General features: G+C 71.2%; 107 protein-coding genes, 1 tRNA gene and 1 pseudogene (2 of these 109 running past the window's edge). 46 read left to right on the forward strand and 63 right to left on the reverse strand.

Annotated features, from left to right (window positions below; all coding sequences use genetic code 11):
* A protein-coding gene (locus EXE52_RS03025) for a DNA-directed DNA polymerase (RefSeq protein ID WP_137703435.1) crosses the window boundary here: on the reverse strand, positions 1–1,186 show its 5' end (the start). The gene continues 1,613 nt to the left of window position 1, outside the view; only the first 1,186 of its 2,799 coding nucleotides appear in the window; its start codon is at positions 1,184–1,186; its stop codon lies beyond the left edge, outside the window.
* A 102-nt stretch (positions 1,187–1,288) separates the two neighbouring features.
* Here EXE52_RS03025 and EXE52_RS18410 point away from each other — a divergent pair, with 102 nt between their 5' ends.
* From EXE52_RS18410 to EXE52_RS03035, 3 genes are all read left to right on the forward strand, one after another.
* Positions 1,289–1,462, forward strand: coding sequence for a hypothetical protein (locus tag EXE52_RS18410; RefSeq protein ID WP_167373101.1), 174 nt, complete (start codon positions 1,289–1,291; stop codon positions 1,460–1,462).
* A 97-nt stretch (positions 1,463–1,559) separates the two neighbouring features.
* A complete protein-coding gene (locus tag EXE52_RS03030) occupies positions 1,560–1,982 on the forward strand; it encodes a hypothetical protein (RefSeq protein WP_089308814.1) in 423 nt (140 codons plus the stop codon).
* A 25-nt stretch (positions 1,983–2,007) separates the two neighbouring features.
* Entirely contained in the window at positions 2,008–2,475 is a 468-nt protein-coding gene (locus tag EXE52_RS03035; RefSeq protein ID WP_089308815.1) for a hypothetical protein, read from the forward strand.
* A 383-nt stretch (positions 2,476–2,858) separates the two neighbouring features.
* Here the strand turns inward: EXE52_RS03035 and rad50 are convergent, their stop codons facing one another.
* From rad50 to EXE52_RS03055, 4 genes are all read right to left on the reverse strand, one after another.
* Positions 2,859–5,546, reverse strand: a complete 2,688-nt coding sequence (gene rad50, locus EXE52_RS03040; protein WP_094580724.1) for a DNA double-strand break repair ATPase Rad50 — start codon at positions 5,544–5,546, stop codon at positions 2,859–2,861.
* A complete protein-coding gene (gene mre11 / locus EXE52_RS03045; protein WP_089308817.1) occupies positions 5,543–6,862 on the reverse strand; it encodes a DNA double-strand break repair protein Mre11 in 1,320 nt (439 codons plus the stop codon). The genes rad50 and mre11 overlap by 4 nt, the downstream gene beginning before the upstream one ends.
* Complete coding sequence (locus EXE52_RS03050; protein WP_089308818.1) at positions 6,859–7,275, reverse strand: hypothetical protein; 417 nt, start codon at positions 7,273–7,275, stop codon at positions 6,859–6,861. The genes mre11 and EXE52_RS03050 overlap by 4 nt, the downstream gene beginning before the upstream one ends.
* A gap of 86 nt (positions 7,276–7,361) precedes the next feature.
* A complete protein-coding gene (locus tag EXE52_RS03055) occupies positions 7,362–7,625 on the reverse strand; it encodes a helix-turn-helix domain-containing protein (RefSeq protein WP_049931722.1) in 264 nt (87 codons plus the stop codon).
* A 193-nt stretch (positions 7,626–7,818) separates the two neighbouring features.
* Between EXE52_RS03055 and EXE52_RS03060 the strand changes: the two genes are divergently transcribed.
* Positions 7,819–9,033, forward strand: a complete 1,215-nt coding sequence (locus tag EXE52_RS03060) for a proteasome-activating nucleotidase (RefSeq protein ID WP_049931723.1) — start codon at positions 7,819–7,821, stop codon at positions 9,031–9,033.
* A gap of 72 nt (positions 9,034–9,105) precedes the next feature.
* On the opposite strand, the gene EXE52_RS18960 is transcribed toward EXE52_RS03060, so the two are convergent.
* The 12 genes from EXE52_RS18960 to EXE52_RS03115 all read right to left on the reverse strand — a co-directional run bounded on the left by EXE52_RS18960 (position 9,106) and on the right by EXE52_RS03115 (position 21,940).
* Positions 9,106–9,237 carry a hypothetical protein gene (locus EXE52_RS18960; protein WP_254921855.1) on the reverse strand — a complete coding sequence of 44 codons (132 nt, stop codon included), beginning with the start codon at positions 9,235–9,237 and terminating at the stop codon, positions 9,106–9,108.
* An 89-nt stretch (positions 9,238–9,326) separates the two neighbouring features.
* Positions 9,327–10,499, reverse strand: coding sequence for a bifunctional oligoribonuclease/PAP phosphatase NrnA (locus EXE52_RS03065; RefSeq protein ID WP_049931724.1), 1,173 nt, complete (start codon positions 10,497–10,499; stop codon positions 9,327–9,329).
* Positions 10,500–10,622: 123 nt separating this feature from the next.
* Positions 10,623–11,525 (reverse strand): NAD-dependent epimerase/dehydratase family protein, encoded by a 903-nt coding sequence (locus EXE52_RS03070; protein ID WP_049931726.1) that lies wholly within the window; start codon positions 11,523–11,525, stop codon positions 10,623–10,625.
* Positions 11,522–11,974 carry a DUF5791 family protein gene (locus EXE52_RS03075; protein WP_086216871.1) on the reverse strand — a complete coding sequence of 151 codons (453 nt, stop codon included), beginning with the start codon at positions 11,972–11,974 and terminating at the stop codon, positions 11,522–11,524. The genes EXE52_RS03070 and EXE52_RS03075 overlap by 4 nt, the downstream gene beginning before the upstream one ends.
* Before the next feature lie 83 nt (positions 11,975–12,057).
* A complete protein-coding gene (locus EXE52_RS03080) occupies positions 12,058–15,279 on the reverse strand; it encodes a hypothetical protein (protein ID WP_089308819.1) in 3,222 nt (1,073 codons plus the stop codon).
* Positions 15,273–15,881, reverse strand: coding sequence for a hypothetical protein (locus EXE52_RS03085; protein ID WP_049931731.1), 609 nt, complete (start codon positions 15,879–15,881; stop codon positions 15,273–15,275). Before EXE52_RS03085 ends, EXE52_RS03080 begins: the two co-directional genes overlap by 7 nt.
* On the reverse strand, positions 15,872–16,336 hold the full coding sequence (locus tag EXE52_RS03090; protein ID WP_049931732.1) for a hypothetical protein: 465 nt from the start codon (positions 16,334–16,336) through the stop codon (positions 15,872–15,874). Before EXE52_RS03090 ends, EXE52_RS03085 begins: the two co-directional genes overlap by 10 nt.
* A 6-nt stretch (positions 16,337–16,342) precedes the next feature.
* Entirely contained in the window at positions 16,343–16,843 is a 501-nt protein-coding gene (locus EXE52_RS03095; protein WP_049931733.1) for a hypothetical protein, read from the reverse strand.
* Positions 16,844–16,928: 85 nt separating this feature from the next.
* Complete coding sequence (locus EXE52_RS03100; RefSeq protein WP_089308820.1) at positions 16,929–18,752, reverse strand: type II secretion system protein; 1,824 nt, start codon at positions 18,750–18,752, stop codon at positions 16,929–16,931.
* Positions 18,749–20,755 carry an ATPase, T2SS/T4P/T4SS family gene (locus EXE52_RS03105; RefSeq protein WP_089308821.1) on the reverse strand — a complete coding sequence of 669 codons (2,007 nt, stop codon included), beginning with the start codon at positions 20,753–20,755 and terminating at the stop codon, positions 18,749–18,751. The genes EXE52_RS03100 and EXE52_RS03105 overlap by 4 nt, the downstream gene beginning before the upstream one ends.
* Positions 20,756–20,898: 143 nt before the next feature.
* Positions 20,899–21,363, reverse strand: coding sequence for a hypothetical protein (locus EXE52_RS03110; protein WP_089308822.1), 465 nt, complete (start codon positions 21,361–21,363; stop codon positions 20,899–20,901).
* A 7-nt stretch (positions 21,364–21,370) separates the two neighbouring features.
* Positions 21,371–21,940, reverse strand: a complete 570-nt coding sequence (locus EXE52_RS03115) for a hypothetical protein (RefSeq protein ID WP_086216920.1) — start codon at positions 21,938–21,940, stop codon at positions 21,371–21,373.
* 74 nt (positions 21,941–22,014) lie between these two features.
* On the opposite strand from EXE52_RS03115, the gene EXE52_RS03120 reads away from it, so the two are divergent.
* Positions 22,015–23,094: a tubulin/FtsZ family protein gene (locus EXE52_RS03120; protein ID WP_089308823.1), complete on the forward strand. Its 1,080-nt coding sequence runs from the start codon at positions 22,015–22,017 to the stop codon at positions 23,092–23,094.
* A gap of 90 nt (positions 23,095–23,184) precedes the next feature.
* Positions 23,185–23,889 (forward strand): phosphoglycerol geranylgeranyltransferase, encoded by a 705-nt coding sequence (locus EXE52_RS03125; protein WP_049931741.1) that lies wholly within the window; start codon positions 23,185–23,187, stop codon positions 23,887–23,889.
* Between the two features lie 25 nt (positions 23,890–23,914).
* On the opposite strand, the gene EXE52_RS03130 is transcribed toward EXE52_RS03125, so the two are convergent.
* Positions 23,915–24,538 (reverse strand): riboflavin synthase, encoded by a 624-nt coding sequence (locus EXE52_RS03130; protein WP_049931743.1) that lies wholly within the window; start codon positions 24,536–24,538, stop codon positions 23,915–23,917.
* 117 nt (positions 24,539–24,655) lie between these two features.
* Between EXE52_RS03130 and EXE52_RS03135 the strand changes: the two genes are divergently transcribed.
* Positions 24,656–24,925: a hypothetical protein gene (locus EXE52_RS03135; protein WP_049931745.1), complete on the forward strand. Its 270-nt coding sequence runs from the start codon at positions 24,656–24,658 to the stop codon at positions 24,923–24,925.
* Between the two features lie 13 nt (positions 24,926–24,938).
* Here the strand turns inward: EXE52_RS03135 and EXE52_RS03140 are convergent, their stop codons facing one another.
* The 6 genes from EXE52_RS03140 to EXE52_RS03160 form a co-directional block, all read right to left on the reverse strand.
* Positions 24,939–25,934 carry a BGTF surface domain-containing protein gene (locus tag EXE52_RS03140; protein WP_089308824.1) on the reverse strand — a complete coding sequence of 332 codons (996 nt, stop codon included), beginning with the start codon at positions 25,932–25,934 and terminating at the stop codon, positions 24,939–24,941.
* A gap of 72 nt (positions 25,935–26,006) precedes the next feature.
* Positions 26,007–27,362: a Xaa-Pro peptidase family protein gene (locus EXE52_RS03145; protein WP_089308825.1), complete on the reverse strand. Its 1,356-nt coding sequence runs from the start codon at positions 27,360–27,362 to the stop codon at positions 26,007–26,009.
* Complete coding sequence (locus tag EXE52_RS03150; protein ID WP_089308826.1) at positions 27,359–29,203, reverse strand: UvrD-helicase domain-containing protein; 1,845 nt, start codon at positions 29,201–29,203, stop codon at positions 27,359–27,361. The genes EXE52_RS03145 and EXE52_RS03150 overlap by 4 nt, the downstream gene beginning before the upstream one ends.
* Positions 29,204–29,309: 106 nt before the next feature.
* Positions 29,310–29,468 carry a hypothetical protein gene (locus EXE52_RS18415; RefSeq protein WP_006111597.1) on the reverse strand — a complete coding sequence of 53 codons (159 nt, stop codon included), beginning with the start codon at positions 29,466–29,468 and terminating at the stop codon, positions 29,310–29,312.
* A gap of 78 nt (positions 29,469–29,546) precedes the next feature.
* On the reverse strand, positions 29,547–29,729 hold the full coding sequence (locus EXE52_RS03155; protein WP_049931749.1) for an HVO_0416 family zinc finger protein: 183 nt from the start codon (positions 29,727–29,729) through the stop codon (positions 29,547–29,549).
* A gap of 151 nt (positions 29,730–29,880) precedes the next feature.
* Entirely contained in the window at positions 29,881–30,423 is a 543-nt protein-coding gene (locus tag EXE52_RS03160; protein WP_049931752.1) for a CDP-2,3-bis-(O-geranylgeranyl)-sn-glycerol synthase, read from the reverse strand.
* A 132-nt stretch (positions 30,424–30,555) separates the two neighbouring features.
* Between EXE52_RS03160 and EXE52_RS03165 the strand changes: the two genes are divergently transcribed.
* Positions 30,556–31,395 carry a proline dehydrogenase family protein gene (locus EXE52_RS03165; protein WP_049931754.1) on the forward strand — a complete coding sequence of 280 codons (840 nt, stop codon included), beginning with the start codon at positions 30,556–30,558 and terminating at the stop codon, positions 31,393–31,395.
* Between the two features lie 84 nt (positions 31,396–31,479).
* Entirely contained in the window at positions 31,480–32,193 is a 714-nt protein-coding gene (locus EXE52_RS03170) for a DUF502 domain-containing protein (RefSeq protein WP_049931755.1), read from the forward strand.
* 86 nt (positions 32,194–32,279) lie between these two features.
* Here EXE52_RS03170 and EXE52_RS03175 read toward each other — a convergent pair whose 3' ends face one another.
* The 3 genes from EXE52_RS03175 to EXE52_RS03185 all read right to left on the reverse strand — a co-directional run bounded on the left by EXE52_RS03175 (position 32,280) and on the right by EXE52_RS03185 (position 35,150).
* Entirely contained in the window at positions 32,280–33,209 is a 930-nt protein-coding gene (locus EXE52_RS03175) for a branched-chain amino acid transaminase (RefSeq protein ID WP_049931757.1), read from the reverse strand.
* Positions 33,210–33,639: 430 nt separating this feature from the next.
* A complete protein-coding gene (ribB, locus tag EXE52_RS03180; RefSeq protein ID WP_049931758.1) occupies positions 33,640–34,392 on the reverse strand; it encodes a 3,4-dihydroxy-2-butanone-4-phosphate synthase in 753 nt (250 codons plus the stop codon).
* Positions 34,392–35,150, reverse strand: a complete 759-nt coding sequence (locus EXE52_RS03185) for a DUF120 domain-containing protein (RefSeq protein ID WP_049931759.1) — start codon at positions 35,148–35,150, stop codon at positions 34,392–34,394. Before EXE52_RS03185 ends, ribB begins: the two co-directional genes overlap by 1 nt.
* A gap of 258 nt (positions 35,151–35,408) precedes the next feature.
* On the opposite strand from EXE52_RS03185, the gene EXE52_RS03190 reads away from it, so the two are divergent.
* From EXE52_RS03190 to EXE52_RS03195, 3 genes are all read left to right on the forward strand, one after another.
* A tRNA-Ala gene (locus EXE52_RS03190) sits at positions 35,409–35,480 on the forward strand.
* 184 nt (positions 35,481–35,664) lie between these two features.
* Positions 35,665–35,793 (forward strand): hypothetical protein, encoded by a 129-nt coding sequence (locus tag EXE52_RS18965; protein ID WP_255375966.1) that lies wholly within the window; start codon positions 35,665–35,667, stop codon positions 35,791–35,793.
* A gap of 185 nt (positions 35,794–35,978) precedes the next feature.
* Positions 35,979–37,262 carry an MFS transporter gene (locus EXE52_RS03195; RefSeq protein WP_089308827.1) on the forward strand — a complete coding sequence of 428 codons (1,284 nt, stop codon included), beginning with the start codon at positions 35,979–35,981 and terminating at the stop codon, positions 37,260–37,262.
* 16 nt (positions 37,263–37,278) lie between these two features.
* Here EXE52_RS03195 and EXE52_RS03200 read toward each other — a convergent pair whose 3' ends face one another.
* The 3 genes from EXE52_RS03200 to EXE52_RS03210 all read right to left on the reverse strand — a co-directional run bounded on the left by EXE52_RS03200 (position 37,279) and on the right by EXE52_RS03210 (position 39,621).
* Positions 37,279–37,836 (reverse strand): hypothetical protein, encoded by a 558-nt coding sequence (locus EXE52_RS03200; RefSeq protein ID WP_089308828.1) that lies wholly within the window; start codon positions 37,834–37,836, stop codon positions 37,279–37,281.
* 40 nt (positions 37,837–37,876) lie between these two features.
* The gene (locus tag EXE52_RS03205; protein WP_089308829.1) at positions 37,877–39,178 is read right to left on the reverse strand and encodes a ribonuclease R family protein; all 1,302 of its coding nucleotides are present in this window, start codon (positions 39,176–39,178) and stop codon (positions 37,877–37,879) included.
* Positions 39,179–39,249: 71 nt separating this feature from the next.
* The gene (locus EXE52_RS03210; protein WP_089308830.1) at positions 39,250–39,621 is read right to left on the reverse strand and encodes a hypothetical protein; all 372 of its coding nucleotides are present in this window, start codon (positions 39,619–39,621) and stop codon (positions 39,250–39,252) included.
* 51 nt (positions 39,622–39,672) lie between these two features.
* On the opposite strand from EXE52_RS03210, the pseudogene EXE52_RS03215 reads away from it, so the two are divergent.
* Positions 39,673–39,930 (forward strand): annotated as a pseudogene (locus EXE52_RS03215) (cation:proton antiporter); the annotation flags it as partial.
* A gap of 112 nt (positions 39,931–40,042) precedes the next feature.
* Here EXE52_RS03215 and EXE52_RS03220 read toward each other — a convergent pair.
* The 3 genes from EXE52_RS03220 to EXE52_RS03230 all read right to left on the reverse strand — a co-directional run bounded on the left by EXE52_RS03220 (position 40,043) and on the right by EXE52_RS03230 (position 43,008).
* A complete protein-coding gene (locus EXE52_RS03220) occupies positions 40,043–40,501 on the reverse strand; it encodes a hypothetical protein (RefSeq protein WP_241988194.1) in 459 nt (152 codons plus the stop codon).
* A gap of 776 nt (positions 40,502–41,277) precedes the next feature.
* Positions 41,278–41,577 carry a DUF5789 family protein gene (locus EXE52_RS03225; RefSeq protein ID WP_086219956.1) on the reverse strand — a complete coding sequence of 100 codons (300 nt, stop codon included), beginning with the start codon at positions 41,575–41,577 and terminating at the stop codon, positions 41,278–41,280.
* 270 nt (positions 41,578–41,847) lie between these two features.
* Complete coding sequence (locus EXE52_RS03230; protein WP_089308831.1) at positions 41,848–43,008, reverse strand: aminopeptidase P family protein; 1,161 nt, start codon at positions 43,006–43,008, stop codon at positions 41,848–41,850.
* Positions 43,009–43,101: 93 nt separating this feature from the next.
* On the opposite strand from EXE52_RS03230, the gene EXE52_RS18420 reads away from it, so the two are divergent.
* Together EXE52_RS18420 and EXE52_RS03235 are read left to right on the forward strand one after the other, a co-directional pair.
* Positions 43,102–43,272 (forward strand): hypothetical protein, encoded by a 171-nt coding sequence (locus EXE52_RS18420; RefSeq protein ID WP_167373102.1) that lies wholly within the window; start codon positions 43,102–43,104, stop codon positions 43,270–43,272.
* Between the two features lie 91 nt (positions 43,273–43,363).
* A complete protein-coding gene (locus EXE52_RS03235) occupies positions 43,364–43,594 on the forward strand; it encodes a hypothetical protein (RefSeq protein ID WP_049931774.1) in 231 nt (76 codons plus the stop codon).
* Between the two features lie 45 nt (positions 43,595–43,639).
* Here EXE52_RS03235 and EXE52_RS03240 read toward each other — a convergent pair whose 3' ends face one another.
* Both EXE52_RS03240 and EXE52_RS03245 read right to left on the reverse strand, forming a co-directional pair.
* A complete protein-coding gene (locus EXE52_RS03240) occupies positions 43,640–43,993 on the reverse strand; it encodes a VOC family protein (RefSeq protein WP_049931776.1) in 354 nt (117 codons plus the stop codon).
* A 26-nt stretch (positions 43,994–44,019) separates the two neighbouring features.
* Entirely contained in the window at positions 44,020–45,408 is a 1,389-nt protein-coding gene (locus EXE52_RS03245; protein WP_089308832.1) for a tRNA(Ile)(2)-agmatinylcytidine synthase, read from the reverse strand.
* 197 nt (positions 45,409–45,605) lie between these two features.
* Here EXE52_RS03245 and EXE52_RS03250 point away from each other — a divergent pair, with 197 nt between their 5' ends.
* Positions 45,606–46,577, forward strand: a complete 972-nt coding sequence (locus EXE52_RS03250) for a transcriptional regulator (protein ID WP_049931780.1) — start codon at positions 45,606–45,608, stop codon at positions 46,575–46,577.
* A gap of 18 nt (positions 46,578–46,595) precedes the next feature.
* On the opposite strand, the gene EXE52_RS03255 is transcribed toward EXE52_RS03250, so the two are convergent.
* Positions 46,596–48,239 (reverse strand): P-loop NTPase, encoded by a 1,644-nt coding sequence (locus EXE52_RS03255; protein WP_089308833.1) that lies wholly within the window; start codon positions 48,237–48,239, stop codon positions 46,596–46,598.
* Positions 48,240–48,406: 167 nt separating this feature from the next.
* On the opposite strand from EXE52_RS03255, the gene ahaH reads away from it, so the two are divergent.
* From ahaH to EXE52_RS03305, 10 genes are all read left to right on the forward strand, one after another.
* Positions 48,407–48,763: an ATP synthase archaeal subunit H gene (gene ahaH, locus EXE52_RS03260; protein ID WP_049931783.1), complete on the forward strand. Its 357-nt coding sequence runs from the start codon at positions 48,407–48,409 to the stop codon at positions 48,761–48,763.
* A 4-nt stretch (positions 48,764–48,767) separates the two neighbouring features.
* Entirely contained in the window at positions 48,768–50,981 is a 2,214-nt protein-coding gene (locus EXE52_RS03265; RefSeq protein ID WP_089308874.1) for a V-type ATP synthase subunit I, read from the forward strand.
* Between the two features lie 202 nt (positions 50,982–51,183).
* Positions 51,184–51,435, forward strand: a complete 252-nt coding sequence (locus tag EXE52_RS03270) for an ATP synthase subunit K (RefSeq protein ID WP_049931785.1) — start codon at positions 51,184–51,186, stop codon at positions 51,433–51,435.
* Positions 51,436–51,456: 21 nt separating this feature from the next.
* Positions 51,457–52,035, forward strand: a complete 579-nt coding sequence (locus EXE52_RS03275) for a V-type ATP synthase subunit E (RefSeq protein WP_049931787.1) — start codon at positions 51,457–51,459, stop codon at positions 52,033–52,035.
* Positions 52,032–53,078 carry a V-type ATP synthase subunit C gene (locus EXE52_RS03280; protein WP_049931788.1) on the forward strand — a complete coding sequence of 349 codons (1,047 nt, stop codon included), beginning with the start codon at positions 52,032–52,034 and terminating at the stop codon, positions 53,076–53,078. The genes EXE52_RS03275 and EXE52_RS03280 overlap by 4 nt, the downstream gene beginning before the upstream one ends.
* The gene (locus EXE52_RS03285) at positions 53,075–53,404 is read left to right on the forward strand and encodes a V-type ATP synthase subunit F (RefSeq protein ID WP_006629423.1); all 330 of its coding nucleotides are present in this window, start codon (positions 53,075–53,077) and stop codon (positions 53,402–53,404) included. Before EXE52_RS03280 ends, EXE52_RS03285 begins: the two co-directional genes overlap by 4 nt.
* 1 nt (position 53,405) lies before the next feature.
* Positions 53,406–55,169, forward strand: coding sequence for an ATP synthase subunit A (locus EXE52_RS03290; RefSeq protein WP_049931790.1), 1,764 nt, complete (start codon positions 53,406–53,408; stop codon positions 55,167–55,169).
* A gap of 2 nt (positions 55,170–55,171) precedes the next feature.
* Positions 55,172–56,596, forward strand: a complete 1,425-nt coding sequence (locus EXE52_RS03295; RefSeq protein ID WP_049931791.1) for a V-type ATP synthase subunit B — start codon at positions 55,172–55,174, stop codon at positions 56,594–56,596.
* Positions 56,597–56,748: 152 nt separating this feature from the next.
* Entirely contained in the window at positions 56,749–57,450 is a 702-nt protein-coding gene (locus EXE52_RS03300) for a V-type ATP synthase subunit D (RefSeq protein WP_049931793.1), read from the forward strand.
* Positions 57,451–57,566: 116 nt separating this feature from the next.
* Positions 57,567–57,956 (forward strand): DUF6276 family protein, encoded by a 390-nt coding sequence (locus EXE52_RS03305; RefSeq protein WP_049931795.1) that lies wholly within the window; start codon positions 57,567–57,569, stop codon positions 57,954–57,956.
* A 220-nt stretch (positions 57,957–58,176) separates the two neighbouring features.
* Here EXE52_RS03305 and EXE52_RS03310 read toward each other — a convergent pair whose 3' ends face one another.
* The 8 genes from EXE52_RS03310 to EXE52_RS03345 form a co-directional block, all read right to left on the reverse strand.
* Complete coding sequence (locus tag EXE52_RS03310; protein WP_086215754.1) at positions 58,177–58,530, reverse strand: hypothetical protein; 354 nt, start codon at positions 58,528–58,530, stop codon at positions 58,177–58,179.
* A 92-nt stretch (positions 58,531–58,622) separates the two neighbouring features.
* Positions 58,623–60,128 (reverse strand): stage II sporulation protein M, encoded by a 1,506-nt coding sequence (locus EXE52_RS03315; RefSeq protein ID WP_089308834.1) that lies wholly within the window; start codon positions 60,126–60,128, stop codon positions 58,623–58,625.
* 80 nt (positions 60,129–60,208) lie between these two features.
* Positions 60,209–63,163 (reverse strand): DEAD/DEAH box helicase, encoded by a 2,955-nt coding sequence (locus EXE52_RS03320; RefSeq protein WP_199237858.1) that lies wholly within the window; start codon positions 63,161–63,163, stop codon positions 60,209–60,211.
* 188 nt (positions 63,164–63,351) lie between these two features.
* Positions 63,352–65,988 (reverse strand): PAS domain-containing protein, encoded by a 2,637-nt coding sequence (locus tag EXE52_RS03325; protein ID WP_089308835.1) that lies wholly within the window; start codon positions 65,986–65,988, stop codon positions 63,352–63,354.
* Positions 65,989–66,099: 111 nt separating this feature from the next.
* The gene (gene kynU, locus EXE52_RS03330) at positions 66,100–67,512 is read right to left on the reverse strand and encodes a kynureninase (RefSeq protein WP_089308836.1); all 1,413 of its coding nucleotides are present in this window, start codon (positions 67,510–67,512) and stop codon (positions 66,100–66,102) included.
* 70 nt (positions 67,513–67,582) lie between these two features.
* Positions 67,583–70,255: a leucine--tRNA ligase gene (gene leuS, locus EXE52_RS03335; protein ID WP_089308837.1), complete on the reverse strand. Its 2,673-nt coding sequence runs from the start codon at positions 70,253–70,255 to the stop codon at positions 67,583–67,585.
* Positions 70,256–70,360: 105 nt separating this feature from the next.
* Positions 70,361–72,661, reverse strand: a complete 2,301-nt coding sequence (locus tag EXE52_RS03340; RefSeq protein WP_089308838.1) for a hypothetical protein — start codon at positions 72,659–72,661, stop codon at positions 70,361–70,363.
* A gap of 69 nt (positions 72,662–72,730) precedes the next feature.
* Positions 72,731–73,636 carry a glycerophosphodiester phosphodiesterase gene (locus EXE52_RS03345; RefSeq protein WP_089308839.1) on the reverse strand — a complete coding sequence of 302 codons (906 nt, stop codon included), beginning with the start codon at positions 73,634–73,636 and terminating at the stop codon, positions 72,731–72,733.
* Between the two features lie 173 nt (positions 73,637–73,809).
* On the opposite strand from EXE52_RS03345, the gene EXE52_RS03350 reads away from it, so the two are divergent.
* A complete protein-coding gene (locus EXE52_RS03350; protein WP_049931810.1) occupies positions 73,810–74,205 on the forward strand; it encodes a hypothetical protein in 396 nt (131 codons plus the stop codon).
* Positions 74,206–74,225: 20 nt separating this feature from the next.
* On the opposite strand, the gene hisE is transcribed toward EXE52_RS03350, so the two are convergent.
* The 3 genes from hisE to EXE52_RS03365 all read right to left on the reverse strand — a co-directional run bounded on the left by hisE (position 74,226) and on the right by EXE52_RS03365 (position 75,398).
* Positions 74,226–74,552, reverse strand: a complete 327-nt coding sequence (hisE, locus tag EXE52_RS03355) for a phosphoribosyl-ATP diphosphatase (protein WP_086215760.1) — start codon at positions 74,550–74,552, stop codon at positions 74,226–74,228.
* Entirely contained in the window at positions 74,549–75,142 is a 594-nt protein-coding gene (pdxT, locus tag EXE52_RS03360; RefSeq protein ID WP_086220210.1) for a pyridoxal 5'-phosphate synthase glutaminase subunit PdxT, read from the reverse strand. The genes hisE and pdxT overlap by 4 nt, the downstream gene beginning before the upstream one ends.
* Positions 75,143–75,236: 94 nt before the next feature.
* On the reverse strand, positions 75,237–75,398 hold the full coding sequence (locus EXE52_RS03365; RefSeq protein WP_049910744.1) for a preprotein translocase subunit Sec61beta: 162 nt from the start codon (positions 75,396–75,398) through the stop codon (positions 75,237–75,239).
* Positions 75,399–75,556: 158 nt separating this feature from the next.
* Here EXE52_RS03365 and EXE52_RS03370 point away from each other — a divergent pair, with 158 nt between their 5' ends.
* Complete coding sequence (locus EXE52_RS03370; RefSeq protein WP_006111654.1) at positions 75,557–75,826, forward strand: co-chaperone YbbN; 270 nt, start codon at positions 75,557–75,559, stop codon at positions 75,824–75,826.
* A gap of 85 nt (positions 75,827–75,911) precedes the next feature.
* The gene (locus EXE52_RS03375) at positions 75,912–76,061 is read left to right on the forward strand and encodes a 50S ribosomal protein L40e (RefSeq protein WP_006629440.1); all 150 of its coding nucleotides are present in this window, start codon (positions 75,912–75,914) and stop codon (positions 76,059–76,061) included.
* Between the two features lie 238 nt (positions 76,062–76,299).
* Here the strand turns inward: EXE52_RS03375 and EXE52_RS03380 are convergent, their stop codons facing one another.
* Positions 76,300–76,941 carry an MBL fold metallo-hydrolase gene (locus EXE52_RS03380; protein ID WP_089308840.1) on the reverse strand — a complete coding sequence of 214 codons (642 nt, stop codon included), beginning with the start codon at positions 76,939–76,941 and terminating at the stop codon, positions 76,300–76,302.
* 112 nt (positions 76,942–77,053) lie between these two features.
* Between EXE52_RS03380 and EXE52_RS03385 the strand changes: the two genes are divergently transcribed.
* The 3 genes from EXE52_RS03385 (at position 77,054) to EXE52_RS03395 (ending at position 78,501) form a co-directional block, all read left to right on the forward strand.
* The gene (locus EXE52_RS03385) at positions 77,054–77,236 is read left to right on the forward strand and encodes a DUF5786 family protein (RefSeq protein ID WP_007995123.1); all 183 of its coding nucleotides are present in this window, start codon (positions 77,054–77,056) and stop codon (positions 77,234–77,236) included.
* Positions 77,237–77,803 (forward strand): DUF99 family protein, encoded by a 567-nt coding sequence (locus EXE52_RS03390; RefSeq protein ID WP_049931817.1) that lies wholly within the window; start codon positions 77,237–77,239, stop codon positions 77,801–77,803.
* Between the two features lie 65 nt (positions 77,804–77,868).
* Positions 77,869–78,501, forward strand: a complete 633-nt coding sequence (locus tag EXE52_RS03395; RefSeq protein ID WP_089308841.1) for a uracil-DNA glycosylase family protein — start codon at positions 77,869–77,871, stop codon at positions 78,499–78,501.
* A gap of 6 nt (positions 78,502–78,507) precedes the next feature.
* Here EXE52_RS03395 and EXE52_RS03400 read toward each other — a convergent pair whose 3' ends face one another.
* From EXE52_RS03400 to EXE52_RS03410, 3 genes are all read right to left on the reverse strand, one after another.
* The gene (locus EXE52_RS03400; protein WP_049931821.1) at positions 78,508–79,515 is read right to left on the reverse strand and encodes an ABC transporter permease; all 1,008 of its coding nucleotides are present in this window, start codon (positions 79,513–79,515) and stop codon (positions 78,508–78,510) included.
* Positions 79,512–80,330 carry a phosphonate ABC transporter ATP-binding protein gene (gene phnC / locus EXE52_RS03405; protein WP_049931823.1) on the reverse strand — a complete coding sequence of 273 codons (819 nt, stop codon included), beginning with the start codon at positions 80,328–80,330 and terminating at the stop codon, positions 79,512–79,514. The genes EXE52_RS03400 and phnC overlap by 4 nt, the downstream gene beginning before the upstream one ends.
* A gap of 71 nt (positions 80,331–80,401) precedes the next feature.
* Positions 80,402–81,442, reverse strand: a complete 1,041-nt coding sequence (locus EXE52_RS03410; protein ID WP_089308842.1) for a phosphate/phosphite/phosphonate ABC transporter substrate-binding protein — start codon at positions 81,440–81,442, stop codon at positions 80,402–80,404.
* 129 nt (positions 81,443–81,571) lie between these two features.
* On the opposite strand from EXE52_RS03410, the gene hisH reads away from it, so the two are divergent.
* Positions 81,572–82,225, forward strand: coding sequence for an imidazole glycerol phosphate synthase subunit HisH (gene hisH, locus EXE52_RS03415; protein WP_049931826.1), 654 nt, complete (start codon positions 81,572–81,574; stop codon positions 82,223–82,225).
* A 13-nt stretch (positions 82,226–82,238) separates the two neighbouring features.
* Here hisH and EXE52_RS03420 read toward each other — a convergent pair whose 3' ends face one another.
* From EXE52_RS03420 to EXE52_RS03435, 4 genes are all read right to left on the reverse strand, one after another.
* Entirely contained in the window at positions 82,239–83,252 is a 1,014-nt protein-coding gene (locus EXE52_RS03420) for an aldo/keto reductase (RefSeq protein ID WP_089308843.1), read from the reverse strand.
* Between the two features lie 89 nt (positions 83,253–83,341).
* Positions 83,342–83,485, reverse strand: a complete 144-nt coding sequence (locus EXE52_RS03425) for a zinc ribbon domain-containing protein (protein ID WP_129452291.1) — start codon at positions 83,483–83,485, stop codon at positions 83,342–83,344.
* A gap of 91 nt (positions 83,486–83,576) precedes the next feature.
* Positions 83,577–84,332 carry an ABC transporter permease gene (locus tag EXE52_RS03430; RefSeq protein WP_049931830.1) on the reverse strand — a complete coding sequence of 252 codons (756 nt, stop codon included), beginning with the start codon at positions 84,330–84,332 and terminating at the stop codon, positions 83,577–83,579.
* Positions 84,329–85,363, reverse strand: a complete 1,035-nt coding sequence (locus EXE52_RS03435) for an ABC transporter ATP-binding protein (protein ID WP_137703436.1) — start codon at positions 85,361–85,363, stop codon at positions 84,329–84,331. The genes EXE52_RS03430 and EXE52_RS03435 overlap by 4 nt, the downstream gene beginning before the upstream one ends.
* A 146-nt stretch (positions 85,364–85,509) precedes the next feature.
* Between EXE52_RS03435 and folP the strand changes: the two genes are divergently transcribed.
* The 5 genes from folP to EXE52_RS03460 all read left to right on the forward strand — a co-directional run bounded on the left by folP (position 85,510) and on the right by EXE52_RS03460 (position 92,536).
* On the forward strand, positions 85,510–88,203 hold the full coding sequence (gene folP / locus EXE52_RS03440; protein ID WP_089308845.1) for a dihydropteroate synthase: 2,694 nt from the start codon (positions 85,510–85,512) through the stop codon (positions 88,201–88,203).
* An 85-nt stretch (positions 88,204–88,288) separates the two neighbouring features.
* Positions 88,289–89,785, forward strand: coding sequence for a DHH family phosphoesterase (locus EXE52_RS03445; protein ID WP_049931836.1), 1,497 nt, complete (start codon positions 88,289–88,291; stop codon positions 89,783–89,785).
* Positions 89,786–89,862: 77 nt separating this feature from the next.
* Complete coding sequence (locus tag EXE52_RS03450) at positions 89,863–90,585, forward strand: bifunctional 2-polyprenyl-6-hydroxyphenol methylase/3-demethylubiquinol 3-O-methyltransferase UbiG (RefSeq protein WP_089308846.1); 723 nt, start codon at positions 89,863–89,865, stop codon at positions 90,583–90,585.
* A 181-nt stretch (positions 90,586–90,766) separates the two neighbouring features.
* Positions 90,767–91,837 (forward strand): NAD(P)/FAD-dependent oxidoreductase, encoded by a 1,071-nt coding sequence (locus EXE52_RS03455; protein WP_089308847.1) that lies wholly within the window; start codon positions 90,767–90,769, stop codon positions 91,835–91,837.
* 138 nt (positions 91,838–91,975) lie between these two features.
* Positions 91,976–92,536, forward strand: a complete 561-nt coding sequence (locus tag EXE52_RS03460) for a hypothetical protein (RefSeq protein ID WP_089308848.1) — start codon at positions 91,976–91,978, stop codon at positions 92,534–92,536.
* Positions 92,537–92,895: 359 nt separating this feature from the next.
* On the opposite strand, the gene ilvA is transcribed toward EXE52_RS03460, so the two are convergent.
* Both ilvA and EXE52_RS03470 read right to left on the reverse strand, forming a co-directional pair.
* On the reverse strand, positions 92,896–94,107 hold the full coding sequence (gene ilvA, locus EXE52_RS03465; RefSeq protein WP_089308849.1) for a threonine ammonia-lyase: 1,212 nt from the start codon (positions 94,105–94,107) through the stop codon (positions 92,896–92,898).
* Between the two features lie 263 nt (positions 94,108–94,370).
* Complete coding sequence (locus EXE52_RS03470; protein ID WP_089308850.1) at positions 94,371–94,778, reverse strand: gamma-glutamylcyclotransferase family protein; 408 nt, start codon at positions 94,776–94,778, stop codon at positions 94,371–94,373.
* A 127-nt stretch (positions 94,779–94,905) separates the two neighbouring features.
* Here EXE52_RS03470 and EXE52_RS03475 point away from each other — a divergent pair, with 127 nt between their 5' ends.
* Together EXE52_RS03475 and EXE52_RS03480 are read left to right on the forward strand one after the other, a co-directional pair.
* Entirely contained in the window at positions 94,906–96,009 is a 1,104-nt protein-coding gene (locus EXE52_RS03475) for an ATP-binding protein (RefSeq protein WP_158293585.1), read from the forward strand.
* A gap of 29 nt (positions 96,010–96,038) precedes the next feature.
* Positions 96,039–97,484 carry an MATE family efflux transporter gene (locus EXE52_RS03480; RefSeq protein ID WP_089308852.1) on the forward strand — a complete coding sequence of 482 codons (1,446 nt, stop codon included), beginning with the start codon at positions 96,039–96,041 and terminating at the stop codon, positions 97,482–97,484.
* 27 nt (positions 97,485–97,511) lie between these two features.
* Here EXE52_RS03480 and EXE52_RS03485 read toward each other — a convergent pair whose 3' ends face one another.
* Entirely contained in the window at positions 97,512–97,823 is a 312-nt protein-coding gene (locus tag EXE52_RS03485) for a hypothetical protein (RefSeq protein WP_049931849.1), read from the reverse strand.
* 51 nt (positions 97,824–97,874) lie between these two features.
* A complete protein-coding gene (locus tag EXE52_RS03490; protein ID WP_199237857.1) occupies positions 97,875–99,446 on the reverse strand; it encodes an alpha-isopropylmalate synthase regulatory domain-containing protein in 1,572 nt (523 codons plus the stop codon).
* A gap of 339 nt (positions 99,447–99,785) precedes the next feature.
* Between EXE52_RS03490 and EXE52_RS03495 the strand changes: the two genes are divergently transcribed.
* Positions 99,786–100,274, forward strand: coding sequence for a cupin domain-containing protein (locus EXE52_RS03495; RefSeq protein ID WP_089308854.1), 489 nt, complete (start codon positions 99,786–99,788; stop codon positions 100,272–100,274).
* A gap of 40 nt (positions 100,275–100,314) precedes the next feature.
* Here EXE52_RS03495 and EXE52_RS03500 read toward each other — a convergent pair whose 3' ends face one another.
* From EXE52_RS03500 to EXE52_RS03515, 4 genes are all read right to left on the reverse strand, one after another.
* Entirely contained in the window at positions 100,315–101,010 is a 696-nt protein-coding gene (locus tag EXE52_RS03500) for a hypothetical protein (protein WP_049931853.1), read from the reverse strand.
* A 374-nt stretch (positions 101,011–101,384) separates the two neighbouring features.
* Complete coding sequence (locus EXE52_RS03505; RefSeq protein WP_089308855.1) at positions 101,385–102,056, reverse strand: hypothetical protein; 672 nt, start codon at positions 102,054–102,056, stop codon at positions 101,385–101,387.
* A 73-nt stretch (positions 102,057–102,129) separates the two neighbouring features.
* Entirely contained in the window at positions 102,130–104,253 is a 2,124-nt protein-coding gene (locus EXE52_RS03510; RefSeq protein ID WP_241988195.1) for a type II secretion system F family protein, read from the reverse strand.
* Positions 104,250–106,661: a type II/IV secretion system ATPase subunit gene (locus EXE52_RS03515; RefSeq protein ID WP_089308856.1), complete on the reverse strand. Its 2,412-nt coding sequence runs from the start codon at positions 106,659–106,661 to the stop codon at positions 104,250–104,252. The genes EXE52_RS03510 and EXE52_RS03515 overlap by 4 nt, the downstream gene beginning before the upstream one ends.
* Before the next feature lie 341 nt (positions 106,662–107,002).
* Between EXE52_RS03515 and EXE52_RS03520 the strand changes: the two genes are divergently transcribed.
* From EXE52_RS03520 to EXE52_RS03540, 5 genes are all read left to right on the forward strand, one after another.
* On the forward strand, positions 107,003–108,088 hold the full coding sequence (locus EXE52_RS03520; protein WP_089308857.1) for a sulfite exporter TauE/SafE family protein: 1,086 nt from the start codon (positions 107,003–107,005) through the stop codon (positions 108,086–108,088).
* Between the two features lie 92 nt (positions 108,089–108,180).
* Positions 108,181–109,185 carry an alcohol dehydrogenase gene (locus tag EXE52_RS03525; protein ID WP_089308876.1) on the forward strand — a complete coding sequence of 335 codons (1,005 nt, stop codon included), beginning with the start codon at positions 108,181–108,183 and terminating at the stop codon, positions 109,183–109,185.
* A gap of 127 nt (positions 109,186–109,312) precedes the next feature.
* A complete protein-coding gene (locus tag EXE52_RS03530) occupies positions 109,313–110,299 on the forward strand; it encodes a S49 family peptidase (RefSeq protein ID WP_049931860.1) in 987 nt (328 codons plus the stop codon).
* Positions 110,296–111,324: a DUF4350 domain-containing protein gene (locus tag EXE52_RS03535; RefSeq protein WP_089308858.1), complete on the forward strand. Its 1,029-nt coding sequence runs from the start codon at positions 110,296–110,298 to the stop codon at positions 111,322–111,324. Before EXE52_RS03530 ends, EXE52_RS03535 begins: the two co-directional genes overlap by 4 nt.
* Positions 111,325–111,398: 74 nt before the next feature.
* Positions 111,399–111,579, forward strand: partial view of a zinc-dependent alcohol dehydrogenase family protein gene (locus EXE52_RS03540; protein WP_049931862.1) — the 5' end (the start) only. 860 nt of this gene lie beyond the right edge of the window; 181 of the gene's 1,041 nt are visible here — the first part of the coding sequence; the start codon lies at positions 111,399–111,401; the stop codon falls past the right edge of the window.

Here is a 111,579-nt window from a genome sequence, read left to right on the forward strand (position 1 = left end):
ACGACTCCAGCTCGGTGAACATCGTGCGTTTGTAGGCGTACAGCAGGTCGAAGACGACCCGGCCCTTCACGTCCGGGCCGCCCCAGCCGGAGCGCCACACCTCGCCGATCCGGGAGAGCCGGTCGACGTCGAGGTCGTACTCGCTCCCGTCGTCAAGCACCTCCAGCCGGTCGAGGACGTACGGCGCGTCGAAGTCCTCGAAGTTCCACCCGGTCAGGAGGTCCGGGTCGGTGTCGTCGATGTACTCGACGAACGCGTCGAGCATCGCGGCCTCCTCGTCGAACGTGCGGACCCTGAAGTCGACCTCCGCGCCGTCGCCGACGATCCCCTCGTACTCCGGGAGGTCTTCCGGCGGGGGAATCTCGGCCTCCGGCGCGTCGTACAGCCAGACGACGTACTCGTCCTCGTAGGAGTCGTGGCTGGTGAGACAGATGATCGGCTCCTCGCCGTCCTCGGGGAAGCCGCGGCGGTCGTCCACCTCGATATCGAAGGTGTTCACGCGCAGGTCGGCGTCGACCTCGGCCGGTTCGAGGTGCCCCTCGTGGACCTGAATCGTCTCTTCCCCGTCGTCGAGGCGCCGCTCCTCGACGCGGATGCCGCCGTTGATCCCGTTGTCGATCAGGAAGCGGTTCGGGAAGAGGATGTCCGCCTCGAAGCTGGTCGCGAAGTCGTCGCGGATGTTCCCCACGTCGCGCGGAGTCCGGGTGACGATCCGGGTGAGCGGCTCGCCGCGGATGCTCTCGTAGGGCTCGCCGTCGGGGCCCGCCTCGCGCGTCCCGATCACCACGTCGTACTCCTCGACGGGGTCGCGGTCGAGGTCGGCCGTCGGGACGTAGAAGTACGGCTCGACGCCCAGCACGCGGAGGTGTTCGATCACGTCGTGGTCGGCGTCCTCGACGTGTTCCGCCGGTCGCCGGCCGAACACATGGACGACCGGGTACTCGTCGCTGCCGTACCCCTCGACGGCGTAGTCGATCTGGGTGATCATCAGTTCGACGGTCCCCGTCGACTCCGGGAACTTCGCCTCGTCCACGTCGACCACGTCGTTCACGTGGCCCCGTCCGCCCCCGGCGACGACGGCCGCCTCCTGCGCGGCCAGCTCCTCCCGTTCGGTGTCCGTGTCGCCGTCGGCCTCGCCGTCCGCGTCCCCGGCCGACGAGAAGTCCGACAGCCCCGACTGAGTCATATCCGTCCTTCGGCGTCACCCGGCTAAAAAACACGGCTTTCGGGTGCGGCGAGGTATCCCGCCACGGAAAGGCATATATTGTGTGACTTCTTACCACGGCCCATGTCTTCGGATCCACGTTCCGGACCCCAGGCGGCTCGCCCGGCCGACTCCGACGCGGTCGACGCCGAGGTGGAGGTGTACGAGGACGACGGGAACGTGGTGCTTTTCGACGCGACGAACCCCCTCGCCTGGGTCGAAGCGAGCCGAACGGTGCGGCTCGCCGACGCGCTCTGACCGGCCCGCCGACCCCGCGCGCTCCGTCCGTCTCCTCCCGTAGCCGCGGCGTCGCCCGGACGGAACCCCTTTGCCCCGGCCCGGCGTAGGTCCGGGCGTGTTCAGCCTCGACGAGGACGACGAGGGCGAGATCTCCGTCGGCGAGAGCTCCGACGCCGAGCGGGAGATGACGCCCGACATCCCCAAAGCCCCGTCGGTGAAGACGTTCGACGACGGCGGCGACTTCGAGGGGGCGAGCGACGTCGACCAGGGGACCCTCCGCGCGTTCGTCGTCGCCGTCGTCTACGCCAACGCCGCCGTCCTCCTCGTCGCGCTCGGCCCCATGGTGTGGTTCTTCGAGGGGTGGTCGCGGGCCGGCCCGGCGCTGCTCGTCGCCGGTCTCCTCGCCGGGGTCCGAACGTACCAGACGTACCGGTCGTGGCGGCGCTCGCAGGGCGAGGCCGACGAGTCGGAGTCGGATCCCCTCGAAGAGGCCGATGACACTGATGCCGACTCCACCGCTGATCCCCCGGAAGCGTAATGTCCGACGGGGCGCTGGTTCGACCATGCAGACGGTCCGCGACGGCGACGGCGAGACGTACCTCCTCGTGAAGCGATCCGCCGAGTCGAGTCGCGTGCGCGACCCCGCGACCGGCGCGGAGCGGTACGTCGACAACGAGGAGCTCAGCGTCGTCGACGGCGAGTCGCCGCTCGCGACCGCCGCTTCGGGCGTGCCGGAGCCGGTCCGCCGGACGCTCGGGGCGGTCCGCGACGACCGCTCGCTCGGCCTGCTCGCCGTGGTCGCCGACGAGGGGCCGATCGCCGCGATCGACCTCCTCGACGCGGCCGACATGTGCGAGTCCGACCTTCACGGGACGCTCACGGAGTTCCGTGCGGCGGGACTGGTCGACGAGGCCGAGATCGCGGGGCGACGCGGCTACGAGGCGACGCCGGTCGCGGCCGAGGCGCTGGGGCTGTTGCGGGACGGGTCGGCGGACGAGGGCGACGAGGTTGATGAGGGCGACGGCGACTGATATCTCACATATAACCGCGATCTGCGACCGGCTGCGGCTGTTCGCTTATAAATTGTTGATTCTAGATCGACGGCGAACAGCTCCAAAGCCCCGGCCGCGAGGCTGCCCCTTTGAGCCCCACCCGACCGCGACCGCACGGCACCTCACGCCTCCCCAGCCTCGTCGGGCGCGTCCTTCGGGCTCCCTTCGGTCGCCCTCGGAGCGCCCGACTCCCTCGCGCGTGCTCCTCGCGGCCGCCGGTGGCGGCCGCTCGCAGGCACGCGCCGACGTGGAGGTGCGAGCCGTCGCCGCCGTCCCTCTCAGCGGCGGCGTCGCCGCGGGCTTCTACCGTTCCTGCCGCCGTCTGATATTTATAAAAGGACCCGGTGAAGCGGCGGTGACGCTCAGTCGTCCGCGAGCGACGCGACGTCGAGCTCCGCCGCGTCCTCCCGGCGGACGGTCGAGCGGTTCGAGCGCGGGTCCTTCTCGACGGTGACCAGCTCGTCGGCCGCGCCCACCAGCTCGTCGTCGTGGCTCACGATGACGATCTGGCGCACGCCGAACCCGCGCATCTCCTCGACCAGCCGGACGAGCCGCGAGACGTGCCCGGAGTCGAGGAACACCGTCGGCTCGTCGAGGATGAGCGGCGGCGTCGGCGCCGCGCCCTCGATCCCCTCCGAGAGCAGCCGGTAGATCGCGCAGCGCAGCGAGAGGTTGAAGAGGGCGCGCTCCCCGCCGGAGAGCTGCTCGGGGTCGAGCGGCTCGCCGTCCTTCTGGTAGACGGTGAGGACGTACTCGCCGTCGAGCTCGATGTGCGAATAGGCGTCGTTCCCGTAGACGAGCTCGAACGTCTCGTTGAGCGTGCGCTCCAGCTCGGTGACGTTGCGCTGGCGGAGCTCCGCCCGCAGGTCGCCGTACATCGTCTCCAGCTCGCTCGTCTCTTCGTGGAGCGTCTCGAGCGCGTCCACCCGATCGCCGAGCGCTTCGCGCTCCTCCCGGAGCCCCTCTAGCTCGCGGATGTCGCCTTTCACTCCGCCGATCGCGTTCTGAAGCTCCTCTCTCCGCTCGTCGAGTCGCTCGAGCTCGCCGGCGACCCTCTCGAGGTACTCCACCGCCTCTTCCTTCCGCTCTTTCGCCGTCTCGACGGCGGACTCGTCGACGGCGTCGGCGAGCTCGTCGCGCCGCTCGCGCTTGTCCGCCAGTCGGTCGCGCCGCTCGTCGTTCACCTCCGCCAGGTTCTCGCGCTTCTCGCGGCGCCGCTCGATCTCGTCTTCGGCGTCCGCGATCGCCGACAGGCGCTCCTCGACCGCCGTCACCGCCTCACGGGCGTCCGCGACCGCCTCCAGATCGGCTTCGAGTTCCTCGACGCGCGCCGCGGCGGCCTCCGCCTCCTCGCGCTTCTCCGCGGCGACCTCACGCGTGTCCTCGGCCTCAGCGCGGAGCTCGGCGGCGCGCTCGCGTTTCTCCGCGGCCTGCTCGCGCTTCCGCTCCGCCGCCGCGCGCTTCTCCTCGGCGCGCTCTTCGAGGGTCGCGATCCGCTCGTCGATCTCGTCGAGTCTGTCCGCCGCGCTCGCGAGCTCGTCCAACTCCGCGACCTGCTCGTCGAGGTCGCCCTCGCGCTCGCGGGCGGCCTCCAGCTCGGATTCGAGCTCCGCCACTCGCTCGCGATCCTCGTCGATCCCGCTCGCGTGCGGCGAGTCCTCGACCGACTGGCCGCACTCCGGGCACTTCCCGGCCGCGAGCAGCGCCTCCGCCTCCTCGACGCGCTCGCGGGCGTTCTTCAGCTCCGCCGACAGCTCGGCGATTCGCTCGCGGATCTCTCCCCGCTCGTCGCGCAGCGTCTCGCGCTCGTCGGCGACGCCGTCGCGGTCGACGTCGGCGGCCGCGAACCGTTCGCGGAGCTCCGCCGCCTCCTCGCGGAGCGTCCCGATCGACGACTCGCGCTCCGCCGCCTCCTCCGCCGCCGTCTCGGCCTCGTCGTCGAGGTCGTCGGCCTCGGACTCGATCTCCTCCGCGCGCTCGGTGCGGTCGTCGGCCTTCCCGGCGAGGTTCGTCGCTTGGTTCCGCAGCCCCTCGGCGTTCACCCGCGCGTCGTCGAGGTCCGTGCGGACCGATTCCTCACGGTCGTCGAGTTCCGCGCGCCGGTTCGCGACGGCCGCCTCGGTCGGCGCGTCGAGGCCGGCGTCGTCGAGTCGGTCGTCGATCGCGGCCTCGACCTCGGCGATCCGCTCGCGGGCCTCGCCGATCGCGTCGCGGTGGTCGTCGCGATCGCGCTCGGCCTCCCGGATCGCGGCCTCGATCTCGTCGATCTCGGCCTCGACCGACTCCAGCTCCTCCCGCTTTTCCGCGTGGGTCTCCAGCGTCTCCGCGGCCGCGTCGCGCGTCTCCTTCGCCTGCTCGCGCTGGGCCTCGTACCGGTCGATGTCGTCGGTGACGTCGCCGAGCTCGCCCTCAAGCTCGTTGAGCCGCGCGTGGAGGTCGCGGTCCTCCTTCGCGGCGATCTGCTCGTCGAGCTGGTCGAGCCGCCCGCGGCGGTTCTCCAGCACGTCCTCGACGCCGAGCCGGGCGTCACCGGCGCGCTCGCGGTACTCCTCCAGCTTCCCGAGCTGGAGGAGGTCGTCGATCGTGTCCTGCCGCTCCCGGGGCGTCGCGTTGATCAGCTTGTTCACCTCGCCCTGCCGGACGTACGCGCAGTTGACGAACGCCTCGGCGTCCATGCGCAGCAGTTCGGTGACGAACTCGCGGACGGCGCGCGCGCCGTCGCGGGCCACGTCGCTCCCGTCGGTCGACTCGAGCGTACACTTGTGGTCGATCCGACCGTCGTACGATTTGAGTCGCCGCTCGACCCGGTAGGAGACGCCGTCGTGGGTGAACCACAGTTCGACCTCCGTCTCCTCCTCGCCGTTCGTGATGACGTCTCCGAGGGTCCCGTCGAGCGCCTTCGACCCGTACAGCGCGAAGAAGCAGGCCTCAAGCAGCGACGACTTCCCGCTGCCGTTGAGCCCGTGGATCACGGTGACGCCCTCGGTCAGCCGCAGGTCGGCGTCGCCGTACGGCTTGAAGTTCGCGAGGCGGACGCGGTCGAACTTCACAGGTAGTCCTCCATGGAGACTTGGCCATCCGTCGACGCCGGGTCGGAGTCCTCGGGCTCCGCGGCCTCCGGCTCGGTGTTCGGCTCCGTCGGCTCCGACGCGTCGCCGTTCGGTTCGGTTCCGCCGCCGTCCGATTCGTCTCCGTCGGCGTCCGATTCGGCTCCGTCGCCGCCGGCCTCGACGGCGTCGAACGCGTCGAGATCACCGTCTCCGTCCAGCCGCTCCTCGACCCTGCGTTTCACCGTCTCGCGGACGTTCGCGTCGGAGACGGTGTCCTCGCGGACCGCGCGCTCCACGTCGCGCGCGGCGCTCGAGAGCGCCATCTCGTCGAGTCGGTCGCGGACCGCGTCCTCCGGGTCGGCGAAGCTCACGTCCACCTCGCCGTCGGCGTCGACCTCGCGTCGGTCGACGACGCGCGCGATGAGCGCGCCCTCGTCGGTCGCGAACTCCTCGACGGCAGCCGGCGTCACCGGGTCACCCTCCCCGGTGATCTCCACGTGGACGACCGCCTCCGCGAGGTCGAACTTGCGCACGCGCTCGCGGACCCGCGACTCGCCCTCGCCCTCGCGCAGTTCGACGGAGACGAAGACGAACGGGCGCGTGTCGAGCGCGCGGCGCCGGATCTCCACGCGGTCGTCGCCGCCCGCCGTGTCGGCGTCGAAGACGACGAGGTTGTAGCCGCGGCCCTCGCGTTCGCTCGCGCTCGCGCGCTCCGTCGACCCGGGGTACGTGACCCACGTGTCTGCGACCTCGGCGGTGTCCGGGGTGTGGTTGTCGCCGAGGAGCATCGCGTCGAAGGCGACGTCGCTCTCCGTCAGCACGGTCTCGGTGTCCCAGTCGGCGTAGCCGAACGGCTCGAAGAGACCGTGCGCGACCAAGGCGGCGTAGTCGGCGTCGTGGTCGGCGAAGGCGTAGTCGAGGTCGTCGCGCCGCGAGACGGGGACGTGGTCGAGGCCGTAGAAGGCGGTGTCGCCCACGACGACCGGCTCGTCGCCGAGCCGGGTGGCGAGCCCCAGCCGCTCGAAGAGGTCGAGCCACTGGCCGCCCCGCGTCGACTCGTGGTTACCGACGACCGCGAGGAAGGGGATTCCGGCGTCGTCGAGCCGACGGAGGACGGAAATCGTCCCCATCAGGTCTTGGAGGTCGGGCCGGCGGTCGTGGAAGAGGTCGCCCGCGTGGACGACCGCGTCGACGCCGCCGTCGACCGCGTCGTCGACCACGGCCTCGAAGGCGTCGAGGAAGTCCTGGCGTCTGACCGGCGAGTGGTACTGCGAGTACCCGATGTGGGTGTCGCCGGTGTGGATCACCCGTGTCATCTGTCCGCGTCTTGGCCGGTGTCCGGCTTAGGGATTCCGGGGCCGGAGCGGAAGTGATCGCGCTCGGCGCCGCCGGCTCGGTCGCCGATGCTGTCTCGGTCGGCGTCGCTCCCGGCGTTCGCCTCGCGGCCGTTTCCGGGGGCGTCGCCCGCCGCCGCCCGCCGGAACGACCGGTACGCGGCGAGCGCGTCGCGCCCCCGCTCGACGGCGGCGTCGTCGTCCGCGCGGTCCGCGGCGTCAATCGCTTCCGCCAGCCCGTCGAGCCCGATCGCGTCGACGAATCCGGCCGCGCGCCGGAGGTCGGATCGCGCGGCGTCCGCCTCGTCGATCACGGCGACGTACGGACGTCTCGCGGTGTCGGTTCGAGTCGCGAGCGCGGCCAGCGCGCGCTTGACGGCGGTAGTCGAGACCACGGGACGACTGCCGCGGTATCGCCGATAAATCGTCGCACGCGGGCGGTCCGGGCGTCAGCGTCGGCGGCGGATCGGGCGGTCCGCGCTCAGATACCCAGCGAGTACAGCCGCTTGCGGGCGTCAGTGAAGGAGAACCGCGAGTCGACGACGTCCTCCTCCTCGAGCCGCGACAGCGCGTACCGGACCGTCCGGGGCGGGAGCAGCGTCTCCTCGGCCAGTTCGCTCTGCGTCAGCGTGTCGTTGTAGTCTAACACCTTCGCGACCAGCTTGGCGCTCGGCGGCAGGTCGCGAACGGCCGCCCAGCGGTCCGCGGTCCCGTCGTCGGCGGTGACGGCGTCGGTCGTGCTCATTCGTATACCGATCCTTGGCATGCCGGATAATAATATTTACTATCCATTTTGATTACTACTGGGAATCATCTCCCGTCAAACCTGCGAATCAGCGTAGACCCGGACCGCCGTCGTTCGGTGGTTCGCCGGCGGTACGGCCGCCATCGTGCCCCCACCCGAAGCCTCTTATCCGCGAGACCCTTTAATAAACACAATGAGCGATACGGTCGACGACGTCGACATGCCTTACGAGGGCTCGGCGTCGAAACAAGAGAAGATCGACTCCTTACAGGAGCGGCTCGACGTCCTCGAGTCGCAAAACGAGGAGATGCGCGACAAGCTCCTCGACGCCAACGCGGAGAACAACAAGTACCAGCAGAAGCTCGAGCGGCTCACTCACGAGAACAAGAAGCTGAAGCAGTCCCCGCTGTTCGTGGCGACGGTCCAAGAGATAACGCCAGACGGCGCCGTGATCAAACAGCACGGGAACAACCAGGAGGCGCTCACCGAGATCACCGACGAGCTGCGCGAGCAGCTCGACCCCGACGACCGCGTCGCGGTCAACAACTCGCTTTCGGTGGTCAAGAAGCTGGAGAAGGAGACCGACGTCCGCGCCCGCGTGATGCAGGTCGAACACTCCCCGGATGTCACCTACGCCGACATCGGCGGGCTCGAAGACCAGATGACGGAGGTCCGCGAGACGGTCGAGATGCCCCTCGAACACCCCGACATGTTCGAGGACGTGGGCATCACGCCCCCGAGCGGCGTGCTGCTGTACGGCCCGCCGGGCACCGGAAAGACGATGCTCGCGAAGGCGGTCGCCAACGAGACGGACGCGACGTTCATCAAGATGGCCGGCTCCGAGCTGGTACACAAGTTCATCGGCGAGGGCGCGAAGCTGGTCCGGGACCTGTTCGAGGTCGCCCGCGAGAACCAGCCCGCCGTCCTCTTCATCGACGAGATCGACGCCATCGCCTCGAAGCGGACGGACTCGAAGACTTCGGGCGACGCCGAGGTCCAGCGCACGATGATGCAGCTACTCAGCGAGATGGACGGCTTCGACGAGCGCGGCGAGGTCCGCATCATCGCCGCCACCAACCGCTTCGACATGCTCGACCCCGCGATCCTCCGTCCCGGCCGCTTCGACCGGCTCATCGAGGTTCCCAAGCCGGAGACCGAGGGCCGCGAGATCATCTTCCAGATCCACACCCGCAACATGAACCTCGCCGACGGGGTCGACTTCGCGGAACTCGCCGAGCTGACACCGGACGCCTCCGGCGCCGACATCAAGGCGATCTGTACTGAGGCCGGGATGTTCGCTATCCGCGACGACCGCACGGAGGTCACGCTCGACGACTTCCTCGAGGCCCACGAGAAGCTCCGGCAGGACGAGGAGACGAACGCCGACGACTCGCTGGCGTTCGCCTGAGACCCGGACGACCACAGATCGAGACCCGCCGATCGCCGTTTTCACCCCTCGGGCGTTGACGAAAGCGCCTCGTTACAGCGCCGTGACGGCTAGGTACGGGACGACGAAGACCAGCAGGAACACCAGTCCGACCGCGATACCGTAGCCGGCGCCGACGCCGGCGAGCGCGAGCCACCCGTCGTCGAGCGCGTCAGCGATGTACATAGCGGATGGATCGCCGCCCGGAACTTAAATCCGCACGCTCACGTCCGGCGTGGACGCCTCGCCCCGCCGGCCCGCCGCGTCGATCGCGGTCACACGTCCCCGGCCATCGCCCGGAACAGCCCGTCGGCGAGGGCGTCGCGGTCGACGGTCTTCGGCTCCTCCCCGGTGGGGTCGAGCTCCGGTTCGATCGTACCGCCGCCCATCCGGGAGTGCCCCCCACCGTTCCCGTTGTCGACGTCGTCCAGCACGGCCGCTATCGCGTTACCCATGTGGACCCGGTCGTCCCGCGAGCGTCCCGAGAGGTGGACGGTCTTGTCCCGCTCGCCGATCACCACGACCGCGCTGACTCCTTCCAGCTGGATGAGTTCGTCCGCGGCCTGCGGGATCGCGTCCACGTTGTTCACGCCGCCGACGTCCGCGACCGCGAACGACCCCTCGATGCGACGGCCGGCGATCGCCCGGGCCTTCACCTCCAGCACCTCCGCGTCGACCGCCGGGTTCGCGATCCGGTCGAGCCGGTCCTGATCGACGCCCGGATAGAGGTACGCGGCCGCCGCGAAGTCGGGCTCGCTGGCGCCGACGGTGAGGTGTTTCGTGTCGGCCAAGATACCGTACAACAGCCCGGTCGCCGTGTCCGTCGACAGCGTCAGGTCGCTCCCGGTCTCGCTCGCGTGTTTGTCCGGCGGGACGGGGACCGCGTCGTTGTCCTGAAAGTACTCGGCGACGACCGACGCGCTCGCGCCGTAGTCGGTCCGTACGTCGGTGAACGATCCACCGGCGCCGTCGCCGGGGTGGTGATCGACGACGGCCATCGGCAACACGCCGTCGGCGCCGGCAAACCCCCGCGGCTCGTTGTGGTCGACCAAGACGACCGATTCCGACGCGAGGTCGCTCACGTGTTCGATCGGCTCCAGTTCCAAGTCGAGGACCGTCCGGAACGCCCGGTTCTCCTGATGACGGATCTGACCGGGGTACTGGACGGTTGCGTCGACGTCCACCTGATCGGCGAGCGAGGCCACGCCGACCGCGGCCGACATCGCGTCGGGGTCCGGGTTCGGGTGCATCAACACCGTTATCTCGTCCTCGTCGGCCAGCAGCCGGCGGAACCTGACCCCAGGCGTCCGGCGGGCACGGAGCACGACGAGCCCCACGGCGACGACGATCAGGACGATGAGCGCCCCGGCGACGGCGATCTCCGGGTTCTCCCGGACCATTGCCTCCGCCTGCGAGAGTCGGTCGCCGACCGCGCTCATCGCTCGCATGCGTTGTGTCGAGTCGCTCCCGACACATGAAGGTTCGTTACCGTTCTGACGGAGTGAAACCGACGGAACCGACCGCGGTCGGACGACGACGGGCCGAACCGGCCGCCGTCCGTCCGAGACGCGCTACTCGGTCCGCGTCCGGTACGCTCGCACCGCGTCGCGGTAGCCGGACCGGAACGTGGGATGAGCGAACTCGTAGCCGAGCTCGCGGAGCAGCGCGTTCGAACAGCGCTTGCTGGTTCGGATCCGGCGCTCCGCGGCCGCCGAGAGGTTCCCCGCCGCGATCCGCTCGTCCTTCGACAGCTTCTCCGGGCGCCGGACGCCGCAGGCGTCCGCGAGCCAGTCGGCGAACACGTGCTTGCCGACCGGCTCGTCGTCAACGACGAGGACGACGCGGTCGCGTGCGCGGTCCGTCTCCAGCAGATGTCGAATCGATCCCGCGGCGTCGTCGCGGTGGACCATGTTCAGGTAACCGGCCGTCACCGGGCCATCCACGTACCGATCCAGCCGGTAGCGTTCCGGCCCGTACAGCCCCGCGAACCGGACGACGGTCCCGTCGATCCCGGCGTCGGCCGCGCGCTCCGTCGCGATCCGCTCGGCCTCGGCGAGGACGCGGGTCTTCTCCGTGGTCGGGTCGACCGGCGTCTCCTCGTCGACCCACCCGCCGTCGTGGTCACCGTACACGCCCGTCGAGGAGGTGTACACGAGCCGGTCCGGCGGCGCGGCCCGCGAGCCGTACTCGTCGACGACGTTCGCCAAGCCGTCGACGTACACTTCCCGGGCCGCGTCGGCACCGCGGCCGCCGGAGCTGGCCGCGAAGACGACCGCGTCCGCGTCCGGTAGCGCCGAGAGCGACTCGGGATCGGTCGCGTCCGCCCGGACGGCCTCGACCCCGGAGCCGACCGCGTCGACCGCGTCGAGGCCGGCGTTTGACCGGCGGACACCGACGACCTCGTGGCTGCGGGCGTCGAGCTGTTCCGCCAGCGCCAGCCCGACGTAGCCGCAGCCGACGACGACGACTCTCATGGCTTCCGACGCTCGATGACCGCGAGTATCTCCGCGAGCTGGCCAAGAGTTAATCTGGTCCGCCCCTCCAGCGCCTGTTGGACCTCCTGCCCGGTGAGGTCGGCGTCGATCCGCGCGGCGATCGCGTCGACGTCGAGGACGGCGGTCGCCATCCCCATCAGGAGGTGATCGCGCACCTCCGCGACCATCGCGTCGGCGTCGCGCCCCGGCTCCGCCGCCGCGAGGACGGCCGCCGCGTCCGCGAGCGAGAGCGCCGCGACGTCCCCGTCGCGGACGGCGCTCGCGTCCGCTTCCGTCAGGCCGACCTCGCCGACGAGCCGGTCGCCGTCGACGCCCGACGCGGCCTCCGTGACCAGCGTCTCGAAGGCCGCGAGTAACTCCGCCGCCGCCGGTTCGTCCGCGTCGACGTCGGGCCCGCTTCCGCGGTCGTCAACGACCTCGTGGAACATACTCCCTCTGGGTCGCGCCGTCGCAAAACGCCTGCGGTCGGCCGCGTCCCGGCGCTTCGCCGCCCGCGTTCTCCCTCCCTCCCTCAATGCTCCGTACACTCGTCCCCCTCTCCGGGCGACGCGCTCAGCGATCCCGGACACGGCCAGCCGCCGGACGTCTCCTCGCGCGTCCCGTCGACGTCGCCGACGCCCGGCGGCCCGGCGGGGACCGCGACGACGACGACCGTCCGCGCCTCGAACGCGACCGGCTCCGTCGCGCCGAGCGCGACCGACTCGCCGTTCACATCGACGCTGACCTCGTCGGCTTCCCGGACGTACTCGAACGGGCGGTCGGGCGTCCCGACGTTCGCACGAAGCGCGAAGCGCGGGTACTCTCCGCGCACCTGAACGTTCCACGCGTTGACCGTCGCCACCCAGTACCCGGGGACCGGCGCGACGGGGAGTCCCGCGCCGACGCTCCGAACGGGCTTCGGCACCCGCTCGTCCGGCACCGACGCGACCGCCTTCCGGGCGCGGGACTCGATCTTCGACTCGACTCTGTCTCGACGAATCGTCCGGGACGCCGTCGTCGTCGCGTCGACGAAGCGAGCCGGGACGCGGACCGCGTCCCGTCCCGCCGCCTTCCGCGTCTCCACCCGGAGGTGCGCCGCGAGGCCGAGCCGTTCGGCCCTCGACAGCGACCCGACCCGGGCCGCCTCGCTCGCGACGCGGTTCGGGTACTCGCCGTCGCCGACCGCGACGGCCCTGTCGCCGAGCGAATCGTACTCGGACGCGACGCTCTCCACGACCGCGTTCCGCTGCTCGCGCGAGAGGTCGGTCCGTTTCGCGAGCCGGCCTTGTAACGCGTCGTCGACGCGTCCCAGCGAGGCGTCAACCCGTCCGGCGAGCGCGTTTCGGTCGGCCCGTAGGTCGTCGTCGTCGGCCGCCGCGAGGGCCTCGTCGGCCGCGAGGAGCGATCGCCCGGCGACGCCGAGACGGACCGTGTCGTCGGTGCCGAGAATCCGGTCGGCGATCCCGCCGGAGACGTCGCTGTACGGGAGCGTGGCGTAGTTCACGTTTCGAGCCGCGAGCGGCCTCGTGGTCGTGCCGTCGACGCCTTCCACGCGCTCGCCGTCGACCGCGGTCCGCGGGAGATACCCCGGCGACCCCTCCGGAGCGAACGTGACGGCGCCGGCGGGCCCCTCGTCGCCGACCGCGTAGGTCCCCGGGTCGCGTGCGGCCTCGCGGCTGGCGATCACCTCGCCCACGGGCGGTCCACCGAACGCGTCGTTCACGCGGTCGAGAACTCCGTTAGACGCCGCCTTCCTGTCGTCCGACGCCGATTCGAGCTCCCCGATCACGGCGTCGAGATACGCGACGCGGGCGGCGACGCGCCCCCGGTCGACCGCGCCGTCGTACCGCCTCGGGGCGTCGCGTAGCGCGTCGCGCCGATCGCGCACGGCCGCGGCGAGATCGCCGTACGGCGTCGACTCGCCGACCGCGGCGTCGGCCATCGACGCCTCGGTCTCCAGGTCGCGGACGCGCTCCGACAGCGTCGAGATGTCCGCCGCGATCCGGTCTAGGTCGGCGCCCGATCGGTCGCCGTACACGACCGTCGACCGCCTCTCGTCGCCCCGTTCGACGGCGTCGCGAGCCATCCGATCGACGTCGCCCGCCGTCTCGACGTTCAGCTCTGCCCTCGCGGCCGCCGGCGTGTCGGCGAGGTCGGGCCCGGCAACGTCCCGGTCGGCGGCGCCGAACGTCGCCGTCGGCCCGTCGGGGGCGTCGTCGCGCGGCGCGTACGTCCCGGTCACCGACACGCGGACGCGGTACCGGTCCGTCGCCTCGTCGCTCGTCACGGCGCGGTCGACGCTCACGTCCTGTACCGTTCCGTTCGGTCCCCGTTCGACGACCCGTCGCTCCCACGTCGCTGTCGCTGCGCGCTCGACGACGACCTCCCGAGTCGCGCCGCCGAAGGACACCGACTCGCCGGCCGACACCGTCTCGCCGTCGGTTCCCGTTCGGAGGTCGCTCCCGTCGGCGACGCGGACGCGCTCCGTCCGCGACGTGTCGACCCGCCGCCAGGGCTCTCCGAGCTGCGACCGGGGACGACCCGGGCTCACGGGACCGCCCTCGACGACCCGCGTCGCCTCCGTCTCTAGGGTCGCCTCGACTCGGTGGCTCGCCCGCACGATCGATTCGAGGTCGTCGTGGACGCGGGTCGCGGCGCGGTCGGCCGCGTGCCCGACCTCGACCGACGCCGTCTCGCTCGTCGGATCCGTGGCCGAGTCGAACGCCGCGTCCTCGCTCGTCGCCGCGTTCCCGTCCGAGGCCGTCCGCTCTCTCTCGGTCTCCGCCGTCGGCGTCGGCGCTCCGAGGACGGCGTCCGTCCAGGAGGCTTCGTCGACGCCGGTCGGCGACAGCAGGTCGGTCACACCGGTCCGGGCGGTCGCTCGCGCGACGCCGCCGCGGGCGTCGGGATCGCTCGTTCCGAACACGTCCCGCTGGACGCGGACGATCCCGGCGTTCGTCGACAGCTCCACGTGGCGGTTCGCGACCACGTTCTCGACCGGTGCGCCGGCGTACTGCCCGTACCCCCGGGCCCACGCCATCGCGTAGAGGCTGGCCGTGACCTGTCGCCCGAGTCCGGGCCCCTCGACCGGACCGCGGTTGAGTCGGCGCTCGAACCGCTCGGTCCGCTCGTGAGCGGCCAACGTCGGCACCGCGACGGTGACCGTTCGGGACCGCGTCCGGTTCACGACGGTTCGCCCGTTCCGGGTCGCGGTCGTCGCGACGCCCTCGAACGTCACTCGCGTCGCGGTCCCGTTGGCGACCCGCTCGACGCGGACCCGCTCGCGCGCGGCGACGAGGTCGCTCGGCGACTCGACGGCCGGTAGCGACGCGGTCGCCGTCACGGTGCCGACGTCGCTCTCGACGGCACCCAGCGCCTTCGATCCGGCGACCGCGAGTCGGATCCGGAACGCGTCCTCGAAGGCCGATCCCTCCCGGACGGCCTCGGCCGCCGCTCCCGGTCCACTCGGTGGCCGCGTCACCGGCTCCGCCGCCGCCTCGTGGGCGGCCTCCCGGGCCGCGCTCCTGAGCGCGGCGGTGGCGTCGGCGTCGACCCGCTCGACGGCGCGTTCGACGCGGCGGTCCTCGCCGACGAGCCCCTGCTCGGCGAGTCCGGCGGCGTACGCCGAACTCGTCACGAGCAGTAGCACGCCGACCAGCGCGAACGGGACTCGCGCCCGCTCGTCGACCGCGAACGTCCGGCTCCGTCGGCCGGAACCCGCCCGACGGGAGTCGCTGCCCTTCACGCTCACCACCTCCGAACGACGATCCGGACCGTAGCACCCGCTCCGCGTCGGTCCGATTCCCCACTGCCGTCGACTCCTGCCGGAAGCGGCTGTCTGACGACCGCGACCCCGACGGTGGCGTCTCGCGGCGGTTCCGGTCCGACGGCGACCACCCGTCGGGTCTCGTCCGCGGTCGATCCGGACGAGTCGGCCGCCGGTTCGGTCGTTCGAAACGCGCCAGGCGCCCGGTATCGCTCCGGCACCCCACCCACTCTCTCCGCCGTCCGCGTCGGCCCGTCGAGGGCAACGTCGACGCGCGTCCGCGGACCGATCCCGGTGTGAACCGCGTCGATCGCGCGGCGGTCGAACGCCGTTTTCGTGCCCCCGTCACCGACTCGTTCGGCGACCAGCGCGAGCAACTCCGCGCGCGTCGCGTGGATTCGTCGGGTGTCGTTCGGCGCGCCCTCGTCGGGATACGCCACGGTCTCGGTCTCGGTGACGAGCCGGTCGGCGGCGTCGGTCGCGGTCGGGCCGTCGGGGCCGCCGGCGTCGCTCGCGCCGAGCGCGACGACGCTCGCGGAGACGCAAAGCAGCAGCACGGTCACGTCGAGGACGGTGCTGGTCACCGCCACACCACCGCCCGGAGCGTTCCGCGGACGTTACGGCCCGGCGCCACGCGGACCGTCACCCGTCGCTCGGCGACCGCGACCGCTTCCGGGGTCCGGACTCCCGGCGGTCCCGGCGCGTCCGGCCCCGACGCGGCCAACCACCGCTCGCCGTCCGCCTCCAGTTCGATCGCGATCGCGGTCCCCGGCGCTTCGACCCGCCGCATCCGGTCCGGGTCGAGGACGCCGCCGACGGTGACCCTCCCCTCGACCCGGTCCAGCGCCGACTTCGCGGCCGACCGACGGTCGTCCGGCGCCGCGTCCGCGAAGGCGCCGGCGTATAGCCCCAACGCGAGTCCGACGACCACCACCGCGACGAGCGCGGCGATCGGCTCGACGGCGGCACGGTCGGCGGTCGGGAACGCCGCGCTCGGTCCGTTCCGAGTCGCCGACGCGCCGGATTCCGTGGAGTCACGCGACACGCGAGATCACCCGACCAGCGTGACCCGGACGTCACCGTAGTGTACGCGCCGGACCGTTATCCGCCTCGGTGCGGTCGTCCACCTCGCGTCCGCCGCTCGCGCACGCTCGGCGGCCGCCGCGAACGACGCCGGATCGTCGAACGCTGCGTCCGGAGGGGCGCCGTCGAGGACGCGCCGAAGCCGGGCGTCCGTCGCCGCGCCCGGCGTCACCCCCGCTGTCGGTCGGACGACCGGGGTGATCCGCGGGGCATCGAGCGTCGCCCGCGCCGTCCCTCGCTCGTCTCTAAGCGAGACGGATCCCTCCGCGAGCCGGAGTCTGTCCGCCGCGATACCGTGTTCCGCCGTCGCCGGGTACGACCCGTCCGCGACCGAATCGACGGTGCGCGCGACGCCGTCCGCGTCCGGCGGCGGCGACGCCGGGAACGCGGCGGCCACGCCGACGGCCGCGACGCTCACGACGGCCAAGCCGAGCCACGCGTACGTGGCGTCGAGGTGCGTCTCGAACATGGCGCGGCTGGCCGCGCTTTCATACATAAACGATCGGCCCCGAGCGTCGCGGTCGATCGAGGGCCGACTGCCCCACCGATCGGGCTCAGAACAGGAGTCCGGCGCCGGCGAACGCGACGAGGAACGTGGCCGTCGCCGTCGGCAGCGCGATCCCGACCCGATAGGCCACCAACGTCCGATCGAACCCGCGCTCCAGTCCGGTCGCCAGCCCGGTGAGGAGGGCGGCGAGCAACAGCACGTACGTCCCCACGATCCGTCCGAGCACCGGCACCGACAGGGCAGCCGTTCCGCCGGTCCTCGCGCCGTCGCTCGCCGCCCCGCTCCCGCCAGCGGCCACTCCGCTCTCCGCGCCCAGTCCGCCTCCGCCGAGCGCGTCGGCGCCCGCTGCCGCTCCGGCTCCCAGGCTCCCGACATCGGCGGCGTCGATCCCGGTCGCGAGCGCGACGGTCGCTCCACCCACGAGCGGCGCGAACACCGCCGCGGTGTTCGAGAGCGTCCCCGTCACGGTCGCGAGCTGGCGGCGCGCGTCGCGTTCGAGTTCCCGTAGCGACTCCAGCTGGTCGGCGAGCTCCAACAGGACGTCGCCGGCGGGACGCCCCTCCCGCGCGGCGACGGAGAGCAGCGCGATCGCCCCGCGAACCCGGGACGACGGCACGTCCGCGGCCGGCCCGCCCTGTCCGAGAAACGCCTCGCGGACGCCGACGCGCAGCGTGTCGCTCCGCCGACCGGCGCGCTCGAACACCTCGCCGGTCGCGCCGTCGAGCCGCTCGCCGGCGTTCGCGACCGCGGTCTCGACCGCGACCCCCTCCGCCACGTCTCCGCCGATCACGGTCATCGCGTCCGGCAGCCCCCGCTCGACGCCTCGGACCTCGGACAGCACCGCGCGGCGGGGTCGCGCGAGGACGAACAGCGCGCTCCCGACTCCGACGCCGACCCCCGCGACCGGCCACGCCCACGGCGCGACGACTCGCGCGGCGACGGCGGCCGCGGCCGCACCGAGGGCGCAGCCGACGACCAACGCGTGGCCGCGTCGGTCCGGCACGTCGGGATGGTCTCCGCCGATCTGCGGCGGCGGAAACGCCACCGGGCGACGGGAGAGCAGCCACGCCGAGGCGGCCACCAGCCCGCCCGGAAGCGCGATCAGGTACAGGCCGGCGACGAGTCCGGAACCCACCGCGACGCCGGCGGCGGCGCCCGCGGGAAGGAGCGCGATGAGTGCCAGCGGGAGCAGCACGCCGAACGCGTACAGCGCCGAGACCGGCCCGCGGACGGAGCCGACGAACGACGCGAGCCGATCGGTCGTCCCCGAAAGCGTCGCGTCGAGGGCGCGGTCGAGGCACCGCCCGCGGCGCTCCGGCGGCGCGGTCGCCGCGGTCCGGACCAGCGCGGCGGCGCGGTCTATCGCCGGGAACCACGGAGTCCACTCGCGAGCGAACGCTCGAAGGCCGCTCGTCGGCCCGTCCGCACAGCCCCGTTCGTGGCGGGAGAGAGCCGCGGCCAACGGTCCCTCTCCCGTCCGGCCGGCGAACCGCACCGCACGCTCCGTCGAGGGATCGAGCCGCATCCGCAACACGAGCCGCCCGACGAGCCCCGGCGCCGCGCCCAGCGCCCGCGTCCGCCGGAGCGACGCGAGCCACACCGGCGCCCGGTGGACCGCGTGTACGCCGCCGACGGCGGCGGCTAGTCCGGCCGGCGCGGCGACGACCGCGCCGGCAGCGAGCGCCGCGGCCGCGGCGACAACCGCCCCGACGACGACGCCGGCCCGGTACCCGATCGCCACGACGCGCTCCGCGGAAACGCCCCAGCCGAGAAACGCGACGGCCCGCCGCAGTTCTTTCGAGGCGGTCGCGTCGTCTTCTCCGTCGACACGAGCCGATCGCTCGGTCGGTTTCGACCGGTCCTCGTTCATGCGCCGCCTCCGTGCTTCACTCCTCCCTCGCGTGGTCGATCGGCCGGGGCTCCCACGTCTCCGCTCGGATCGCCGGATACGTCTCCCCTGACGTACCGCGCCGGCGAAACGCGTCCCGCCCGAACCGCCTCGCGGATCCGGTCGCTCCGCCGATCGATGACCTCCCGAACCGCCGCGTACGATTCGTTCGTCCCCCCGAGCGCCTCGACGAGTCGACTCTCACCGCGGTCGATCCGACCCGTGCCGACGAGTCCCCGTTCGGTCCGCTCGAACAGCGGATCGAAGCTCACGCCGCCGTCGCGGTCGCCGACCTCGACGATCGACTCCACGCGGTGGTCGTCGAGCACGGCGATCAGATCGGTCGCGGCGAACGACGAGCGGGGGACGCCGAGGTCGGTGACGACGCGTTCCTCCACCCCGGCCGGGTCTTCGCCGTGAATCGTCCCCAGCACCGTCTCGCCGGCGGCACCGACACGCATCGCCTCGTACAGCGCCTGCGCCTCCTCGCCGCGCACCTCGCCGACGCTTATCGCGCCGCCGCCCATCCGGAGCGCCGTCCGAACGGCGTCCGCCGGGGCGAGTTCGGCCCCGTCACCGACGCAGAGTCGCTGCGCGTCTCGCCCGGCGTCCGCGAGGGCGTCTACCGGGAGTTCCGGCGTGTCCTCGATTGCGATCGCCCTCGTTTCCGCGGGCAATTCCCACAGCAGTGAGCCGAGCGCGGTCGTCTTCCCGGCTGCCCGGCCGCCCGCGATAAGCCCCGCTACCCCGCGTTCGACGGCCACCGACAACAGCCCGGCCGCCGCGGGCGTGAGGGTGTCGACGGACACCAGTCGCGCGAGCGTCCACGCCTCCGGATCCCCGCGTCGGAACGTGAACGAGAGCCCGTCGCTGGCTGGGGCCGTGACCGCGGCGACCCTGACCCGACCGGTTTCGGACTCGAGCGTCGGCGTGGCCCGCGAGAACGCCCGACCGCTCGACCGGCGGAGCCGCGACGCGAGCGTGGCGGCCCCTTCCGGGGGGAGCCGCACGTTCGTCCGGCACCGCTCCCCGTCGAGCACGACGCGGAGCGGGTTCTCCGCGACCGGCGCCGTCACCGTCGCGTCGCTCACCCTCTCGTCGGCGAAGACGTGTTCGAACACGCCGTAGCCGTGCGTGTGTCGGCGCAGGATCTCCGTCAGATCGGCGACCGGGTCGCCGTCTTCCGCCGCCGCCCGCACCGCTCGTCCGGGGGCCCTGTCGCCGCCGCGGGGGTCGTCGAGCAGCCGGTCTCGCGCCGCGGCCAGCGTCGCTACGGCGTCGGCGTCCAGATCGACCGTCGGCGGCGTGAGGTGGTACGTCCTGAGGGAGTCGTCGCCGTCGTAGAGCCGGACCGTCGCCCCGGTCGGCACCGTCCAGCGATCGACCAGCGTCGCACCCGGCGGCGGCGAGGCCGCGACTCGTGCGGTCGCGGCCGTCGGACCGACGTGGGCCCGCAGGCGATCGCTCAGAACGCCGTCGCTCTCGGGCCAGTTCTCGCCGCCGCCGAGATCCTCCGCGGCCGACAGCAGCCCCGTTTCGGCCGCGATGCGCTTCGTAGGGCCCGCCCGCCCGGCGGCCTCTACCGCGGCGCCGAGCGGGTCGCGGAGGACTCGTTCGGCGAGCCGCTCCTCACGGAACCCGACCCGCTCGCGGAACCGTCCGGCGGCGGTCAGGAGGTCGGCCGCGCGGTCGGCGTACGACCGCTCGCGGCCGCGGTGTCGTGTCCTGATCACGTCGGCGTCGCGGTCGCCGAGCGCCTCCACGACGGTCGCGAGACAGTCGGCGCTCGCGGCGAGGTCGCCGCGTCCGGGACACGCGCCGGCGTCGACGTCGAGTATAACCCTGTCCTCGACGCCAGTTCCCACGGGCTCGCGAAACGCCGGCTCGCACCGACACTCGTCGCGGTCCTCGTCGACCCACGGGAGCGCTCGGAGCGGCGTCTCGCCGGCCCCGTCGGCGAGTTGATCGGTGATACCGAGGTTCATGACGGGCGTGCCCGCGGTTTGATATATAAGTCGTCGGCCGTCCCGCCGTTCCGTTCCGCCGCGTCTCGAAACGATCCGCGTCGTCCCGGTCTGCCCTGTCGTAATCTATTCTGTCCCGCGCCGTCGCGTCCCTCCGCCCCGGTCTACCCCGCTCGGTTGATCCGGACCGTCGGCCCCTCGTCGTCGACGTACCGGAGCCGAATGCGGTTCGTCCCGCCCGGGCGAAGTTCGATCGGTCCGCCGCCGAGATCGACAGTCACCTCCACCGGTCCCGTTCCGACGCGGACCGTGCGCTTCGGCCGGTCCTCGACGCGGTACGCGAGCACGACGCCGCCCGGCCTGTCCGGCGGCTCGACGAGCGCGACGCGGTCGACCTCCGCCGCGGCGAACCCAGTCGGGATCCGGAAACGCACCGTCGCCTGCGCCGCCAGGGCGGGGTCGTCTACGGGCGACGATCCGGCGACTACGCCGCCGATCGCCCGCTCCAGACGGTCCGCCTCGGCGCCGATCCGGTCCGCCGTCGTCGCGGTCCGGGCCGTCTCGACCGCGGGCATCGACGCCGTCAGCAGCGCGACTGCCACGAGGACGGTGAGGGCCACGCGGATCACGGCTCGCTCACAGCGACTCCCGGAGGCGGTCGAGCGCGTCCGTCGCCCACGCCCCGCCGTCGCCGTCCCCGGCGGCCTCGTCGGTTCCGCTGCCGCCGGTACGCGGTCCGGACCGCGAGCGATCGTCCGGCAGGGCGGCGTCGAGGGCGCCCTCCGACGGAACGGTGTCGTCGGCCCGCTGCCCGTCGCTCGCGCTGCTCTCGCGGCCGACACTGCCGCCGCTCCGCTCGTTCTCCCGCCCGGCCTCGGTCGCTCTCGCGAGCGCGAGGTCGGCCCGGCGCTCGACCTCGCGGTTGACGGCCCGGATCGCTCCGGCGTAGCCGCGGACCGCCTGCGTCGCCGCCTCCAACTCCGCGACGCGCTCCTCGAGGTCGTCGAGCCGCGACTCGAGTCGCTCGCGCTCGGCCGTCGCCTCTGCGTCCGCGGCGGCGTCGACCGGCCGCGCCTCGCTCCCGGTCACCGCGCGCTCGACGGCGCGGAGCCGAGACTCGATCCGGTCGTCCGGTCCGTCCGCTCCCGTCGGCGTCGCGTCCGTTTCCGCGTCCGTCGGCTCCGCGCCCCGCGCGTGGTCGGTCATGCGGCCTGTTGCCCACGGTCTCACTCTTAAACGTCGGGGAAAGGATATTATCGGGGGAACCGGTACGTCTGGGCATGAAAGCAGTCCTCCTCGGCGTCGGACAGGCGGGCGGCAAGCTCACGACCGCCCTCGCGGAGTTCGACGCCGACGCCGGCTACGGCGCGGTCCTCGACGCGATCGCTGTCAACACCGCCGCGGCCGACCTCGACCCCCTCCCGCTCGAAACGGTCCTCGTCGGGCAGTCGCGCGTCAACGGTCACGGCGTCGGCGGCGACAACGAACTCGGCGCCGAAGTGATGGACGAAGACGCGGTCGAGGTGTTGGACGCGCTCGCCCCGAAGGTCACCACGGAGGCCGAGGCGGTCTTCGTCGTGGCCGGCCTCGGCGGCGGGACGGGCTCCGGCGGCGCGCCGGTCCTCGTCCGCGAGCTGAACCGGGTGTACGACGTGCCGGTGTACGCCATCGGCGTCCTCCCCGGTCGCGACGAGGGGACGATGTATCAGGTGAACGCCGGCCGGTCGCTCAAGACGCTGGTCCGCGAGTCAGACGCGACGATCCTGCTCGACAACGACGCGTGGCGCTCGGCGGGCGAGTCCGTCGAGGGCGGCTACGAGGCGATCAACGCCTCGATGGCGAAGCGGATCGGGCTCGTCCTCGCCGCCGGCGAGGCGGTCGAGGGCGTCGCCGAGTCCGTCGTCGACACGAGCGAGGTGATCAACACGCTCCGGGCGGGCGGGATGGCCGCGGTCGGGTTCGCGTCGGCGCCCGCCGCCGAGGACCCGCAAGAGAACATCAACACCGTGACGAGCGCGGTCCGGAGTTCGGTGATGACCGGGCTGTCGCTGCCGAGCGCCACCGACGCCGACGCCGCCCTCGTCGCGGTCGCCGGCGACCCGGACCGGATCTCCCGGAAGGGCGCGGAGAAGGCGCGGAAGTGGCTTCAGGAGGAGACGGGGTCGATGCAGGTCCGCGGCGGCGACTTCCCGCTCGACTCCGACCGGATCGCCGCCTTGGTCCTCCTCGCGGGGGTCGAGCGCTCGCAGCGCGTCGAGGCGTTCTTGGAGCGCGCTCGGCAGGCGGTCCGCGACGAGCGCGAGGAGAAGCCCGACCCGGCGGCCGCGTTCGAGAACGACGAGATCGACGACCTGCTGTGAGGCCCCCGCCCTCCCGCGCGGCGCGGCTCGGGGCTCCGGGGCGGGATAGCTTCCGCACCTTTTTGTTCTCGCCCGGTGGAGTCTCGGCCGATGACTAACCCGTGGGACGACTGGGACCACGTGCTGAAGGTCGACCCCGACAAGGACCTCCGGGCGGGCGAGACCTTCGAGGACGTCTGCCGGACCGGGACGGACGCGATCGAGATCGGTGGGACCCTCGACGTCACCGCGGAGAAGATGACCCGCGTGGTCGACGCCGCCGCGGAGTACGACGTGCCGCTGTACCAGGAGCCGTCGAATCCGGGAGTCGTGATCGACTCGCCGGCGCTCGACGGCTACCTGATCCCGACCGTCTTCAACGCCGGCGGCCCCTTCTGGATAACCGGCGCCCACAAGGAGTGGGTCCGGATCGACGACCTCGACTGGACCCGGACCCACACCGAGGCGTACATCGTGTTGAACCCGGAGGCGTCGGTCGCCCAGCTGACGGAGGCCGACTGCGACCTCAGCGCTGACGACGTGGCGGCCTACGCGAAGGTCGCGGAGCGCATGTTCGGCCAGGAGATCGTCTACGTCGAGTACTCGGGCACGTTCGGCGACACGGAGAAGGTCGCGGCCGCTCACGACGCCTTAGACGACGCCACGCTCTTTTACGGCGGCGGCATCCACGACTACGAGTCGGCCAACGAGATGGCCGCTCACAGCGACGTGATCGTCGTCGGCGACCTGCTCCACGACGAGGGCGTCGACGCCGTCCGCGAGACGGTGAAGGGCGCGAAGGACGCAGGGGACTGAGGGGGACGGGTCGGTCCGTCGGCAGTTAGTCGGCCGCGTACCCGTCCAGCATGTTCTCGACGTACTTCGCGATCACGTCCACCTCCAGGTGCACCGGGTCGCCGACCGACTTCTCCGAGAGCGTCGTCAGGTCGTAGGTCGTCGGGATGACCGCCACGTCGAACTCGCCCGCGCGCTTCTCGGCGACCGTCAGCGAGATGCCGTCGAGCGTCACGGACCCCTTGTCGACGAGGTAGTCGCCGTGTCCCTCCGGAGTCGCGAACGTGAACCGCCAGTCTTCTCCGACGCGCTCGATTCCCGTCACCTCGGCGACGGTGTCGACGTGTCCTTGGACCACGTGGCCGTCGAACCGCCCGTCGGCGGGCATCGCGCGCTCGACGTTGACGGCGTCCTCCGCCTCGATCCCGCCGAGGTACGTCTTCGCGACCGTCTCGCTCGCGAGGAACACCGAGAACCAGTCGCCGCCGTCGGTCGTGCCGCCGTCGTCGCTCCCGTGCTCCTCGACGGTCAGACAGACGCCGCTCACGCTTATCGACTGGCCGTGGTGGAGGTCGTCGAATCCGTCGACGCCGATCCTAAGCCGGAGGCCGTCGTCGGTCTCGGTCCGCTCGCGGACCGTACCGGTGCCCTCGACGATGCCGGTGAACATACCGGAACTGGGGGCGGGCGACGGATATCGGTTCTGGGTCCGGCCGGGATCTGGGAGTTCGACCGCCCGTCGTCGCGGCCGGGCCCCTTTTGCCCCCCGGGGATCAACGGAGGGTCGATGCGACTCGGAGTGCTGGACATGATCGGGCTGGCGGCGTCGCTCGTCTTCGCGCTCCCGCTCGCGAACTACGCCGTCGTCCGCCTGTTCGCCGGCGAGGTCGCGCTCGGCGCCGGCCTGCTCGTCGTCGCCGCCGCGATGGTCGTCCTCCCGCAGTACTTCCTCGACCCCGCCACCATACTCCGACGGCTGCTCTCGGGACTGTTACCGCGACAGCTTCGTGGAGACGACGACGCCGCCGGCTCCGAGGGCGATTCGGTCGAAAAGTGACTCGGCCCGGCTCTCACTCCCGCCGCCGGGCAACGATCGCGACGACGAGCACAGCGAGCCCGCCGGCGACGACCCCGAACCCGGGCGCTTCGAGGCCGAGGACGCCGTCGCGTTCCTCGACGCCGATCTCCTCGTCGACGACGAGCACCTCGCGCGCGCCCGACTCGTTGACCGCCTCGTTCCCGCGGACGGTCAGCGTCGCGCGGTCTCCGTGGGTCGTCCGACGCAGATCGAAGGCCGCGCTAGCCGTCCCGTTCTCGACCGTCGCCGCTTCGGTCATGAGGAAGCTCGGGCTCGCGTCGCCGTCAGAGCGGATCCGGAGGGTCACGGTCTCGCCGTCCTCGGCGGTCACCGGAACGCTCAGCTCGGTCTCCGCCGGGGCGACGACGAGATCGGCCGCCTCGACGTCCGCCTCGGTGACCGTGACGGCCTCGGCCGACTCGCCGTCGGTCGCGCCGTCCCCGCCGCTTCCGTCGCCCCCGCTTTCGTCGCCCGTTCGGTCTTCGACGACGAGCGTGGCGACGTCCGCGGGGTCGCCGCCGACGAACAGTTCCGCGTCGTAGCTTCCGGGAGCGATCGCCTCGCTCAGGGTCGTCTCGTAGTCGATCTCCACCGCGCCGCCGTCGGCGGCGGTCAGCGGGGCGCCGCTCCCGCCGGTTTCGGCGTGGGTGAAGACGAGCGTCGTGACGCCGTCGCCGTCCGGCGTCACCGTGGCGCGGAGTTCGTATCCGACCTCCTCCTCGTTGCCGACGACGACCTCGAACGCGTCGACGCCGTCGGTCTCGACGGTGAACTCGGCGCTCCCGTCCTCGCTTACGGTGACGACGCCCGCGCCGAGTTCGGCGGTTCCGTCGGCGGCCGCGACGCCGCTCCCGGCGACGACGACCCCGACGAGCGCCGTCGCGGCCACGAGAACCGCCACCGCCGTCGAACATCTACGCCTCGCGATACGCCAGACCGATTCGGACCCGGCGGTGGCGCCGGATCCGACGGAGGGCTCGGATCGCATGCGTATCGGGCTTCGGCGGGAGTCTCAAAAGGCGCGCCGATAGCGCAAAGACCGGTCGTAGCTACCCGCCGCTCACTCTCGCTCGCGCGGCGCGATGCCGATCGGATGCTCCGCCAGTATCTCGTATCCGTCTTCAGTGACGAGGACTAGGTCTTCCAGCCTGACGCCGCCGATATCCGGATCGTAGACGCCGGGCTCGACGGTGACGACGTGTCCCGGACGCAGTTCGCCCGCGCCCGACAGCGACGGCCTCTCGTGGAGGCTCACGCCCACGCCGTGGCCGGTGCCGTGGGTGAAGCCGGCCTCGCCCTCCCCGGCGTTCGGGTCGAAGCCGTAGGCGGCGAGCTCCGCCGCCGCCTCGCCGTGAACGGTCTTCGCCGGGACGCCCGGCTCGACCTCGTCGAGCGCGGCCTCGCGCGCGGCCTCGACCGCGACGTACGCCCGCCGCGCCCAGCCGCCGTCCCCGTCGACGACGAACGTCCGGGTCGCGTCGCCGTAGTACCCGTCGGGACCGCGGGGCGAAACGTCGAGCAGTACGGTCTCGCCCGGCCGGACCGGGTCGTCGCCGACGTAGTGGAGGTCGGCCGCCGAGGGACCGGCGCCGATCACGGTGTTGCCCGCGTCGCGGACGCCGCGCGCGGCGAGGGCCGCGTTCACCTCGCGGCGGAGTCGCTCCGTCGTCAGCGGCTCCCCGTCCCACCGGAGCGGGGGTCGGCGGTCGTCGTCGGCCCGCCCGGCCGCCGTCTCCTCGCTCCCCTCGTCGACGGCCTCGCAGTCGGCGAGGACGGCCTCGGCGCGGGCGATCCCGGCCACCGTCGCGCGCTGGACGCGCCGGATGCGGTCCCGCTCCGCCGGCGTCTTTCGCGCCCTGGCGGTCGCGACCGCCTCCGTCGACGCCGGCTCGAACCCCGCCCGTTCGAGGTACACCGCGGCGTCGTGCGGAATCGACGCGGGCGTCAGGACTCCTTCCCCGTCGCCGCTCGCTCCGCCCGCGAGATCCGCGGCGGCCGCGGCCGCGCGCTCGCCGGCGTGGTCGCCGACGCGCTCCGTCCGGACCTCGCGGGCGACCCCGTCGTGGAAGCCGACCTCGTCGTCGGTCGGCCCACCGCTCCCCGATTCGTGGGACGCCCGCGCGCTCGCGACGAACTCGCGTTCGGCCTGCTCGCCGAACAGGGCGGGCGCACAGAGGACGGCGCGGCCGACGGTGTCGGCGGTCGCTTCGCCCGTCGGGACGACGACCAGCGCGGAGGGCCTGTCCGGGCCGGCGAAGCGGGAGAGGTAGCGCAGGTCGCCGTCGAAGCGGTCGCCGACGGCGACGAACGCGGCCGCGTCGGCGTCGCGGACCGCCTCGACGATCGGTCGGAGGTCGGTCCGGAGCGGGCGGGGATTTTTTTCGCGGTCGGTGGCGGTCGCGTCGTCCTCGCTCACGGCTCGGGCTCTGGCACCGCCAGCTCCGCCTGGACCTCCTCGACGAGTTCCTGGGCCGGCTCCTCCCGGAGCTCGTTGAACAACAGGACGCTGATCGGCAGCGTCGGCGCACCGCTGATGAGGCTCTCCATGATCACGAGCCGCTCGCGGGCGCGGGACATTCCGACGTAGAAGACGCGGCGCTCGTTGTCGGTGAGGACGGGCACGGGACTCGTCGACTTCGTGAACTCCTCGACGCCGTCGACGTCGGTCGGGTCGTCGATGGAGGCCGCCATCTGCTCGACGACCTTCTCCGTGAGGTCGGTAGCGACGAACACGTGGTCGGCCTCGCGGCCCTTCGCCGAGTGGATCGTGCCGACGCGGACGCGGGTCGGGTCAGTGCCCTGGTACTCGCCCTCGAAGTACGCGCCCATCGACTTGCGCTGGAAGCTCGTTACCTTCCGGACCATGTCGTCGGCGCTGGCGGTGTCGGGCATGAACGGGATGTACTCGTCGAGCGTGTCGGCCGCGATGTCGATGTCGGCGACATCGTCGGAGTCGGCCGCCTCCTCGCGGTCGTCGAGGAAGTCGTAGAACTCCTCGCGGTCGTGGGTCCCGAACGCCGACTCCTGGAGCATGTCCGCCAGCCGCCGCGCCTCCAGCCCGGTGACCGGGTCGCCGACCTCGGCCTTCTCGATCGCGCTGACGTAGTCCTGGACGCGGTCGGTCCACATCCGCCCGTCGGTGAGCATCGTGAACGGGATGCCGTGGTCGATGAACTCGTCGATGAAGTCGAACATCTGGTACCGGGCGCGGAACAGGCACATCACGTCGCCCTCGTCGTCCTCGACGGTGTACCGGACGTTCCGGACGAGCTCGATCATCGACGGCGACTCGATCGCCTCGACGGAACCGCCCTCCGTGCGCGGGTGGAGGTCCTTCTCCTGCCGCTTGTCGATGTGGCGGATCTCGGCGTTGACGACGTTGAGGATCTCCGAGGGGAGCCGGTAGGAGTTCGGGAGGACCACGTCCTCGTCGACGTCGGTGTCGAGGAGGAGGTCGGGGTCGGCCCCCTGCCACGCGTAGACGACCTGGTCGTCGTCGCCGGCGATGAGCACCTTCTCCATGTGCGGGCGCCACTCCTCGAAGACGTTGTACTGGAGCGTCGTGATGTCTTGGAACTCGTCGATGATCAGGTAGTCGACGCTGGGGACGAGCGAGCGCTGCGCGACCCGTTCGAGCATGTCCGCGAAGCCGACGAGGTCGTTTTCCCCCTTGTACGTCCGCCACGCCCGGATCGTCTCGGGGATGTCGATCCGGTCGTCGTCGGAGGGCCACGTCGGCGTGTACTTGTTCCCCTGCTGGGCGTTGGGGTCCTCCTCGGGCGGGAGCCGGACCTCCTCGACATTCCACTGGAAGGGCACGTCGTACCAGTCGGCCACGTCGCGCTCGGTGCGCTGGAGCCACTGCGAGGTGGCGATGATCTTGTTGCCGATGGTCGTCGACCGCGCGGTCCGGCGACCGGCGCCGCCGTGCTGGTCCTCGAACTCGATGCCGTACTCCTCGCAGAACGCCTCCTTGTCGTCCTCGCCCACCACGTCGCCTCGCGAGAGGTCGAGCAGCTCGTACGCCTTCGCGTGCATCGTGCTCACGTTCCCTTGGAGGCTGCGCGGGGAGATGTCGAGCCGCTCGGCGAGCCGTTCGCGGATCTCGGCGGCGGCCGCGCGCGTGTACGAGACGACGAGCACGTCGCGCACGTCGGCGCCCTCCTCGTCGAGGATCTCCTCGACGCGGTCGAGGAGCGCGGTCGTCTTCCCGCTCCCGGGCCCCCCGAACAGCCGCGTCACCGTGGTATCAGTCATTATTACCTCCAGATTCCGGTTCTCCTTAAACGCCGTGGCTCGGTTGCCCTCGATGCGCGCGCCGGACCGCGGCGGCAGAGCGTCGCGTCATCGTCCGGTCGGTCCGTCAGCCGCTCCGCGTCGCGCGCGCTTCCCGCACGTCGGCGCCGTCGCGGACCAGGTCCTCGCAGGCCGGACAGACGCGGGGCCGATCGACCTCGTTCGGGGTGAACACCCGAACGTAATCTGTCGTGACGAAGGAACCGCAGTTCTGACAGGTCGGCATGATAGTCACTATCGAGTAATTCCACATAATACTACCGGGGGGTATGACGGAAAGAAAATTCGCGGAACGCGGCGCGCGTCAGTTCGGCCGCCAGTCGCAGACCGAACACGTCGCGGTTCCTTCCTCGTGGAGCGCACCGCACTCGGGACACTGGAGCTTGTTATAGGATCGCTCCCAGCCTACGATCTCCGTCTCGTGGCCGCGGTCGGAGAGGAACTCGTCGAACACGTCGTCGTCCGAGCTGGGTGCACTACTAGACATGCGTGTCATCGTATGCCACACCAATATATATGTCTTTCTGCCGTTCTCGTCGCTGCGAATTACGCGGACAATCGATCAACAAGAGATACAAAAAGAGTCGAAACCAAACATCAGGGCAGACCGAACGCCGCGGGCGGAAGCGTAGCGTCGCTCACCACGGCTCGTTTTTGACTCCGAGCGCGTACGCGCCGACGTTCGTGACGACGTGGAGGACCGGAGTCATCACGAGGACGACGGCGAGGACGCCCGGCGTGAACGCAGCGAGCGCCCAGTCGGTGTCGACGAGGAAGACGAGCCCCAGCGCGCCGACGACGAAGTCCAGCTGGTCCAGACCGGGGAACGCGGCGCCGCGCTCGCGGCCCGAGCGACGCTTGAGGAACGAGGCGCCGATGTCGCCGCACATCGCGCCGAAGGCGAGCGCGAACGCCGCCGGGAGCGCGAACGTCGGCAGGTCGCTCCCGAGCGCCGCGCTCGCTGGGGCGGCGAGCGCGTTGAGCGCGAGCGCGAGCAGGACGCCGACGAGAGTGCCGACCGCGGTGCCGCGCCATGTCTTCCCGTCGCCGAGCAGCCGCGCCCCGCGCCACTCGCGGCCGCCGTCGATGGGGCGTCCGCCGCCGGCCAACACCGCGGCGTTGTTCGGGACGTACGCCGGGAGCATCGCCCAGAACGCGGTCGCGACGAGCGTACCGATCATGTCCCCACGGGCGGCGCGCGGCGTGTTATAAACCCCGGATCCGTCGCCGCCGGTCGCCGCACCGCACACGCGATTGCGGTCGTCGCCGCCGACTCGACAAAGGTAAAGTTCGCGCCGGCCGGAACGCTCAGTATGATCCCCCCAGTCGCTAGCCGGTTCGTCGCCGGCGAGAGCGTCCCGGCGGCCCTCGACCACGTCCGCGCCGCGAACGAGGACGGCGTCGCGGTCATTCTGAACCTGCTCGGCGAACACTACGACGACCCCGCGGACGCCCGCGCGGACACCGACGCCTACCTCGGGCTGCTCGACGATATCGCCGACAGCGGCCTCGACGCCTGCGTCTCGGTGAAGCCCTCGCAGATCGGGATGGACGTCTCGACCGACCTGTTCGAGGAGCACTACCGAGAGATCGTCGCTCGTGCCCACGAGGTCGACGCGTTCGTCTGGTGCGACATGGAGGACGCAGACACCACCGACGCCACCCTCGACGCCTTCGAGTCGATCGCCGCCGACTACCCGTGGAGCGTCGGGCAGTGCGTCCAGTCGAACCTCAGGCGCACCGCGGACGACCTCGACCGCCTGATCGACGTTCCGGGGAAGCTCCGGCTCGTGAAGGGGGCCTACGACGAGCCGTCCTCGATCGCGTACACCGACAAGGCCCGCGTCGACGAGGCGTACCGCGACGACCTGACGACGCTGTTCGAGCGGCGCGACCGGGGGATCGCGGTCGGCAGTCACGACCCCGAGATGATCTCGCTCGCCGACCGGCTCGCCCGCGACCGCGGCGCCGACTACGAGGTCCAGATGCTCATGGGGGTCCGCGAGGACGCCCAGCGCGACCTCGCCGCGCAGGGGGTCGACGTACACCGGTACGCGCCCTACGGCGACAAGTGGCTCTCGTACTTCTACCGCCGCGTCCGCGAGCGCAAGGAGAACCTGACGTTCGCGGCGCGGGCGGTGCTGGGGCAGTAGTCGACGCGACGCCTCGCGACCTCGCCCGCGCCGCCGGCGCGTGGAAGCCCTCTTAAGGATTGCCGACACATACCGATCCGATAGATGTCCACGTGGAAACGCGACTTCGCCAGCGGGCTCATCGTGCTGGCGCCGCTCCTCGTCCTCCTGTTAGTCCTCCGCTGGATCTACCAGTACATCGCCTCGATCCCGCTCATCGAGGGGCTCCAGCCCGAGGTCATCCCGGCGCCGCTAGAGCCCGTCTCCCGCGTCGTCATCGCGTTCGCGGTGTTCGCGACCGTGGTGCTCGCGGTGGGGTACTTCATGCGGACGACGCTGGGTCGGCTGGCGGAGTCGGCGGTGGACGACGCGATCAACCGGATCCCGGCGCTCCGAGTCGTGTACAACGCCTCGAAGCTCGCGATCGAGACGGCGATCTCCGGCACCGACGAGCTACAGAGCCCGGTGTACATCGAGACGTGGCCCGGGATCCGGATGACCGCGTTCCGGACGGGGAAGAAGACCCGAGACGGAAAGATCGTCCTGTTCATGCCGACCGCCCCGAACATCACCACCGGCTTCGTTATCGAGGTCGAACCGGACCGGGTCGAGGAGACCGGCGAGACGGTCGAGGAGGGGATGACGCGGGTCCTCTCCGCCGGATTCGCCGAGTCCGCTCATCAGGTCCCCGTCCACGAGGAGGCGCCCACGGAGGGCGACGGCGACGGGACCCCGGGCGGCTTCGGACGCGTCCGGACGGACGGGACCCCGAGCGACGGCGAGGGGTCGGCGACCGACGGGAGCGGTTCGAGCGAGTAGCGGCTCGAGCGGCCGGCAGTTCGAGTGACTAGCGGCTCTTCGCGCGCGGCGATTTAAAAAGATCGAGAGAAAGCAGGCGAGGCGAGCTACAGGTAGGTGAACCACTCGTCGTGGTCGTCGGTCCGCCGCTCGACCAGGTCGAAGAACGCGTCCTGAAGCTCCTCGGTCACCGGGCCGCGGCTTCCCGAGCCGATCTCCGTGTCGTCGACCGAGCGGATCGGGGTGACCTCGGCCGCGGAGCCGGTGAAGAACAGTTCGTCGGCGGTGTACAGCTGTCCGCGGGAGATGACCGCCTCGTCGTGGACCTCGTAGCCGCGCTCCTCGGCGAGGGCGATCACGGTGTCGCGGGTGATCCCCTCGAGGATCGACTGCGCGGGGCCGGTGGTGTATATCTCGCCGTCGTTGACCATGAAGATGTTCTCGCCCGGCCCCTCCGCGACGTTCCCCTCCTTATTCAGGACGATGGCCTCGACGTAGCCGTTCCGGCGCGCCTCCTCGCCCGCCAGCATGGAGTTGACGTAGAGCCCGGTCGTCTTCACGTTCGTCGGCACCTGCGAGGAGGCGTGCTTCCGCCACGAGGAGACCATCACGTCGACCCCCTCCTCGAGGGCCTCCTCGCCGAGGTACGCCCCCCACGGCCACGCGGCGAGGACGAGGTCGGTCGGGCAGCCCTTCGGCGAGACGCCGAGCGAATCGTACCCGTAGTAGGCGATCGGTCGGACGTACGCGGAGTCGAGGTCCTGCCGATCGAGGAGTTCGAGGGTCGCCTCGGTGATCTCCTCGCGCGAGTGCTCGATGTCCATGTCGTACATCTTCGCCGAGTCGAACAGCCGGTCGAGGTGTTCCTCCCACCGGAAGATCGCCGGCCCCTGCTCGGTGTCGTAACAGCGGACGCCCTCGAACACGCCGCTCCCGTAGTGGAGCGCGTGGGTCAGAACGTGGGTCGTCGCGTCCTCCCAGTCGAGGAACTCCCCGTTCTTCCAGATCGTGTCGACGTCCATCTCGTCGAATCCCATACTCGGTAGTTGCGGCCGGCGGGCTTAAAACTGTGACAACCGGTCGGGGTTGTCGGGACGGACCGAGTTTCGATTCCTCTGACGGGACAACGACAACCACTTACAAAGCCCCAGCCGCTCGGCGAAACAGAGACGATCCCGACACGAACACCGCCAGAGCCCCAGCCGTGAGGGCGACGTACGCTCGCTGCGCGCTTCACTCGGTCGCTCACTGCGTTCACTCCTTCGTTCCAGTGCTTGCGTCGCCTACGTCGCCCTCACGGCTGCCCCTTTGAGTCCCACCCCGCACCGCTCCGTACAGCACCTCTCACCTCCCCAGCCTCGTCAGTCGCCCCCGCTTCGCTCCGGCGACTGACTCCCTCGCACGCGCTGACTCGCGGTCGCCGAGGGCGACCGCTCGCAGGCGCGCGCCGACAGCAGCGGCGGTCGATTATTTCAGCGCCTCGACGAGGGCCGCGCCCTCGACGTACGGGATGTCGCGGCGGGCCGCGTAGGCGGCGGCGTCCGCGGGCGAGAGCGCGTCGCCCGTCTCGTCGTCGAGCATCTCGCAGACCACGGCGGCGGGCGCGGCGCCCACCGCCTCGGCCATCGCGAGGCCGAGTTCGGTGTGACCGGTGCGCCCCGAGAGCCCGTCGCGGTCGCCGCGCAGGACGTGAACGTGACCCGGCGCGCGGAACTCCGCGGCGAAGTCCTCCGGGCCGTACCCGCCCGGGTCGCCGCGGACGCGGCCGGCCGCGTTCGCCACCTCGGCGATGGTCTTCGCGCGGTCCGCGTCGGTGATCCCGGTGAACGTCTCGCGGTGGTTCACGGGCAGCGAGAACGAGGAGCGGTCGTCGTAGTCCGGGTCGTCGTCGACCGCGGGGTGGTCGAGCGCGTCAGCGAGGAACGGCAGGTCGAACGCGTCGCCCACCGCGTCGCTCACGGCCACGCAGATCAGGCCGCCCGCGTCGTTGCGCATGTGCGCGACCGCGGCCTCGTCGACCGCGCCCGCGGGGTAGACGATGTCTGTCTCCCCCTCGCGGTCCGCGAAGTCGTGGACGCAGACGGGGTCGCCGGCGCGGAAGGCGTCAAGCGCGCGCTCGACCGCGTCGGCGTCGTCCGCGGGCTCGGTCCCCTCGGTGGCGTCGGCCGATTCCGCTCCGCCCGCGCTCGCCTCCGGGTCGGCGTCGACGTCGGCGCGCATCAGGCGACCTCCGTCTCGGCCGCGACCGATCCGGGCTCGTCGGCCCGGCTCGTCGGCTCGACGCGGACCTCCACCGCGTCGCCGTCGGCGAGGTCGAGCGCGTCGCGCAGCCGGTCCGGCGCGATCAGTTCGAGCTGGTCGTCGTCGTGGTGGGTCCGATCGGGGACGATGGCGTGGACCTCCTCGTAGCGCTCGTCGCCCGCGACGAGGGTGACCCCGTAGCAGGTGGCCGCGCCGTAGGTGCGCTCCTCGCTCTCCCACGCGTCGATGGGCACGGCGTCGATACCGGCCATCTCGCCGCGTCGGCGGACGCTCTCCTCGGTGAGGTCGACGTTGAGCGTGCCCGGGAACGGGTCGTAGCCGAGGCGCTCGCGGAACTGCTCGGCGTAGCCCGAGAGCGTGATGTAGTGGCGCCCCTCGCCCATCCCGCCGGTGACCGACCCACGGAGCGAGAGTCCGACGTCCGACTCGAACAGCCGGCGGTAGTCGGCGTACTCCGCGCGGAGCGCGGCTTCGCCCGCGTCCGTCACGCGGACCCACTGCCCGTCACTGACCACGTCGCGCTCGACGTAACCCGCGGATTCGAGGGTCTGGAGGCGCCGAGAGGCGGTCTGCGTTGAGGCGTCGAGCCGGTCACCGAGCGCCGCACACGACACCTTCGTCTCGGAGAGCCCGCCGACCAGCCCGACGTGCTTGAGGGCCGCGAGCGCGGCCGAGTCCACGTCGGTGTCCGCGTCGGTCGCCGTCGCGTCTGACATACCTTACAGTCGGTCGTCCGCGGGCAAAAGAGTAACGAATGTGGTACGCATCTCAAAAACGTTATGTGGTCGTAGAGCCGACCAAGAACCGCAGGATCAAACAGTTCGCCCGCTGGACATGTAACCCCGTCGGTGCCGGCCGGCTTCGCGATGTTTCGGTTCCTCGACCGAACCGATTCGGCCGCCGGATGCGAGCGACTCCCGCACGGGTCGTCGAAAGGTAAGGTACAAATACGAACGGCGATTGGTTCGTCGTGAGGGCTCGTAGATCAGTGGCAGATCGCTTCCTTCGCAAGGAAGAGGCCCGGGGTTCAAATCCCCGCGAGTCCATGTTTTCCGCCGCGAGCAAGGTCGCGAGCGGCGCAACCCGCGCAGCTCGCTCGGTCCCGTTCGTTGATCCTCACGAGACCCCTGTGAGCCCACTCGACTCCCGTTTCGGTCGTTCCGACCCGGTTCGCACGCTGGATCTCTCCCGTTGGAAGCGATTAAATACCCTCGGCGAATCCGTCGGCGTATGAGCGTCTCTGAGATACTCGAGGGAACCAACCTCACGCACCGTCAGATGGGGGTAATCATGGTCGGGTGGATCCTGTTGGTCTCGGTGATCGCCGTCGGTCTGCTCCTGTACACGTCGACGCTATAACCGGCTTCCCGACCGGTCCGGCGGGCGCGGCCCGAGTGCGAGGCGCTTTCTGCGTCCCGTCAGACCTCTCGGAACAGCGTTCGTCGTCGTCGTCCGCCTCGGGACGCCGCCGACGCCCCGCACTCTCGGCAACCGCGGCGGGTACCCCCGGGGTTATGAACGGACCCGCCGAACCCGCGACTCACATGGACGCCGCCGAGCGACGGATAGTCGGATTCACCGCGGGATCGCACGGGCTCGTCCACACATACGAGCTGTCGATCCCCATCCTGTTGACGGTGTGGGTGGGTGAGTTCTCGACGACGGCGGCCGCGCTCGGCGTCGTCGTCACGCTCGGCTACGGGCTGTTCGGGGCCGGTGCGCTGCCGGGCGGTATCCTGGTCGACCGTTTCGGGTCGAAGCCGCTCATCCTCGCCTGCCTCGCCGGGATGGCGGGCTCGTTCCTCGCCGTGAGCCTCGCGCCGACGCTCCCCGTCCTCGCCGTGGCCGTCGCGATATGGGGACTCACCGCGAGCGTCTATCACCCCGCGGGGCTGTCGCTGCTCTCGACCTCGGTCGACCAGCGCGGGACCGCGCTCGGCTACCACGGGATCGGCGGGAACCTCGGGATCGCGCTCGGTCTGCTGGCGACCGCGCTGCTGCTCTTGGCGTTCGACTGGCGGCTCGTCACGGCCGCGCTCGCGCTCCCCGCGGTCGCCGTCGCCGCGTACGGCGTCACCGTCGACGTGGACGTGGCGCTCTCGTCCGCGGACCCCGAGCCGGGAGCGTCGGCCGCCGACGGGGGTCCGAACGGGGACTCGACCGGCGGCGCGAGCGGCGAGGTCTCGCTGTCGTCGGTCGCGACGGACACTCGGATCCTGATCGCCGGGGGGTTCCTGCTCGTGTTCGCGTTCGTCACGTTCAGCGGGCTCTACTACCGGACGTTCCTCACGTTTCTGCCGGACCTCCTCGGCGACGTGCTCGGCGGGCTCGTCGACCTCCAGTTGGTCGACCCGGAGAGCCCGTACGCCGATCAGTTCGACGCGGGACGGTACCTCTACGTGGCGGTCCTCACGGTCGGCGTGTTCGGCCAGTTCCTCGGCGGTCGGATCGCCGACCGCGTGCCGCCGGAGCGCGGGCTGATGGCGCTGATGGGTATTCTGTCCGCGCTCGCGCTGCTCTTCATCCCCGCGACGGGGACGATCGCCACGTTCGTCGCGGTGTCGCTCGCGCTCGGCGTCGCGCTGTTCACCGTCCAGCCGCTCTCGCAGGCGACGGTGGCGGCATACTCGCCCAGCGAGGCGCGCGGCCTCTCGTTCGGCTACACGTACGTCGGGATCTTCGGGATCGGCGCGCTCGGGTCGACGCTGGCCGGAACGATACTCACCCGGGCCGGCCCGTCGGAGCTGTTCGTCGTGCTGGCGATCATCGCGGCGCTCGGCGCGGTGTCAGCGACGGCGGTGTCACGCTTTGCGACGCGACGGGACTGATCCGGGGCGCCGCTGGTCAGTCCGCGCCCCCGTCGCGGTCGCCTTCGTCCTCGGCTGAGTCGTCGTCGCGCGCCCGTTCGCCGGAATCGTCGTGATCGTCCGCCCCGTGGCCGTTCGCTTCTCCTCCCCCGTCGTCCGCCTCGCCCTCCCCGTGGTCGCCCGCTTCTGCCGCTTCGTCGTCCGCCTCGTACTCCTCGTGATCGCCTCTTTCCCCTCCGTCGTCCGCATCTCCGTCGCGCTCTCCCTCCGACTGGACGTCGATCGTGACGGGCCCGCTGTCGGTCTCGTTCGCGTCCGGATCGGCCTCCGTCGTCTCGCGTCCGGCTTCGTCGTGCTCGAACGGCTCGTCCTCCGCCGACTCCATCTCGCTCAGTGCGTAGCCGACGGCGTAGCCCGTCGACCCGCCCAGCAGCGCGCCGATGCCGGCGCCGACGGGGCCGCCCCGAGCGCCGAGGACCGCCCCGGTGAAGCCGCCGACCGTCGCCGCGCGCTCCGCGTCGCGCTCGGGATCGCCGGTCGGTTCGAGCGGGTCCCCTTCGTGCCGGTCCGCGTTGTCGTGGTCGTGTGCGTCCATACCACGCTTTGCGGCCGCACAGGTCTATATCTCTCGCCGCTCAGGCGGTGTGTTTCGCTTCCTCTGAATCCTCGACGACCTCGACGCCGCGGTTGTTGACCGCGTAGGGGTCGAGCCCCTGTTCTTGGAGGAACTGCTTGTACAGCCGCTCTGCGGTCTCGCCGTCCTTTTGCTTGTCGCTGGCGTGGTCGCAGAGTTCGACGAGGGTCTCGGGCACGTCGTTCTCGTGGACGATCCAGTGGTTGATCGTGTCCGACAGGCGGCGGATCGGCGAGGTGAAGTGGCCGTAGATGTCGAAGTTGAGCGCGTGGTGGCCACCGAACGGGTCGTTCATGTACTTCGCGCGCGGCATCACTTTCAGCACGGCGCGCTGGATCTTGTTGAGCTGGCGCTCGGGCGACTCCTCCAAGGCGGCGTTGACCGCCTTCCGGGGGTCGTCGCCCCACGCCTCGCCCGGGATGGAGACGCCGTCGAGCTCCTGGATCTCTTTGAGCGCCTCGTTCCACTGGTCGGGGGTCGGCTGCGGGTGGACGCGGTACATCGCCTCGACGCCGCGGTCCCACATCAGCGTGTGCGTCACCGCCTTGTTCGCCTTCAGCATCGACTCCTCGATGATGGTGTGCGCGCGGTCGCGCCGGGGATTTAAGACGAGCGAGCCGTCTGCCTTGCGCTGCTCGTGCATGCGGTCGGCGAGCTCGAAGGCGAGCGCGTTCTCCTCGCCGAGGGGGAGCGAGGGGTCCTCCAGCCGGTTCTCGCACTCCTTGTAGGTGAGTCGCTCGTCGGAGTTGATGACGGACTTGTAGATATCGATGTCCTCGAAGGATAGCGTCTCGTCGTCGATCTCCATCTCGACGGTGTGCGCGAGTCGGTCCTCGTTCGGGACGAGCGAGCAGACCGTCTCGGCCAGCACCGGCGGAAGCATGTGGATCGTGTAGTCGGGCAGGTAGACGGTGTTGGCGCGCTCGACCGCCTCCTCCCACATCGCGGTGTCCGGGGTGACGTAGTGGGTGACGTCGGCGATGTGGACCCACAGCCGGTAGGCGCCCTCCTCGCGTTTAATCGAAATCGCGTCGTCGAAGTCCTGCGCGTCGACCGGGTCCGTGGTCCACGTGGTGAGGTCACGGAGGTCCTCGCGCTTGTCGATCTCGGCCTCGATTTCCTCGTAGACGCCCTCGGTCCGCGCCTCCGCCTCGCGGAGGACCTCGCTCGGGAACTCGTCGCGGATCTCGAACTCCTCGAACAGCTCCTCGCGCTTCTCCGCGAGTCGGTCCGCGAGCTCCGGCGTGATCGTCACGGGGCCCTGGTCCTCGGCGGACCCGGGCTTCGGCTCGTCGTCTGACATACCTCCACCAACGCGGGTCCGTTAGAAAGGCCTGTCGGGCGGGCTGACGGGGACTCGATCCGGCGACGGGGCTACCGGTCTCGGTCGCGGTCGCGGTCGGAGCGCCGCCTGTCCGACTGGCCGCGGTCCGAGCGCGCACCCGATCTGTCCTCGTCGGTGCGGTCACCGTCGCCGCTCGTCACCGCCTCGACGTAGCGGTCGAGGAACTCCTCGTCGGTGAGCCCGTCCGCCTCGATGGAGCGCAGTAGCGATTCGAGCCCGTCGCGGGGCTGGTGACAGATCCCGTCGTCGCAGTCGGCACAGAGGTACTCGAACTCCTTGTCGCGCCGGCTCCAGCGGTCGCCCTCCTTGTCGTACTCGCGGGCGTCCTCCCGCAGCACCGAGTCCCCGCACGCGATACAGACGACCGTTCGCCGGTCCCGACTTCCCCGGGAGCCCCACATACCGCGCATCTCGTTCCCGCCCCACTTAGCGTTTGGTGCGCGGCCGACGCGCGTTCGACGCGGGTGGGACTCGGGATGACCACCCGCGGCGAGTTCTCGCTGATCATCGCGACTGTCGCGGTCACCGGCGCGAACGCGGGGACGTTCGACCCGGCGCTCGCGGGGACGATCAACGCGTTCGCGGTCGGCTACGTCCTCGTGATGGCGGTGCTGGGCACGACGCTGATGAGCTACTCCGCGCCGTTCGAGTCGATCGCGACCGCGTGGCTGGACCGCGGCGGAGCGGACGGCAGTGGGGCGAGTGGATAGGATTTCGGCGCAGCGGGCGTTTATTTATAAACAGTCGGCTCTGTTGAAACACTGTTCTTCAGATACGTTTTCGCCTGAAACAGCCGATCGCTGAAGAGTGCGAACGTATCGGCTATTCTCCGCTACGGCTGCGCTCGTGGACGTAGCTGAAAATCAGGCTGAGTGGGACGGCTATCCAGATCGTCCACACGACCACTGTCAAGACGGTAAGGGGGTACAGCTCGAAGAACGCTCCGAGGAACTCGGTGAGCGAGGTCAGCGGGTCGGCCCCCACGTACGGGTTCAAAACCTCGTAGCCGTACACCGGAGCCAGTAGCAACCACACGGCAGTCCCGGCGAGGTAGTTCCCGACGACCGTGACCAGCGCTGCGACGGCCCTGTAGTACGGGACACTTGACGACAGGAAGCGCCACGTGAGCGCCCCGACCACGAATCCCGTGGCGAGGTACACCGGGATCGCAGACAGAACCACCCCTGCGGAAGCCGCCGTACCCGAAACCAGCGTACTCACCGGAGCAAACACGATTCCACCGGCGAGGACACCGGCCGCCATACTGTAGCCAGCCCCCACGTCTTGTCGGTCTCCGAGCGGCAACCGTGACGGTCCGTATCGACCGTACAGCCGCACAACTCGGTCCAGCCTGGCTACCATGACACTCACCCCCTGATAAATCGTATCTGAACGTACTTCGTTCCGCCGGCTGGACAGTGGCTCGCTGTCCATCTCCTTATCTGGGGCAGCCTCGACTCCGGGATAGACCAGATACACAGGTCGAACAGTCTACTCGCCGAATAATCGAAGACAGCTCAGTCGACATATTTCTACTCTGTACCGAGCGAGACCGGGCGAGTATATGTTATCTGTCGAGGATTTCAACAGAGCCAAATAGCCGATTTCAAACCGGTGGCGAACACCTCCAAAGCCCCAGCCGCTTACTTATAAATAGTTGATTGCTGATCGACCGATGAAACCACCAAAGTCCCCGTCGCTCGTTTATAAATAACTGACTGTGGATCGACAGCGAACACTTCTAAAGCCCCGGTCGTGAGGGCGGCGTACGCTCGCTGCGCTCCTCACTCGGTCGCTCACTTCGTTCGCTCCCTCGTTTCGGTGCTTACGTCGTCTACGCCGCCCTCACAACTGCCCCTTTGAGTCCCAGCCCGACCGCAACCGCCCCGCACCTCACGCCGCCCCAGCCTCGTCGGCCTCCCTCTGGTCGGCCGACTCCCTCGCGCGTGCTGGCTCGCGGCCTATCGGCCGCTCGCAGGCGCGCGCCGACCGCCAATTTATAGGCGTCCCTCCTCGTCTCAGCTGCTGTTTATAAATAGGTCCGGCGCGCTCGACGCCTACTCGGTCGCGACCGGGCCGCGGCCGACGACGTCCTCGACCGCCTGGACGAAGTCGCTCCGGCTCTCGAAGAGGGGGACCTCGCTCTCCGCGAGCACGTCGTCGAGTTCTCGGGGGCCGTCCGGCGTCCGGAGTTCGGCGTCGCCCTCCTGTTCGCGGACGTCGCTGCGCGTCGCGGGCCAGGTGAGCCGCGACGCCACGCGGGCGACCGGCTCGCCGGCCACGTCCGGCCCGTCGCCGAGTTCGACGGCCGGCTCCGCTTCCGCCTCCTCGTCTTCGTCCGCATCGGTGTCGCTCATGCCCCGCGGTTCCGCTCGGGCGACACTAATGGTTTCGATGCCGCTCGGGCCGCGCGGGGACGGTCCGCGCGTTCGGTCCGCCGGGTGAAATACACCGAAATAATTCGGTGATACTGTTATGTTATCCGGCCGTAATTTCCGGTTGGGGGAATAGCACACGACTCCCGAATCTGCGATTCGACGCTCGCAGCGCCTGTCGCTGCGCTTTTCCGACGCGTTCTCCCTGACGACGAGGTGTTCCGCCGCCGGCAGCCGGGACACCCTCGCCCGTCACTCCCAGCCGCGGTCGGTCCGGTTCAACCGCTCGCAGCCGTCCTCGGTGACGACCACGAGGTCCTCGATCCGGCAGCCGAACCGTCCGTCGAGATAGATCCCGGGCTCGACGGAACACACCATTCCCGGCTCCAACTGGCGGTCGTTTCCGGCGACGAGGTACGGCTCCTCGTGGACGTCCAAGCCCACACCGTGGCCCGTCCGGTGGACGAACGCGTCGCCGTACCCGGCCGCCTCGATCACCTCCCGCGCCGCGCGGTCGACGGCGGACGCGGGGACGCCGGGCACGACCGCCTCGACCGCGGCCGCCTGCGCCTCGCGCACGACCTCGTGGACCTCGGCGTACGCCTCGTCTGGCTCCTCGCCGAAGACGAGGGTCCGCGTTTGGTCGGACGGGTAGCCGTCGACGCGCGTCCCGAAGTCGAGGACGACCGGCTCGCCCGCGCCTATCTCCCGGTCGCCGTGGCCGTGGTGGGGTTTCGCGCCGTTCTCGCCCGCCGCGACGACCGTCTCGAAGCTGACGCCGCGGCCCCCGCGCTCGGCGAGTCGGTCCGCGATCCACTCGGCGAGCGCGGCCTCCGTCATGCCCACCGCGTCCGGGCCCAGTTCCCGGAGGTCGCCGACGACCGCGTCCGCGACCCCCGCGGCCTTCCGCAGCGCCGCCACCTCGGCCTCGTCCTTCCGAACCCGGAGGTCGGCGAGCGCCTCGCTCGCAAGCCCCCACGTCGCGTCGGGGGCCGCCGCCCGGAGGTCCTGCGAGAACCGCGCCCACATGGTGTCATCGACGAGGAGCCGCCCGCCGTCGAGCCCCCGGTCCGCGAGCAGCTCGCGCGTCGCCGCGACCGGGTCCTCGCCGTCGGCCCACGTCCGGACCTCACTGACGGTCGTCGCCTCGCGGACCTGCGTCTCGTACAGCGCCGGCACGATCAGCGCCGGCTCCGGGTCGGCGGCGCCCGCCGCCGGCACGACGAGGAAGAAGTGTCGCTCGCCCGGCTCCTCGGCGAAGCCGGTGAGGTATTCGAGGTTGCGGCTCGGGAACGCGACCAGTCCGGCCGCGTCGACCGCGTCCAACCGGCGCGCGGTCCGCCCGCGTCGTCGCTCGTGCGGGCGGGTCGACCTCTCCGCTCCCGCCCCGCCCGCGTGTGCGTCGTCGGTCACGCGCCGACGTTCGGACTCGGTATATAAGTAGGGTGGCGTTGACGGGGCAGCAAGCGGCGCATAACTACTGGTGAGCGGTTGTTACGTGATACCATGTCGACCGAGAACGCGGCGACGTTCGACTGCCCCGAGTGCGACGTGAGCGCGCCCTCGACGTCGGTCCCGTACGACTCGCTCGGCTACGTCGTCTGCCCGGTGTGCGGCTACGCGGCCACGCCGGAGCGGTCGTCGAGCGCGGACCGCTCGCCGAGCGCGGGCGACTGACTCGCGGGGACACAGGCCTCGAAGTCGGGAGGCACCCGCGCGACCGCCTCGGAACCGCACCGCTTTAGCCGCGGGGCGCGTCGGGTCCGATATGGGCTGGTCGCTGGAGCGCGACGACGGCACGGTCACCGAGTGGGAGCGATCGGACGGGTACGCGACCGTCAGGCTCCGGGAACGAACCGACGGGGAGTTCGTCGTCCGCCTCGACGTGATGGAGCAGGCGGCCGACGACTCCGCCTACGAGCGGGAGCGGTTCGACGACCGCGATGCCGCCGAGGAGCGCGCGGTGGCGTGGCGCGACGCCCGCGATCTCGACGACTGACGCTGGCCACTCCGACAACCGAGCGCGGTTCGCCTGCTCTCCAACTTACTCGATGTCGACTTCCTCGTCGAGAAACACCTGACACTCGACGGTCCGGCCCTCGGGGTCCTCGGCGAAACACTGGTAGATGTCGTACGTCTCGTTCTCACGCGGCGGCGTCACGACCGCGTCGCCGAGCCGCTCGCTCGCGGCGTCGACCGCGTCACGGTCCGGGTAGACGAACGTGAGGATGCCGCAGTCGTCGACCTCGTCGCGCTCGCAGAACCCGAACAGGAAGCCGCCGAACGCCAGGATCGTACAGTCGGGCTGTTCGACCCGCACCGTCGCGCCCAGTCGCTCGCGGTAGAACTCGACGACCGCCTCGCGCCGCTCCGTCGCGTGGAAGACGATTCCGGTCACGTCGGCCCGCTCGCGCGGCGAGCACTTTATCGCTCCGGGTGGGTCGGCGCGTCGAACCCGCCCCGGACGAGTGGCTTCGCGACGTGTCGGCGCGCGCTCGGCGGGACCTCGTACCAGCCGGCCTCGAGGTCGCGCTCGATCGGCTCCGCGACCTTCCCCGGCGCCTCAGTCCCGCAGTCGCGGCACCGGTACCCCTGATCGCTCCCGGCCGACGACATCGAGCGACCGCAGTCCGGGCAGGTCGGCACCGCGGGCGCGGTCCGGACGAGGTCGCGGACGGCGAACTTCTCCAGCTTCAGGGTGCTCGCCGGCTCGTCCGCGTTGTCCCGGACCTCGTGCTCGCCGCAGAGCGTGACCCGGTCGCCGGGGCGGAGCGCCCGGACGCGGTCGCGGAACCGGCCCGTCGGGGCGAACGCGACGGCGCGGAGGCGGTCGGCGTCGGTCTCACCGTCCGACCCCACTCCGGCGGCGTCGCTCGCGACGTCGACGTGGACGTGGCCACCCCGCTTCGTCTCCGGCGCGCTCGCCACCGCGCCGGCGACCCGATAGCCCGCGCCGTCGCGGAGGTCGCCGATCCGGCTGGGTGCGAGGTGGGCGTCGGTGCCCTGATTCGTCAGGAACGTCGCGGCCCGCTCGGTCGGCTCGCCGTCGACGGCGGCCGCCACCGCTCGACACGCGGCCGCGTCGTCCCCCCGGATCCCGTAGAGGATCGGGCCGGGCGCGTTCGGCACGCAGACGGTCTTCCCCGTGCCGCGGTCGACCGTGTCCCACACCGCCGGATACCCCTCGTCGGCGGCGGCGAAGACGCTCTCGGCGTCGACCTCGCGGGGCGTCCCGCAGCGGTCGAGTTCGCGGTAGGTGATGCGCTCGAACGTCCAGTCGTCGAACGCGGCCGGCGCGCCGACCGCGGCGAGCGCGCCGATCCGCCCCCGGCCAGCGACCGCGTCCGATTCGCCCGCGCCGCCCGCCGACCCGACCGCGACGTGTCGGAACCCGTGTTCGTCGGCCAGCCCGACGGCCTCGGCGACCGAGAGCCGCTCGCGGAGCGCGCGCCGCGCGAACGCGGCCACCGCGTCGGGGATCGGCGTTCCGGTCGGATCGAAGGGGTCGCCGGCGACGTCGAGGTCCGCGACCACTACGCCGGGCGAGGTACGCGGGTCCGCGGCCGCGGCGAACGCTTCGACCGCCTCCGCCGCGACCGACGCGGCCGACTCCGCGTCCGTCCCGGTGACGTGGAGCGCGACCGCGGCGTTCCCGCGCGTCTTGTGTTTCACGGCCGGATTGAGGCGGACGAGCAGCCGGCGCCGGACCCGAGCCCCGGCGTCAGCGAGGCGCTCCGCGATCCGCGTCGCCACGTAGGTCGTACACATCCCGCGCTCGCGGGAGTCGGTGTCGTCGACGGCGACGATCGGCATGTCGCGACGTTCGCGTCGCCGAGGCAAGCCCCTTTCGAGGCCGGTCGAGGCTGCTCCGGGCCGGCTGAGGCGATACAGCGACCGCTCGGGTATATAACCGTTTCCCGCCGCGGGAGGAAGAAATCGCCCGCGGGCGGTGGGTTCGCCGGCGAACGGGCGACACAACGCATATATACGGCGAGACGCTTGTTCCGGCTATGTCCCGGACTGCGCTCATCGGGAACGTCACCGCGATGCTGGAGGACGCAGGGTTCCTCGTCAGCGACCGGTGTGCGGTCCGGCCCAAGAGCTTCGACGTGGCGGCCCGCCGTAACGAGGACCTCCTCCTCCTGAAGATCCTCGGCAACGTCGACGCGCTCGACGCGGAGACCGGCGCGGAGATGCGCCGGCTCGGCGAGTACCTCAGGGGGACGCCGATGGTGATCGGGATCCGTACCCGCGACGAGGAACTGAAGCCCGGCGTCGTCTACTTCCGACACGGCGTCCCGGTGATCAACCCGGACACCGCCTACGACCTCTTCGTCGAGGGGATGCCGCCGCTCATCTATGCCGCCCCGGGCGGGCTGTACGTCAGCCTCGACGGCGACCTCCTCGCCGACGAGCGCGAGGAGCGCGGCTGGTCGCTCGGCCGGCTCGCGAACGAGCTGGGCGTCTCCCGGCGCACCGTCTCGAAGTACGAGGACGGGATGAACGCCTCCATCGAGGTGGCGATCCAGCTGGAGGAGCTGTTCGACCAGCCGTTCTCCAGCCCGGTCGACGTGCTCGACGGCGCGGACGAGGTCCGCGACTCGGAGCCGACGCCGTCGGCCCCCGAGGCCGACCCGGACGACGAGCACGTCCTCCACGTGCTGACGAGCGCCGGGTTCACGGTCCACCCGACCGCCCGCGCCCCGTTCAAGGCCGTCTCCGAGGACGAGGACAGCCCCGAGACGCGCGTGCTCACCGGCCACTCCGCGTTCACGGCCGCGGCCGAGAAGCGCGCCCGGATCATGTCCTCCATCGGCGAGGTCGCCCGGACCCGATCGGTGTACTTCACCGAGGAGAAGGAGAAGCGCGAATCGGTCGACGGCACCGCCTTGGTCTCCTGCGAGGAACTCGCCGACGTCACCGACCCCGAGCAGATCCGCGAGCTGATCCGCGACCGGGCCCGCGCTCCCTCGGAGGCCTGACGAGCCGCCGCGCTCCGCTCAGCGACCGAGTAGCCGACTGAAAAATCCGCCGTCGCCCTCTTCCTCCTCCTCGTCAGCGGACGACGCGTCGGCGTCGTCTGTCGCCTCTCTGCCGGCGTCGCCGTCCGGCTCGTCCTCGTCCGATAGCACGGTGTTCATCGTCCCGGTGTCGTCGTCGCGGAACGGGATGCTCCCCGCGAGTTCACCGTCGATGTCGTCCGCCGCCGGGTCGGCGCTCGTGGTCCCCTCGCCGTCCGCCTCTCCGCGCTCGGTGGCCGCCTCGCGTGCCGTCTCGTCCGCGTCGGGAATCGCGTCCGGCTCCTCCTCCGTCTCGGCCTCGGGGCCGGTGGCCTCGAGCTCGGCGGCCGCCCTCCCTCCAGCCATGGACTCGTCACCGGCGTCGGTTCCGCCGGCCTCGTCGTCGCTCGCCGCATCGCCGACGGCCTCGCGAGTCGGCTCGTCGTTCTCGACGGGCTCTTTCGGGTCGCCGCGGGCGTCGCGTGTTTCCCCGCCGGTATCGTCGCCCACGTCTCCGTCCGCGCCGTCGTCACCGCCTTCCTCCGTATCGTCGCCCACGTCTCCCTCCGCGTCGTCGCTCACCTTTTCGTCCGCGTCGCCGTCCGGCGGTTCGCTCTCGCTCGCGACGATGATGTCGTCGCCGTCGCCCGGCTCGGCCACGCCGCTCGCGTCGGGGTCCGCGACGATGATGTCTTCGTCCGACTCGGGATCCGTGCCCTCGTCTTGGTCCGCCTCGGCCTCGGCGGCCGCGTCCCCATCCGTTTCCCCGGCAGCGTCCCGCTCGCTCACCTCGCTCGGGCCGCCGTCGTCCGCGTCGTCCGCCGCCGGTCCGTCGTCGACGATCACGGCGTCGTCGTCCGTCGCGGTCGGCTCGCCGTCGCCCTCCGCGTCGTCCGCCCCGGCTCCGCTCGCGGCGTCGGCCGCGGACCCGTCGAGTCCCGCCCCCTCCACCTCGGCGCCGGTCAGCGCTCGGGTCAGGTCGCGGTAGGCCCGCGTCGCCGGCGCGTCGGGCGCGGCCTCCGGCAGGGACCGGCCCGCCGCCGCGGCCCGGGCCACGGCCTCGTCTTCGGGGATCCGTCCGAGGACGGAAGCGTCGAGCAGCGCCGTGACGACCTCGTCGGCGTCGGCCGTCACGCGGGTGATCGCGGCGCCCGCGACCGTCCCGCCGAGTCGCTCCGTCAACTGCCGCGTCTTCTCGGTGTCGCCGAGGGCGCTCCGCTCCGGCGTCGAGACGAGCAGCGTCTCGTCGGCGATCGCGAGCGGGAGCGTGGAGTCGTGCGACAGTCCCGCGCCCGCATCGACGAACACGTAGTCGGCGCCGTCGAACGCCTCGACGACCCCGCGGAGCCTGGAGGGGTCCGCGGCCGCGTACGCGTCGAGGTCGGCCGCCCCCGGCACGACCCGCAGCCCGGACGGCCCCTCCCGGACCGCCGCCGCCGGGTCCGCGTCGCCGGCGAGTACATCGTGAATCGTGATCTCGCCGGGCGTCACCCCGACAGCGTCCGCGAGGTTCGCCATGCCGAGGTCGGCGTCGATCGCGACGACGTCGGCGCCCGAGTCCGCCAGCACCGTCGCCAGCGCGGCGGTCGTGGTGGTCTTCCCGACGCCACCCTTCGCCGACGCGACCGCATACACCGTTGCCATACGGTGACGGTCCGGCGACTGCTACTTAAATGTAGGCGGCGGCGCGCGACTGCGGCCGACGCGTTCGGCTCGAAGTACCGCCGAATCGCCTCGGAATCCGGTCGCACCCCCGCGGGCTTTCGCAAACACCTTATACGTCGCTTCTAGAGTTTCAGGCGATTAGTAGCATGGCGAGACCAGAGGTGCTCGAATCCATCAAGCAGGCCGAACGGGAGGCGGACGAGATCGTCGCGGAAGCGGAGTCCGACGCCGAAGAGCGCCTCGCCGAGGCTCGAGAGCGCGCGGACGAGATCCGCGCCGAGGCCGAGGAGGAGGCGGAGTCCGAGGCCCAAGAGCGGCTCGACACGGCCCGAGCGGAGATCGAGGAGCGGCGCGAGGAGATCCTCGAGTCGGGGCGTGCCGACCGCGACGAGCTCGAACGCGAGGCCCGCGACCGCGTGGAATCGGCCGTCGACTACGCCGTCGAGCGGTTCGAGGCGGCGGTTCACGAGCAGGCCGAGGAGGCGGTGGATGCTCAGGCCTGAGCAGATGAGCCGGGTGTCGGTGACGGGCTCGAAGCGCGTCATCGACGACGTCATCGAGGCGGCGTACGCCCACCACTCCCTGCACGTCACCGACTACGACGACCGGTACGAGGGGTTCGACCCCGGAACGTCGCTCGACGGGGCCGAGACCGTCAACGAGCGGCTCGTGACGGTTCGGTCGCTGGAGAGCATCCTCGACGTCGACGAGGACGACGCCGAGGTCGCGCGGTCGCTTGACGACGACGAGCTCGAAGCCGAGCTCGACCGCGTCCGCGACCGCGTCAACGAGCTCAACGACCGGCGCGACGAACTACAGGGCGCGATCCGCGACCGACAGGAGGAGATCGACCGGATGGAGCCGTTCGCGGAGCTCGGGATCGACCTGGACTACCTGCGCGGCTACGACTCGGTCGAGGTCGTCGTCGGCGAGGCGAAACCCGCCGCCGTCGAGGCGGCGCTCGGGGACGCCGAGACGGTCGACGCCTTCGACGTGTTCGTCGGCGGCGACGTGCTCGCCATCGTCGCGAGGCCGACCGACGGCGACGCGGAGGGCGTCGTTCAGGACGCGCTCGTCGGCGTCGACATCGCGCTGCTCGACGTGCCGGACGCCGACGCGAGCCCGGAGGAGTACGTCGCGGAGCTGGAGGCCGAGCAGGCCGACCTCCGCGACGAGCTCGACGGCGTCGAAGCCGAGCTCGACTCGGTGAAGGAGGAGGCCGCGGGCTTCCTGCTGCGCGCCGAGGAGAAGCTCACGATCGAGGCCGAAAAGAAGGAGGCGCCGCTCTCGTTCGCGACCACCGAGAACGCGTTCGTCGCGGAGGGGTGGGTGCCGACCGAGTCGTACCCGGACTTCGAGGCGGCGGTCGTCGACGCGGTCGGCGACCACGTCGAGGTCGAGGAGCTCGAACGCGCCTCGTTCACCCCCGACGGCGACCACCACTCCGAGCCGGTCGACAGGAGTGGCGGCACCGAGTCGCCGTCGGCCGACGACGGCAGCGCGTCCGCCGAAACGGAAGCGGCGGTCGCTACCGACGGCGGCCACGCGGCGCACGGCACCGACGACCCGCCGGTCGTCCAGGATAACGGGAGCGCGGCCGGCCCCTTCGAACTGCTCGTCCAGGCGTTCGGGCGGCCGAAGTACTCCGAGTTCGACCCGACGCTGCTCGTGTTCCTCACGTTCCCGGCGATGTTCGGGTTCATGATCGGCGACGTGGGGTACGGCGTCCTGTACGCCGCCATCGGGTTCTTCATGTACTCCCGGTTCGACGGCGCGTTCCGCGAACTCGGCTCCGTCGCGATGTGGGCGGGCGGCTTCACGATACTGTTCGGGATCTACTTCGGCATCGACCTGTTCGGCTACCACGCCTACCAGCTGCTGCCGGGCGATGTCCACTGGCCCGTCGCCGGGAAGGGGCTCTCGCCGGCCGACCTCGACTGGGGGCTCTCGTTCCTTGTCGTCAGCGTGGTGTTCGGTATCGTTCACCTCAACATCGGCCACGTGCTCTCGTTCGTGAGCACGCTCCAGCAGCACGACGTGAAGCACGCGCTCTACGAGGCCGGCTCGTGGCTACTGATCCTCAACGGCGCGTGGATCTGGATCTTCAGCCAGCACGTCCCCGGCCCGAAGCCCGACTTCCTGTTCGAGTCGGTGTCGCTCCTCACGTTCGGCACGGTCTCGTTCAGCGGCTTCCCGGTCGTCGTCGGTATCGCCGGCGCCGTCGCCGCGGGTCTTGGGCTCGTCCTGCTCGGGATCGGCGAGCCGCCGGAGCTCGCGGAGTTCCTCTCGCCCATCGTCAACGTCATCTCGTACGCCCGGATCATGGCCGTCCTGCTCGCGAAGGGCGGGATGGCGCTCGCGGTCAACCTGCTCGCGTTCGGTGCGTACATCGACAAGGGGGGCGAGGGGAGCTTCCACTTCATCTTCTCCGCGGAGCACCTCCATCACGTCCAGGAGACGCCGAGCGAGGAGCTGGTCTTCGCGGGGATCACCACCGCGTTTGACCCCGCCTCGATCGGTCTCGTGGGCATCGTCGCCCTCGTGGGCGGCATCGTCGTGGCGCTCGTCGGCCACCTCGTCGTCCTGCTGCTCGGCGTCACGTCCGCCGGCATCCAGGCGGTCCGCCTCGAGTACGTGGAGTTCTTCGGGAACTTCTACGAGGGCGGCGGGCGGGCGTACCTCCCGTTCGGCCGCGACCGGAAGTACACCCGCGACGACTGACGGTCGACCCGACCGTCCGTCGTCCGCCGGTCTCGCCGCTTCGCAGCCGGTTGAAACGCGACGGTTCCGTCGGGTTTCGACGCGATAGCGTCCGCTCTCGCCTCCGTTCTTCCGTCTTCTGTCCGGTCGTTTTGGGAAGCTTTATGACTCCTCTGGGGGCAAATAGCAACCGTTCGGAGACGAGCAACCGCAACTACTACCAATGCTTGAAGCTACCAACGAACTCGGGAACCTCGTACTGTCGACTGGTGGAACGCTGACTGACCCCAACGCCGCGGCGGCGCTGGCCGTCGGGCTCGCGGCGCTGGGCGCGGGCTACGCGGAGCGCGGTATCGGGTCGGCCGCCGTCGGGGCGATGGCCGAGGACGACGACCTCTTCGTCAACGGGCTCATCCTGACCGTCCTTCCCGAGACGATCGTCATCCTCGCACTTGTCGTCGTCTTCATCGTCTAAGCGGTACTTCCTTCCACACCAATGAGTTTGGAAACCGTCGTTGAGGACGTCGAAGATGAGGCCCGCGCGCGTGCGGAGGAGATCCGCGAACAGGCCGAGGCGGAGGCCGACGAGATCGTCGCCGAGGCGGAGGCCGACGCGGAGCGCATCCGCGAGGAGCGGCTCGCCGAGGTCGAAGACCAGATCGACCAGGAGCGCGAACAGACGCTCTCCTCGGCGAAGCTCGAGGCCAAACAGGAGCGGCTCGGCGCTCGACGTGACGTCTTGGAGGACGTCCACGACGACGTCGAAGCGGCCATCGCCGCCCTCGACGGCGACGATCGCCGCGAGCTCACCGAGGCCTTACTCGACGCGAGCCTCGCGGAGTTCGACGACGACGAGGCCGTCGCCGTCTACACCCGCGCCGAGGACGTCGACCTGCTCGAAGACCTCGTCGCGGACCGCAACGCCGAGGTCGACGGCGAGGTCGACTGCCTCGGCGGCGTCGTCGCGGAGAGCGACACCTCCCGCGTTCGCGTGAACAACACGTTCGACTCGGTCCTGGAGGCAGTCTGGGACGACGAGTTGAAGAACATCTCGGAGCGGCTGTTCGACCAATGAGCGCCGCCGGCAGCCCGAACCCCGAGTACGTCGTCGCGCGGGTTCGTGCCCGCCGCGGCAGCCTCTACGGGGACGAGGAGTACCGCAAGCTCACCCGGATGGGCCCGGCCGAGATCGCCCGGTTCATGGAGGAGTCGAGCTACGGCGAGGAGATCAACGCGCTCGGTAGCCGCCACGGCGGCGTGGACCTGATCGAGTACGCGCTGAACCGGAACCTCGCCGAGCAGTTCGACGCCATCCTCGACTGGAGCGAGGGGTCGCTGTACGACCTGATCGCCCGGTACCTCCGGAAGTTCGACGCCTGGAACGTGAAGACGGTCATCCGCGGCGTCTACACCGACGCGGAGCAGTCGGCCGTCGAGGTCGACCTGATCCGCGCCGGCGAGTTCGACGACCGCCGGATCCGTCGCCTGCTTGAGGCGGACTCGATCGACGGCGTGATCGAGGTCCTCGAAGACACGATCTACGGGGAGCCGCTGCGGGAGGCGTACGCCGAGTTCGAGGAGACGGACGTGCTGGTGCCCTTAGAGAACGCGGTCGACCGCGCGTTCTACGAGCGGCTCCTCTCCGGGCTCGGCGGCGACGAGCCGACCCGGCAGTACGAGTCGTTCCTGGTGGCGGAGGTCGACTTCCGGAACGCGACGAACGCGCTCCGGCTCGCCCGCTCGGGCGCCGACATCGACCCCGCCGCGTACTTCATCGAGGGGGGCGACCTGTTCACCCGCTCGTCGCTCGCGCGGCTGGCGCAGAACCTCGACGAACTGGTCGAGTACATCGGCGACAGCCAGTACGGCGAGGAGCTCGGGCCCGCGCTGCGCGAGCTCGAGGAGGCGGACAGCCTCATCGCGTTCGAACACGCGATCGACGGCGCGCTGCTGGCGTACGGCGACCGGCTCGGCACGATCCACCCGGTGTCGGTCACCCCGGTCATCTCGTACATCCTCGCGAAGGAGCGCGAGACGGAGAACATCCGGGCGATCGCCCGCGGCAAGGAGGCCGGCCTCTCGGCCGACGAGATCGAATCGGAGCTGGTGATAACATGAGCCAGGAGATAGCGGTCGTCGGCAGCCCGGAGTTCACGACCGGATTCCGCCTCGCCGGCGTTCGGGCGTTCGAGAACGTGCCGGACGACGAGAAGGACGAGAAGCTCGACGACGCCGTCGAGCGGACGCTCGACGACGAGGGCGTCGGCATCATCGTGATGCACGACGACGACCTCGACCACCTCTCGCGGGGGACCCGCGAGGCGGTCGAGGGCAGCATCGAACCGGTCCTCGTGACGCTCGGCGGCTCCGGCGCCGGGAGCGGCGGGCTGCGCGACCAGATCAAACGCGCCATCGGCATCGACCTGATGGAGGAAGACGACTAATATGAGCAAAGCAGACACAACCGACGCCGTCGAAGACAGCGGCGTCATCCAGAGCGTGAGCGGTCCGGTCGTGACAGCCCGCGATCTCAACGCCCGCATGAACGACGTCGTCTACGTCGGCGACGAAGGGCTCATGGGGGAAGTGATCGAGATCGAGGGCGACCTCACGACGGTTCAGGTGTACGAGGAGACCTCCGGCGTCGGCCCCGGCGAACCCGTCGAGAACACGGGCGAGCCGCTGTCGGTCGACCTCGGCCCGGGGATGCTGGACGCCATCTACGACGGCGTTCAGCGCCCCCTGGACGTGCTGGAGGGCAAGATGGGCAGTCCGTACCTCGACCGCGGGGTCGACGCGCCCGGCATCGACCTCGAGGAGGAGTGGGAGTTCGAGCCCGAGGTCGAGGCGGGCGACGTCGTCGAGCCCGGCGACATCGTCGGCGTCGTCGAGGAGACGGTCACCATCGACCACAAGGTCATGGTGCCGCCGGACTACGAGGGCGGCGAGGTCGTCGCCGCCGAGTCCGGATCCTTCGACGTCACCGAGACGGTCGTCGAGCTCGACAACGGCGAGGAGGTCTCGATGCACCAGGAGTGGCCGGTGCGCGAGGCGCGCCCCGCCAACGACAAGAAGACGCCCCGGACGCCGCTGGTGTCCGGGCAGCGCATCCTCGACGGACTCTTCCCCATCGCGAAGGGCGGGACGGCCGCGATCCCCGGCCCGTTCGGCTCCGGGAAGACGGTCACGCAGCACCAGCTCGCGAAGTACGCCGACGCGGACATCATCGTCTACGTCGGCTGCGGCGAGCGCGGCAACGAGATGACCGAGGTCATCGAGGACTTCCCCGAGCTCGAGGACCCGGCCAACGGCAACCCGCTGATGGCCCGCACCTCGCTCATCGCGAACACCTCGAACATGCCGGTCGCGGCGCGTGAGTCCTGTATCTACACCGGGATCACGATCGCCGAGTACTACCGCGACATGGGGTACGACGTGGCGCTGATGGCCGACTCCACCTCGCGGTGGGCGGAAGCGATGCGCGAGATCTCTTCCCGGCTGGAGGAGATGCCCGGCGAGGAGGGGTACCCCGCGTACCTCGCCGCCCGGCTCGCGCAGTTCTACGAGCGCGCCGGCTACTTCGAGAACATCAACGGGACGGAGGGCTCCGTCTCGGCGATCGGCGCGGTGTCGCCGCCCGGCGGCGACTTCTCCGAGCCGGTCACCCAGAACACGCTGCGGATCGTGAAGACGTTCTGGGCGCTCGACGCGGACTTGGCGGAGCGGCGCCACTTCCCGTCGATCAACTGGAACGAGTCCTACTCGCTGTACAAAGACCAGCTCGACCCCTGGTTCGAGGACGAGGTCGCCGACGACTGGGCGGAGCGCCGCCAGTGGGCGGTCGACGTGCTCGACGAAGAGACGGAGCTCCAGGAGATCGTCCAGCTCGTCGGGAAGGACGCCCTGCCTGACGACCAGCAGCTGACGCTGGAGGTCGCGCGCTACCTGCGCGAGGCGTACCTCCAGCAGAACGCGTTCCACCCGGTCGACACGTTCTGTCCGCCGGAGAAGACGTACCTGATGCTGACGACGATCCAGACGTTCAACGACGAGGCGTTCGACGCGCTCGACGCCGGCGTCCCGGTCGAGGAGATCATCGACATCGAGTCGGCCCCGCGGATTAACCGTATCGGCGTCCAAGAGGACTACGAGGAGTACGTCGAGGATCTCAAGTCGGAGATCACCGAGGAGCTCCGGAGCCTCTACTGATCATGAAAGAGTATCAAACCATCACCGAGATCAGCGGCCCCCTCGTGTACGCCGAGGTCGACGAGGCGATCGGCTACGACGAGATCGTCGAGATCGAGACGGCACAGGGCGAGACGCTGCGCGGACAGGTGCTCGAATCCTCGGAGGACGTGGTCGCGATCCAGGTCTTCGAGGGGACGAGCGGTATCGACAGAGACGCGTCCGTCCGCTTCCTTGGCGAGACGATGAAGATGCCCGTCACCGAGGACCTCCTCGGGCGGGTGCTCGACGGCTCCGGCCGCCCGATCGACGACGGCCCGGAGATCGTCCCCGAGGAGCGACAGGACATCGTCGGCGCGGCGATCAACCCGTACTCCCGGGAGTACCCCGAGGAGTTCATCGAGACGGGCGTCTCCGCCATCGACGGGATGAACACGCTCGTCCGCGGGCAGAAGCTCCCGATCTTCTCCAGCTCCGGCCAGCCGCACAGCGAGCTGGCGATGCAGATCGCCCGGCAGGCTAGCGTGCCGGAGGAGGAGGAAGGCGGCGACGACGAGGAGGGCTCCGAGTTCGCCGTCATCTTCGGCGCGATGGGGATCACCCAGGAGGAGGCGAACGAGTTCATGGAGGACTTCGAGCGCACCGGTGCGCTGGAGCGCTCCGTCGTCTTCATGAACCTCGCGGACGACCCCGCCGTCGAGCGGACGGTCACCCCGCGCATGGTGCTCACCACGGCCGAGTACCTCGCCTTCGAGAAGGACTACCACGTCCTCGTCATCCTGACGGACATGACCAACTACTGCGAGGCGCTCCGCGAGATCGGGGCGGCCCGCGAGGAGGTGCCCGGCCGCCGCGGGTACCCCGGGTACATGTACACCGACCTGGCGCAGCTGTACGAGCGCGCGGGCCGGATCAAGGGCCGCGAGGGCTCGGTCACGCAGATCCCGATCCTCACGATGCCGGGCGACGACGACACTCACCCGATCCCGGACCTGACCGGGTACATCACGGAGGGGCAGATCTACGTCGACCCCGACCTCAACAGCCAGGGCCTCCAGCCGCCGATCAACGTCCTCCCCAGCCTGTCGCGGCTGATGGACGACGGGATCGGCGAGGGGCTCACCCGCGCCGACCACGCCGACGTGAAAGACCAGATGTTCGCGGCGTACGCGGAAGGTGAGGACCTCCGCGACCTCGTGAACATCGTCGGTCGCGAGGCGCTGTCGGAGCTCGACAACAAGTACCTCGACTTCGCGGACGCGTTCGAGTCCGAGTTCATCGACCAGGGCTTCGAGACGAACCGCGACATCGACGAGACGCTCTCGATCGGCTGGGACCTCCTCTCGATGCTGCCGAAGGACGCCCTCAACCGGATCGACGAGGAGTTCATCGAGGAGCACTACCGCGAGGACGACTCCGAGCGCAAGGTCGTCGAAGCGGCCGACTGATCCGCCTCGACTCACCTTTTACCCGCGGTCGATACCCCTCGCCAGCGATCGCGCCGCGGTGACCGCGCTCGGGGCCGATCCGCGGCGGCTCCCCGGCCGATCCGGCGCGTCTGAAAAGAATTAACCGCCTCGGAGCGGAACCTACCCCCAAGATGGCCAAGGACGTCAAACCGACGCGCAAGAACCTGATGGCGATCGAGGACCGCATCGAGCTCTCCGAGCGCGGTCACGACACGCTCGAACAGAAGCGCGACGGGCTCATCATGGAGTTCATGGACATCCTCGACCAGGCGCAGGACGTCCGGTCGGAGGTCTCCGAGAACTACGAGACGGCCCAGCGGAAGATCGACATGGCCCGGGCGATGGAGGGCGACGTGGCGGTCCGCGGCGCGGCCGCGGCGCTGAAAGAGCACCCGGAGATCACGACCCAGTCGAAGAACATCATGGGCGTCGTGGTCCCGCAGATCGAGTCCTCGAAGGTACAGAAGAGCCTCGACGAGCGCGGGTACGGCCTGCTCGGCTCCTCGGCGCGGATCGACGAGGCGGCCGACGCCTACGAGGAGCTGCTCGAGTCGATCATCCTCGCCGCCGAGGTGGAGACGGCGATGAAGAAGATGCTCACGGAGATCGAGACCACGAAGCGCCGCGTGAACGCCCTGGAGTTCACCCTGCTCCCGAGCCTCTACGAGAATCAGGAGTACATCGAGCAGAAGCTCGAAGAGCAGGAGCGCGAGGAGATATTCCGCATGAAGAAGATCAAAGCGAAGAAGGAGGAAGAGGAGGCTGCCGAGGAGGCCGAGGCGGCCGCGGAGGCCGCGGCCGCGGAGACCGAGGAACCCGAGCCCGCCGACTGACCGTCCACCGCGCGTCGGCCGTTCTTTCTGTTGATCGCTCTGTCCGTTTTCCCTCGCCGCTCTCGCCGCACCGAAGACGGCCGCGTTTAAGTCTTGAGCGCCGCCTATCTCCGGTCGTGCCCTGTCCTCACTGCGACGCCGACGCCGTCGGGTTCGCCGTGCCGCCCTCGATCCGCGAGTACGCGCCGGCCGACGCGGTCGCGATCTGTACTCGGTGCCTGCGGGTCGTCCCGGCCGCGGAGGCGGGGGTCGCGGGCGACGCGCCCGTCGACCCGGACCTGTCGGTTATCGATCCTGCCTTCCCCTCCGGCGAGGCGGGCGTCGCGCTGGCGCTCTGCTGTGGCAAGCTGGAGTCGTTCGCGCTCAACCGTGCGGCGATCGAGGCGCTGATCGGCCACGCCGAGCGCGCCGGCGCCGATGCGTTCGCGTTCTTCGACCGGCTCGACGCACCTGACGCCGCGTTCGACCTCGACCGTCGGCGAACGGCGCTCCGCGACGCGATTTAGTACTGGTACGATTGGTCGCTTCTGTCGAACGGTGACGCCGACCGTAACTAAATCGTGGCGAGTACATCGGCAGCGAAACCCGCTAAAGCCCCGCGGCTGCCCTTTTGACTCCCGCCCCGCCCAGTACGGCACCGCACACCTCCCCAGCCTCATCGGTGATTACGTACCGTCTCACTCACCGCCGTCTCGGTACTGACCGGGGCCTGTCCCGATCGTCCCGTCAGAGGTCGACGCTGTCCGGGTCGTTCCACTCGTCGTCCGCGTCGTCACCGTCGTCCGCCTCCGTCCCCGCCGGGCCGAGCCGCTCTTCGCCCTGCCGCGACTCGTGGACGGCGAAGCCGCCGGTCCGCTCGTCGCTCCCGCCGGCGTACGGGTCGGTGTCCGGGTCGTAGTCGCGCTCTCCCCGCTCGAAGACGTACGCGAAGAAGCCGAACAGCGGGACGACGAACGAGATGAGTGCCCACTTGCGCGGGTCCATTCCGTACTTGGGCGCGTCGACGTACGCGTAGGCGGCGAAGCCGACGAGCCACATGAGCGGGACGCCGACGAGGATGACGGCGACGAGCGGTCGCATACCGACGCTTCGCCCGCGCGGTAATAAGGCTGCGGGCGGGCCGGCGCCTCTGCGGCCGGACGCCCGCAGACGGGTCGCCGCTCGGTCGCGAGCTAGAGAAACGGCCGCCAGTAGTACGGACTGACGAACCCCTCGATAACGGCGGCGACGGTGATCAGAATCCCGATCCCGACGGTCACCCAGAACGCTGTCTCCAAGGCGTCGGCGAACCGCTCGCGGCTCGCGCGGCCGCGAAACGTCCGCCACGAGACCGCGCCGAGGCGGACGCCGAGCGCGCCGGAGACGACGAGCGCGGGGATCTCGAAGATCCCGTGCGGGACCACGAACGCGACGAGCGCGGAGAGGTTCTCCTCCAAGGCCGCGGTGGCGCCGAGCGCGAGGCCGTTGAACGCGAGCGACGAGAGCGCGGGGAGGGCAAGCCCGACGCCCGAGAAGGCGGTCGCGATCGCGACCCCCCAGTTGTTCCCGAAGTACGTCAGCGCCGCTACGGGCGGGATCTGTCCGGCGATCCGACCCTCGATCGAGGTCGGGGCCATCTCCGCGAACGGCGCGGCGGCGACCCACCCGAGCGCGCCGAACCCGACGGCCACTCCGAGCGCGAGCGCGTGGGAGCCCGGCGTCGACCGGACGAACCCGCGCAGCTCCCGCCACCCGCGTCGGAGGCCGCCGCCGAGCTGGGCCCGGAGGCCGGCCTCCGTCGGCGAGAGGGGGTCGACCGTCCCGCGGTAGTCGCCGTAGAGAACCGTTTTCAGCAGGTCGAGCGCGGGCGCGACGACGACGGCGCTGGCGAGCGCGACGACGGGGCCCCCGCCGACGAACGCGATCCCGGAGGCGACCGACGCGACGGCGACCAGCGCGCCGATCGCGACCACGAGGTACGCGGCGGCGTCGACGGGGTTCGAGCGAACGAAGCTGCCGGCGCCCTCGACCCCGCCGACGACGCCGGCGTCGTCGACGACGACGGCCGCGGGCGCGAACGCGAAGAGGATCCGAACGAGCGCGAGGGCAACGAAGCCGGCGAGCAGGGCGCCGATCGCCACCGCCGCCCCGAGGAACGGGTTCGCGAGGAACGCCGCGCCGACCGCGATCAATCCGAGCGCGACCACGCCGATCCACAGGATGAGTTCGGCGACGTACAGCCCGAGGAACGTGAGCCACCGGGATCGGGCGCCCGCGATCCCGGCGACGAGCCCGCGGTCGTCGCGGAGGCTCGCGGCGACCGCCGAGAGCTGGCCGGCCGAGACGACGGCGTACGCGAGGACCGAGAGGGCGACCGCGAGGAGGACGCCCCCGGCGAAGAGGACCACGACGGTCGGCGTGAGCAGCGGCTTGAACGCGGGGCCCAACCCCTCGGCCCACGCCTGAAGCGCCTCGGGGTCCTGCGTCTCCGGCGGCGGCTCGACCCCGGCGAGCGAGTCGCGGGCCGCGGCGAGGCGGCCGTTCAGTTCGAGGTGGAGGTAGATCCCCGCGAGCGCCGCGAACGGGCCGAGCCGAGCGATCGCCGGCACCGCGGTGCCGAGGAGGTAAAAGGGGAGGACGTCGGCGGGGCGTCGACGGAGGGTCGCAGTCGTTGCCGTGACGGCGGCGGAGAGGTCCATACGGTCGGTTCGGTCGTCCGCAACTTAAAAACGGGAGTCCGGACGGGGGAGCGGTTCGGGGCGGTCCGGGCCGCCGTTGGTCAGTCCCAGAACGACTGCGTGCGCGCGTACTCGCGCTCCTGGCGGAGCACGTCGCGGTAGAACTCGTCCTCATCCTCGCGGAGCTTATTGATAATCCGCGCGGCGTTGTGGGGCCCGACGCCGCGCGCCGCGAGGGCTATCACCGCCCGCTTCCCGTGCGTCTGGACGAGGCTCGCGGCGCGGTGCGCCCGCTCGGTGCGGCGCTCCTGCTCGTCGTCCTTCTCGGCCGCGCGCACCGCGGCGACCGTCTCGTCGTCCCACGGGTTGAGTGCCGCGACCCGGGTGGACCCGCACTCGGGGCACTCGGGCTGGTCGCGGACGCGCCGGACCTTCGTCGTGTGCTTCCAGTCCGTACAGTGGAGACAAAAGAGGATCACTCGGTCGTCCCGGATGCGCTCTTTGACCGTCTCGATCACGTCGGCGTCGGCGTTGTCGGGGACGAGGAACTCCGTGCCGGCGGAGCGACCCGCGGTGCCGAGCGGGGTGCGCTCGCGGGCGATAGAGAGGTCGAGCGGGCCGTCCCGTCCCCCGTCGTCCGGCTGGAGCGCCGCGAGCAGGTCCGCGGTCTCCGGCACCGCGAGGTCGGCGTGGAACACCTCACGGAGCGCCTCGTCGTAGACGGGAGTGTCTTCGAGGGCCGCGAGCAGGCGGTCGCCGCCGAATCGGCCGCGTCCCTCCTTGTACCGCTTGACGGCGCCGAACTTCGCCGCGACCTGCGCGAGCGTGAACTTCAGCGCGTCCGACTTCTTCACGGCGAGTTCGAGGTACGCCTCCAGCCGGTCGGGGTCCGTCGTCTCCAGCACCTCGCGGAAGATTCCGGGACTGACGCCGTTCGGCACCTCGAACTCGATCCGGTACGGGTCGACGTCCATCCCGACGGACGAGCCGGCGCGCTGGCCGACGAGCGCAGCGAGCAACCGCGCGAGCGTCTCGTTGACCTCGTGGCCGAAGGCGGCGTTGACCGCGACGGTGCGGGCGCTCCCCTCGATCACGATCCGCTCGTCGGTCGGGACGGGGTGGCCGGCGTCGACGTGGTCGACGACCGCCTTCAGCGCGGCCGCGACCGTCTCCTCGTCGGTCGGGTAGCACTCGGCGAGGTCGGCGGCGACCGCCGTCGGCGTGGAGCCGGCCGCTAGGGCGGCCGCGGCCTCGCCTCGGATCCGACCGACCTCCTCGGCGACTGGCTTCGGGACGGGGATCTCCTGGCCCACCCACGAGGGGACCTCGCCGGTCGGGTCGGGGATCGGCGTGACGTTCACGCGCTCCTCCTCCTCGTCGACCTCGGTGATCCGCCACATCTCGCCGCGCTGGACGAACGTCTCGCCCGGCCCGGCGAAGTTGACGACGAACTGCTCGTCGAGGGTGCCGATACCCCGCCGCGAGGACATGTCGTACACCTCGTAGGTGGACTCGTCGGGGATCATCGAGAGGTTCGCGTAGAAGTACTGCCAGGTGCCGCCCGACTTTTCGAGAGTGTCCGTCTCCTCGTCGAGCCACAGCAGGCGGTTCCCGTCGAGCTCGCGGACGACCTCCTGGAACTCGGGCTCCGAGAGGTCGGCGAACGGGTAGGCGTTCGTGATCGTCTGGTACGCCTCCCGGGCGTGGACCTCACCCTCGTCCATCACGAGCCCGACGATCTGGTTGGCGACCGTGTCGAGGCTTCCGTGGTGGATGTTCGCGGGCTCGACGAGCTCCTCGCCGGCGCGCCGCGCGATGGCCATCGCTTCGAGCGTGTCGTCGCCTCCCTGCGTCACGACGGTCCCCTCCGAGACGAGGTCGCGGCGGTGGCCCGCGCGGCCGACGCGCTGGAGCAGCCGGGCCACCTCGCGGGGGCTCCCGTACTGGACCACGTGGTCGACGCGCCCCACGTCGATCCCGAGCTCCATCGAGGAGGTGCAGACGAGCCCGTCCAGACCGCCCGACTTGAACCGGTCTTCCACGTCGACCCGGACCTCCTTCGAGAGCGATCCGTGGTGGAGCTCGATCTCCGTGGGGTCGGCGGCGTCGTCCCGCCCGTCGCGTTCGGCGGCCTCCCGCTCGTTCTCGGCGAGCGTCTTGAACCGCGAGCCGAGCGCCTCCGCGGTCTGGCGCGTGTTGACGAAGATCAGCGTCGACTCGTTCTCGGCGACGATCTCGCGGATCGTCCGGACGTGGCTCGCGGTCGTCTCGTCGACCGCGAGCTCGCCGGCGAGCGTGGTATCGCGGTCCGTGATCGCCGGATCGAGGACGCGCACGTCGGTCCGCGTCCCGGCCGCGACCTCGACCGTCTCGAACGCGCGGTCGCCGGGGCGGTCGGGGTCGCGCTTGCCGGTGCCGACGAGGAAGCGCCCGACCTCCTCGGGGTCACCGACCGTCGCGGAGAGGCCGACGCGCTGGAACGGCCCCGCGACGCGGCGGAGGCGCTCGAGGCCGACCGTGAGCTGGGCGCCCCGCTTCGCCGCGGCGAGCTCGTGGACCTCGTCGATGACGACGTGCGCCACGTCCTCCAGGGCGACCCGCATCTTCGAGCCGGTGAGGATCGCCTGGAGGCTCTCCGGGGTCGTGATGAGCACGTCGGGCGGGTCGTCGGCCTGCTTCGACCGCTCGTACTGCGTGGTGTCGCCGTGGCGCACCGCGACCTCGACGCCGAGGCGGTCGCCCCACCACTCAAGCCGGTCCATCATGTCGCGGTTGAGCGCGCGCAGCGGGGTGATGTACAGCGCGGAGATACCCTCCCGCGGCGGGTCGCCGGGCGCGTCGCGGGCCGCGACGATCGCGTCGAAGACGGGGAGCATCGCCGTCTCCGTCTTCCCGGTCCCCGTCGGCGCGAGGACGAGGGCGTTCCGCCCGTCGGCGAGCGGCGGGATCGCCTCGCGCTGGGGCTCCGTCGGCGTGGAAAAGCCCCGGTCGGAGAGCGCCTCGCGGATATCGCTCCCGAGGTGCGCGAACGCGTCCATGCCCGACGATTCCGCCATTGTCTGATCGTCGGACCTTGGGCGCTCGGGCGATTAAGCCCGTCGCCCCGCGCGACGCGCACGGTCGACGTGAGGCGGCGGCGACGCGCGGGACGGCGACGCGCTGAATGGAGACGCGCGGGACGGCGACGCGCTGGATGGAGACGCGCGGCGACGGCGACGCACGGCGCCCGCCTCGCGCGCGCCGATCAGTTCGCGAGGGGCAGTTCGACGGCGAACACGCTCCCCGTCGGCTCGTTGTCCTCGACCCACACGTCGCCGCCGTACTTGTCGACGAGCGTCTCGACGAGGTACAGACCGATCCCCGTCCCGCCGCTCTCGAGCCCCTTCGCGCCCTCCTGGAAGATGTCCTCCTTGTGGTCGTCGTCGATCCCGGGGCCGTTGTCCGCGATCGACACGCGCACCGAGTCGTCCGAGACGCGCGTCGAGACCGTGATCTCGGCCCTCTCCTTGTCGTTGTGGACGACCGCGTTCGTCAGCAGGTTCCGGAACACCGCCTCCAGCAGGTCGTCCGCCGCCACCGTCACGTCCGGGATCGACTCGCTCACGGTAACCGTCGCCCGGTCCTGCTCCGACCGGACCTGTTCGATCTGTCCGTTGAGCTCGGCTCGGAGGTTCATCGGCGTCAGGTCGGAGCCGGCCTGTAGCAGCACGTCGGTGACGTCCCTGGCGGTCTCCGTGATGTCCGCCGCCTGCTTCGCCGCCTCGATGACCGTCCGCGCGTAGGTCCGGCTCTGGTCGTCGACGAGCGCGTCCTCGAGGAGTGCGGTGTACGACTCGACCACCATCAGCTGGTTTCTGATGTCGTGGCGGACGACCTGATTGAGCAGCGTGAGGTTGTCCCGCTGCTCTTCGAGCGTCCGCTCGTACTGCTTGAGCTCGGTCACGTCGCGGGCGTATCCAAGGACGGCGTCTTCGCCCGTCTCGGCAACCTCGTAGGGTATCTTCGTCGTCTGGAGGATGCGCGTCTCCCCGTCCGCCGTGGTCAGCGTCTCCTCGTCTATCGTCCTCGGCTCGCCCGACTCGATCACGGCGAGGTCGTCCTGCCTGAACGCCTCGGAGTCCTCGGCGCTGGGGATGATCTCCGCCTCGGACTTGCCCTCTACCTCCTCCGGCGTCTTCCCGTACGCCGCCGCGGTCGCTTCGTTGGCCAGCAGGTACTCGCCCTCCCGGTTCTTCACGAACACCAGGTCGGGCACGAGGTCGATGATCCGCCGGAGCTCCTCGCGCGTCGCCTCGATGGCCCGCTCGTACTCCTTCCGCTCCGTGACGTCCTGGAACAGCCCCAGCGCCCCGACGACGTTCCCCGCGTCGTCGTACTGCGGATCGCCGATCGCCCGCACCCACTTGGTCCGATCGGTCTCCGTCACGATGCGGAGTTCGAGGTCGTACGACTCGCCCGCCTCGGTCAGGCGGTCGAACGCCGCCTCGATGGCGTCGCGGTCGTCCGGGTGGTAGAAGCTGAGCCTGTCCTCTAGGCGGCTCGTGTCGTCGGGCGGAACCTCGTGGATCCGGTACACCTCGTCGCTCCACGTGAGCGAGTCCTCGACCAGATCGGCCTCCCACCAGCCGATCGACGCGCTCTCTTGGGTGCGCTCGATGACCGATCGCGTGCGTTCCAGTTCCGCCTCCCGGCGCTTTTGGTCGTCGATGTCGAGGCGGACCCCGACCGCGCGGACCGGCTTCCCGTCGTCGTCGCGCTCGACGACCTTCCCGACGTCCCGGATCCACTTCCAGTCCCCCGCCGCGGTGCGCATCCGGTGTTCCGTGTCGTAGAGCTCCGTCTCGCCGGCCATGTGGCTCGACAGGGCGTCTTCGACGGGCCCGAGGTCGTCGGGGTGAACGCGCCGCTCCCACGCGTCGAGGTGCGGTTCGATCTCGTCGGGCGCGTGGCCCAACATCCGGGCCCACCGGTCGTTGAACTCGACCTCGTCGGTGGCCATGTCCCAGTCCCAGACGCCGATCTGTGCGCCCTCGACCGCGAGTTCGAGGCGGTCTTTGATCTGTTGGAGCGCTCGCTCTCGCTCCCGTTGTTCGGTGATGTCGGTCGACACACCGCACACACCGCGTATCTCCCCCTCCTCGTCGTACACGGGGGACTTCCGCGTCAGCCGAACGCTCTCTCCGGCGGGCGTCGGCACCGTCTCCTCGACTTCGATCCGTTCGCCGTCTTCAACGACCCGGCGGTCGTCAGCGCGGGCCTGCGCCGCGACGGCCTCCGGGAAGAGTTCCTCGTCGGTCATCCCGACGGGGTCCTCGTCGACGGCGAACACGTTGCGGCACGCCTGGTTCATCAGCAGGTACCGCCCCTCGGTGTCCTTCAGGAACACCGCCGCGGACATCGTCTCCAAGACGGTCTGGAACCGCCGGTGCGTGCGCCGGTGTTCCCGCTCCCGCTCCTTCTGTCGCGTGACGTCGCGGGCGACGCCGACGATCTGCGTCACCGTTCCGTCGTCGACGACCGGGGTAAGCTTCGTCTGCCAGTCGGTCGCCCCGCCCGGGAACTCGAGCCGCTCCTCGTACTCGATCGTCGTCCCCCGCTCGACGCAGAGCCGATAGTTCGCCTCGACCGCGGCCCCCTGTTGCTCTCCGAGGAGTTCCCGCGGCGTCTTCCCGAACATCGCGTCCTCGGTCAGCCCGGTCTGTCGCTGGTGTGCGGTGTTGTTCTGCCTGAACGTGAACTCGTACTCGCCGTCCGTCCGCGCCACGTCAACGAGAAAGATCGCGTCGTCAGCCTCCTGAAACATCGCCTCGTAAACGCTCGTCACCTCATCGCCGTCCGATCCGAACCGATCGGCACCGTTCGTAGATGAACCTCTTCCCATGATCTCGCTCTTTTCTCTTTACGTTACTGAGAGTAATAATACTGCGGATGTCAACGCGGGGAACAGACCGCCCGTCGACCCCGCTCGCGGCCCCTCACGGCGCCGCGCCCGCTACGTTACGCCGCCCTCGCCCGTCGCGTACGCCTCGTGGGCCCCCGAGTCGAGGATCGCCTCGATCTCGTCGACGACCTCCAGCACGTCGGCAAAGGAGGTGTAGGGGGCCGCGGGGCAGACCCGCACCACGTTCGGCGGTCGGAAGTCGACGACCGCGCCCCGGTCGTTGAGCGCCTCGCTCAGCCGCTCGGCATCGGGGTGTTCGAGGGCGACGTGACCGCCGCGCGCGGCGTGTTCGCGGGGCGTTCCCACCGAGACCCCCGGGAGCCGGTCGTCGACGAGGGCGATGAGGAAGTCGGTGAGCGCGAGCGACTTCGCCCGCAGGCGGTCGATCCCGGCCTCGCGCAGGAGTTCAACCGACCCTTCAAGCGGCGCGGCCGAAAGCAGCGGCGGCGTGCCGATCTGCCACGCGCCGGCGGAGTCGGCCGCGGTGAAGGTCATGTTCATCTCGAACTGCGTCGCCTTCTCGTGGCCCCACCACCCGGCCAGCGCGGGGTCGAGCCCGTGGTGGCGCTCGGCGACGAACAGCGCGCCGATCGACCCCGGTCCGGCGTTGAGGTACTTGTACGTACACCACACCGCGAAGTCGACGCCGGCGTCGCCGAACGCGTGGGGGACGGCGCCCGCGGAGTGGGCGGCGTCGAAGCCGGCGTACGCGCCCGCCTCGTGGGCCGCCGTCGCGATCCGCTCGACGTCGAACAGCTGGCCCGAGCGGTACAGCGCGGTCGGCATGAACACGATCCCCACGTCGTCGTGCGCCGCCAGCGCCGCCTCGATGTCCCGGGGATCGATCGTCCGCCCGTCGCGGCTCGGAACGACCCGGAGCTTCTCGTCCGGGTCGATCCCCCGCTGCCGGAGCTGCGCCCGGAGCGCGTAGTGGTCGGAGGGGAAGTCGAGCTCGTTGACGAGGACCGCGGGGTCGGCGTCCGGGTCGCCGTCCGGCGCCCACTCTCCGTCCGCGGCCGCGACGTCCTCGCGTTCGGGCCCGTTCCCGGCCAGCAGCTCGTCGAGGAACGTGCCGATCAGGGTGTGGATGTTCACCGTGATCGAGTTGCCGACGACCACCTCGCTCGGCTCCGCGCCCACCAGCGGCGCGAGCGCGTCGCCGAGTCGTTCGCCGACATCGAACCACGGCGGGTCGGCGTCGGTCCACCCGGAGATGAGCAGCTCGCGCCACTCGTCGACCACGCGGTCGAGGCTCGCGAGGGCGGCGTCGCTCGCGGGGCCGAGCGAGTTCCCGTCCATATAGAGAACACCGTCAGGGACCCAGTAGCGGTCCGCGAACGACGCGAGCGGATCGTCCTCGTCGAGTCGCGCGGCGAGCACCGCGGGGTCGGCGTCCTCTCCGTCGTCGGCGCCGAGTCCCTCGCCCGCGAGGGCGTCGCGCGCGGGGGCGTACGGGTCGTCCATACACGAGGGCGCCGCGCCGGCGACTAAGCGTTTCCGGGGTCCGGCGAGGGCCGCGAAACGGTCGGGTGACCTACTCGACGATGTCGATCGCGGGTCGGCCCGGCTCCGCCTTGCTGACGACGGCCTCCTCGGCGTCCGCGGCGCGCTCGACGCGGACCGGGGCGTCGAACTCGCGCTCGATCAGCCACGCGGCCGCTCGCAGGGCGTCGTGTTCGGCGTCGCCGTCGAGCGTCTCACGGAGCGCCTCGCGGTTCGCCTGGAGGTCCTGCCCGTACGAGGCGGCGTCGTCGCCCCGCTCGCGGATGTGGCTCTCGGCCATCAGCTCGGAGATCAGGTTGTCGGCGTCGCTGTCGATCGCGATCTCCAGCGCGTCGTACTTCCAGTCGGGCGCGACGACCACGTCGATCCGCTCGGGGTCGTCGATCCCGGCGACCTCGACGATGTCGCGCACGTCCTCGCGGGTGTTCTCGACCAGCCGGCGCCGGCGTTCGACCGTCTCGCGGTCGACGCTCGCGGTCGGCCAGTCGGCCTCCGCGACGAACCCGTCGCGGCCGAGCGACTCCCACAGCTCCTCGGCGAGGTGGGGCGCGACGGGGGCGAGCAGGCGGACCGCGACGTCGACGCCGCGCTCGAAGACGGCGGGGTGCGGGTCGGCGTGCTCGCGGTAGCTCCGGAGCGTCCCCACGAGGTCCTGCGCCTCCCGCAGCGCCACGTTGAACGTCAGGTCGTCGTACTCCGCGCCGGCGATGGCGACCGCGGCGTCGGTCTCGTCGGCGACGTAGTCGTCGATTTCATCGCGGTCGGCGTCGGGGTCGGCCGTCGCCACGTCGCCCGCGGCGTGCGCCTCGACGAGGTCGCTGAGGCGGGTCAGGAATCGGTGGGTGGACCGGACGCCCTCCTCGGACCAGTCGAAGTCGCGCTCGGGCTGGGCGGCCTCCATCATGAACAGCCGCGCGGTGTCGGCGCCGTACTCGTCGACGATCCGCTGCGGCGAGACGACGTTCCCCTTCGACTTGGACATCTTCTCGCCCTCCAGCTGGACCATCCCCTGTGCCAGCAGGTTGGTGAACGGCTCGCGGTGGTCGAGGTCCTCCTCGTCGGCCAACACCTTGGTGAAGAACCGCGAGTACAGCAGGTGCATCACGGCGTGTTCGATGCCGCCCACGTACTGGTCGACCGGCATCCAGTCGTTCGCGCGGCCGAGGTCGAACGGGGCGTCCGCCAGGTCCGGCGAGACGTACCGCAGGAAGTACCACGAGGAGTCGACGAACGTGTCCATCGTGTCGGTCTCGCGGGTCGCCGGCCCGCCGCACTCCGGACAGGTCGTCTCCTGCCACTCGTCGGCGGCGTCGAGCGGGTTCCCGGTGGTGTTGATGAACTCGGGCAGCTCGACGGGCAGGTCCTCGTCGGGCACCGGGACCGCGCCGCAGTCGTCGCAGTGGACCATCGGGATCGGCGTCCCCCAGTAGCGCTGCCGGGAGATGCCCCAGTCGCGCAGCTGGTACTGCGTGGCCGGCTCGGCGCTCCTGATATCGTCCGTGATCCGCTCGCGCGCGGTCTCGCTGTCCAGTCCGGTGTACTTGCCGGAGCCGATTAGGACGCCGTCCTCCGTGAATGCGGCCTCCTCCACGTCCGGTGCGTCCGGGACCGCTTCGCCGTCGGGGTCGTCGGACTCCGGCGCGATCACGGGTCGGATCTCGACGCCCTTCTCCGTCGCGAACGCGTGGTCGCGCTCGTCGTGGGCGGGCACGGCCATCAGCGCGCCCGTCCCCACGTCCGAGAGGACGAAGTCGGCGACGTACACCGGGATCTCCTCGCCGGTGGCGGGATTGGTCGCGGTCAGTCCGGTCTCGACCCCGTTCGGCTCGTCGCCGTCGGGGTCGGCCTCGTGGTGGACGAACTCGTGGATCTCGTCGTCCTCCTCGGCCAGCTCCTCGGCGATCGGGTGATCGGGGGCGATCGCGAAGAAGGTCGCACCGTATATCGTGTCGATCCGGGTCGTGAACGCCGTCACGTCCCCGTACCCGTCGATCGAGAAGTCGACCTCGCTGCCGTGCTGTCGGCCGATCCAGTTGCGCTGCATCTGCCGGACCGAGTTCGGCCACCCCTCTAGGTCGTCGATGGCGTCCAGCAGCTCGTCGGCGTACTCGGTTATCTTCAGGAACCACTGGTCGAGCTCGCGGGTCTCGACGGGGGTGTCGCAGCGCCAGCATAGCTCCGCGTCGCCCTCGACCTGCTCGTCGGCGAGGACGGTCTCGCAGGAGGGACACCAGTTCACCTCCGCGTCGCGGCGCTCGACGAGGCCGGCCTCGTGGAAGCGGCGGAACAGCCACTGGTTCCACCGGTAGTAGTCGGGGGTACACGTGGTGACCTCGCGGTCCCAGTCGTAGCCGAACCCCATCGACTTCATCTGCCCCTTCATCGTGTCGATGCAGTCGAACGTCCAGTCGCGGGGGTTGGTGTCACGCTCCTTGGCGGCGTTCTCGGCGGGCAGTCCGAACGCGTCCCACCCCATCGGGTGGAGCACGTCGTCGCCGCGCATCCGCCGGTACCGGGCGTACGCGTCCGTGATCGTGTAGTTGCGGACGTGACCCATGTGGAGCTTCCCGGACGGGTACGGGTACATCCCGAGGACGTACGTCGGGTCCGAGGCCTCGTCCGGGACGTGGTACACGTCGGCGTCGTCCCACGCCTCCTGCCACCGTTCTTCGACCGTCGCGTGGTCGTATCTCTCCTGAGACATCTGCTTATATACTCGTGGTCGGTTCTGCGTCGTATAGCTTTCCATCCAGTGGTGCGCCGTGACACGGGGCGACGCGGTCGATGCGCGCGCCCGCGCGCTGGCGGCCTACAGCTTCTCGGCGTTCCTCGCCTGCTCGACCCGCTTCGTCGCCTGCTCGACCCGCTTTCCGGTCGCGTTCGCGAGCCCGGGCGGGAGCCCCTCCCGCGCGGCCGCGAGCCGCTCCTCGATCCGGGCGATCCGGTCGAGCACGTTCGCCAGTTGACGCTCCGTCCCTTCGGCGTCGCCCTCGCGGGCGCGCTCCTCGGCCCGCTCCGCGGCGTCGACCGCGGCCGCGAGGGCGCGTTCGAGCCCGTTGACCGCGTTCGACGGGCCCCCTGAACCGCCGCCGCTCCCGCCGCTGTCGTTTCCGCCGCCGCTCCCGCCGCCCGCGCCGCCGTCTCCGTCCCCGCCGTCGCTCTCGGCCGCCGCGGCCGCGACCGCCGCGCGCGTCTCCTCGGCCACGTCGGCGACGTAGCCCGCGAGCGGGGCCGCCCCGGTCTCCGGGCGCTCGATCCGGATCGCGTCGTCGCCGGCGTCCGGATCGTCCCCCTCGTCGCCGTCGTCTCCCGCCCCCGGCCGGTCCGGGTTGACGCGGTACGCGCCGACCTCGTCGTCGGCGTCGCGGACCTCCGTCGTGTACGCGCCGCCGGCGTGGACGTAGGCGGCGTCGCTCCCCTCGATCGCGGAGTCGTAGATCCGCCCGGCGAAGTCGTCCTCGATCGCGGTCCGGGTCAGGTCGACCTCGCTCTCCGCGTCCGACAGCTCGACCTTCCGCGCGTTCTCGCGGGCGACGAGCGGAATCTCGCCGTCGACGCCGGCGGTCGTCACGGCCTCGTCGGCCGCGACGGTCAGCCGCTCGCTGTGGGGCGCCCGCCCGGCGCCGTTGACCGTGAAGCGGTGATCGCCCTCGGGGACGCCGTTCGCGACCGCGACGCCGCCGGCGAACGTCGGCACCGCTTCCGGGTCGCTCTCGATCAGCGCGAACGACTCGACGCTCGACTCGGTCGTGGTCAACCCCTCGCCGTCGGGCGCCTCGTCGCTCTCGGTCGCCTGCGTGACGCGCGCGACGACGGCGTCGAGCCCCCCGGCGGCCTCGTCGCCGAACGACGGGTCGTCGGCGATCGCGTCGTACCGGTCCGCCATCTCGGACCGGTGGTTCCCCGCAGTGACGTCGAGCGCGGGGTTCTCGTAGCGCGGCTGCTCCCACGGGACGCCGGTGGTCGTGATGTGGCTCGCGACCGCGTCCTCGACGGCCTCGGGCACGGCGAACTCGAAGCTGAGCTGCGGGCCGGTGAACGCGTCGATGTCCTCCAGCTCGGCGCTCTCCACCAGCTCGTACTCGACGACGGACTCGGCGGCCTCGGCGGCGAGCGCGGCGTCGTCGCCGTCGTCGGGGCGCTCGCCGTGTCGGAAGGCGATCCCCGTCTCCCGGAGCGGCAGGTCGGTCGGCGGCGAACGCAGCGCGTCGAGCGACCGGACCGTCAGCGCGCCGTCGACCAGCGAGGACTCCGAGACCGACGGGAGGTCAGGGTGGTCGTAGATCGGCTCCCCTTCGTACTCGGGGACGACGAACGGCAGTCGGGCCCCCTCGTCGCGGGGCAGACCGTAGGCGATCGGAATCCCGAGCAGGTCCTCGACCGTGTCGATCGTCGTGTTGGTGATGTCGGCGAGCAGGCCCTCCTCGCCGACGCGCCGGAAGCCGTCCGGGATCTCGTTGATCGAGAGCGTGCTGGAGTGCGAGCCGAGTTCGGGGAGGATCCGCGGGACGACCTCGGGGTCGGGGTCGAGGAACTCGTTGTTGGGCACGCTCCGCGAGTGCGAGCTGGCGACGTACAGCTGCGGGTCGCCCGAGTCGAGGTCGACGAAGACGTGGAGCACCTCCCAGTCGTGCCAGTGGAAGTTCGCGGTGAACTGGTCGAACGCGGAATAGAGCCAGAACTGGACGACCGCCAGCGGGGAGTCCTCGTAGCGCATCCCGTTGTAGAAGACGGTCGGGTTCGGCGGCTCGCCCGCCTCGTCGTACCGCTCGTGGTAGCCGTCGAACGCGGCGAAGCCGTCGACGACCGTCTCGCCGTCTGCCTCGCTCGCGTACGGTCGCGGGTCGGTCGGGTACCACGGCTCGGCGCTGTCGAAGTACAGCGTCGGCGCGAACCGCGCCGCGAGTTCGTCGAGCCGGTCCGCGTCGAGATCGGTCGTCGACGCGTCGTCCGGCTCAGGGCCGGAACAGCCCGCGACCGCGGCGCTCCCGGCGCCCGCGAGCGCGCCGAGGACGGTCCGGCGGTCGACGCGGCTCGCGGGCGCCCCGCCGGGCGCTTCGTCCGGCCCGCTCCCCCTCGCACCGTCGCCGGCGTCGGCGTCCCGATCCATTTCCTCGGGCGACGTGAGCCGCACGAATAACACTTCTGCCGCCCGCGAGCCGCTCGTTCGTCTCGGTTGTCACGGCTCCCGGCGTCCCAGCGAGACGTCCGAGACGACGGCGCCGACGCCGTCGACCGACGCCACCGCGCCGTACTCCCGGGCCGAGGCGACCGTCCACGGCAGCACCCGCAGCCCGGCGGTCGCGGCCCGCGAGACGATATCCGTCCGGAGGCACAGCTCGTACCGCGGCGACACCGCCGCACAGCCCAGTGCCGTCGCCGTCTCGACGATCCCCGCCACGTCCTGCGGCGGATACGCCCACCTCGGCAGTCCGACCCCCGCTCGGCTCCCCGGGATCAGCGGCCTGAGCGGCCGCGCCGGGACCGACTCCCGGGCCCCGTAGACGGTCGGGACCGTCGGGTCGGCCGCGTTCGCGGCCTCGATGGCCGCGGGGTCGTCGGCGGCGACGGCGAGCCCGTGGTCGCGTTCCGCGCCGGCCGCGACCGCGTCGGCCGCCACGCCGCGCTCCTTCAGGTCGAGCAGGACCCACGCGTCCGACGGCACGGCGTCGAGCGCCGCGGCGAGCGTCGGCACCGGTTCCCCCGACCCCTCGACGGAGAGCTCGGCGAGCCGCCCCGCCGGGGTCCGGCCGACGCGACCGGTCGCGTCCGTCACCCGCCCCAGCGTCGCGTCGTGGAAGGCGACGAGCTCGCCCGTGCCGCAGCGGCGCACGTCGAGCTCGACCCGGTCGACGACGGCCGTCGCCGCCTCGATAGCCGCGACCGTGTTCTCCGGGTGTTCGGCCGCGAAGCCGCGGTGCGCGACGAGCGGAGGGTCCCCCCTACCGGCGGCCGCGTCGGCCCCCGCGGCGTAGCCGTCGTTTCCGCCGGCATCGCCGCTCCCGCGCCCGGCGCAACCGGCGAGGGCGGCCGACCCCGTCGCCGCGACCGCACCGACCGCGAGCGCCCCGCTCCGCCGAAGCATCGCTCTGCGGGTCGCTTCCGTCCGCGCGTCGGATCTAGGCGGGGCGGCGTCGCACACGGCGGTCTCACCGTCTGACGTTCGGCGCCACGGACAAAAGTCCGGGGGCACGGACCGAACCGCGCGACGCCGTCTCCGGGAGAAGGTATTTGCGGCCGGCAGCCCGATTCCGGGGTATGGACGGGAAGCAGGCCCTCTACTACGCGGCGATCGCGATCGCGGTGTTGATCGGGGTCGGTATCGTCGTCAGCGTGGTCTCCGCGCTCGTGAGCCTCGTCTGGACGATCGTCTCCGGGGTCGTCTCGCTCGCGGTGCTGGCGGGGCTCGTTTACGTCGCCTACAAGGCCGGCTCGTGGCTGCTCGGCGAGGGCGGCTCGCCGTCGCTCGACTCGATCGGCTCGGAGTCCGCCTCGTCGACCTCGGTCGACGCCGGGAGCAGCCGTCAGGACCGCCTCCGGAAGCAGTACGTCGAGGGACAGATCAGCGAGGCGGAGTTCGAGCGGCGCATCGGCGAGGAGTTGGAGACCGAGGAGGTCGACGAGATCGACCGCGAACTCGAACGGGAGCGGTAGGCGTCGACCTCCGCGGGGACTCAGAACCGCTCGCGGAGCTCAGCGCGTAAGTCGTCGACGTCGAGGTCCTTCATCGCGAACAACACGAGCAGGTGGTAGACGAGGTCGGCGCTCTCCGCGGTGAGCTCCTCGCGGTCGTCGTCCTTCGCCGCGAGGATGGCCTCCGTCGTCTCCTCGCCGACCTTCTCTAAGACCGCGTTCTCTCCCTTTTCGTGGGTGAACAGGGACGCGGTGTACGACCCCTCCGGGAGCTCCTCCTTGCGCGACTCGATGGTGGCGAACAGCTCGTCGAGGACGGCCTCGGGCGGCTCGTCCGCGCTCGATTCGCCCTCGGCCGGATCGCTCACGCGACCACCTCCCGCTCGGGGAAGAAGGCGAGGTCGTGGATCCGCGGGTCGTCGGTGAGCTCCGGGTGGAACGCGGTGGCCACGACCGGCCCGTCGCGCACCGCGACCGGGCGCCCGTCGACGGTCGCGAGCGTCTCGACGCCGTCGCCCACGTCGTCGATGGCCGGCGCGCGGATGAACACGGCGTGGAAGGGGTCGTCGAGGCCGGTCACCGGGACCTTCGCCTCGAAGGAGTCCTTCTGCCGGCCGAACGCGTTGCGGTCGACGGAGACGTCGACCAGCCCCAGCGGCTCGACCCGGTCGTCCTTCGCGTCGGTCGAGCAGACGATCAGTCCGGCGCAGGTGGCGAGGATCGGCTTCCCGGCCGCGACGTGGTCCCGTATCTCCGCGGCGATCCCCTCGCGGTGGATCAGCCGCGAGATGGTCGTCGACTCCCCGCCCGGCATCAGGAGGACGTCGCAGTCGGGCACGACCCCCGACTCTCGGATCTCGACGACCTCCGCGGACTCGTCGTGGGCGGCCGCGGCGTTGCGGACGGCGGCGGCGTGTTCGGCCACGTCGCCCTGGACGGCGATGACGCCTGCTTTCATACGTATCGGTGGGGCGGGCGCGTGGAAAAAGGGCGCGCTACGCGACCGGTCGACTCGGGATCGGTGCGTCGGCAGAACGGGAACGGCGGGGGCGTTACGCGACCGTCAGCGAGAGGATCTGGACGAACACGCCGAAGAGGACGCAGAACGCGAGGACCGTCTTGGGGTCGATCGCGATGGCGTTCCGGTCCTCGTTCTCGAAGTAGCGGACCAGTCCCGCACTGGACATCAGCCCGCCGGAGTTGGAACCACTCATATCCGCTTCTGGACGGCGACGCGTCCTAAACGTTTCGTTCGTCGTTCGGACCGTGTTCGCGCCACCGTCGCGCCGTCGCCCGGTCGAGCCGCCGCCGAGCGCGCGCACGCACAAGTGGGAAACCCTTATGCGCGGCCCGGCGGTAGTTGACCGCGACTATGACCGTTCGACTGCTGGATTTCCACGCCGAGTGGTGCGGCCCGTGTAAGACCCAAGACCCCATCCTGGAGGAGATCCAGGAAGACCTCGGCGACGCGTTCGAGCTCCAGAAGGTCGACGTCGACGAGGAGCAGGACGTCGCGAACCAGTACCAGGTCCGCTCGCTCCCGACGCTCATCGTCGAGAACGACGACGGCGTCGTCGACCGCTTCGTCGGCGTCACGCAGCGCGAGGACATCGAGGCCGCCCTCTCGGAAGCGGGCGCCTGACCAGGACTTTCGCCGACTAGCCTCTCCTCCCGCGACCGTCGCGGCGTCTCGCAACCTTTTACAGCACCGCCCGCACAGTAGCCGTATGGCCAGTTTCGACGCCGCCGAACGTCGCATGCTCGACCGACAGATCTGTATGCGCTGTAACGCCCGCAACGCCTCCGAGGCCGAGCGCTGCCGCAAGTGCGGCTACACCAAGCTCCGCCCGAAGGCGACCGAGCGCCGCGCGGCGTAACCCGGCCGTTTCCGGGTCGTTCACGGCCCTTCTCGCGGACTCTCCTCCTGACCGCCAGCCGCGCGTGTGCCTCGCTCCGCCCCAGCCTCGCGGTTCGCTCGGGGCTCCCTTCGGTCACCCCTCTCTCACCGCGTCCCTCGCACGCGCTCCTCGCGGCCGCCGAAGGCGGCCGCTCGGAGGCGCGCGCCGAAGTCGGTGGTCGGTCTCGCCGTCACTCTGTTTTAAACCCGGCTCCCGCTCACCCGTCGGGGTATTTCGGCTCGCGGCGCTCGGCGCGCTCCGTCGCGCGCTCGATCACCTCGCGGAGGGTGTCCGGGCCGTCGACGGCGCGGTAGACGTCGCCGTGGCCGGGGAACATCGCCCTCGTGGAGTCGGGCAGCCGGTCGAGGATCTCGCGGAGACTCTCGATCAGGCGCTCGCGCGACTGGCCGGCCATGTCGGTCCGGCCGAACGAGCCGTCGTCGAAGGCGCCGTCGTTGTACACCACCACGTCGCCCGAGTAGAGCCGCTCCGCGCCGACGAGCGAGACGTGGTCGTCGGCGTGTCCGGGGGTGTAGACGACCTCGCAGGACTCGTCGCCGACCACCACCTCGTCGCCGTCCCCGAGCGCGGCGTCCCGGAGCGGGTGATCGGCGTACGCGAGCACTTCCGCGTCGAAGCGCTCGACCACCGCGCCGAGCTCGCCCACGTGGTCGCGGTGCTGGTGCGTGATCACGACGCGGTCGAGGCCGTCGACGCCGGCGTCGGCGAGGGCGTCGGCGACGGCGTCCTCGACGCCGGGCATCGTTCCCGCGTCGACGAGCGTCGTCTCGTCCCCGACGACGAGGTACGCGTTACAGGTGAACTCCTCCGCGTCCGCGGTGACGGTGATCGGCTCCATGCCTCCACTCGCTCGCGGAGCGACAAAAGCGTACAGTCGCACCCCAGCGAGCCCCTCGGGTCCGCTGACGGCCGTGGATTTATCACTCACCCCCTGTTGGTGTCACACACAAATGGGCTTCGGCAGCTACGACGAGTCCGAACAGGAGAATCAGGACCTGGACGCGGACTTCGACGACGACGACGGCGTCCGGGCTGCCCAGGAGACCCACCAAGGGTCCGTGGACTACGAACCCGGCGCCTCGAACGACGAGCTTCTCGACCGGCTCCAGGAGATAAAGTCCGAGGACGCGTGAGTGACCACGCCGAGCCGCGCGCTCGGCGTCGCTTTCTCTGACGCCCGCGACGCGAGCCACGGGGCCGGCGTCGTCGTTCGCGCCGACGGGACCCCCGACGGCTTCGCGTTCGCGCGGTGTACCGTCGGCGGCACCGACGCGACCGACGCGGTGATCGACTGCTGGCGCACGCTCGCCCGCGAGGACGTCCGCCACGTGGTCTGTGCGGGGGTCGCGCCCGCGTGGTTCAACCTCCTCGACCTCGACGAACTCGCCGAGACGCTCGACCGCCCGGTCTACGCCGTGAGCTACGAGGCGAGCCCCGGGCTCGAACCGGCGCTCCGGGACGCGTTCGACGGCGAGGCCCTCGCCGACCGGCTCGCCGCGTACCGGTCGCTTCCGCCCCGCGTTCCGGTCGGCGACCCGGACTCGGATCGGCCCCGATTCGTCCGCGCGGTCGGTATCGAACCGGAGCGCGCCGCCGCGGCGATCCGGGGACTCACTCGCGACGGCTTCCGGCGCTGTGAGCCCCTCCGGATCGCGGCGCTCGCCGCGAGCGCGCACCGTGAGGCGGCGACGGCCGAGTAGGCGGGGCTCGGCGTGCGGCCCGTTCGACCGACGCTACTTAGACGACCGCGCCCGGAGCCGTGGGCATGAGCGAACACGGCGGCGACGGCTCCGCGCTCGACGAGGACCTCCGAGTGCCATCCTGCGAGCGGTGCCCGGCGCTGGTGGAGTCGCGGAGCCGGATCGTCGACGGCGTCGGCCCGACGAACGCGGACCTGCTGTTCGTCGGCGAGGGGCCGGGCGCGACCGAGGACGAGGAGGGCGAGCCGTTCGTGGGGCGGTCCGGCGACGTGCTCGACGAGGCGCTGCGCGACGCGGGGCTCGCCCGCGCCGACGTGCGGATCACGAACTGCGTGCGCTGCCGACCGCCGGACAACCGCGACCCGACGACCGAGGAGCTGGCGAACTGCCGCGGGTACCTCGAAAGCGAGATCGACCGACTCGACCCGGAGCTGATCGTGACGCTCGGGAAGGTGCCGAGCGAACACCTCCTCGACCGCTCGGTCGCGATCACCGGCGAGTCCGGCGACGTGGTCGACGCGCGGCTCGCCGGCGTGTCGCGGCGCGTACTGTTATCCGTCCACCCCGCAGCGACGCTGTACGACCGGAGTCAGCGCGACGGCTTCTTCGAGACGATCGGCCGGGCGGCCGAACTGAGCGGCGTCAGCGACCGGGGAGAAAACGGCGGCGACGGCCAGTCGCGGCTCGGCGAGTTCTGAGTCGGCTCAGTCGCGGCGGTCGCCGACGCCGAGCCACTTCTTCGGGTCGAACAGGCCGCGGATCGCTTCGATGAGCCCCTTCCCCTCGTGCTCGCCCGGCCGGAGCCGGGCGCGGATGCGCGAGGAGATGAGTTCGATGCCGAGGACGACGATGAACACCATCACCAGCCCCGCGGCGGTCTGCTGGAACTCGAAGAGGTCCTGACTGTTCCGGATCATCAGTCCGAGCCCGCCAGCGCCGACGACGCCGAGCGAGATCGCGATCCGGGTGTTGATCTCTAAGATGTACAGCGTCCACGCGATGAAGGAGCGGGAGACCTGACTCAACATCCCGAAGCTCACGGTCTGGGTGCCCGACGCACCGGTCGACCGGATCGCCTCGATCGGCCCCTCCTCGATCTCTTCGAGGTCGTCGGTGAACAGGCGGCCGAGGTTCCCGATGCTGTCGGTCGCGATCGCGAGCACCGCCGTCACCTGTCCCGGTGGGCCGATGGGGATGTACAGGAAAATCCAGACGATGGCGGGGATGGCGCGGATCCCGCTGAGGGTGCCCCGGAAGATGAAGTTGAACGGGAACGGCGTGACGCGCTCGCTCCCGAGGACCCCGAGGACGAGCGCGAACGGGAAGGCGAACACGGTGCCCATGATGCCGAGCAGGAGCGTCACGAGGCTCGCCTTCACCAGCGACTGCCGCGACGACTGGAAGCTCTCGATGATGTGGGCGCCGCCGTCGCCGAAGCTCGCGGGGATCGCTTGTAGCCCGCTGATCCCCTGGTCTTTGGTGTAGATCGTGAAGTTCTGGAAGTCCGGCGGGAAGAAGCCGGTCGAGATGAACTCGTACATCCCCGGAAGCCGCCCGGCGACGACGTTGGGCTGGAACCCGATGAAGCCGAGACCCCAGTAGGTGACGCCGAGAACGGCCGCGAGCAGCCCGGCCCACAGGAGGTATTTGAGTCGGCGGAGCCGTTCGAGCGCGCGGAACTGATCGTCGATCGCCGAGTCTGGCGAGCTCACGCCCGCTCACCCCCGTCGGCGGCGGCGTCGACGTCGGCGTCGCTCCCGCCGAGTTCGTCGCCGCTCGTTCCGGTCGGAACCGTCTTGCCGCCTTGGGCTTCGCCGTAGTAGATCCGGTCCATCTCGTCCATGGTGAGGTCGTCGGCGTCGCCGTCGAAGATCACCTCGCCGCCGCGGATCCCGAGGAACCGGTCCCCGAACTCTCGCGCGATGTTCACCTGGTGGAGGCTGGTGATCGTGGTGAGGTCCTGCTCGGTCGCCGCCTTCTTGAGGTAGCGCATCACGTCGCGGGCCGCCTTCGGGTCGAGGCTGGCGACCGGCTCGTCGGCGAGGACGATCTCGGGGTTCTGGACGAGCGCGCGGGCGATCCCGACGCGCTGTTTCTGTCCCCCGCTCATCGACTCGGCGCGCTGCCCGGCCTCGTCGAGGAGGCCGACGGTCTGGAGTGCCTCCAGGGCGGTCCGCTTGTCCGCGTCGTCGTGCATCCCGAGGGCGCTCCGGAGGAGCCCGTTCCGCGAGAGCGCCCCGGATAGCGCGTTGCCGAACGCGGTCTTGCTCTCGATGAGGTAGTGTTCCTGGAACACCATCCCGACCCCGCTGCGGTTCCCTTGAAGCTCTTCGCCGCCGATGCGAACGGACCCCTCGGTGGGTTCCGTGAGCCCGTTCAACACCCGCAACATCGTCGACTTGCCGGCACCGGAGGGACCGAGCAGAATGACGAACTCCCCCTCGTCGATGGTGAACGACACGTCGTCGAGGGCGACGGTGTCCTCGTCGTATATTTTACTGACGTTTTCGAATTCGATCGTTGGCATGAGGTGTGAGTTTGTTCAAAAACAGACCGATCGTGTGAAAAACGATCCGAAGTTGGGGGACTGTGAGGGATCTACTGATTGAAGATGTCGGTTCCGACGCCGAGCTCGTCGGCGACGTCGATGACGGACTGGTAGTCGTCCTGGGTCGCCCCGCGGACGCGGCTGAACCAGAGGTCGTCTTCGGTGCCGTCCTCGCTGTCCGCGCCGTAGTAGATGCTGTCCGGGCCCTCCAGGAACGCCTCCTGGATGGCGCTTTTCACGTCGTCGTCGAGCTCGGGCGAGACCACGATCGGTGCGCGCGGGAGCCCCTCGTCCTCGTGGAGGGTAGTCGCGACCTCCTGCCACTCGTCCGGCGTGGGGCCGGTCTTCGTGTCGCGGACGAAGCCGCCCATCGCGGCCGCGTCGACCTGGCCCTGTTCGAGGAGGGTGTACGAGCCGACGTGGCCGCCGGCGAAGCGGGCGTCGAACTCGGCCTGCGAGCCGTTGCCCTCGGGGAGCTCGCCGACGTCGAGGTCCCCCTGGCTCGACATGCTGTACAGCGGGTACAGCGCGCCGCTGGTGGAGAGCCGGTCGGAGAACGCGACCGTCTTCCCGGAGAGGTCGGACAGCTCGGTGATGTCGCTGTCGTTCGGCGTCGCGATGATGCTCTTGTACGTCCAGCCGCCGTAGCCGTACCGCTGGAGGATGACCTCCGCGTTGCCGGTCTTCACGCCGAGGGCGGCCGCGAACGGCCCGGTCTCGGCGATGTCCAGCGTCCCTTGGCCGAGAGACTGGATGATGGCGCTGTAGTTGCTTCCGATGGTCCCCTCAACGCTGAGGTCGCTGGGGACATCGTAGTTCTCCCGGAGGTAGCTCCCGATGTGCTCTTCGAGCGGGGAGTACTGTACGTTGAGGTCCTCCTGCGGGACGGACGGCGAGATGCCGAAGTCGATCGTGCCGTCGCCGCCGAACGTCATCTCCGGTTCGCTGTCCGACCCGTCGGAGCCGTTCGACCCGTCAGAGCCGTTCATGCCGTCGGAGCCGTCCGACCCGTCGCCGCCGCCGCTACAGCCGGCCAGTCCAACGATGCTTGCCGCACCCGCGATCTTGAGGAATTGGCGTCGTCGCTCCATGAGGAGTACGTGTGTGGGTTTTACTGTTCTATCAAAAGTGTTGCTGTTCAAATATACGTACGGCTACGTACCGCTATGCAACGCCTCACGGATGGAAACTGACTTCCACCGCGGTCGCGAACCGGAACCATGGACGAATCTCCACCGGACCGCGACGTGTCCGTCGCGCTCGTGGACTACGGGCTCGGGAACCTCCGGTCGGCGACCCGGGGGTTGGAGCGCGCGGGCGCGACCGTCGAGATCACCGACGATCCCGAGGCGTTCGCCGCGGCCGACGGCGTCGTTCTCCCGGGCGTCGGCGCGTTCCGCGAGGGGATGGAGAACGCCGGCCCGCTGCGCGAGGCGTTGACCGACCACGCCGAGGCCGGTCGCCCCCTCTTCGGGATCTGTCTCGGGATGCAGATGCTCCTGACGACGAGCGAGGAGGCCGACCACGAGGGCGAGGGCGAGGTGACCGGACTCGACCTGATCTCCGGTACCAACGTGCGCTTCGAGGTGGACCGGAAGGTGCCGCACATGGGCTGGAACGAGCTGGAAGTCGAGCGGGAGCATCCGCTGGTCGAGGGAGTCGACGGCGAGTACGCCTACTTCGTCCACTCCTACTACGCCGAGCCGGACGACGCCGACGCGGTCGTCGCCACCGCCGACTACGGGGTCGACTTCCCGGCGGTCGTCGCCAACGAGGCCGGCAACGTGTTCGGCACGCAGTTCCACCCCGAGAAGAGCGGCGAGACGGGGCTGACGATCCTGCGGAACTTCGTCGACTACTGCGCGGAGCGGTAGCCCCCGTTCCCTTCTACAGCGCGTCGTACGGCCCCGGCTTGGCCGCGGTCAGCCGGTCGACCTGCTCGTCCGACAGGTCGATCGTCGCCGCCGCGAGGTTCTCGCGCAGCTGGTCGACCGTCCGGGCGCCGACGATGGGCGCGGTGACGCCGTCGCGGTGCGCGAGCCACGCGAGCGCGGTCTGCGCGGGCGACGCGCCGACCTCGTCGGCGACCGCGTCCAGCTCGTCGTGGACGTCGAAGTTCTCCTCGGTGAGGTACGCCTCCTGGAAGCGGCTCGACTCGGCGGCCTTCGAGTCGTCGGGGAGGTCCGCGTCGCGGTCGTACTTCCCCGTCAGGAAGCCCTGCCCGAGCGGGCTCCACGGGGAGACGGCGAGATTCTGCTGGCGCGCGAACTCGAGGTAGTCCCCCTCGATCTCGCGGTCGACGAGGTTGTACCGCGGCTGGAGCACCGTGAACGGCTCCCACCCCTCGCTGCGGGCGATCGCGTTGGCGCGGGCGACCTTCCAGGCGTTCGGGCGGAGCGTGGAGGCGCCGAGGTAGTGGACCTTGCCGGACTCGACGAGCCCGTTGAGCGTCTTCATCAGCTCGCGGGCCGGCGTCTCGTCGTCCCAGCGGTGGATGTAGAGGACATCGATGTAGTCGGTGTCGAGCCGGTCGAGGAGGGCGCCGACGCGGTGGCGGACGTTCTTGCGGTTCGTCCCGCGGCTGTTCGGGTCGCCGTCGCGGATCTGCCAGTACACCTTCGACGCGATCGTGTAGCGCTCCCGGTCCCGCTCGGCGAGCCAGTCGCCGATCCAGCGCTCGCAGTCGCCGCCGCCGTACACGTCGGCGGTGTCGATGTACCGCCCGCCGGCCGCCTCGTAGGCGTCGAGCAGCTCGTGGGCGCGCTCCTCGTCGATCTCCACGTTCCCCGCCTCGGTCACGCGGCCGAACCGCCACGTGCCGAACTGGAGCTCGCTCGTCCGCAGGCCGGTTCGGCCGAGCGGCACGGTTCCCAGGTCGATCTCGTCGAGTTCGGGCGTCATCGCCGAACGGTTGTCGCGGTCGACGCAAAAAGGCACAGCAAGCGGACGCGATGTGTCAACGAGTGTCGATCGCAGGGGCCCAGTGGCGGCTACTCACAGGTCACGGCGAAGTGCTCCTCGGCCGCGGCCGCGGTACACACCGGGCAGCCGGTGTCGAGGATCGTCTTTCGCATCGCGTCGTTGACCTCGATAGTCTGGTCGCAGTCCGGACAGGTGAAGTGAACGGTGGTCAACGGCCTTCCTCTCGGTTCACGGATGCGCGGGCTGTGAACATAAATGAACGGTTCCGAACCGCGGCGCCGACGCCGCTTCGGAGGCGAGCCCTCACTCGGTGCGCGGGACCGCGTACGCGCCGACCGCGAGGAAGACGGCCGCGAGCGCGGTCAACACCAGCAGGTCGCCGGTCCACGCGCCGCCCTCGAAGGTGATCGCCCGGGTCCCCCGCGCGAAGTACGTCAGCGGCGAGGCCGCGACCGCGGGCCGGAACCACGCCGGCAGCAGCGACGGGGTGACGAACGTCTCGGAGAGGAAGAGGAGCGGGAGCGCGACCGTGTTGCTCGCGGCGATCACGCCGTCCTGCGAGTCGGCGAGCGCGCCGAGGACGGCTCCGAGCCCGCAGAACAGCGCGACCGCGACCGCGACGAAGACCGGCAGGACGGCCAGCGCGGGCGAGAGGATGAGCGTCGCGTCGGTCACCGCCAGCACGAGCCCGAGGATGAGCAGGCTCGCGGCGCCGATGATCCCGACGTTGACGAGCGTGTGCGCGAGCAGCCACTCGGCGCGGGAGAGGGGCGTCGTCGCGAGCTTCTCGAACCGCCCGCCGTCGCGGTGGCGCGCGATCTCGGACCCGACGCGCGACAGCGGCGTGAACAGGACGACGACCGCGAGGTAGCCGGGGATGTAGTAGCCCGCGGGCTCGGCGAAGAGGCCGCCGCCGGTCGGCTGGGTCCGCACCAGCGCGCCGAAGATGACGACGAGGATGACCGGGAAGAAGAAGGTGAAGAACACCGCCGTCCGGCGGCGCGTGAACGAGCGCGCCGCCGCGACCGCCTCCGTCCGGACCCGCCCGAGGCGGCTCATCGCTCCCCTCCGTCGGTGACGGCCTCGGTCGCCTCCGCCGCGCCGCCCCGCCGCGCGTACTCCTCGCCGGTGAGCCGCAGGTACACGTCCTCCAGCGACGGCTCGGACCACGAGAGCGAGTCGAACGCGACGCCGGCCGCGTCGAGCGCGTCGACCGCGTCCCCGATCGCCTCCGGGCGGACGCCGCGCACCCGGAGCCCGCCGTCGGTCGCCTCGACGGTCGGGTCGTCCCCGAGGCGCTCGCGGACGCCGGCCGCGACGCGCTCGACGGTCTCCTCGCCCGTCGCCGTCGCGGTGTCGGCGTCGAGGCGGGGCGCGCCGCCGTGCTCGGCGACCAGTCGGTCGGGGGCTCCGCTCGCGACGACCCGCCCGTCGCGGAGCAGCGCGACCCGGTCGGCGAGCCGCTCGACTTCGTCCATCGCGTGGCTCGTGAGGAAGACGGTCGTCCCGCCGGCCGCGAGCCGCTCGATCAGGCGGTGGATCGCCCGGCGGCCGGCCGGGTCGATCCCCGTCGTCGGCTCGTCGAGGAAGAGGAGGTCGGGGTCGTTGACGACGGCGGTCGCGACGCAGGTGCGCCGCTGCTGGCCCCCGGAGAGCGTCTCGTACCAGGCGTCGGCGTCGTCCGCCATCCCCACGTCATCGAGGACGGACTCGGTGTCGCGGGCCGCGTCGTACAGCCCGCCGTAGTAGTCGACCAGCTCCCGAGCCGTGAGCCACGCGGGCGGGTCGAACGACTGCGGCAGCAGCCCGATCCGGGCCGGGTCGACCGCCGCCGGCGCCTCGCCGAAGACGCGCAGGTCGCCCTCGGCCTCGGTGGTCCCCGTGAGCGCGCGCACCAGCGTCGTCTTCCCGGCGCCGTTCGGTCCGATGAGCCCGAACACCTCGCCGGCCGCGACGTCGAGGTCGACCCCGTCGAGCGCGACGACCTCGCCGTACTCCTTCCGGACCCCCCCGCCGGCGACGACGGGGTCGGCCGCGGCCCCGTCGGCGGCCGTTCCCGCGGCGGCGTCGGCGGTCGCTGTCTCATCCATGCGATCGACTGCGGCCGCCGCGCGCGTAAGGGTTACTTTTCGGTCGACGCAGGGGTGTCGGCCCCTCCGGCGCGGTCGTGGTCACCGCGCCCGCCCTCCCGGTCAGGTCCGTTACGTCTAAGCGACGCGCCGCCGACTCACGGGACATGCACTACCACGAGGCGGCGGCGTTCCTCTTCGACCTCCGCCGCTTCTCGGTCAAGCCCGGCACGGATCGGGTGGAGGCGCTGCTCGCGCACCTCGGGGACCCGCAGGCGGACGTTCCGTTCGTCCAGATCGCCGGCTCGAACGGGAAGGGCAGCGCGGCGCGGCTGACCGAGTCGGTCCTCCGGGAGGCGGGGCTGTCGGTGGGGCTGTACACCTCGCCGCACCTCTCCGCGCTCGCCGAGCGGGTCCGCGTCGACGGCCGGCAGATGACCGAGTCAGCGATCGCCGACTTCGTCGAGGCGGTGCGCCCGTGGCTGATCGACCGGGCGGCCGCCGGCGAGCCGCTCACCTTCTTCGAGGTCGTCACGGCGATGGCCGTCCGCGAGTTCGCGCGGCGCGACGTGGACGTGGCCGTCCTGGAGGTCGGCCTCGGCGGCGAGTACGACGCGACCAGCGCGGTCGACCCCGTCGCGACCGCCGTGACGAACGTCTCGCTCGAACACACCGACGTGCTGGGCGACACGATCGCCGAGATCGCCCGGACGAAGGCCCGGATCGCCCACCCCGACGCGCCGCTCGTCACCGCCTGTGAGGGCGAGGCGCTCGACGTGGTCCGCGAGGTCGCCGGCGAGGCGGGCGCGCCGGTGACGCGAGTGGTCGGAGACGGCGCGTCGGAGGCGGCCGATCCCGATGATAGCGACGAGGACACCGAAGCCGACGATAGCGACGAGGACGCCGAAGCCGACGATAGCGACGAGGACGCTGAACCCGACGAGCGCGACGAGGGCGCCGACCCCACCGATAGCGACGCCGAACCCGACGACCCGCCGGCGTTCGCGGCGAGCTACGAGGGTCGCGTCAGCGCCACCGACGCCGAGGTCGCGCTCGCCGGCGAGCGCGAGGGCACCTACCGAATCCCGCTCGTCGGGCGCCATCAGGCGACGAACGCGGCCGTCGCCGTCGCGCTCGCGGACCGGACCGCGGCAGCGTTGCGAACCGACCTCGACGACCGCGACGTGCGCGACGGCCTCGCGCGGGCGACGTGGCCCGGCCGGTTCGAGGTGGTCGACACCGCGCCGCTGACCGTCCTCGACGGCGCGCACAACCCCGCGGCCGCCCGCACGCTCGCCGCGACGCTCGCCGAGTACGACTACGACGACCTCCACCTTGTGTACGCGGCGATGCACGACAAGGACCACGCCGAGACGGCTGCGGCGCTCCCGGACGCGGCGACGGCGGTCACCTGCCGGCCCGCCATCGACCGCGCCGAGGACCCCGCGGTCCTCGCGGCGGCGCTGCGCTCCGCCGGCGTCGACCGCGTGACCGCCGGCGACGACGTGGCGGACGCGCTCGCGGCGGCGGTCGACCGCGCCGAGGCGGGCGACTGCGTGCTGCTCGTCGGCTCGCTGTTCGCCGTCGCCGAGGCCCGGGCGGCGCGGATGCGAACGGTCCGCGAGCGGACGGTCCGCGGCGTCGACGGCGCGGCCCACGCGCTCGACACGGCCGGCGTTCAACCAGACGGGATCGCGGCGCACCGGGACGGCGTCGACCACCGCACCCTCACGCTCCGGCTACGAGGCGATCGGGCCGAGCGCGTCGCGGCCGCGGCGCGGATCGTCGGCGGCGACGCAGCACTCGGGGGGCTCGGCGCGAACGAGGACCGGGGGGCCGGCGGCGAGCACGTCCCCGTCACCGTCGCGGGAACGGTCGCCGAGCTCCGCGCGCTCGTCGACCGGCTCGCCGCGAGCGACGGCGGCGGGCTCGGCGGCGTGGCGACCGACATCGCCGCGTCGGTCGGGATCGACGCGCCGGACGGTAGGTCGGCGTCCGCGGACGACGAGTCCGCCCCGGAGTTCCCGTGGAGCGACCGGACCGCCGTGATGGGCGTGCTCAACGTCACGCCGGACTCCTTCCACGACGGGGGGCGCCACGCCGACCTCGACGACGCGGTCGCGGGCGTCGAGCGGATGGTCGACGCCGGGGTCGACATCGTCGACGTCGGCGGCGAGTCGACCCGTCCGGGCGCCGACCCGGTCCCGGCGGACGAGGAGATCGAGCGCGTCGTCCCGACGATCGAGGCGATCCAGTCGGTGCCTGCGGTCGGGTCCGGGGACGTGCTCGTCTCGGTCGACACGCGCAAGCCGGCGGTCGCGCGGGCGGCGCTGGACGCGGGCGCGGACATCATCAACGACGTGACGGGGCTAGAGGACCCGGCGATGCGGTCGGTCGTCGCCGACGCCGACTGCCCGGTGATCGTGATGCACAGCCTCGACGCACCGGTCGACCCGGACGCCGACCCCGAGTACGACGACGTGGTCGGCGAGGTCGTCGACGCGCTGCGCGAGCGCCTCGCGCTGGCCGACACGGCGGGCATCGACCGCGACCGCGTCATCGTCGACCCCGGGATCGGCTTCGGGAAGTCGCCCGCGGAGGACTTCGAGCTGCTCGCGCGCTGCGGCGAGTTCGCGGCGCTCGGCTGCCCGGTCCTCGTCGGCCACTCCCACAAGTCGCTGTACGGCGCGGTCGGGCGCGACGCCGACGACCGCGAGCACGCGACGGTCGCCGGCACCGCGCTCGCGGCCGACCGCGGCGCCGACATCGTCCGGGTCCACGACGTGGCCGAGAACCGCGCGGCGGTCGACGTCGCCGCGGCGGCGAACGGCGCGCTCCGCGACGGGGAGGACCCGGAGTGACTCGGCATCGGCTCCCGCTCGGCCCGGGAGCGGCCCCGCGCCGCGCCGACGGCAGCGTTTTGCCTCGCGATCCCCTCGCGCCGGTATGACCCGGCGCCTGCTGCTCGGCTGTAGCGCGGTCGGGAACGCGCTCGTCGAGCGCGCCCGCGAGGAGCGCGGCGACCGCGACGACCTGGTGGCGATCACGGACGACACCGGCTGGGTGTCGACACTGCGCGACCGCAACGTCGCCACCGTCGAGGCCGACCCCTCCGACCCCGCGACGTATCCGGACTCGGCGGCGGTCGTGCTGGTCGCGAGCGACGACCCCGAGCGCAACGTCGCCGCCGCGCGCGCCGCTCGGGACAGGTACCCGGACGCGATGATCGTCGCGCACCTCGGTACGGCGCCGACCGAGGAGCAGCGGGCGGCGGTCGAGGCGGTCGCCGACCGCGTGGTCGACCCCGTCGAGGCGGTCGTCGATCGGGTCTCCGAGGCGATCGGACTCGCCGACGGTCGCGGCGCCTCCCCCGGGGCGGCCCTCTCGCGCGCCAATGCCGACGACGGCGAGAAGCCGGCCCGGCTGCTCGCGACGCTCCGGGGGTTCTCGGGGCCCCTGTTGGTCGTCGCGCACGACAACCCCGACCCGGACGCCATCGCCAGCGCGCTCGGGCTGGCGCGGATCGCGGAGTCGATCGGCGTCGACGCCGACGCCTGCTACGGCGGCGACATCTCCCATCAGGAGAACCGCGCGCTGGTGAACCTCCTCGACATCGGGCTCCGGTCGTTCGACGGGGTGGACCTCGACGAGTACGGCGGCGTCGCCCTGGTCGACCACTCCCGCGCCGGGATCAACGACAGCCTCCCCGAGGGCCACCCGGTCGACGTGGTCGTCGACCACCACCCGCCGCGGGGGCCGGTCGCGGGATCGTTCGTCGACATCCGGCCCGACGTCGGTGCGACGAGCACGCTCATCGCCGAGTACCTCTCGCGGTACGGGATCGCGCCGGACCGGGAACTCGCCACGTCGCTGCTGTACGGCATCCGGATCGACACGAAGGACTTCACCCGCGCGACCGCGACCGACGACTTCGAGGCGGCCGCCGCGCTGCTCGCGCACGCCGACGAGTCGACGCTCGAACGCGTCGAGAGCCCGAGCGTGAGCCCGGAGACGCTCCGCGTCCTCGCGGCCGCCATCGAGAACCGCGACGTGCGCGGGTCGGTCGCGGCCTCCTGCGTCGGCGAGATAACCGACCGCGACGCGCTCGCGCAGGCGGCCGATCGGCTTCTCGACCTGGAGGACGTGACAGTGACGTTCGTCTACGGCTACACCGACGGCGTGATCTACGGCTCTGCCCGCGCCCGCGGCGCCGAGGTCGACGCCGGCGAGTTGCTGCGCGACGCGCTCGATCCCGCGGGGTCGGCCGGGGGCCACGCCTCGATGGCTGGCGCGCAGGTCCCGCTCGGCATCCTCTCCGCGGTCGACGAGTCGGAGTCGCTGCCCGAGGTCGTCGAGGAGTTCGTCGCCGGGCGCTTCTTCGAGGCCCTCGACGACGCGCCGGCGCAGCCGACCGGGCTTCCGCCGGAGTTCCCGACGGACTGAGGCGCCGTCGTGCGAACCGGTCGCGAGGCGGCGTAAGACACTCATCACCGGGCGCCGAGATAGCGCCTGTTCCCGCCATGTCCGACGGCCTCTACGACGAGCGCCCGCGGCTGTACGACGCGATCCAGTCGGAGTGGGACTACGACCGCGACGCCGGCTTCGTGTTCGACGCGCTCGCCGACCGCGGCGTCGACCCCGAGCGTCTGCTGGAGGTCGGCTGCGGAACCGGCGAGCACACGCGCCGGTTCGCGGCCCGCGGAGTCGACGTGACCGCGATCGACGTCCACGAGGGGATGCTCGCGGTCGCGCGGGAGAAGTGCCCCGCCGACGCCGTCTCGATCTACCGGACCGGGCTCCCGGAGCCGGACCTACACGACACCGAACCGTTCGACGCCGCCGTCGCCATCCGCGGCGTCGTGAACCACCTCGGGCCCGGCGACCTCGACCCCGCGCTCGCCGCGCTCCGGGACCGACTCCGGCCCGGCGGCGTCCTCGTCTTCGATAATTCCCCGCTGCCGTCCGACGGGAACTCCCCGGGTCTCGACGTTGGCCACAACACAAATGGGGAACTCCGGTACGTCCGCGTCGCGCACCACGTCGCGACCGACGACGGCCGGCTCGACTGGCGCGCGGTGACGTTCACCCCCGACGGCGACCCGTTCACCGACCGGCGCCGGATGACGCCGTTCGCCGACGAACGGATCGGCGACGCGCTCGCAGATGCCGGGTTCGACGACGTTGACGTGTCCTCGGGGTACGGCCCCGGCGACGACCGGAGCGTGTTCGTCGCGGTGCGGTGAGCGGGTCCGCGGCAGTTCGTCGAACGGGTCCGCGGCAGTTCGTCGAGCGGGTCCGCAGCAGTTCGTCGAGCGGGTCGGTGGTGGTCCGGCGGGCAAGTCCGCGGCAGCATCGGCGGGGCGGTCGTGCGGGAATCGCGCAACGGTCGCAACGTACATAGGACGCGGCGGCCAACTGTAGGTAATGACCGACGACATCGTCGAACACCGCCGACTCATCATCGCCGGCACCGGTATCTCGGGTCTCTCCGCGGCCATATACGCCGCGCGCTCGAACAACGACCCGCTGCTCGTCGAGGGCGACGAGCCGGGCGGCCAGCTCACGCTGACGACCGACGTGGAGAACTACCCCGGCTTCCCCGAGGGGATCTCCGGGCCGGGGCTGATCAACGACATGAAAGAGCAGGCGCAGAAGTTCGGCGCCGAGACCCGAAACGGCGTCATCGAGGACGTCTCGAAGGAGCCGGCGGGCCACTTCCACGTCGCGCTCACCGACGGCGACGTGTACACCGCCGACGCCGTCATTGCGGCGTCGGGCGCCAGCGCGCGGACGCTCGGCGTCCCCGGCGAGGAGGAGCTGATGGGTTACGGCCTCTCCACCTGCGCGACCTGCGACGGCGCGTTCTTCCGCGACGAGGACATGCTCGTCGTCGGCGGCGGCGACGCCGCGATGGAGGAGGCGAACTTCCTGACGAAGTTCGCGGACACGGTGTACATCGCGCACCGCCGCGAGGAGTTCCGCGCCGAGGACGTGTGGATCGAGCGCACGATGGACGCCGTCGAAGACGGCGAGATCGAGCTCCTCCTCAACACCGAGCTCACCGAGATCCACGGCACCCCCGAGGACGGCATCGACCGCGTGACCCTCGTCGAACACCCCGACGGCCACCCGAAGGAGAAGCTCGACGACCCCGCGACCGCCGACGCGGTCGACGAGTACGACTTCGACGTGGGGGCCGTCTTCTACGCCATCGGTCACACGCCGAACACCGACTTCCTCGAAGGCACCGGTATCGAGACCGACGACGACGGCTACCTGCTCACCGAGGGCGGCCGCGGCGGCGGCCAGACCCGGACCGGCGTCGAGGGGCTCTTCGGCGCGGGCGACGTGGTCGACTTCCACTACCAGCAGGCGGCCACCGCCGGCGGGATGGGCGTGAAGGCCGCGCTCGACGCCGACGAGTACCTCTCCGAGCGCGAGCGCGCCGGCGAGCTGTACGAAGGCGAGCTCGACGCCGCGGCCGCGGACGACTGAAGCGCGGTCCGTCGGTTCCGACGCGTTCGATTCGCCGTCTCGACGGCTCCGTCCACACCCGTGACGCGATCGGTGACGCAAACCCCTCTTTGAGTTATACGCGGTACTATTTCCGCCTCTCCCGTCGTTGGACACGTGATGAACAGACGCGGTCTGGTCGTCGTCGCCGCTGCGCTCGCGTTGTTCGTGACCGGTAGCGCCGTCGCCCTCGCCGGCCCCGTGTCGGGAGGGCCCGGCGGCCTCCTCGGCGGGGCGAGCGATCCGCCGGCGCTGCTCCACTTCGATACCGACGAGGTCCGCTGTCCCGACGACTTCTCGGCGAACAGCTCGACGTCGGTGGTCGCCGGCGCCGAGAACACGGAGATCACGTACTCCAGAAACGTCTCGCTGCCGGGACCCTCGCACGCGATCGGCGGCCCGACGTTCGAGCGGGTGAACGACTCCGCCTACGTGCTCGACGTTCCGACCGAGGAGACGGACGCGGCGCCGCGGTCGTGTTCCGGCGTCGTCCGCTACAACGGCACAGTGCGGATTCCCGCGGCCGACGACCCGTGGACCCTGATCGTGAAACAGGACGGCGAGACGGTCACGACGCTGCGCGGCGACTCGGACTCCTCGCTCCTCGGCGGGTCGACGAGCGTGAGCGGCAGCGTTTCGGCTCCCGATTCTGGGAGCAACTCGACGGACTCGTCGGAGTGAATCGGGCGAGCTATCGTAGCCGAACTCCCAGTTGCTCGCTTATGAACAACTGACAATCGACCGGCGGTGGCCGCATCCAAAGCCCCAGCCGAGAGGCGGGCGCACGCTCGCTGTGTTCCTCAGTCGCTCGCGCTGCTCGCTCCTTTCGGTGCTTGCGTGGCCTGTGCCCGTCTCTCGGCTGCCCATTTGAATCCCACCCCGCACAGCAACCGCACCTCACACCTCCCCAGCCTCGTCAGTCGCCCTCCGCGTTGCTCCGGGCGACTGACTCCCTCGCGCGCGCTCCTCGCGCCCTCCGGGCGCTCGGAGGCACGCGCCACCGTAGTTCTATTTGTAAATGGTCGCCATCGCCGACCGATTCAGGACAGAATCTCCACGTCGTACCCTTCCGCTTCGAGTGCGTCGACGATGTCGGCGGCGTGTTCGGCGTCGTCGGTCTCTAATTCGAGTTCGAGTTCGGCGGCGTTGACGGCCACGTCCCGCGAGGTTCGGTCGTGGTGGACCGCGTACACGTTCGCGCCGGTGCGCGCGACGATGCTGGAGACGCGCTCCAGTTCGCCGGGTCGGTCCTTCAGGTCGATCGTGATCTTGAGGTACCGGCCCATCTGGACGAGCCCGCGCCGGACCACGGTGCCGAGGCGGTTGAGGTCGATGTTACCGCCGCAGAGCGCGGCGACGACCGTCTCGCCGTCGTCGTACTCGAACGCCTCCGAGAGGACGGCGGCGAGCGCGACCGCGCCCGCGCCCTCCACGAGCGTCTTCGCGCGCTCCAAGAGCAGCGTGAGGGCCAAGGCGATCTCGCGGTCGTCGACGGTGACGACCTCGTCGACGTACTCGGCCATGACCTCGAGGGTCTCCTCGCCGACTGACCGCGTCGCGATCCCGTCGGCGATCGTGTCGACGCTGTCGATCTCCGTGACCTCGCCCGCCTCGAGCGACTTCGCGGCCGACGCCGCACCCTCCGCCTGGACCCCCACGACGCGCACGTCCGGCAGCTGCTCTTTGATCGCCACCGAGACGCCCGAGATCAGGCCGCCGCCGCCGATCGGGACGACGACCGTGTCGAGGTCGGGGCAGTCGTCGACGATCTCCAAGCCGAGGGTCCCCTGTCCGGCCATCACCACGGGGTCGTCGAACGCGTGGACGTAGGTCCGGTCCTCCTCGCGCTCCAGCCGGTGCGCGTACGCCTGCGCTTCGTCGTAGTCGACGCCCTCCAGGCGAACGCTCGCGCCGTACCCGCGGGTGGCCTTCACCTTCGAGACGGGCGCGAACTTCGGCATCACGACGGTGGCGTCGACGCCAGCGCGACTCGCCGCCAGCGCGACGCCCTGCGCGTGGTTCCCGGCGCTCGCGGTGACGACGCCGGCCTCGCGCTCCGCCTCCGAGAGCGTCTGTATCCGGTTCATCGCGCCGCGAATCTTGAACGCGCCGGTCCGCTGGAAGTTCTCCAGTTTCAGGTGGAGGTCCGCGCCGCTCATCTCGGAGAACGAGCGCGACCGCTCAAGCGGCGTGTGGCGGGCGACGCCCGAGACCCGCTCGCGCGCCTCGCGGATGTCGGCAAGACTGAGCATGCCACCCCGTCGCCGCGCCGCCCGCTAATCGGTTCCGGTCGGGGGCGACCGTCCACGGGACGGTCGACGGCACCCGCCGCGGTCGCCGTGTGCCGACTGCCTGCCGCCGGGCGGCCCGGCACGCCGAGCCGACGGCTCGCGGTCGGTGAAAGGGGGAATGCACGCGTGTGACGTGCGAGTGAAACGATGCGACGGAAATACAAAAAGGTGGGGCTACCAGAGCGAAAGTGAAACCGCACGACAGCGGCGCCGTCATCCGCCCGTCAGACGGTATCTCGGGGGGTCAGTCGCACCCGCACGTCGCGGGCGTCGAGGACGGAGCGCACTCGGTTGTGGAACGGGCCGGATCCGGGCCACGTCGCGTCCGCGTCGAGGCGCTCGGGGTCGCCGACGTACACCGCGGCGGCGTCGGGGTAGTCGGCCGGCGCGTCGAGCGGGACGGTCTCGCGGACGTACAGTCCGCCCCCGACGTCCTCGTAGGCGTCGAGCGCGTCGACGGCCTCCGTCCGGAGGAGTCGGCCCCCCGTCTCGCCGCCCGGCGCGAGCGTCGGGTACCGCCCCTCCACGAGCCGGAGGCCGTCGAGCGTCGCGGAGCCGACGAAGACGAACGAGTCGACGACCTCGGCGACCCGCTCCGGTTCGGTCAGCGTCCCGTACACGAAGACGTCCATGGGTGCCGTGGGTCGCTCGCGGCTTTCAACGTTCGGACGGCTCCCCGCGGCGTCTCTCTCGCCGCGCTGCGGCCGGCCTCCCGACGAATCCACAACCGTTTTACTCGCTTCCGCGGTCGGATTCGTAATGTCTACGCTGCGCGGCCACCGCGCCGTCTCCCTGATCGGAGCCGGCCTCCTCGTCGCCGCCGCGGTCCACCACGGCGCCGAGATCGGCGCCATCGGGAGCTCCGCCGGGCCGCTGCTGGCGTTCGCGCTCGACGGCGGGATCGCGGTCGCGGTCCTCGTCGCCGGCCGCCGGATCGCTCGCCGGGACCTCTCGCCCGCCGAGGAGCAGCGCGTCGCGCGGTGGACCGCCACCGGAACCGTCCTCGCCGTCGCCGCCTTCGCCGCGACGCTCGCCGTGCGCGCCTTCGAGGGCCGTCCGCTCGTCGAGCCGGCCTTCCCGATGCTCGTCGCCGCCGGCGTCGGGAGCCTCGGCGGCGCGATCGCGGGGTACTACGCGGTCCGGCAGTCGGCGGAGGCGCGCCGGGCGCGGGACGCGGTCCGCGCCGTCTCCTTCGTCAACCACCTCCTGCGGCACGACCTCCGAAACGACCTCTCGACGATCCGCGGCTACGCCGACCTGCTCGACGACCCCGACGGCTCCGGTCACGCCGAGACCGTTGCGGCGAAGGCGAGCGAGGGGCTCGAACGCATCGAGGCGACGAGCGCGGTCGCGGACGCGATCCTCGGCGACGCGGACTCCAGCCGCGTCGATCTCGCGGACACGACCCGAGACGTGCTGGCGGGGGTCGCCGACGGGGAATCGGCGGCGATCGAGACCGACCTCCCGGACGCGGCCCCCGTCGCCGCCAACGACGGCGTGCGGTCGATCGTCCATAACCTCGTCGAGAACGCGGTCGAACACAGCGGTCCGGGCGTCACCGTCCGCGTCGCCGTCCGCGCCGACGGCGACGAGGCGGCGCGCCTCGGGGGCGACGACGGGGTCGCGCTGGTCGTCGAGGACGACGGTCCGGGGCTTCCCCCGGAGGTACGGGACGGGTCGTTCCTGACCGACGAGGCGGTCGGCGGGGCGAGCGACGGCGGCGTCAGCGGCCTGCGGCTGGTCGCGACGCTCGCGGACGCGTACGACGGGTCCCTCGACACCGGCGAGTCGTCGCTCGGGGGAGCGCGGTTCACGGTGACGCTCCCGCACGCACCGGCCGACTCGGCCGGCTCCGATACGTAGAAACCGCGGGCGCTCGTCGGGACCGACGCATGGACCTCCCGCGGCTGCGGCGCGTCTGGAAGCGCGTGTTCTCGCTCGCGTGGCCCGTGATGGCCGAGCAGACGTTCCGCACCGCGATGCGGACGACCGACATCCTGGTCACCGCGCTGTTCTCCCCGGCCGCCGTCGTCGCGATCGGCCTCGCCGACCTGTACGCCCGGTTCCCGCTGCGGATCGGGCTCGGCCTCGGCGGCGGCGCCATCGCGCTCTCCTCGCAGGACACCGGCGCGGGCGCCGCTGAGAACCGCGACGAGGCGGTGACGCAGGCGATCGTACTCGGCGCGCTCGCCGGGATTCCGTTCGTCCTCTTCGGGGTCCTCTTCGGCGAGCTCGCGATCGACGTGTTCGGCCGTCTGGTCGGCGAGGGGACCTCGCCCGCGGTCGTCGACCTCGGGTCGACGTACCTCGCGATCGTGTTCGCGACCGCCCCCGCGCGCCACGTCGCCCTCGTCGGCGCCCGCGCGCTCCAGGGCACCGGCGACACCCGCACGCCGATGTACGTCAACATCGCCGCCAACTCCGTCAACATCGCCGGTTCCGTCGTCCTCGGTCTCGGCCTGTTCGGCTTCCCGCGGCTGGAGGTGTTCGGCGTCGGTCTCGCGACCGCGACCGCGAACGTACTCACCGCCGGGCTGCTCTGTTTCGCCATCTGGGGGTCGTGGACCGACGCCGACTTCGCGTGGCCGCGCGACCTCACCATCGCGAAGCAGCTCCTCGTGGTGAGCGCCCCGCGCGTGCTGGAGGGGTTCGGCTCGGAGATCGCCGAGTTCCCGTTCAACGCGCTCCTCCTCGGCTTCGGCGAGTCGGTCAACGCCGGCTTCCAGATCGGTCGCCGGGTCTACCAGCAGGTGACCGGCCCGCTCTCGCGCGGCTACAACGTCGCGGCGTCGGTCCTCGTCGGCCAGGCGCTCGGCGAGGGCGACCCGGCGGGCGCGCGGTTCGACGGCTGGGCCGTCGCCGGGCTCGGCGTGCTCACGGTCGGAACGATCGGGCTCGGGCTCGTGATCGGCGCGCCGCGGATCGTGCCGATCTTCACCGACGACGCGGCGACGGTCGCGTCCGCGGTCGACTTCGCGCGGGTGTACGGGCTCGCCGGCGCGGCCCTCGCCTGCTTCTCCGCGCTCTCCGGGTCGCTCCAGGGCGCGAGCGAGACCCGGATCCCGCTCGTCGCGCGCGTCTCGGCGATGTTCGGGTTCTTCCTCGGGCTCTCGTGGCTGCTCGGACGCACCGTCGGGCTCGGCCCCACGGGCGCGTACGTCGGCGTGTCCGCGGCCTACGCGTGGATGGCGCTCGTCGTCATCGCCGGCTTCCGCTACTCGGGTTGGGCGACCCGCGCCGCGGACATGATGGACGCGCGCGGGTCCGGCCCGGACGCCGACCCCGACCCGCAATCGGGCGCCGAATCGGACCCCACGCCGGGCGAAAAATCGTCGTAGCCGCCGCGGTCGCCTCCAAACCCGCTCTTACGGCTCGCCGCCGAGCGACTCCTGCTCCGACCCCGCGTCGCCCCTGAGCCGGCGGCGGCGCTTGTCGTAGGCGGCCTCCAGTTTCGCGTTCGTCGCCCGCGAGACGAGGTAACAGTCGGCGTCGCCGTCGTCGCGGGGGTGCGCGCTCGCGACCCAGACGTGGCCGTCGCCGGCCGACAGGTCGTCCGCCCAGCGCTCGGCGGCCGCGCGGCTCTCGAAGGTGTGGCTGGGACCGTCCTCGAAGACGAGCCGTCCCACCTTCGCGTTCCGCTTGCGGGCCGAGGGTTTGATCGCGACGACGACGCTCACACCCGACGATCGACCGCCCTCGAATAAAAACCTCGTCAGACGCCGGCGCGCTCAGTCGTCGGCGACGGCGCTCGGGTCGGCGCCCGCCGCGTCCGCCTCCGCCGCGAGCAGCCGGTCGAGCCCGTCGACCATCCCGACGACGCTCGCGCGGGTGATGTCCGCGTCCGACGCCGAGACGCTCACGGAGCGGTCGCCCCGCGAGAGGTCGACCTCAACCGTGACGACCGCGTCGGTGCCGCCCGTGATCGCGTCGACGTGGTAGGAGTCGAGCTCGAAGGCGACGTCCGCCTCGGCGCCCGCGTCCCCGCCGCGCCCGCCGTCGTCGCCCGCGAGCGCCGCGCGGACCGCTTCGAGGCCGGCGTCGACGGGACCCGCGCCGGTGCCGGAGGCGACGCGCTCGTCCTCGCCGACTCGGAGCCGCACCGAGGCGGTCGGGAGGTTCCCGCCGGAGGTCGCCGAGAGGTCGACGAGCTCCACGTGGCGCTCGCGTTCGCGCCCGCGCACGTCGTCGGCGATCGCGAGCAGGTCGGCGTCGGTGACCCGCTTGCCGCGCTCGCCGAGCTCCTTGACGCGGGCGACGACCTCGCGCAGCTCGCCGTCGTCGACCGCCACGTCGTGCTCGGCGAGCGCCGCCTTCACCCCCGCGCGCCCGGCGTGCTTCCCGAGGACGAGCCGGCGCTCCCGGCCGACGGTCTCGGGCGGGTACGGCTCGTACATCGTCCCGTCCTTCAACGTGCCGTCCGTGTGGATCCCCGACTCGTGGGCGAAGGCGTTCGCGCCGCAGACGGCCTTGTTCGGGGGGAGCGCGACGCCGGTCGCCTCTGAAACGGCCCGGCAGAGCCGATAGAGCCGAGATAGCTCGACCGTGTCGACGTCGTACGACTCCCCGAGCGCGATGGCGACCTCCTCGAGCGCGACGTTGCCGGCGCGCTCGCCGACCCCGAGGACGGTGCCGTGGACGGTGTCGGCGCCGGCCTTCAGCCCCGCGTGGACGTTCGTCAGTCCGAACCCGAGGTCGTCGTGGGTGTGGAGGCTCGTCGGGCCGAGGTCAGCGAGCCGCGAGACGACGCGGGCGGTCCGTTCGGGGTCGGCCGCGCCGACCGTGTCGCAGTAGCAGATCCGGTCCGCGCCGGCGTCGAGCCCGGCGCCGAGCAGGCGTTCGAGGTAGTCGAGGTCGGCGCGCGAGCCGTCCTCGCCGAGGACCTCGACCCACAGACCGTGATCCGTCGCGTACTCGACGAGTTCGACGGTCGTCTCGACGACCTCGTCGCGGGTCGACCCCACCTTCGTCTCGACGTGCTTGTCGGAGGCGGGGACGACGAGGTTCACCCCGTCGACGCCGCAGTCGAGCGCGTGGTCCACGTCGGCCCGCACCCCGCGGGCGAAGCTCGTCACGGTCGCGTCGACTCCCTCGTCGGCGACGCGGCTGATCGCCTCGCGCTCGCCCGCCGAGGTACACGCCGAGCCGGCCTCGATCAGGTGGACGCCCGCGGCGTCGAGCTCGCGGGCCACGTCGACCTTCTCGCTGGGGGTCATCGAGACGCCCGGCATCTGTTCGCCGTCGCGCAGGGTGGTGTCGAGTAGCTGTACCTCGTCGAGGTCGGTGAGTGGTGTTCGGGTCAAAAGGGAGTCCGTCGGCTCTGCGGTGGTCTCGGGGTCGGTGCCGCCGCGGGGCGGTCGTGCCCCGGAGTCGTTATCGTCGGAGAATTTCGCGGCCAGCCGCCGCGAGGCGACTTCCTCTATCCTCCGAACGATCGCGAGTGTCTCGCGTCATTCGTACCCGTGCGAACAATGTACACACGTATAAACTGCCGGGTCGCGTCAGGTTTGGCCGAGCGATCCTCGCCGTGACCCGGGGTATCGCCGAGGGATCCTCGGCGCGGGTCGGCGAGAGCGTCACACGCCGGCGGTTTCACACGCGGCCGGCGACAGGATTACGACCCGCCCCCGAGAGCGACGCCCATGGAGCGAGCCGCGATCGACGACGTCGACGTCGTCACGAACCCGATGGGCGTTCACGACATCCGAAAGCCGGTCTCGCGCGCGCTCGGCGCCGACCACGTCGCGATGAACTACTTCGAACTCGCGCCCGGCGACGCCTTTTCCGGCGGCCTCCACACTCACGGCGACCAGGAGGAGATATTCTACGTGCGCTCGGGCACCGCCACGTTCGAGGTCGGGCGCGAGCGCGAGGGCGTCGAGGTCGGCCCCGACGAGGCGATCCGCTTCGCGCCCGGCGAGTTCCAGTCCGGATTCGTCCCCGAGGACGCCGACGAGGAGGTGATCGCGTGGGCGATCGGCGCGCCGGGCGCGCGCCACGACTGGGACCGGATCGAGTCGATCGTCGAGTGCCGTGACTGCGGCGAAGAACGGGTCCACGACACCGAACTCACCGACGAGGGCCGGTTCCGGTTCACCTGTACCGAGTGCGGCACGTCGTTTTCGCCGTGAGGATCGTTTGCGGCGCTCGGTGACCACCGCCCGCGCCGCCTCAGCCCAGCAGCGACCGGAGCGACCGCCGCCGCGTGCCGCACTCGGCGGCGTAGTCGCAGGTCGAACAGCGGCCGTCGTCGACGCGCGGCGGGGGCCCGTCGATCGACCGCGCCGCGCGGAGCGCCTCGCGGTACGCCGCCTTCTTCCGGAGCGTGAGCCGGACCTCGCGGACGACCCCGACGGCCGGGTACTCGACCAGCGCGCGCGGTAGCTCGCGCTCTCGCTCCCACGCCAGCGCCTTCGCGATCCCGACCGCACGGACCGCCTGCGGCTCCCACACGCCGTTCTCCGGCGGCTCGCCCGACGAGACCAGCGTCGGAATCGGCGGGGGAGACTGTTCCGTCTCGTCCGGGTCCTCCGCCCCTCCGCTCGGTTCCAGCACCTTGTGAACGGTGCCGTGGCAGTCCTTGCCCGAGAGGAACCCGCGCTCGCTCGCGGGGTCGACGAGGGAGCCGTACTCCTCGCGCTCTCGGAGCCGGTCCAGATTCCGGCGGTAGGCCGCGGGCGATCGGTGAAGCGGAAGCTGCCGGAGCGCCCGATCGGGCGCGTCGACGAGTTCGTCGTACCGGAACGCCAGTCCGATGCGCTCGCGCGCCTTCGGGGGGACGCTCCGCTCGTCGTCGCGCCGAACGTAGTAGAGTTGGCGGGGACAGTACGCCGCGCGGGCCAAGTCGCTGAACGGGACGAGGGTCACGCGAGCCGCTGGCCGCGGCTTCGCTTATAAATGAACGACGGCGCGTGCCTCCGAGCGCCCACCGGGCGCGAGGAGCACGCGCGAGGGAGTCGCTGGCCCCGGAGCGAAGCGAAGGGTGCCAGCGACGAGGCTGGGGAGGTGTGAGGCTGCGGTGCTGTGCGGGGCGGGACTCAAAGGGGCAGCCGCGAGGACGAAGCACGGCGACGCAAGGACCGCAAGGAAGGAGCGCCAGCGACTGACTGAGGACCGCAGCGAGCCGCGCGAGTCCTCGCGGCTGGGGCTTTGGAGGTGTTCGTTACGGATCCGTCAGCATCCATTTATAAGCGAGCGGCTGGGGCTTTGGAGGTGTTCGCCGCCGCTCAGTCGTCGACTATTTATAAGGATACGTCCGTCTCGATGTCTTCGGTCGCCTCGCGGAGGCCGTCCTCGCGGGCGTCGCTCGCGAGCGATCCCTCGATATCGGCGTCGGTAAGGAGGTCGCGGAACGCGTCGCGGAAGCGGTCGTTCGCCCGCGTGGAGGCGATGTCGGTGCGCGCGACGGCGGCGTACCGGGCGACCGTGTCCGGCGCGGCGTCCAGTTCCTCGGCGCACTCGACGATCGAGTTCCCGGCGGCGGTGAGCCGCTTCAGGTCGGCGTACGCGAACGGCGGGTCGGCGCCGTCGTCGGTCCCGACCTTACGGTCCGACTCGCGGACGAGGTGGAGGTCGAGACGCGCCTTCCGGACGGTCTCGGTGTCGATATCGTCCGGATCGACCTTGGCGTCGCCGTCCTCGCGATCGCCGAGTTCGTCGCGGATCGCCGCCGCGACCGCCGCGTCGCTCTCGTCTGCGAACCGGCCGCGGGCGACCAGCGCGTAGGCGGCGTCGCCGAGCGGCGTCGAGAAGCCGTACCGCTCCCGCATCGCGGCGACGAGGTCGCGGACCCCCTCGCTGGCGTCGTCGCGATTGACGAGGGTCCCCCGCTCCGCCTCCTGGCGTTCGGTGACCGTCTCCGAGCCGGTGGCGTCGACGAACAGGTCGCGGAGTTCGGCGGTCTTCTCGTCCATGGGAGCGGTCCTACGCGGGCACGGCTGAAAAGCCTCGTGTCGGCGCGGCGTCCACACCGGTATCGCTCCGGCCTCACACCAACCCACCCACGGTGAACACCACGTAACAGCACGCCACCAGCGCGCCCGAGTGGAGCAGCGCGGCGTACCGCCCTCGCGCGGCGGTCCCGGCGAACCACCCGGACGCCAGCATGGTCGCCTGCGTGACGACGTACAGTCGGAACCGCTCCAACTCGGGGTATACCCCCTCCGGCTCCGTCACGGCCTCGGACGCGGCCGCGAACTCCGCGAGCCGCGCGGCGTCGACGACCTGCGTGTTGACGACCGCGACGACGCCGGCGACGAGGACCGCCGCGGCCCAGCCGACGGCGATGTACGGCTGCATCGACGAGCGGAGCGCGCGCTGCTCGCTGTACAGCCGCCCGACCTCGATGCGGAGCGTCTCGAAGATGGCGTCGGCGTCGCTGCCGGCGTTTAACGCCCCCGTGACGAGCCCGAGCGTCCGCGCGGCGAGCGGCGTGTCGACGCGGTCGACGAACCGCTCGATGGCGGCCCCGCGGAGGTCGACCGCGGTCGGCTCCTCCGGTGAGCCGGCTCCGGGCTCCGAACGGGCCGAGTCGGCGGGCGCGGTCGTCGACCGCAGCGCGAACGCGAGGTCGGCCACGTCGTCGTCGAGGACGCCGAGGTCGGCGTCGCGCGCGACCGCCGCCACCGCGGCCTCGAGGGGGCGCCCCTGCGCGACGTGGCCCGAGACGGCGTGGACGAAGTCGGCGAGTTCGCGGTCCTTCGCGTCGTCGATCCGCGTGCGGCGCGCCGCGACGAGCCCGACGGGCACCGCGAAGGCGGCGTAGCCGACGAGGGCGACGTTGACCAGCGTGTAGCCCGCGACCGCGAGCCAGAGCGCGAGGGCGACCGCCGGCCCCGCGGCGACGACGGCCGTGCTCGCGGGGTTGCGCCCGGCGGTCGCGAGGACCGCCCGCGGGCTCGCCGGCGCCTCGTAGCTCGCCCGCTGGCTCGGCGGGCGGAGCGTACCCACCGCGACCGCCGCCGCGAGGCCGAACGCGACGAGGAACGCGACCGCGCCGTAGAGGACGACCGCCCGGGTCGGGACCACGCCGACCGGCGTCGAGACCGGCGGGAGCAGCTCGGGGATCACGACCGACAGCGCGGTCGCGCCGATGACGAGAAGCGCCGGCAACACCAACACGGCGACGAACAGCTCCGTGAGCAGTTCGAGGAACCGCCGGGCTCGCTTCCGGGCGCGGTCCTGCCGGTGCGAGAGCATCCGGCGCTCGGTCGCGAGGAACTCGGAGAGCGCCTCGTCGCCGGTGGCAGCGTGTTTCCGGAACTTGAGGAGGAACGGCGCGAGCAGCTCCCGCGACGGGGTGTCCCGCGCCACGCGCCGGAGCCCCTCGTCGAGGCTCCCCGCGAGCCGGGCGGCGTTGAGCGCCTTCCGGAACGAGGTCGCGGTGCCGCCGTACGCGTCGCCGTCGGCCGCCTTCCGGAGCATGGCCCGCGGCTCGTCGCTCCCCGAGGAGAGCAGTTCGAGGTAGCGCACCGCCCCCGGGAGGGTGCGCTCGATGTCCGTCCGCCGCGTCGCGACCACCCACCGCAGGTGGAGTCCGGCCACCGCGACCGTCGCGCGCTTGGCGAGGAGCGCGACACCGGTAGCGACGAGCAGCGCGGCCCGGTCCGTGCGGAGCGGGCCGACCGAGTCCGGCGTCGGGGCCGGCGTCGCCGTCGACCCTGCTGCGAGCAACGCCGCGCCGAACCGCGCCTCGACCGCGGCCGCGACCGCGGGCGCCGCGCCCGCCGCGACGACCAGCGCGGGCAGGAAGGCGGCGGCCGCGACGATCCACGAGAGCCCGTACGCCCCCGAGAGGTACGTCTCGAACCCGGTGTCGAGCGCGGTGCCGCGGTACCGCTTCCGGTCGGCGTCGTGCCGCCGGTCGCTCGCGTGGCGCGCGAACAGCGCGTAGCAGACCCGGCCGACGACCGCGAACCGCCCGCCCGCCGCGACGGGGTCGTCCGCGCCCGTCTCGCCTGTCGCGTCTACACTCGCCGCGTCCGCTCGGTCCGCGTGCGCCGCGTCCGCTCTGTGCGCGTGCGCCGCGTCCGACTGGCCCGCGCACGTCCCGGCCGCGCTCGCGCCGTTCGCCTCGGAGCCGACCGTTTCGGTCGCGCGACGCCGGCTCACGGCCGCCTCCGTGCCGCTGACTCGTCTCGGCTCTCGCCCCCGTCGTCGCGGTCCATCATCCGCGCGGCGCGCTCGACGGTCGCGGCCTCGTCGGTACGCAGGTCGGCGAGGAACTCGAACAGTTCGTCCGGGTCGTCGACGCCGTCTCGCACGAGGAACTCCACGTACCGACGCTTCGACGCGAACTCGGCGGCGACTGCCTCGCGGTCACGGTCGGTCCGGCTTGCGATCCGGTCGAAGGCGCGGAACAGCGGGTCGCTGTCCCGACCGCCGCCCGGAGCTTCGCCCGCCGCGGTCGCGCTCGACGCCGCCCCGTCCGCGTCGCCGCCCGGCGCGCCGGGGAACCGGAACGTCCCGTCGCCGTCGCGCCACGCGACCGTGTTGTACCGGACGGACTCCCCGCCCGCCTCGACGACGCCCGCACCGCCGCGCTTCGGGTCGCCGGTCGGGCTCCGCGTCGCCTCCGGGCCGAGGCCGTCGTACGCGGCCTCGGAGAGCGGCTCGATCGCCCGCGAGACGTACCGCTCGCCGTCGACCCGCCGCGGGAAGACGACGAGGTCGACCTCGCGCAGCAGGCGCGCGGGCAGGTCGCGCTCTCGCAGGCGGTTCGCCAGCGCCTCGACGTCCTCCGCGTGCGTCGTCCCGATCACGCCGTGGCCGGTGTTCAGGCTCTCGGCGAAGGTCTCGAAGCTCTCCGGGGTGTTGATCTCGGCGATGATCTCGACGTCCGGGTTGAGGTAGTTGGCCTCGGTCATCAGCTCGGCCATTCCCACCGACTTGTAGGCGTCCTCGTGGTCGCGCGTGGTGAGCGAGACGCCCGTCTCGTGGGGGAGCCGAACCTCGCGGGAGCCCTCGTCGACGGAGACCGGTCGGGCGTCGAACGGGATGAACGGCGCGTGAGCGTTGAGCAGCGTCGTCTTGCCGACCCCCGTCGGTCCGGCGAAGAGGACGACCCCGCGGTGTTCGTACAGCAGCCACAGCAGCGTCACGAGGTCAACCGACAGGGTCCCGCGCTCGATCAGGTCGACCGGGGCGAGCGCGTCTGCGCGCTGCTTCCGGATCGAGACGTGCGGGCCGCACTCAGAGATGACCGGGAGCGCCACCGCACACCGGATCGTCTGCGGCACGCCGTCGAGTTCGAGGTTCACCTTCGCTGAGGGCGTCGAGGCGTTGAGCTCCGTCCCGTCGCGGGCGGCGATCCCCGTGACGACGTCGACGAACGTCGTCTCGTCCTCGAACGCGAGGTTCGTCGGGATCCGAGAGCCGACCGCCGGGGCCTCGCCGTCACCCCGGCTCGCGGCGGCGGAACGGCCCGTCTCGTCCGCCGCGCCGGAGAGGACGGACGCGCGCGGGACGACCTTCACGCGCTCTCCGACCCGGTTCGCCTCCACGTCTTCGAGGTGCGGGTCGCGGATCGGGACCGTGAGGATCCCCTCGCCGACGAAGTCGCGCAGCACGTAGTACGCGAGGTCGTCGAGCCGGTCGCGGGCGAACCGCGAGTCGACGGGCGGCGCGACGAGCCCCCGGTCCGCGAGCGCCGACCTCGCCCGGTACGCGGCGGCGTCGAGCCACGCCCGGGTGTTGCGCGCGGTCAGCCGCCGCGAGAGGAAGCGGCGGGCGCGGGCGGCGACGAACGACTCCCGATCCTCGATCACGTCGCTGACGGTCGTCTCCCAGATCCGCGACTTACACTCCTCGATGAGCTCCTCGTCGCCGGGCAGAAGGTCCGGCTCTAGCACGGCGTACTTCGTCTCGAACGCGTCCGAGCCGAGCAGCCGCTCGCGGTAGAGGACCACCTCGACCGCGAGCCCGGCGAACTCGACGGTGTACTGCGCGAGCCGCTCGGCCGCCACGCGTTCGACGTAGTCGGCGTCGGCGTCGATCCCCGTCTCCAGCGGCGCGAACGTCTCGGTGTGGACGACAAGCTCGCGGTCGTCGCCCACGTCGGCCACCTCGATCCGGTCGTCCAAGGCGATCGGCGTGAGCGCGCCGAGCAGCCGGAACTCCCGCAGCGCGTGGTAGTCGATCCGTCGACGCGCGGCGGCGCTCGCGTCCACCAACCGGTCGATCGCCTCCGCGTACTTCGGCTCGAACCCGGCCTCGGCGCGCTCGACGACCCCGACCCGGGTGAGCGGGCGACGGTGCCGCACCGCGGAGAAGCGGTCCCGGACGCGGTCGAGCGCGCGCTCGTCCCCGACCGACAGCGGCGGTTCGCGGGCGTCGTAGCCGAACCGCCCGCCGTCGCGCTCGCGGACGGTCGCCACCACGCCGGGGGCGGCCTCGTACTGCGCCCGGACGTCCGGGGCGTACCACGCCTCGGGGTCGTCCGGCGGCACCGGCGCGGGGACCGCACCGCTCGACCCCTCGTCGGGCTCGTCGACGATCCGGAGGGTCGCTCCGTCGCTCACCGCCCCGTCCTCCGGCTCCGCCGGTCCGCAGTCGTCGTCTCTCCGCTTATCGCGTCTATCGCGCCCGGCGGGCGCGTCGCCGTCCCCGAGACGCCGCGCGCCGCGGTCCCGAGATCCCGTGTCATCGTTCGATCCGCGGGTGATCTACGGGTCCGTTTAATCGTTTCTTTTCTGTCACTGTCCATTCATTTCACGCCGCGAAAACGTGCGCTCGTCCGGTCGGATATCGAAGGTGTGGTACCCGCTCCGACCCGCTCCACGACGGTGACGATCGATCATCACTATCGTGACGTGTGAAAACGCATTTATTCGTCTCCCCGTAACCCGCGTTCCACGCCTCAATGAGCACGTCACTGTCGAGCGACGTTCAGCGCGCCTTTCTGCGCTATCAGCACGTCTTCGTCTTCCTCGCTCCCCTCGCGTTCGTCGGGGGCGTGTACGCCTTCGCGCCGACGCCCGCCGACGCCGGCGTCGGCTACTGGACCGAGTACTGGTGGCTGTTCGCGGTCTTCACCGCCGGCGCCACGATCGTCAACACCGTCGGGATCAGCGGGTCGGCGCTGTTCGTGCCGTTCCTCATCTTCGCCTTCCCGCTGGTCGCCTACCCGCTGGAGCCGACGACGCTGGTGAAGATCGGCCTCATCAGCGAGTCGTTCGGGCTGTCGAGTTCGTCGCTCGCGTTCATCCAGTACGGGCTCGTCGACCGCCGGCTCTCGCTCTCGCTCGTGTTGGGCAGCGTCCCGTTCGTCGTCGGCGGGGCGCTCCTCTCGTTCGTGATCCCCGAACCGGTGTTCCACGCGCTGTTGGGGGTCGCGCTTCTGGCGGCCTCGTACCTGCTGTTCAAGGCCAACTTGGCCCACGGCGACCCCACCGAGAGCGGGGGTGACGAGGAGGTCGCGACCGACGGCGGCTCGTCACCGGATCTCCCCGACGACGACAACAAGCTCGGGCCGGCAGGCGTCGACACCGACGAGTCCGGCACCGTCACCCGGGTCGACCGCGACGGCGACGACTACACCTACTCCCGCGGCGGCTACCTCGAACGGTTCCTCAACTACAGCGTCGGCGGGGTGTTCCAGGGGCTCGCCGGCTTCGGGATCGGCGAGCTCGGGATCATCTCGATGCTCCGGACGCAGGTCCCGGTCCGCGTGGCGATCGGCACCAACCACATCGTCGTCGCGACGACTGCCGTCTTGGCGTCCGTCGTCCACGTGTTCGGCGGCGGACTGGTCGGCGGCCACACGATGGACCTGGCGACGACGCCGTGGAACATGGTCGTCTGGACGGTCCCGGCGACGACGCTCGGCGGGCAGATCGCCCCGTACGTCTCGACCGCGCTGGACACCGGGACGATCAAGGCGGGCGTGGGCGGCCTGTTCGCGGTCATCGCAGCCGCGCTGTTCGCGATGGCCGCCGGCGGGATCTGAGGGCTGACGCCCCCCGCCGCCGAGCGGTCGTATCGCCGCCGGCGTCAGCTTCTTGATCGTCTCGACCGGAGCGTGTTCCGATGACGGACACCATGCGTGCCGCGGTCGTGCCGGAGCCCGGAGCCGAGTTCGAACTCGTGGAGCGCGACGTGCCGGAACCGGACCCCGGCGAGGTCCGGGTCGCCGTCGAGGCGTGCGGGATCTGCCGCAGCGACGAGTTCGTCGTCGAGGGCGGCTATCCCGGCGTGGACTACCCGCGCGTCCCCGGCCACGAGATCGCCGGGCGCGTCGACGCGGTCGGCGCCGATGTCGACGCGTGGGAGCCGGGCGAGCGCGTCGGCGCGGGGTGGCACGGCGGCCACTGTTTCACCTGCGAGCCGTGTCGCCGCGGGCAGTTCCTTCAGTGCGAGAATGCCGAGATCACCGGGCTCACGTTCGACGGCGGCTACGCCGAGTACGCCACCGTCCCCGCCGAGGCGCTGGCGGCGATCCCGGACGGCCTCGACGCTGTCGACGCCGCCCCGCTGCTTTGCGCCGGGATCACCACCTACAACGCCCTGCGTAACTCCGACGCCCGCGCCGGCGACCTCGTCGCCGTCGTCGGCGTCGGCGGGCTCGGTCACCTCGCGGTCCAGTACGCGCACGCCGCCGGCTACGAGACGGTCGCGATCTCGCGTACCCCCGAGAAGGAGGCGCTCGCGAGGGACCTCGGGGCCGACCACTTCGTGAACGCCGCGGAGTCGGACCCGGCCGCGCGGCTCTCGGAGCTGGGCGGCGCGAGCGTCGTCCTCACGACTGCCCCCGCGAGCGACGCCATCGAGTCGGTCGTGGGTGGGCTCGGGATCGACGGTTCGGTGATCGTCGCCGGGATCCCCGGCGAGCCGGTGTCGGTCGACGCCCAGCAGCTGGTCGGGACGCGGGGCGCCGTCGAGGGGTGGGGCTCGGGGCACGCCCGCGACTCGCAGGACACGCTGGAGTTCAGCGCCCTGCGCGACATCGCGCCGGAGATCGAGACGTTCGCGCTCGACGATGTCGCCGCGGCGTACGACCGGATGGCCGACAACGAGGCGCGGTTCCGAGTCGTCTTGGAGCCGTAGGCGACGGGCGCGATCGCTTCCCGGCCTCGCGACGGGTTTGCCCACCCGTCTCGCCCCCGTCGCTCGCGGCGTCGTCGTCCCGGAGTCGTTGTTTTTATCATACAGTTGCCGATCGTATAAGACGGCGATGTCAGCAGACAAGCCCTCCACGGCCCTCACGTCGCGACAGCAGGTGGCTGTCGTCGTGCTGGCCGCGGCTCTGGTCGGCGCCGTGCTCGCTCCGAGCGTGTACGCGGCGACAAACGAACCGAGTGATACCGTCGCCGTCGTCGAGATAGAGGGGCCCGTCAACACGGCCCTCGCCGACGACGTTGAGAGCGAACTAGCGGACATCCGCGCCAACGAGTCCGTCGGCGCGGTCGTCCTCAAGCTGGACACGCCCGGCGGCGCGCCCGTCGCCTCCGAGCGGATGTACAAGGCGGTCCAGCGGACGAGCGATGACATGACCGTCATCGCGAGCGTCCAGTCGATCAGCGCCTCGGGCGGCTACTACGCGATGGCGCCCGCGGACGAGATCTACGTGCTCCCGACCTCGACGGTCGGCAGCATCGGCCTGAACGCTCCCGCGCCCCGAGCGTCGTCGACCGCGCTCGGACCGAGCGGCCCCGACAAGGCCGGAAGCAACCCGACGCAGGCGTGGGCCGAACAACAGACGCTCGCGGACACGTTCATCAACGCGATGATGGCCGAGCGTAGCGACGAGTTCGAGATGCCCCGCGAGGAGGTCGCGAAGGCCGACACCTACCTCGGTACCGAGGCCGTTCAGAACGGCTTCGCCGATGAGATCGGCTCGCTCAACGAGGCGATTCACGCGGCTGCGACCGAGGAGGAACTCGGCGAGTACACGGTCGACACCCGCGAGACCGGACAGGAGTTCGGCATCCCCTTCCTCGTCCGGACCGACACCGGGATCGTCGCGATCCACGCGAACGACCCCGGGTACGCCGACGTGAAGCCGATGCCCTCGACGTACGTGTACACGCCCGCCGTCCCGCACGTCGACACGATCGAGCGGTTCTCCGAGACCGACGTGCGGACCGGCGGCGCGGCTTCGACCGAGCGCGGGACGCCGGGGAACGAGACGGCGCGGCTCAGCGGAGGTGTTGGCGCGTGACCCGCGTCGCCCCCCTCGCGGCCGCGTTCGTCGTGACCCTCGCGGCGGTCACCGGCGGCGCCGCGGTCGCCGGCTACGTGACCGCCGACGGCGCCGCGCCCGCCCCGGCGATCCAGAACGACCACTACCAGAACCCAGACCTGATCGCGAACGACACGCCCGGGCAGGCGACGGTCGAGATGGACGCCTCGGCCGGCTCCCAGACCGTCCTCGTCGACCCCGGCGTCGAACCGGCCACCGCCCGTCCGGTGCTCCCCTTCAGCCTCATCGGGCTCGGCGGCGGCGGCGTCGCCGACCGGGACATCCGGCCGCTCGCGAATGCGCTCATCGAGAACGGTCACGAGGTGGGCGTGTACGTCCCCGATCCGGACCAGCAGCGACGGCCCGCGCGGCCCGGCGCCGAGGAGACGACCCAGCTCGGCGAGCGGCTCGCCGAGGCCGACGCGTTCGTGACGTTCCGGACCGACTACGAGCCGGACGAGCTCGACGCGATCGAGTCGTTCGTCGAGTCCGGCGGTCACGTCGTGCTCGCCACCGAGCCCGACGCGGCGTACTCGCAGCCGGGCGCGGCGTCTCTCGACGCGACGCTCGACGTCACGACCGAGAGTGGGTACGTGTACAACATGGAAGAGAACGACCTGAACTACCAGCGCGTGTACGCCGAGGCGACCGGCGACGCGTCGCTGACCGAGGGCGTCGACCGCGCGGTGTTCCCGTCGGCGACGCCCGTCGGGACGCCGGCCGGCGGCGCCGACGTGCTGCGCCCGATCGAGGGCAGCGAGCTCTCGACGACGCGCGCGCCCACGGACGCGCCGCTGTTAGTCCGCAACGACGAGGTCGTCATGATCGGCGACAGCGACTTCCTGTCGCCGGACAACGCCAGGCGCGCCGACAACGACGCGCTGATCGGTAACCTCGCGGACTTCCTCGTGACGAACGACCGGACGCCGCCCGGCGACGGCGGATCCACGGGCCCGACGCAGCCGGGGCCCGGCCAGCCGCCGACGAACGGCACCGCTGGCTGATCGGTCGGTCGGTCCGCGCCCGAGCGACTTCCGTCACCCTCTCATTTTTGCCGCCCGCGCCGGAAGCGAACTGTATGCGAGCAGCCGTCTTCAACGGTCCCGGCGACATCGGCGTGGAAGAGCGACCCCGGCCCGAGATCGAGGCGCCGACGGACGCGATCGTCCGCGTGACCCACACCGCGGTCTGCGGCTCCGACCTCTGGTTCTACCGCGGCGACAGCGAGCGCGACCCCGGCTCCCCAGTCGGCCACGAGC

It is taken from the genome of Halorubrum sp. CGM4_25_10-8A, assembly GCF_005435025.1.
Classification (GTDB): Archaea; Halobacteriota; Halobacteria; order Halobacteriales; family Haloferacaceae; genus Halorubrum; species Halorubrum ezzemoulense.

Bases quoted from the DNA above. Each gene is read 5' to 3' on its own strand.
- EXE52_RS18410 (WP_167373101.1), top strand. From the start codon at position 1,289: ATGTCTTCGGATCCACGTTCCGGACCCCAGGCGGCTCGCCCGGCCGAC.
- EXE52_RS03035 (WP_089308815.1), top strand. From the start codon at position 2,008: ATGCAGACGGTCCGCGACGGCGACGGCGAGACGTACCTCCTCGTGAAG.
- mre11 (WP_089308817.1), bottom strand. From the start codon at position 6,862: ATGACACGGGTGATCCACACCGGCGACACCCACATCGGGTACTCGCAG.
- EXE52_RS03055 (WP_049931722.1), bottom strand. From the start codon at position 7,625: ATGAGCACGACCGACGCCGTCACCGCCGACGACGGGACCGCGGACCGC.
- EXE52_RS03060 (WP_049931723.1), top strand. From the start codon at position 7,819: ATGAGCGATACGGTCGACGACGTCGACATGCCTTACGAGGGCTCGGCG.
- EXE52_RS18960 (WP_254921855.1), bottom strand. From the start codon at position 9,237: ATGTACATCGCTGACGCGCTCGACGACGGGTGGCTCGCGCTCGCCGGC.
- EXE52_RS03065 (WP_049931724.1), bottom strand. From the start codon at position 10,499: ATGCGAGCGATGAGCGCGGTCGGCGACCGACTCTCGCAGGCGGAGGCA.
- EXE52_RS03070 (WP_049931726.1), bottom strand. From the start codon at position 11,525: ATGAGAGTCGTCGTCGTCGGCTGCGGCTACGTCGGGCTGGCGCTGGCG.
- EXE52_RS03075 (WP_086216871.1), bottom strand. From the start codon at position 11,974: ATGTTCCACGAGGTCGTTGACGACCGCGGAAGCGGGCCCGACGTCGAC.
- EXE52_RS03095 (WP_049931733.1), bottom strand. From the start codon at position 16,843: ATGTTCGAGACGCACCTCGACGCCACGTACGCGTGGCTCGGCTTGGCC.
- EXE52_RS03100 (WP_089308820.1), bottom strand. From the start codon at position 18,752: ATGAACGAGGACCGGTCGAAACCGACCGAGCGATCGGCTCGTGTCGAC.
- EXE52_RS03105 (WP_089308821.1), bottom strand. From the start codon at position 20,755: ATGAACCTCGGTATCACCGATCAACTCGCCGACGGGGCCGGCGAGACG.
- EXE52_RS03115 (WP_086216920.1), bottom strand. From the start codon at position 21,940: ATGACCGACCACGCGCGGGGCGCGGAGCCGACGGACGCGGAAACGGAC.
- EXE52_RS03120 (WP_089308823.1), top strand. From the start codon at position 22,015: ATGAAAGCAGTCCTCCTCGGCGTCGGACAGGCGGGCGGCAAGCTCACG.
- EXE52_RS03125 (WP_049931741.1), top strand. From the start codon at position 23,185: ATGACTAACCCGTGGGACGACTGGGACCACGTGCTGAAGGTCGACCCC.
- EXE52_RS03130 (WP_049931743.1), bottom strand. From the start codon at position 24,538: ATGTTCACCGGCATCGTCGAGGGCACCGGTACGGTCCGCGAGCGGACC.
- EXE52_RS03135 (WP_049931745.1), top strand. From the start codon at position 24,656: ATGCGACTCGGAGTGCTGGACATGATCGGGCTGGCGGCGTCGCTCGTC.
- EXE52_RS03140 (WP_089308824.1), bottom strand. From the start codon at position 25,934: ATGCGATCCGAGCCCTCCGTCGGATCCGGCGCCACCGCCGGGTCCGAA.
- EXE52_RS03150 (WP_089308826.1), bottom strand. From the start codon at position 29,203: ATGACTGATACCACGGTGACGCGGCTGTTCGGGGGGCCCGGGAGCGGG.
- EXE52_RS18415 (WP_006111597.1), bottom strand. From the start codon at position 29,468: ATGCCGACCTGTCAGAACTGCGGTTCCTTCGTCACGACAGATTACGTT.
- EXE52_RS03155 (WP_049931749.1), bottom strand. From the start codon at position 29,729: ATGTCTAGTAGTGCACCCAGCTCGGACGACGACGTGTTCGACGAGTTC.
- EXE52_RS03160 (WP_049931752.1), bottom strand. From the start codon at position 30,423: ATGATCGGTACGCTCGTCGCGACCGCGTTCTGGGCGATGCTCCCGGCG.
- EXE52_RS03165 (WP_049931754.1), top strand. From the start codon at position 30,556: ATGATCCCCCCAGTCGCTAGCCGGTTCGTCGCCGGCGAGAGCGTCCCG.
- EXE52_RS03170 (WP_049931755.1), top strand. From the start codon at position 31,480: ATGTCCACGTGGAAACGCGACTTCGCCAGCGGGCTCATCGTGCTGGCG.
- EXE52_RS03175 (WP_049931757.1), bottom strand. From the start codon at position 33,209: ATGGGATTCGACGAGATGGACGTCGACACGATCTGGAAGAACGGGGAG.
- ribB (WP_049931758.1), bottom strand. From the start codon at position 34,392: ATGCGCGCCGACGTCGACGCCGACCCGGAGGCGAGCGCGGGCGGAGCG.
- EXE52_RS03185 (WP_049931759.1), bottom strand. From the start codon at position 35,150: ATGTCAGACGCGACGGCGACCGACGCGGACACCGACGTGGACTCGGCC.
- EXE52_RS18965 (WP_255375966.1), top strand. From the start codon at position 35,665: ATGAGCGTCTCTGAGATACTCGAGGGAACCAACCTCACGCACCGTCAG.
- EXE52_RS03195 (WP_089308827.1), top strand. From the start codon at position 35,979: ATGGACGCCGCCGAGCGACGGATAGTCGGATTCACCGCGGGATCGCAC.
- EXE52_RS03200 (WP_089308828.1), bottom strand. From the start codon at position 37,836: ATGGACGCACACGACCACGACAACGCGGACCGGCACGAAGGGGACCCG.
- EXE52_RS03205 (WP_089308829.1), bottom strand. From the start codon at position 39,178: ATGTCAGACGACGAGCCGAAGCCCGGGTCCGCCGAGGACCAGGGCCCC.
- EXE52_RS03210 (WP_089308830.1), bottom strand. From the start codon at position 39,621: ATGTGGGGCTCCCGGGGAAGTCGGGACCGGCGAACGGTCGTCTGTATC.
- EXE52_RS03225 (WP_086219956.1), bottom strand. From the start codon at position 41,577: ATGAGCGACACCGATGCGGACGAAGACGAGGAGGCGGAAGCGGAGCCG.
- EXE52_RS18420 (WP_167373102.1), top strand. From the start codon at position 43,102: ATGTCGACCGAGAACGCGGCGACGTTCGACTGCCCCGAGTGCGACGTG.
- EXE52_RS03235 (WP_049931774.1), top strand. From the start codon at position 43,364: ATGGGCTGGTCGCTGGAGCGCGACGACGGCACGGTCACCGAGTGGGAG.
- EXE52_RS03245 (WP_089308832.1), bottom strand. From the start codon at position 45,408: ATGCCGATCGTCGCCGTCGACGACACCGACTCCCGCGAGCGCGGGATG.
- EXE52_RS03250 (WP_049931780.1), top strand. From the start codon at position 45,606: ATGTCCCGGACTGCGCTCATCGGGAACGTCACCGCGATGCTGGAGGAC.
- EXE52_RS03255 (WP_089308833.1), bottom strand. From the start codon at position 48,239: ATGGCAACGGTGTATGCGGTCGCGTCGGCGAAGGGTGGCGTCGGGAAG.
- ahaH (WP_049931783.1), top strand. From the start codon at position 48,407: ATGGCGAGACCAGAGGTGCTCGAATCCATCAAGCAGGCCGAACGGGAG.
- EXE52_RS03265 (WP_089308874.1), top strand. From the start codon at position 48,768: ATGAGCCGGGTGTCGGTGACGGGCTCGAAGCGCGTCATCGACGACGTC.
- EXE52_RS03270 (WP_049931785.1), top strand. From the start codon at position 51,184: ATGCTTGAAGCTACCAACGAACTCGGGAACCTCGTACTGTCGACTGGT.
- EXE52_RS03275 (WP_049931787.1), top strand. From the start codon at position 51,457: ATGAGTTTGGAAACCGTCGTTGAGGACGTCGAAGATGAGGCCCGCGCG.
- EXE52_RS03280 (WP_049931788.1), top strand. From the start codon at position 52,032: ATGAGCGCCGCCGGCAGCCCGAACCCCGAGTACGTCGTCGCGCGGGTT.
- EXE52_RS03285 (WP_006629423.1), top strand. From the start codon at position 53,075: ATGAGCCAGGAGATAGCGGTCGTCGGCAGCCCGGAGTTCACGACCGGA.
- EXE52_RS03290 (WP_049931790.1), top strand. From the start codon at position 53,406: ATGAGCAAAGCAGACACAACCGACGCCGTCGAAGACAGCGGCGTCATC.
- EXE52_RS03295 (WP_049931791.1), top strand. From the start codon at position 55,172: ATGAAAGAGTATCAAACCATCACCGAGATCAGCGGCCCCCTCGTGTAC.
- EXE52_RS03300 (WP_049931793.1), top strand. From the start codon at position 56,749: ATGGCCAAGGACGTCAAACCGACGCGCAAGAACCTGATGGCGATCGAG.
- EXE52_RS03310 (WP_086215754.1), bottom strand. From the start codon at position 58,530: ATGCGACCGCTCGTCGCCGTCATCCTCGTCGGCGTCCCGCTCATGTGG.
- EXE52_RS03315 (WP_089308834.1), bottom strand. From the start codon at position 60,128: ATGGACCTCTCCGCCGCCGTCACGGCAACGACTGCGACCCTCCGTCGA.
- EXE52_RS03320 (WP_199237858.1), bottom strand. From the start codon at position 63,163: ATGGCGGAATCGTCGGGCATGGACGCGTTCGCGCACCTCGGGAGCGAT.
- EXE52_RS03325 (WP_089308835.1), bottom strand. From the start codon at position 65,988: ATGGGAAGAGGTTCATCTACGAACGGTGCCGATCGGTTCGGATCGGAC.
- kynU (WP_089308836.1), bottom strand. From the start codon at position 67,512: ATGGACGACCCGTACGCCCCCGCGCGCGACGCCCTCGCGGGCGAGGGA.
- leuS (WP_089308837.1), bottom strand. From the start codon at position 70,255: ATGTCTCAGGAGAGATACGACCACGCGACGGTCGAAGAACGGTGGCAG.
- EXE52_RS03340 (WP_089308838.1), bottom strand. From the start codon at position 72,661: ATGGATCGGGACGCCGACGCCGGCGACGGTGCGAGGGGGAGCGGGCCG.
- EXE52_RS03345 (WP_089308839.1), bottom strand. From the start codon at position 73,636: ATGCTTCGGCGGAGCGGGGCGCTCGCGGTCGGTGCGGTCGCGGCGACG.
- EXE52_RS03350 (WP_049931810.1), top strand. From the start codon at position 73,810: ATGGACGGGAAGCAGGCCCTCTACTACGCGGCGATCGCGATCGCGGTG.
- pdxT (WP_086220210.1), bottom strand. From the start codon at position 75,142: ATGAAAGCAGGCGTCATCGCCGTCCAGGGCGACGTGGCCGAACACGCC.
- EXE52_RS03365 (WP_049910744.1), bottom strand. From the start codon at position 75,398: ATGAGTGGTTCCAACTCCGGCGGGCTGATGTCCAGTGCGGGACTGGTC.
- EXE52_RS03370 (WP_006111654.1), top strand. From the start codon at position 75,557: ATGACCGTTCGACTGCTGGATTTCCACGCCGAGTGGTGCGGCCCGTGT.
- EXE52_RS03375 (WP_006629440.1), top strand. From the start codon at position 75,912: ATGGCCAGTTTCGACGCCGCCGAACGTCGCATGCTCGACCGACAGATC.
- EXE52_RS03380 (WP_089308840.1), bottom strand. From the start codon at position 76,941: ATGGAGCCGATCACCGTCACCGCGGACGCGGAGGAGTTCACCTGTAAC.
- EXE52_RS03385 (WP_007995123.1), top strand. From the start codon at position 77,054: ATGGGCTTCGGCAGCTACGACGAGTCCGAACAGGAGAATCAGGACCTG.
- EXE52_RS03395 (WP_089308841.1), top strand. From the start codon at position 77,869: ATGAGCGAACACGGCGGCGACGGCTCCGCGCTCGACGAGGACCTCCGA.
- phnC (WP_049931823.1), bottom strand. From the start codon at position 80,330: ATGCCAACGATCGAATTCGAAAACGTCAGTAAAATATACGACGAGGAC.
- EXE52_RS03410 (WP_089308842.1), bottom strand. From the start codon at position 81,442: ATGGAGCGACGACGCCAATTCCTCAAGATCGCGGGTGCGGCAAGCATC.
- hisH (WP_049931826.1), top strand. From the start codon at position 81,572: ATGGACGAATCTCCACCGGACCGCGACGTGTCCGTCGCGCTCGTGGAC.
- EXE52_RS03420 (WP_089308843.1), bottom strand. From the start codon at position 83,252: ATGACGCCCGAACTCGACGAGATCGACCTGGGAACCGTGCCGCTCGGC.
- EXE52_RS03430 (WP_049931830.1), bottom strand. From the start codon at position 84,332: ATGAGCCGCCTCGGGCGGGTCCGGACGGAGGCGGTCGCGGCGGCGCGC.
- EXE52_RS03435 (WP_137703436.1), bottom strand. From the start codon at position 85,363: ATGGATGAGACAGCGACCGCCGACGCCGCCGCGGGAACGGCCGCCGAC.
- folP (WP_089308845.1), top strand. From the start codon at position 85,510: ATGCACTACCACGAGGCGGCGGCGTTCCTCTTCGACCTCCGCCGCTTC.
- EXE52_RS03445 (WP_049931836.1), top strand. From the start codon at position 88,289: ATGACCCGGCGCCTGCTGCTCGGCTGTAGCGCGGTCGGGAACGCGCTC.
- EXE52_RS03450 (WP_089308846.1), top strand. From the start codon at position 89,863: ATGTCCGACGGCCTCTACGACGAGCGCCCGCGGCTGTACGACGCGATC.
- EXE52_RS03455 (WP_089308847.1), top strand. From the start codon at position 90,767: ATGACCGACGACATCGTCGAACACCGCCGACTCATCATCGCCGGCACC.
- EXE52_RS03460 (WP_089308848.1), top strand. From the start codon at position 91,976: ATGAACAGACGCGGTCTGGTCGTCGTCGCCGCTGCGCTCGCGTTGTTC.
- ilvA (WP_089308849.1), bottom strand. From the start codon at position 94,107: ATGCTCAGTCTTGCCGACATCCGCGAGGCGCGCGAGCGGGTCTCGGGC.
- EXE52_RS03470 (WP_089308850.1), bottom strand. From the start codon at position 94,778: ATGGACGTCTTCGTGTACGGGACGCTGACCGAACCGGAGCGGGTCGCC.
- EXE52_RS03475 (WP_158293585.1), top strand. From the start codon at position 94,906: ATGTCTACGCTGCGCGGCCACCGCGCCGTCTCCCTGATCGGAGCCGGC.
- EXE52_RS03480 (WP_089308852.1), top strand. From the start codon at position 96,039: ATGGACCTCCCGCGGCTGCGGCGCGTCTGGAAGCGCGTGTTCTCGCTC.
- EXE52_RS03495 (WP_089308854.1), top strand. From the start codon at position 99,786: ATGGAGCGAGCCGCGATCGACGACGTCGACGTCGTCACGAACCCGATG.
- EXE52_RS03505 (WP_089308855.1), bottom strand. From the start codon at position 102,056: ATGGACGAGAAGACCGCCGAACTCCGCGACCTGTTCGTCGACGCCACC.
- EXE52_RS03520 (WP_089308857.1), top strand. From the start codon at position 107,003: ATGAGCACGTCACTGTCGAGCGACGTTCAGCGCGCCTTTCTGCGCTAT.
- EXE52_RS03525 (WP_089308876.1), top strand. From the start codon at position 108,181: ATGCGTGCCGCGGTCGTGCCGGAGCCCGGAGCCGAGTTCGAACTCGTG.
- EXE52_RS03530 (WP_049931860.1), top strand. From the start codon at position 109,313: ATGTCAGCAGACAAGCCCTCCACGGCCCTCACGTCGCGACAGCAGGTG.